The following is a 113,304-nucleotide window of genomic DNA, read 5'->3' on the forward strand; positions in this document are numbered from 1 at the left end:
CGGCATGAGCCGAGAGCTATTCCGCGCCGCCAACGGCTTCGTCGGACATTTGCGCGGCGGACTCGGCATTGCCACCGTCGGCGCCTGCGGCGGCTTTGCCGCAATCTGCGGCTCCTCGGTCGCGACCGCGGCGACCTTCTCCGCCGTCGCCTATCCCGAGATGCGGCGCTTCGGCTATCCGCAATCCTTCGCCACCGGCGTGATCGCGGCCGGCGGCACGCTGGGCGCGATGCTGCCGCCCTCCACCGTCCTCGCGGTCTACGGCATCATCACCGAGCAGGACATCGGCAAGCTGTTCATCGCCGGCATCATCCCGGGCCTGCTCGCGATGACCATGTACATGATCACGATCTCCCTGATCGGCTATTTCCGCCCCGACTTCCTGCCCAAGGGCAAGGTGACGCCATGGCGCGAACGCTTTGCCGGGTTGAAGGAGATCTGGGCACCGGTGCTGCTGTTCATCTTCGTCATCGGCGGCCTCTACGGCCTGCCCTTCCTGCCGCGCTTCACGCCGACCGAAGCCGGCGGCGTCGGCGCGACCGGGGCCTTCATCATCGGCGTGCTGACCGGCCGCCTCGACCGCGAGAAGGTGCTGGCCTCGCTGCTACAGGCGACGCGCACCGCGGCCGCGGTGTTCACCGTGCTGATCGGCGCGTTGATCTTCGGCTATTTCCTGACGGTGACGCAGACACCGCAGAAGGTGACGGAATTCCTCACCGGGCTCGGCCTCGGCCCCTACGGCGTGCTGGCGCTGATCATGGTGATGTATCTCGTGCTCGGCTGCCTGATGGATGCCATGGCGATGATCATCCTGACCGTGCCGATCATCTTCCCGGTGATCATGCATCTGGGGTTCGATCCGATCTGGTTCGGCATCATCATCGTCGTGACCGTCGAGCTCGGCCTGATCACTCCGCCCGTGGGCATGAACGTCTTCGTCATAAAAAGCGTGGTGAAGGACGTCTCCTTCTCCACCATCTTCAAGGGCGTAAGCCCGTTCGTGGCAACGGACCTCGTGCGCCTCGTGATCCTGATCGCCTTCCCGCTGCTGGCAACCTGGCTGCCGACGCGGATGATGGCGCATTAGAGGTGACAAGATTGAATGCCGCACGGCGTGGCTGCTTCCCCTCTCCCCTTGTGGGAGAGGGTGGCTCGCCGCGATAGCGGCGAGACGGGTGAGGGATCTCTCTCCGCGAGCACGCTTGTGGAGATAGACCCCTCATCCGGCGCTTCGCGCCACCTTCTCCCACAAGGGGAGAAGGGAAGGCTCGTCGATAATTGGAGGCAGAGATGACCACCCCGACCCTCGAAACAAGATACGTTTTCACCATCACCGCGCGGATCGGCGACGCCGTGACCGCGGGCGAGACCGGGATCGGCGTCCGCCGCATCATTCCGATCATCGGCGGCGAGGTGACGGGCGCGGTCAGCGGAAAGGTGCTCCCCTTCGGCGCCGATTTCCAGACCATCCGGCCCAACGAGTTGATCGATCTCGAAGCGAAATACGCCTTCGAGACCGACGACGGTGCGACCGTCTACGTCGAGAACAAGGGTATGCGCTTCGGCCCGGTCGAGCTGTTGCACAAGCTCAAGCGCGGCGAGCCGGTCGATCCGAAGCTGATCTATTTCCGCACCGTGCCGAAGTTCGAGACCGGGCACGAGACGTACCGCTGGCTGATGGAGCACATCTTCGTGGCGTCAGCGGCGCGCCATGCGGATCGCGTCGTGATCGACGTGCATCAGGTGATGTGAGGGAGAGGCCGTAGGGCCTCTAGCCGGATCGCGCCGGACGATGCTGCGCATCGCCCGGGGGCGACCCGGATGAGGTGAAGACGCCTACAACGTCTCTTGCTTATGCCCGCAGTTCTTGCAGGCGAACTTGACGCGGGTCTGGCCCTTCTCCGCCTGCACCCGGTTCGGCGCTCCGCACTTGCCGCAGACAGCCTCGATGCGGGTCGTGCCCTGCTTGACCACGATGGTCTTCTTTTCCATCGATTCGCGGATCAGGCGCTCGGCCTCCTCGCGCAGGGATTGTTTCGACAAAGCTCGTCTCCGCCTCTGGAAAGCGCGAGAGCCATATCGCACCTGCACGCGAAGCACAATGCACCCTGCCTGCCGCGCGCGCCCCTGTCGCCCCAGAGCGCGCGCTGCGACCGTTCGCCTTACGCCGCCTTGGAGACCTCCATCAGCAGCCGCTCGGCCTTGGCATCCTCGATGCGGTTCACGAGGCGGCTGCTCTCATGATTGTCGCGCACGGTCTTGGTCAGGGTGACGCAGGTCTGGATCATCATCACGATGCCCATGGTGAGATAACCCTTCATCCAGAGGTCGATCGGCAGGAAGAAGATGCCGATGGCGACGAGGAAGGCGGAAGCTGCGAAGGACGCGTAGGTGAAGCTCACCCAGGCGCCGCTGTGGGGCTGGCCATTCTGGTTCATGATGGTCTCCTGTCGATTGGAATGATGATGGTGTTCGGGTTGGAACTTGAGATCAGGCCGCCGGCATGCGCCTGGACTTCAAGCGCGCCAGCACGTCGTCTGCGGTCGTCTTGAGCCGCGGGCCGAAGCCCTGCTCGGCGAGTCGTTCGGCGGTGGCGAGCGGGCCGGTGGCCGCGTCGAGCTCGACCAGGGCATCGTCGGCCGCTTGAGCCTCCATCTGCCGCTCGCGCAGACGCCTCAGCGTCCCCTCCGCCTCCGGCAATGTCGATTCATAGGGGCGCGCGGCCTCGATGCCGCTGCGGCGAAGCGAGCGCACCGCTTCCGAGGCGCGGGCGATCCGGCGACCGCGATCGAGCTCGGTGATGCGGGCCTGCGCGTTGGCGACGTGGCGCTTCAGCCTGATGATCTCGGTCGCGAACAGCGCGCGCGCCGTCATGGCCGCATCGCGATCGGCCTCCAGCGCCGCAATGGCTTCGGCGGCCTCCTTGGCGAGGTCCTCGCGGCCGCCATCCAGCGCCGCAACGGCACGGGTCTCGAGATCGGCGATACGCGCATTCGTGGCCTCGAGCTTGCGGCCTTCCTGCTGGTCCTGCGCGATTGCCAGCGCCAGAGTGCGCTTGCTGCGCTCGACGGCTGCGGCCGCATCGCGCATCTGCTGATCCAGGATCAGAAGGGCGGTGCGATCTTCCAGTTCCTCGCCCGCAGCGGCGACGCTGCCGCGGAAGAGGGTCACGACGGTCTTGAACATTGGTTGCTCCCTATCTATGAGCGCTGCTCACAGATGGTTTGTAGCAGGAACCTTGAACATCGTTCAAATATTATTTTGAGCGACGCTCAAGAATTTGGTTAAGAATGACTAAGGCCCTGGAACGGCGAGAGAAATTGCGTGCGGCCCTGATACAGGCGGCCGAACAGATGATCGCCGAGCGGGGGCTGGCGGGTCTCAAGACCCGCGATTTGGCCCGCGAGATCGGCTGCGCCAATGGCGCGGTCTACAATCTCGTGGCTGATGTCGACGAACTGATCCTGCGGGTCGGCTCGCGCACGCTGCTCCGGCTCGACGAGACGCTGACTCTCGCAACAAATGCCGGCGAGCCATCGCCACGGGAATCCCTGGTCCGCATCGCCCTCGCCTATTGCGATTTCGCCGCCGAAAACCTCCAGCTCTGGCGCGCGCTGTTCGAGCACCGGATGGAGACGGGCAAGCTGGTGCCGGATTGGTCCGTGCACGACCAGATGCAGCTGTTCCGTCATATCTACCAGCCGCTGGCCGCACTGTTTCCTGGGCGCAGCCCGGAGGAACTCGGCATCACCGCACGCAGCCTGTTCTCGGCCGTGCATGGCATGGTGGCGCTCGGGCTGGAGCAGAAGCTGGTGGCCGTGCCGCTGCCGGCGCTGCGCAAGGAGATCACGGGCCTCGTGCGCGCGATGATCGACGGGCTGATCGCGCACGACGTGAAAGGAGCGGCGGCGGCTGACTAAAATTTCACCTGTCGCATCGCCAGTCGCGCGCTTAGCCTTCGAGCCGTCCCTCACCTCTCGGAGCACCTCATGCCCCTCCTCATCCGCGGCGGCACCGTCGTCAATCACGATCATTCGCGCCGCGCGGACGTGCTGATCGACGGCGAGACCATCGTCGCGATCGGCGCCTCGCTCGATGCCCCGACAGGTAGCGAGATCATCGACGCAGGCGGCGCCTACGTCATTCCGGGCGGGATCGATCCGCACACCCATCTCGAAATGCCGTTCATGGGCACCGTCACCGCCGACGACTTCGAATCCGGAACCAAGGCGGCGCTGAGCGGCGGCACCACCATGGTGGTGGATTTCTGCCTGCCCGATCCCGGCCAATCCATGCTCGCGGCGTATCAGGAGTGGCGGCACAAATCCGAGAAGGCGGCCAGCGACTACGGCTTCCACATGGCGGTGACGTCGTGGTCGAAGCAGATCCATGACGAGATGGAGATCGTGGTCAGGACCTACGGCATCAACACCTTCAAGCATTTCATGGCCTACAAGGGCGCGCTGATGGTGAACGATGACGAGCTCTATAATTCGTTCGCGCGCTGCGCCCATCTCGGCGCCATGCCGGTTGTCCATGCGGAGAACGGAGACGTCGTCGCCCTGATGCAGGACGCGCTGATTGCGCGCGGCGTCACCGGCCCGGAAGGCCACGCCTATTCACGGCCGCCGGAGGTCGAGGGCGAAGCCACCAACCGCGCCATCATGATCGCGGACATGACGGGCACGCCGGTCTATATCGTCCACACCAGCTGCCGCGAGGCGCATGAGGCCATCGCTCGCGCGCGGGCCAGTGGAAAGCGGGTCTATGGCGAACCGCTGATCCAGCATCTGCTGCTCGATGCCGGCGAATACCGGAACAAGGACTGGGACCATTCCGCACAGCGCGTGATGTCGCCGCCATTCCGCGACAAACAGCATCAGGACAGCCTCTGGGCCGGGCTGCAAGCCGGCTCGCTCCAGGTGGTTGCGACCGATCATTGCGCCTTCACCACCGAGCAGAAGCGGTTCGGGCGCGGCGATTTCAGGAAGATCCCGAACGGCACCGGCGGCCTCGAAGATCGCCTGGCGCTGCTCTGGACCGCGGGCGTCGCCACGGGGCGGCTGACCAAAGAGGAATTCGTCGCGGTGACCTCGGCGAACATCGCCCGCATCCTCAACATCTATCCGCGCAAGGGCGCGGTCGTCGTAGGCTCGGATGCCGACATCGTGGTGTGGGATCCCAAGCAGAGCAAGACCATCAGTGCCAAACGGCAGATGAGCCGGATCGATTACAACGTCTTCGAGGGCTTTGCCTGCACGGGTGGTGCGGCCGCGACCCTGTCGCGCGGCCGTATCGTCTGGACGGATGGCGATCTGCGCGCCGAGGCCGGCGATGGGCGATACGTCGAACGTCCCGCCTTTTCGCCGGTGCATGTGGCAAATTCGACCTGGAAGGAACTGACGGCTCCGCGCGCCGTCGCGCGCAGTGCGGTGACGCCGTAGCCATCGCGCTCCCTGGCAGACGTCCGGCCTCAATCTCGGAGAGACTTAGGAACGAACGGCTGGAGGTCTCGTTGTCGCGCATATTTCCCTCCAGCACGCGAGTCCCTCCATGTATCACCACGTCAAGAAGCTGATGTTCACCGTGCGCGTCGACGAACCCGATCCGCGCTTCGGCAATATGCTCCTCGAGCAGTTCGGCGGCGCCAACGGCGAACTTGCGGCTGCGATGCAATATTCGATTCAAGGGTTGAATTGCGAGGATCCCGACCGCAAGGACCTCTTGATGGATATCGGCACCGAGGAGCTCAGCCATCTCGAGGTCGTCGGTTGCCTCGCCCGGATGCATCTTGCGCCCTCGCGCAACGACCGCCAGGCGGCGGAGGCCGATCCGCTGATCGCGATTGCCGGCGGAGGCGGCGTCAATCTGTTCAACTCGCAAGGCAATCCCTGGACCGCCGACTATCTCAAGATCACCGGTGAGCTCGACGTCGATCTCCGCAGCAACATCGCCGCCGAAGCGCGTGCCAAGATCGTGTACGAGCGACTGATCAATTTCTGCGACGATGCCGGCAGCAAGGACGCGCTGCAATTCCTGATGACGCGCGAGATCACGCATATGAAGGCGTTCGCGCGCGCGCTCGAGAGCCTGTCGAAGCCGGCCTTCAGCATCGGCCGGATTGCCCCGACGCCCGGCCTCGTCAACCAGTACTTCAACGATTCCACCGGTAGCGGCGACCACGGCGAAATCGATACCCGCGGTCCCTGGAACGAGGGCGAGGACTGGGTGTTCACAGAATCGCCTGCGCTGCAATCCTCCGATCCCGGCGCTGCCCCGTCGATCGTCGCGGAGAGCTCACCGCCTGTCGACGAGGCGGGCCTGACCGATCTGCTGCTGCATGAGCTGCGTGACATCCTCCATGCCGAGAAGCAGCTGACCAAGGCGCTCCCGAAGATGGCGCAGGCCGCCCGCTTCGATCAGTTGCGCGAGCTGTTCGAGCAGCATCTGGCCGAGACCGAAAATCAGGTCGAGCGCATCAACGAGTGCTTCGAGCTGCTCGGCGAGAACGCCCGCGCCAAGCCTTGCAAGGGCATGATGGGCCTGATCGAGGAAGGCCAGGAGGTCATGAAGGAAAGCCAAGAGAAGGAGGACGCTGCCGCCGACCTCGCGCTGATCTCCGCGGCGCAACGCGTCGAGCATTACGAGATGTCCGGCTATACCACCGCGCGCAACCTCGCGCAGCAGCTGCGCCACAGCGCCATCGTCGGCCTGCTCTCCAAATCCCTCGCCGAGGAAGAGAACGCCGATCTCCTGCTCAACCAGGTCGCGCGATCGCTGATGTCGGTGGCGAAGATGCCCGCCGCGCTGGAGCAGGCCGAGTAGTCCGCGCCGACGCGCAACACCTATCGATCCAAGCCGCCTCGCCTTGTCGCGGGGCGGCTTGGCGCTTCCTGACTCTGGCATACAGCTTGCCTCTCGATGCCGGACAATTCCGGAACGGGAGGCACTCTTGAGCATTTCACCCCTCGATTTGAACCGCCGCAGCGTCGTGCTCGGCGGCCTCGGTGTCGCCGGTACGGCAGCCTTTGCGCCGCGTCTTGCCTGGGCGCAGGGACGCAGCGAGACGTTGCTGGTGGTGCAGGAGCTGGGGCCGAATTCGCTGGACATGCAGGGCGTCGGCTCCAACCAGACCGTGAACGGCCTGTCCTGGAATTGCTACGACCGCCTGCTCACCTACGCCGCCAAGACACTGCCGGACGGCACCATGTCGTATGACCGCGAGAAGCTCGCGCCCGAGCTCGCCGAGAGCTGGGAGGTCGCCGCCGACGGCATGTCCTGCACCTTCAAGCTTCGCAAGGACGCAAAATTCCACGACGGCACGCCTGTGACCGCCAAGGACGTCAAATGGTCGTTTGACCGCGCCGTGAAGGTCGGCGGCTTTCCGACCTTCCAGATGTCGGCGGGATCGCTGGAAAAGCCGGAGCAGTTCGTGGTGGTCGACGACCACACTTTCCGTATCGACTATATCCGCAAGGACAAGATGCTGCTGTTCAACGTGGCCGTCGTAGTGCCCTTCATCATCAATTCCGAGCTCGCCAGGAAGAACGCGACGCCGGAAGACCCGTCGGCGCTGGCCTGGCTGAAGAACAACGAGGCCGGCGGCGGCGCCTACAAGATCGAGAGCTGGAAGCCGGGCAGCGAGACCGTGCTGACGCGCTTCGACGACTGGAAGAGCGGGCCGCTGCCGAAGGTCAAGCGCGTGATCGCGCGCGACGTTCCCTCCGCCGGCACGCGGCGTGCCATGCTGGAGCGGGGCGATGCGGATATTTCCAGCGGCTTTGCCCCGCGCGATTTCGAGCAGATCATCAAGGAGGGCAAGGTCAAGGTCTCGGGCGTGCCGATCCCGAACGCGCTGTGGTACGTCGCGCTGAACACCGCGAAGCCGCCGTTCGACAATGTCAAGCTGCGCCAGGCCATCGCCTGGGCCATGCCGTACGAGCAGATTCAGACCAGCGCCTTCTTCGGCCGCGCCGTTCCCATGTATGGCGGCACCGCCGAAGTCTCAAAGCCGGTGTGGCCGCAACCGTTTCCTTACGTCACCGATCTCGACAAGGCCAAGGCTCTGCTGAAGGAAGCGGGCTTCGAAGCCGGCCTGGAGACGACGCTGTCGCTGGACACAGGCACCGCCACCGTCGGCGAGCCGACCGCGATCCTGATCCAGGAGAATCTCGCCAAGATCGGCATCAAGGCGGCAATCGAAAAGATTCCCGGCGCGAACTGGCGCACGACGCTGAACAAGAAGGAGCTGCCGCTCGCGCTCAACCGCTTCAGCGGCTGGCTCGATTATCCCGAATATTACTTCTACTGGAATTTCCACGGCAACAACTCCATCTTCAACATCTCCTCATACAAGAACAAGGAGATGGACGCCCTGATCGACAAGGCGCGCTTCACCACCGATGCCGCCGAATACGACAGGACGGTGAAGGATTTCATCGCGCTCTGTATGCGCGACGTCCCCGTGGTTCCGCTCAACCAGCCGATCCACGACGTTGCCATGCAAAAGGGCATCTCCGGCTACGAATTCTGGTTTCACCGTGAACCGGACTACCGCCAGTTCGCGAAGGGCTGATTCTGCCGGGCGACGCTGATGGCGCGTGAGGCAGCTCGTGCCTGCATGGTCGAAAAGCCGCGCTCCAGGCGCGCGGTGCTCGCATGCAGCATCGCCGCGTCGAGCCTGCCCTGTCGCGATCCTTCCAGGGCGCAGGCAAAGACACGGTAGAACTGCGCGCCGTCGTAGGCGACCAGCAGCAGATCGACGCCGGCATTGATCGCCTCGACCACGGCCTTGCAGACGTCGTTCTGGTAGATCGCGCCCATGATGAGATCGTCGGTCATCACCACGCCCTGGTAACCCCACGTCCCACGAATGATCCCCTCGACGACGCGCTTCGAATGCGAGGCGGCGCGATCGGGATCGACGGCTGTGAGCGTGACGTGGCCGACCATGAGGGCGCTGCGCGAATGCGACAGCACCTCGCGGAACGGGAGCCAGTCGGTTGCTTCCAGCTCCTTCACCGGCGTGTCAAGATTGGCGCTGAAATGATGCGTGTCGGCGCGCACGCGGCCAATGCCGGGAAAATGCTTGAGCGTGGCGCCGACGCCCGTCTCTTCCAGCCCGCGCACATAGGCGCTCGCGATGGTGCTGACGACGGCGGGATCGCTCGCAATCGCGCGCTGGCCGATCAGCGTGTGAAAATCGAGGCGGTTGCGCCGCGCCGGCGGCTTGAGGTCGAGCACCGGCGCAAGATTGAGGTTGACGCCGACGTGGGCGAGCTCGCGGCCGTGGATGCGGCCGAACTCCTCGGCCTTGGCCTGCTGCTCATCGGAAGCCAGTCCCGTGAGCGTCGCCAGCGCCGGCACTTTCGTCAGCGGCGGCGCAAGATGCCCGACGATGCCGCCCTCCTGATCGGCGGCGACGATCAGCGGCGGCAGGCCGGCTGCGCGCCTGAGATCCTGCAGCGCCGCGATCTCGGCCCGCAGCGTCTCGATGGCGCGGCCGCGGATATTGTGCCGAGTGACATAGACGCCGCCGATCAGGCCCTGCCTGGCGAGACGCGCGACCTCGGGAAAGGAGGAATAGCCGACCATGAAGTGCGGCCCGAGCTGCCGCGCTTCGGCGGCGCCGGCGCCGAGAACGTCATGCTTGCGCAGCTCGAACTTCAGATGCGCGGCGGACATCAAGACAGGCGGCACGCACCAGAGCACGACGAGCGCCTTGCCGGCGAAGGTGCGCCAGTGACCTCCGCGCAGCAGAAGAGCGACGATTGCGATGCTTGCGACGACAAGGGAGATGTTTCCGGCGCCACGCAGCACGAGCAGATAGGGATCGTTCTTGTTCGCGGCGACAAATGCAGCGAGCGGCGCGGCGAGCCAGAGCAGGACGAGGCCGATGCGGTTGAGCAATTGCATGATGCACCAGGTGCGATGGGCGATGAATGTTTCGCACCTAGCAAAGCGAATCACGCTGCGCGAGAGGCAAAAGCGCGCCTGCACGAAAACTGCAAGAAACTCCTGAAGCCGTGCAGACGATGATCCCGCCGTCTGCACAAGTGCCGTTCAGAATTCGTGATGCCACCATTCACGGAGACTTTCTGGACATGACGAGCCTGGCTTCGACGACGGATATCCAACCGATCAGGCCTTCTGCACTGTCGGCCAAGCTCGCAATGGCGCTGCTGCTGGCCGGGCTCGCCGACTGGCTGTTCTACGGTCAGCGGATCGGGCTGTCGCTGGCGCTGTTTGCGATCGCGACCGCCTGCGTTTCGTTGCTGTTCAATCACACGGCCATGGACTGGCGGCGCGCGGCGATCAGCGGCGCGATCCTCGTGCTCGGCCTTGTGCCGGCCATGGAAGAGCTCAACACGCTGTCCTTCCTGATCCTCGTCGCGTCGCTGACGATTGCGCTGTTGCTTGCGACCAATCCCGATACGACCGGGCTCACCGACCGCGCCCGCGCGCTGTGCAATTTCCTCCTGCTCGGTCCCTTCAGGTTCTTCCTCGATGCGCCCCAGGCCTTCAACATGTCGGCCTTCACCCGCGGCATCGCGCTCTGGCTGATGCCAGCAGTGCTCGGCACCGTCTTCATCGCATTGTTCGCCGCCGCAAATCCGGTGATCGAGCAATGGGTGTCGCTGCTCAATCCCAAGGTCATGCTCGACCATGTCAACATGGGGCGCGTCCTGTTCTGGACCTTGATGCTGGCTCTGGTCTGGCCGTTCATCCATGTGCGCTGGCGGCGCAGGGCGGTCGTCGCCGCCGCCGTGGCCGAGGGCCCCGTGCCACCGCCGCTGCCGCCCATGGTCTCGGCGGAATTTCTCGGCCCCTCCACCATCCTGCGCTCGCTGATCCTGTTCAACCTGCTGTTCGCGGCGCAGTCCATTCTCGACGGCATCTATCTCTGGGGTCACGTGGCGCTGCCCGACAACATGACTTATGCGACCTACTCCCATCGCGGCGCCTATCCGCTGATCGCGACCGCCCTCCTCGCCGCTGCCTTCGTGCTGGTGGCGATGCGTCCGGGCGGGCCGGCCGAGAAATCGAAGGTGATCCGGCCGCTGGTCTATCTCTGGGTCGGACAGAACGTGCTGCTGGTCGTCTCCTCCATCCGCCGGCTCGATCTCTATGTCGACATCTACATGCTGACCTATTGGCGGATTGCAGCGTTCGTCTGGATGGGACTGGTAGCGCTCGGCCTGATCCTGATCGTCGCGCGCATCGTGCTCGACAGGTCCAATCAATGGCTGATCGGCGCCAATCTCGCCGCATTGGCGATCGTGCTCTATGGCTGCTCGCTCGTGAACTTCGACGCCTTCATCGCCGACTACAATGTCGTCCACAGCCGGGAAGTTTCGGGAAAAGGCGTGCAGATCGACATCGACTATCTCCTGACGCTCGGGCCGCAGGCGGTGCCAGCCATCGACAAGGCGATCGCGCTACGGCCCGCCGTCAAAGAGGGCTGCCTTGTGTCACGCCGCGACCGCCTTGTAGAACAGCAGCGTCAGGACCTGGCCTGGCGAAGCTGGGGCTTTCGCAACTGGCGACTCCAGCGCAGGCTGGACGCCGAGGCGAAAGCTCAGGCCGGCAGCCAGCCGGCGAGTTGACGAGGACACGGAGAGTTTCTTGGCGCATCGCATTCTCATCGTCGACGACGAAGGCCACATCCGCGAGGTCATCCGCGTCGCCCTGAAGAAGGCCGGCATGGACGTGATCGAGGCCCGCGACGGCAAGGAGGCGCTTCTCCGCTTTGCCGCCGACAGGCCCGATCTCATCGTGCTGGACATCGGCATGCCCGAGTTCGACGGCCTCGACGTCTGCCGCGAGATTCGCAAAGGCTCCGACGTGCCGATCCTGTTCCTGTCGGCGCGCGACGAGGAGATCGACCGTATCCTGGGCCTCGAGATCGGCGGCGACGACTACGTCACGAAGCCGTTCAGCCCGCGCGAGCTGGTGGCGCGGGTCAATGTCATCCTGCGCCGCCTCAGCCCGCGCAACGGCGAGGCCAAGGCCGGGCCCACCGCGCTGACGCAAGGCGGGCTGCTGATCGATCCCGAACAGCATGTCGCGTCCTTTGCCGGCACGCCGCTGAAGCTGACCGCGATCGAGTTCGGCATCCTGCGCGCGTTCCTGTCCCGGCCGACATCGGTGTTCAACCGCGAGCAGTTGATGCGCGCAGCCTATCAGCTCAACATCCAGGTCTCCGACCGCACCATCGACAGCCATATCCGCAACATCCGCGCCAAGCTCGCGGCGCTTGCTTGCGACAACGTGATCGAGACCATCCACGGCGTCGGCTTCAAGCTCGGCCGCTGCGAGAAAGAGGCATGAGCGCCGCGCCCGACAAATGGCGGCCGTCACTCACCCTCGTGATCTTCACGGTGCTGGCGACGGTCGGCATATTGCCGCTGGTCGGCCTGTTCTTCTTCCGTCTCTACGACAACCAGCTGATCCGCCAGACCCAGGCCGAGCTGATCGCACAGAGCCGCGTGCTGGCGACGATCTATGCGCAGGAGGTGACGGCCCGGCTCGACAGCGGCCTCGTGCTCGGCGCCGAGGTGCCGCCGGGCGTGCTGCCCGATCCCGGCGACCAGGTCACACCGATCCGCCCCGCGCTCGACCTCACCGCGAACGACCTGTTGCGGCGGCGGCCCGACGCATTGCCCGCGCCCGGGCAGGCGCAAGCAGCCTATGTCGAGATCGGGGCCAGGCTGACGCCGATCATCCGCGAGACCCAGAAGGTGACGTTGGCCGGCTTTCGCATCCTCGATCCGCAAGGCGTCGTGATTGCCGGGCGGCAGGAGGTCGGGCAGTCGCTCGCCCATATCGAGGAAGTCGCGGACGCCCTGCACGGGCAATACCGCGCGACTTTACGCAACCGCGTGCCGGACAAGCCGCCGCCGCCGATCTATTCCTTCAGCCGCGGCCTCGGCGTGCACGTGTTTTCGGCGATGCCCGTCATCGTCAACAACCGCGTCGCCGGCGTGATCTACACGACGCGCACGCCGAGCAACATTTTCGACCATCTCTACCAGGAGCGGGCCAAGTTCGTGCTGGCCGGCCTTGCCGTCATCCTCGGCACCATCGCGATCGGCCTCGTGTTCTCGCGCACCATCACGCTGCCGATGCGCGAGCTGATCGACCGCGCCGCCCGAATCGGCCGCGGCGACCGGGAGGCGTTCCAGCCGCTGAAGCATTACGGCACGCGCGAGTTCGCCCAGCTCTCGCACAGCTTCCTCGGCATGGCCGAGCAGCTGGCGCGGCGCTCCGACTATATCGCGACCTTTTCGGCCCATCTCACCCACGAGCTGAAATCGCCGCTGACCTCGATCAAGGGCGCAGCCGAGCTGTTGCAGGATTCGGTTCAGGGCAAGGCCGAGGGCCTGACGCCGGCCGAGCAGAACACCTTCATCGCCAACATCCTGTCTGATACCCAGCGGCTGGAGGCGATGGCGCAGCGGCTGCGGGAGCTCGCCCGCGCCGAGAGCCTGCCGCAGAACGAGCGCACCGAGCTGGCACCCGTGATCGCCGATCTCAGAAGCCGGTTTCCGGCAAGCGCGATCGAGGCCAGCGGCAGCCTCGACCGGGCGATCGGAATGTCCTCGGAGAAGGCGCTGATCGTGCTGTCGCACATCGCCGACAATGCGGTGCGGCACAAGGCCGGCACGATCAGGCTGGAGGCGGTCGACGCCCGGACGACCGTACTTGTGACGGTCAGCAATGACGGCGAGCCGATCTCGGCGCCGAACCGCGACAGGATCTTCGATGCGTTCTTCACCACCCGCCGCGACCAGGGCGGCACCGGGATGGGGCTGGCGATCGCGCGCGCGGTGATGGCGAGCCATGGCGGCTCGATCAGGCTTAAGCCGACCGACGAGGGCGCAGCCTTCGAGCTCCAGTTTCCGGTTGCCTAGATCGCAAAGACCCAGACGGCGACGATGGTGCCGATGGTGGCGAGACCGGCGATAGTCCAGCCGGCGGCGTATTCCAACTCAGGATCACCAGTCGCCCGCATGATCTCAACCGGATCGGCGGTATGCTTCTCTGCCATGACAGCCTCGCACGTTTCTTCCCGCGTCATAGATAAGTCGCATCAGACGCCAACAGGTTCCATCACGGAAATGCGAGGCATGACGCAGCTAGGTTTGTTCGCCGACCCGCAGGAAGGCCCGACCGGCCTTCACTACACGGACGATTTTATCGATCATGCCGCCGAGCAGGATCTGATCGGCCGCATCGCAGCATTGCCGCTCCAGCGCTTTCAGTTCGGCGCGTTCGAGGGCAACCGCCGGGTGGCGTCGTTCGGCTATCGCTATGACTACACGCTGCAGCGTCTCGCCGAGGCCGATCCGATCCCGGACTGGGTGCGGCCGGTCGCGCGCCAGGTCGAGGCCTGGGCCGGGCTGCCGGAGGCCGGCGTCCGGCAGGTACTGTGCACCGAATACGAGGTCGGCGTCGGCATCGGCTGGCATCGCGACAAGCCGCATTTCGACAAGGTGCTCGGCCTGTCGCTGGGCTCGCCGTGCGCTTTCCGTTTCCGCCGCCGCAACGGCGCCAAGTGGGAGCGCCATACGCTCACCGCCCTGCCGCGCTCGCTCTACATGATGGACGGCGAGGCGCGGTCGCAGTGGGAGCACAGCATCCCCCCGGTCGCGGCGCGGCGCTATTCCATCACCTTCCGGACGATGAAGCGGGCCTGACGGACCAGGCCAAAACAAAAGGTGCGAAAACAACCCCATGCACAGTAGAAAGCCGTTTCAGGCGCGAGCCTCGGCGGCGCTGGACAACGGCCTGACGGATCGGGATAAACGGCGGCTGCGCATCCAAGGTGCCGCGAATTCGCCTCAAGGCCGGCTGACTAATGAGATGAATCGAAAAGACGAGCCAGATCAGCGAGCCAGTATGAGCCCCGCAAGGCCGCCACACCCATGAAGCATTTTCTGACATTTTTCCTGTTTCTGGCCATGACCGCGGCCTCCGCGCACGGACCCGTGCCGGGCCGGCTCCGGCCGCCCTCGGGTCTCGTGCAGGCGGGCCTCACCGATTCCGACACCACCGCAGGCGGCACCGCACGGCTATGCGAGCAGGTCACCTTCTCGCGCGGCCTGCGCTATGGCGAGAGCGAGGCCAATGTGCTCGATGTCGCGACCAGCGCAACCAAGGCCGACACGCCGCGGCCGGTGCTGCTGTTCGTGACGGGAGATACCTTCACCGGCGACCGCGGAGCGCCGGAGCTGTCGCGCCAGATCCAGGACCAGGCGATGTGCTTTGCCGCGCGCAACGGCATGATCGGGGTCCGCGTCGATTATCGCCTGGCGCCCGCGGCGACCTGGCCGGCCGGCGCGACCGATGTGGCCGCGGCGCTGTCCTGGGTTCATGGCAATATCGACCTCTTCAACGGCGATGCCCGCGAGATCGTCGCGGTCGGCTACGGCGCCGGCGCCTTCCACGTCGCGACCATGCTGGCGCATCCCGAGCTGCAGACCGCCGGCGCCGACGTCGCGGGCGTGGTGCTGGTGTCCGGGATCTACCGCGTCGGCAAGGACGCGAGCGACAGCGAGAAGGCCTATCTCGGCGGTGACGCCACCCAGTACGACAAGCGCTCGGTATTCCCCGGCATCCTCAATGTCGACGTGCCGATCGTGCTGGCCTGGGCCGCGGATGATTCCGCCGGCCTCGTGGCGCAAGGCGAGACGCTGAAGAAGACGCTGTGCGGCGCCGGCCATTGCCCGCGCAGCACGCTGCTGCGCAGCCGCGACGGCATCGCGAACGCCTTCGGCCTCGATGGTTCCGGCGACAGCCTCGCGGAGCCGACGCTGCTGCTGGTGCGTCAGCTGGAAGCGCGAGGGTTGCCGTAACGCGTTGCGGCAGCACGCCTGCCGCTTTCATCGAAGCGCGACAGCCACACGATTGCCAAACGCTTGACCTAGATCAAGCGGCCTTGGTGGGGATTGAGCCGACCTCGTTGGGGGCCAACCACAAGGCATCGAACATGCGCGTCATCGGCAGGATGCTGTTCGTTTCCGTGATTGCCATCGCATCGCTGGGCGCGATGTCGCGGCAGCAGCACTCGGATCAACCCGCAAGCGATGAGGAAATCCGCATCGGCAATGTCATGCCGTATTCGGGGCCGCTCTCGGAATTCGGCGCGATCGGCCAGGCGGAAGCGGCCTATTTCGACATGGTCAACGCGCGCGGCGGCATCAATGGCCGCAAGATCCGCTTCATCACCCGCGACGACAATTCCGATCCGGCGACCGCGCTCGAGCTGACGCGCAAGCTGGTCGAGAAGGACGGCGTGCACCTGATGTTCGGCTCGTTCGGCACGCCCGGCAATCTCGCCACGCGCTGGTACCTGAACGAGAAGAAGATCCCGCAACTGTTCGTCGCCTCCGGCGACGAAGAGCTGAGCCAGCCGAGCGCGTATCCCTGGACCATGGGCTGGCAGCCGTCGTTCCGGTCGGAGGGGCGCATCTATGCCAACTACATCCAGGCCTCTTACCCGAGGAAGAAGATCGTCGTGCTCTGGCAGAACGACCAGTTCGGGCGCATGCTCTACAAGGGTATCCAGGAGGGACTCGGCGATCTCAACCGTCACGTCCTGGTCGACATCGCCTTCGACCTTGCCGACGAGCATCTCGACGGGCACGTCTCGATCCTCAAGCGCGCCGGCGCCGACATCTTCGTCTTCCTCGGCGTGCCCTCGACCGCATCCAAGGTGATCAAGCTGGCAGCGTCCCTGAATTGGCGTCCCGTCTTCATCGTCAACGATGCCTCCGCCTCGATCGCCAACGCGATGGCGCCCGCGGGGCTGGAAAACTCTGCCGGCGTGATTTCGGCGGCCTTTTTGAAGGATCCGAGCGATCCCGCCTGGAAGGACGATCCCGGCATGAAGGACTGGTTCGCCTTCATGGACAAATACCATCGGGTCGAAAGCACCAACAACAGTGCGGCCGTCTATGGCTACGCCGCGGCCGAGGCGCTGACGCAGGTGCTGAAGCAATGCGGCGACGATTTTTCACGCGACAACATCATGCGCCAGGCGGCCTCGCTCAGGGACTATCAGCCTTCGGTCGCATTGCCCAACATCAGGATGAACACCTCGCCCAACCGCTACCTGCCGATCAGGCAGATGCGGCTGGTGCAGTTCGACGGGCGGTCGTGGCAGCCATTTGGGGATGTGATCGAGACGGCGTTCACGGAAGGGGCGGCAAGGTGAGGTCACTTACCCTCCCCTCACGCCGGCTTGAGCGAGGCCAGCGCGTTCTCCAGCAGCGAGCGGACGCGTGCGGCGTCGCCTGATTTCACCACGGCGGGATCGAGATAGAGCTCGAGGCCCGGTGCGCGTTCGGTGATGATGCCGCTGTTCTCCGCAGCTTTGTCGCTCAGTGCATCCACCGAATAGGGGATCACCTCGCGGCTGATGCCCTTCATCGTGATCGCCGGCAGCGCATGCGCGCGGACGATGTCGCTGACGAGGGCGAAGGTCTCGTAGCTCAAGACGATGCCGCCGGGCTCAGCGATCGATTGCAGGCGCGCGGCGAGGTTCGCCTCCGCACCGATGATGGTGTAGTCCATGCGGTCGGCGCTCCCGAAATTGCCGACATTGCAATAGCCCGAGTTGATGCCCATGCGCGAGCGGAACGGCTGCTCGATGCCGGACGCCCGCCATTTCGCATTGAGCTCGGCAAGGCGCTGCTGCATGCGCCAGGCCATCTGCAGACAGGCCTGTGCATCGGCGCGATCGCCCTTGGTCTCGGGGTCGCCGAAGAAGATCAGCATGGCATCGCCAATGAACTTGTCGATGGTGCCGCCATATTCGTGGGCGATCGCCGACATTTCCGTGAAATATTCGTTGAGGAGCTGGGTCAGCTGCTCCGGCTGCAGCCGCTCGGCGGTGGCGGTGAAGTTCTGGATGTCGGAGAAGAAGATGGTGAGCTTCTTGCGCTCGGTATGGATGGTGACGTCCTTCTGGCCCGAGAAGATGCTCTTGTAGACCTGCGGAGGGATGTAGCGCGAGATCTTCATCGACAGCGAGGCCAGGAAGTCGTTGGCGGATTCGAGCTCCTTGTTCATGTTCTTGATGCGGCGCGCCTGACGTCGCTGCAATGACAGGAACGCCAGTCCGCTCCCGGCGGCGATCACGAAATAGGCCAGCAGGAACTTGAACGAGAAAATGTTGGCGGCGATCGGCTGGGCGATGATCACCTCCTGGATGCCGCGGACGTCGCCGACCTTCCAGTCCTTCTTCGGGCTTTCGGGGTGGCTGTTGTGGCAGCTGACGCAAGCCGGCCCCATCGTGACGGGCGCAACCAGGCGGACCTTGTCGTTGAACAGCGAGGTTTCGGTCTCCACGATCTTCTGCTCGGGATCCCGGCGCAGCGCATCGAGCGCGTCCTTCTCGAACTTGTCGAGCTGGTGCGGAGCGCGGTTCTGGAACGGGAAGTCCGAGACGAAGCGATAGGTGATGTTCTCCTGCTGGGCGCCGATCACCCGGCCGAGCTCCAGCGACAGCGTCGCGGGGATCGGGATCGCGCCGGGCACCGATTCGTAATTGTGCACGACCTTGGTGCTGCCGTTGGGGTTGGCGAGCACGCGCCCGACCACGTTGGAGGCGTAGTAGCTGCGCACGCTCGTGATCACCGAGTTGAGATCGATCGCCTGCCGGCGCAGCGCCGTCTTGCTGAGCTCGGTCAGGTCCAGCCACACCGCGACCGGCAGGGCGAGCAGGAGGAAGACGATCACGGCGCCGGTGAGAATGCCACTCTTGCGCTGTTGTTCGGAGATCTCTTGTTTCACCCTGTGGCTCCGTTCTGTGCGATTTTGTCGCAAATCCTTCCGGAATCCGAGACAATGCATGCGGCGGCACAGAGCCAAGAATTGCCGGCCGGCGCAACCCCATTTTATGGTGGTCGCAGCAAGCGCCTTTTCGTTTGATCACGGATGCTTAAGATCGGCGCCGACCTGCATCCGCTCCGCCGGGAGAGAGCCATGACCGAGACCGTCCGCATCAAGCGCTTCCAGGCACGTCCCGTGATCGTGCCGATGAACCTGCCGCTCCAGACCGCGACCGGGGCGGTCGCCAAGGCACCGCTGGTGCTGATCGACTGCGAGACCGACCACGGCGCGGTGGGTCATTCCTATCTGTTCTCGCTCACGCCCTCGGCCTTGAAGCCGCTGGCGGCGATGGTCACGGAAATGTCGGACCTCGTCGCCGGCGACGAGCTGCTGCCGTTCGAGATCGAGCGCAAGCTGAGCCAGCGCTTCACGCTGCTGGGCCTCGCCGGCCTGCAGCGGCTGGCGCAATCCGGCATCGACATGGCGGCATGGGACGCGCTGGCGCGCTCGCGCGGCCTGCCGCTCGCCCGCCTGCTCGGCGGCACGCCGAAGCCAGTGCGCGCCTACAACTCGAAGGGGCTCGGCATCATGCCGGCAGGCGCCGCGGTGGAGGAAGCCCACAAGCTGCTGGCCGAGGGGTTTCACGCCGCAAAGATCCGCGTCGGCCGACGCGATGCGCGGGAGGATCTCGCCGTCGTGCGCGCGGTGCGCAAGGCCGTCGGCGACGAGGTCACGCTGATGTGCGACTACAACCAGGCGCTGACGGTCACCGAAGCGATCCGCCGCGGTGAGATGCTCGACGACGAGGGCCTCAGCTGGATCGAGGAGCCGATCCGCCACGACGATCATGCCGGTTGCGCCCGCATTGCCGACGCGCTGCAGACGCCGGTCCAGATCGGCGAGAATTTTGACAGCGCGTTTTCCATGCAAGCCGCGCTCTCGGCAGAGGCCTGCGACTACGTGATGCCTGATGTCCAGCGCATTGGCGGCGTCACCGGCTGGCTCCGCGCCGCTTCGCTTGCCCATGCTGCCGGCATCGAGATGTCGTCGCACCTGTTCTCTGAAGTCAGCGCGCATCTGCTCTGCGTGACGCCGACCGCGCATTGGCTGGAATATGTCGACTGGGCCGACGCGGTGCTGGCAACGCGGCTGCAGATCAAGGACGGCTTTGCGCTGCCGAGCGAGGAGCCGGGCAACGGGATCGCGTGGGACGAAGCGGCGGTGAAGAAGTATCTGGTGGAGTGACGGGTCTCTCATCTCGCCATCGCAAGCACACGATCTCGTCCCTCGTTGCGAAAGCATGCGACACGGATTAACGATCCGCCATGACCACTTGGCGCCCACATCCCGGTATCCGCGTCGTCGCTATCGGCCTGCATTGGCGCGGCGGGCGGCTGCTGGCGGCCGAGGTGCGCGACGATGCGGGGCGGATCAAGGGGGTGCGCCCGCTCGGCGGCGAGATCGAGTTCGGCGAGAGCTGGCGCGCGGCCTTGGTGCGGGAATTCAACGAAGAGCTCGGCATCGACGTCGGCATCGTGGGTGAGCCCTTGATGCTGGAGAACATCTTTGTGCACGAGGGATCGACCGGGCACGAGGTGATGTACATCGCGGAGGTCGCGTTTCCGGATGGCGCATTCGCCGGCCGGGAGCGCATCGACTTCCGCGAGGACAATGGAGAGCAGATCGTCGCGCGGTGGTTCGACCTTGCCGATCTCGACCTGGACGGCGGGCCGAAGCTCTATCCGACCGGACTGAAGGACTTGCTGCTGCAGCCTGCGCGTCGTGCATCAACGGAAGAGTGATGCGTGATCCATGTCGAGACGCCGACGACGTCAGTTGACAAGCATGGCGCTCTCAAGCAAATTTCGAAAGGTTGATACCGCCGGCCGCTTGCGCCCTTCGGGGTATGGTGAAGTGTATCGGACCGCCGCCCGCTTCCTTTGCTCACGCGAACGGGTCAGTAACGCAAGCCCTGACATTCTCCGTTCATGTTGCAAAGGAACAGAGTATGCGCGATTTCCGCGACGCCAAAGCCATGGCGCAGACGCTCCGAGAATCCCTCAACGCCCGATCGGTCTCCCTCACCGTCAGCGAGAGCCTCGAGCTCGTCGCGAGGTTATTCGGGCTGGCCGATTGGAATGTCCTGGCGGCCCGAATCCGTTCTGCGGAGCAGGCCGGCTCGGGCCGCAGCAACGAGGAAAGCACCAAGACCGATGCTGCGGATCAGCTCCGCTCGAGAGCCAAAGAAACTCAGTTGCCGCAGGCGGTGCTGGATCGTTATGCCGGAACATACCAATTCCATAGCGCCGTCTTCACCGTGACGCGTGAACAGGATCATCTGTCCGGACGGCTGAGCGGTCAAAGCTCGGCGCAATATTACGCGGTGGGCGAAACGGAATTCGCCGCGCGGGAGATCGATGTCGAGCTACGGTTTACCCTCGGGCCGGATGGGGTGCCTACCGCCGTGATCCTGCGCCAGCACGGCAACGATCACACCATGCCACGCATCGACACGAGCACGGCGCAAGAGCTCCAACGCGCGATCGAGTCTCGTATGAGCAGCCGGTCCGCCAATCCCGGGACCGCGGCCGCGCTTCGCCGTCTGATCGAGAGCGTCGCATCGGGCCAGCCCAATTACGGCGAGATGAGCGCCGACTTGGCCGAGGCGACACGCAAGCAATTGCCGCGCCTGCAGCCGGGCCTTGCCGAAATGGGTCCGATCACCTCGATCGAATTCCTCGGTGTGAACGCACAAGGACAGGACGTCTATTCCGTCTGGCATCAGGGTGGCGCAGCCTCGCACTGGCACATCGCGCTCGGCAACGACGGCACGATCATCTCGGCCTTCGTCACGCCGGGACCATGAGCTCGGTCAGGCTACCACACCTCCGCGCCGGGAATTTTCTTCCGCACCGCCATCCGCTGGATCCAGATGCAGCGGCGGACGGACCTGCTGGAGCGGCCGACGGCGGAGATCCCCTCGCCGGCCTGAAGCAGCGGCGCCACGTTCTGGCGCAAGCTGCGGCAGCGCTGGAGCTCGGCTTGCCAGTCGACGATCGCGGCGTCGGCGCGCGGCGCCATCAGCGCCAGCATCGCCATGGCGAGACAGATCGTCCGCATCGCTCCTCTCACTGTGATCCGCCTCCATCCCGGCGGTAGCGGAAATCGCAATGAGAGGCGCCCTGCATGATGGTCTGCGTGCGCGTGAGCCTGACGTCGGGACCGAACCCCTCCGCGGTCGCAAAGTCCGCGGTGCAGATCAGCAGGAAGCCGAGTTCGGGCTCGCCCAGGGCCTTGTAGAACTCGGCATAGGCGCAGCGCGTCACGTCGAACGCGAAGGCGTCCGCCGTCTGTTCGATCACGTCATAGGCGAGCGCATCGTCGCGGGCATAGGTGCGGAAGGCCGACGACACGGCCTTGCCGAGATTGCTCTCGTTCTTGGTTTTCCAGAATGCCTCGCCGAAGCCGCGATAGAGATCGCCGAGCGCCTTGCGCACCAGCGCATTGGCGCGCGCCTCGCCGAGCTCGGCCTGCAACGTCTTGATCAGCGGCACCAGCACCTGCGCCTGGATCTTCGCTTGCTCGATGACGGACACGGTCATGGGCGGCCTCGTGTCGGAGATGTCATTGTAGCCCGGATAGAGTGCAGGGTCATCCGGGACAGCGGCCGGGAAACTGCGGCCGGATTGCGCGTCGCTGCAACGGGCTAGAAGCTTTCGAGCAAGCCGCACCAGTCCGTCTTCGCTCTTCGAGCTGCGCCGGACACGCTTCGCCGCAATCTTCCAGGCTGTGCCACGCGAAGCCGAAGGCGAAGCGTGGTGGGCACGACAGGGATCGAACCTGTGACCCCTACCATGTCAAGGTAGTGCTCTCCCGCTGAGCTACGTGCCCTAAAGTCCACTTGTGTCGGGTGGGGTCCGTATAACGGCTCAGGGGAGCCGGCGCAAGGACGGAAGGGGGCCGATTCAGGCCGCCAGCATCTTGTTCACTTCGCTGACCAATTCGCGCAGATGCACCGGCTTGGACAGCACCTTGGCGTTCTTGGGGGCGTCCGAATCCGAGTTCAGGGCGACCGCGGCAAAGCCAGTGATGAACATGATCTTGATGTCGGGGTCGAGTTCCGAGGCTCGGCGGGCGAGCTCGATGCCGTCCATTTCCGGCATCACGATATCGGTCAACAGCATCTCGAACGGCTCTTCCCGCAGCCGCTGATAGGCGGCCATGCCGTTGTCGTGGGACGAGACCTGAAAACCGGCGTTTTCCAGCGCCTTGACCAGGAAACGGCGCATGTCGTTGTCGTCTTCGGCGAGCAGGATCTTTGGCATGGCAGGAAACGTCGAATCCCCAGAGGATATCAGCAGAGGTCACTAAGCCCGACAGAGGGTAAATTTGGGGTGAAAATCTTAACCCTGCGCCGGCCCCGCTGCCGGCTCTTTGTGGACCGGAACGAGGTCCAGATCAATCGAGCCGGACCGGCGCGTCCCCATCCCGATGCCTGCACGGTTAAGACGTGTTCCAAGGGGCCATGACATCTTTTCGCTTGGCAGAATGGTTGCGATTCCGGACAATGACGACACATAAGAGCCGCGAGATCGGCCGAATCATTGGACCCGGAGCTTGTCCGGATCGTGCGGCACGAAGGGACGAAGCCTGAGAAGATGACCCGCTTTGACGGCGACATGTCGCCAGCCTTCGAGATCTTCGAGCCTGCCGAATGGCGCGCGCCCGTCATCTTCAACTCGCCGCATTCCGGCTCGACCTATCCTGAAGAATTCCTGGCGGCGTCGCGGATCGACCTGCCCACGCTGCGACGGTCGGAAGATTCGTTCATGGATGAGCTGATCGGCCATCTGAGCGCGCGCGGCTTTCCGACGGTGCGGGTCAACTTTCCCCGCTCCTATGTCGACGTCAACCGCGAGCCCTATGAGCTCGACCCGCGCATGTTCACTGGCCGGCTGCCGAGCTTCGCCAACACCCGCTCGATGCGGGTCGCCGGCGGCCTCGGCACCATTCCGCGCGTGGTCGGCGACGGCCAGGAGATCTATCGCGACCGCCTTCTGGTCGACGATGCGCTGGGACGGATCGAGACGCTGTACAAGCCCTACCATCGCGCGCTGCGCCGGCTGATCAACAAGGTGCACCAGATGTTCGGCACGGTGGTGCTGGTCGACTGCCACTCGATGCCGTCGGTCGGCGTCAGCAGGGACGAGCCGCGCCGGCCCGACGTCGTGATCGGCGATCGCTACGGCACCAGCTGCACGCCGCTCTTGCCCGATCGCGTCGAGGAGACCATGAGCGGGCTCGGCTATTCGATCGGCCGCAACAAGCCCTATGCCGGCGGCTTCATCACCGAGCATTACGGCAATCCCGCGAGCGGCCTGCACGCCGTGCAGCTCGAGCTCAACCGCGCGATCTACATGGACGAGCGGCGGCGCGAGCGCAGCGCTCGCTTTGCGCAAGTGGCCTCCGACTTCGGCGTTCTCGCCGACGTGCTGGCGACCACGATTCCGTTCGCCGATCTCGGCCCGTTCCAAGCCGCGGCGGAATAGGACGCAGCTTCTCTCCGAAACGACGAGGCCTTGCGCGCGACTGCGTTTTCGCTTCGCAAGCTTGCGCGCCCCAAATGAAAACGGCGGGGCTAAGAAAAAAGGGCCGCTCGCGAATGACGCAAGCGGCCCAAGTCTAGGGAGGAAACGCCCAAGGAGGGCAGCGGTAACGCGAGGCGCTACCGCACCGCAACAATATGCGACCGCGCCGCACAAAGTGCAAGGGCTTTTGCGCGGTTTCCCATGCAAATCGCACATGGCTCAGTTGCTTCTATGGAAACCCAGATTCAGTTTCTTTGATAAGGGAATTCAATGGGTTGATAGTCATTTGCATACGAACAAGGCAAGGTCGGAACTAAGATTTCAACTCCATGATCGATATTTGGCCAGCAGATGACTGGAATGGGGCAGCCCGCCGCGGCATCCAAAATACCAGGGAGCAACATCAAGACAGCGCTGCACGCGGCAGGCGAATTGAGCTAGGCAGGAGGCAAGCTCTCCAACTTCGCTTCGAGGATTTCGCCTGTGACGGTGATCGACTTCTCCGCCTTCATCGGTCGGCTCGCCACCGCCTCCGGCGAAACCATCCTGCCGTTCTTCCGCACCTCGCTGTCGATCGACGACAAGAGCAAGACCAAGGATTTCGACCCGGTGACGGAGGCCGACCGCGCCGCGGAGGCGGTGATGCGGCGGCTGATCAAGGCCAACTTCCCCCAGCACGGCATCGTCGGCGAGGAATTCGGCAACGAGCGCGAGGACGCCGACTATGTCTGGGTGCTCGACCCCATCGACGGCACCAAATCCTTCATCGGCGGCTTTCCGATCTGGGGCACGCTGATCGCGCTGTTGCATAAGGGCACGCCGGTGTTCGGCATGATGCACCAGCCCTTCATCGGCGAGCGCTTTTCCGGCGACAACGGTTCGGCCAATTATAAAGGGCCGTCGGGCGAGCGCCGGCTCCAGGTCCGCCGCTGCGCTTCGCTGTCGGAGGCCACGACCTACACCACCAGCCCGCTGCTGATGAACGAGCGCGACCGCGCCATCTTCGGCCACATCGAGAAGAGCGCGCGGCTGTCGCGCTATGGCGGCGACTGCTACTCCTATTGCATGCTTGCCGCGGGCCACGTCGACCTCGTGGTCGAGACCGAGCTGAAGCCCTATGACATCGCGGCGCTGATCCCGATCGTGACCGGCGCCGGCGGCGTCGTCACCACCTGGGAAGGCAAGCCGGCCCAAGGCGGCGGCCGCATCATCGCCGCCGGCGACGCACGGGTGCACGAGGCAGCGTTGAAGCTTTTGAACCAGTAGCGCGCGGGCGGAGGGCTTGCATCACCGACGCGGGAGCGGAGATGGCGAAGTAGGTGTCTTACCCTCCCCTGGAGGGCAGGGCTATCGCATATGAGATGTCGCTATGGCAGCGTCATGGCCGGGCTTGTCCCGGCCATCCACGCCTTTCCACGCGGCACAAGGAACGTGGATGCCCGGGACAAGCCCGGGCATGACGACCTCTGCAAAATTCAATTGCGATTGTCCTGACCCTCCAGGGGAGGGTAACAGCTCCTCACACCGCCTCGGCTCGCAAATGCTCCACCAGCAGCTTGGCCGGCTTTGGTAGCGCCTTGAAGCTGCGCGCGCAGATCACGAGGCGGCGGTTGGCGAAGGCATCGCGCAGGCGGACCATGGCGAGCGGCATGGTCCTGGCACAGCGGCGGGCGGCGGCTTCGGGCACCAGCGCCACGCCGACATCGGCCGCGACCATCTGGCAGATCGCGTCGAAGTCGCGCAGGCGCGCGCGGAAATGCGGCCGCATGCCGAGCCGCGCAGCGTGCTTCGAGATGTGCATCTGAAGCGCGGTGGCGCTGGTGAGGCCGACGAAGTCGCAAGCCTCCGCCTCCTGAAAGTCGATCTGGCGGCGGCCGGCGAACGGGCCGCGTTTCGACGTCACCAGCGTCAGGCGATCCTCGCTGAAGGGAAAGCGCTCGATATGCTCGGGCAGCGCGTGCTCGGCGGCGAAGCCGAGATCGGCGGCGCCTGCGGTGATCGCCGCCGCGATATCGGTGCTCTCGCGCTCCTCGATGTCGACGGCGACGTCGCGATGCTGGCGCAGGAAGCCGGCGAGCGCCTTCGGCAGATGCTCAGACAGGCCCGACGTGTTGGCGAGGAAATGCACGCTGGCGCGCACGCCGCTGGCAAAGCCGGCGAGATCGCCGCGCATGGCGTCGATCTGATGGATCACGAGCCTGGCATGATCGAGCAGGCTCTCGCCGGCCGCGGTCAACTCGACGCCGCGGCGCCCGCGCTTGAGCAGCGCGACGCCGAGCGCATCCTCGAGCCCCTTGATACGCGCGCTGGCCGAGGCCAGGGCGAGATGTGAGCGCTCCGCGCCGCGGGTGATGCTTCGCTGGTCGGCGACCGCGATGAAGAGCTGGAGATCGACCAGGTCGAAGCGCATGCGATGTCTCCCTGAGCTCCCTGAGCCTTCGTTGAGGCCGAAGGCTCTCTCCGTAACCTCCAGATTGTGCGCCGGCGCGGCTTCGGTCAATGTGCTGGCATGATCGACCCGCTGCTCATCCTCATCGCCGCCGTGTTCCTGCTCGCCGGATTCGTCAAGGGCGTGGTCGGGCTCGGCCTGCCGACGGTGTCGATGGGGCTGCTTGCGGTGAGCATGGCGCCGAGCCGCGCCATCGCGATCGTGATCGTGCCGGCCATCGTCACCAACATCTGGCAGACCTTCGTCGGCCCTCATCTGCGCGACATCCTGAAGCGGCTGTGGCCGCTGATGATCGGCACCGTGGTCGGCTGCTGGCTCAATGCCGGCGCGCTGACCGGGCCGCATGCGCGCTACGGCACGATCGTGCTCGGCGCCCTGCTGGTCGTCTACGCCGTGATCGGCCTGAACAAGTTCCAGTTCCGCGTCGCGCCCGAGAACGAGAAATGGGTCGGCGGCGTGGTCGGCGTCATCACCGGCGTGATCTCGGCCTCGACCGGCGTGCAGGTGATCCCGTCGATGCCGTTCATGCAGGCGATCGGCATGGAGAAGGACGAGCTGGTGCAGGCACTCGGGGTGTTTTTCACCACCGCGACGCTGGCGCTCGCCTTCAACCTGACCGCGGTCGGATTGCTGACGCCGGCCAATGCCGTGCCGGGCGCGATCGGACTCGCCATGGCCTTTGCCGGCATGTTCATCGGCCAATCGGTGCGGGCGCGGATGCCGGCGGAGGCGTTTCGCCGCTGGTTCCTGATCGCGATGATCCTGCTCGGCCTTTACCTCGCCGGCAGCGCGCTGGCGAAAGAATTCGCTTAAGCGCCTTACGATTTCGGCCCGTAGCCCGGCACCCATTTTTCGTGCTGGGGCAGGTCGTCCTGGATTGTCCACCACGACGCGCGCGACGAGGTGAAAACGTGGAGGCGAGGCCGGACTTCCGGGTCGTCATCGAGCAGGCCAGCGGGAATGCTGACGGTCGGGAGATAGCTCGCCTTGCCCGGCGTCGGGCAGCCGCAGGTCCTGCAACGATAGCGGATACTGCCCGGCGAGGATTCGTAAGATGCCGTCATGTCCTCGCCCGCCACGAAGCGAAATCTGTCGGCATCGACATGCGCGTAGGTGGCGAAGGCCGCGCCGCTCAGCTTGCGGCAATTGACGCAATGGCAGTGCGTCAGCGCGCGCACCTTCTCGATCTCGAACCGCACGGCGCCACACAGACAGCTTCCACGGATCATCGAAACCTCCCGAGCGCAGCCTCGATCGGACCGCTTCTCATTCACTAGAAGGAGCTACCGTGTCTCCAGCATGGCGACGCGGATGCCGAGATAGATGAAGAGGCCGCCGAGCGCGCGGTTGACCCAGGCGATCGCGCCCTCGGACTTGCGCAGCCGGTAGGCGGCTCTGGCGGCGAACGCCGCCAGCACCAGGCACCACAGTGTCCCCGTAAAGATGAAGATCAGGCCGAGCGTCAGGAAGGCGAGCGGCTTGTGCGGGGCATCGGCTGCGACGAATTGCGGCAGAAAGGCGAGGAAGAACAGCGCGACCTTGGGATTGAGCGCGTTGGTGAAGACACCCTGGAGGAAGACCCGCTGCAATGAGCTCCGCGCCGGCTCGTCGATGCTTGCAGCCAGCGCCGGGCGCGACCACAGCATCTGGAGACCGGTCACGACCAGATAGGCTGCGCCGACCAGCTTCAGGATCGAAAAGGCCGTGGACGAGGCCATCAGCAGAGCCGAAAGCCCGATCGCCGCGCCCGCGACATGGACGAAGCAGCCGCAACTGATGCCCAGGGCGGCAGCGGCGCCGCCCCGCCAGCCCATCTGCATGCTGCGGCCGATCACATAGACCGAATCCGGCCCCGGCGTGATGTTGAGCACCACGCCCGAGAGGATGAAAAGCCCGATCTCGTGAATGCCCAGCATGAAGGTCCTCCGCTGCCGTCCTGGCGGTCCTGGTTCCGCTTAGTCGGTTCGCCCGTTCCCGTCCACCGCCGGGATTGCGCAGGATTTACCTCGAATTTGCAATGCGGATCATGCTTCCGCTGCGGCGCATCTGCTCTATAAAGGTGGGGTTCTTGAAATGCGGGATTCGCGGCAAACGCCACGCTGTGGCCGGTCATCTGGTCCCTTGGAGCTTTGAGGATATGGAAAGACGTCTGGCCGCCATCGTCTGCGCCGATGTCGCCGGCTATTCGCGCATGATGGGCAGCGACGAGGCCGGCACCCATGCCGCCTTCAAGGCCCATCGCGCCGCGATCCATCCCATCATCCTCAATCACGGCGGCCGCGTCGTGAAGAACACCGGCGACGGCTTCCTGCTGGAATTCGCCTCGATCGTCGGCGCCGCCGAGGCGGCGATCGCGATGCAGACGCTGATGGCCGAACGCAACCGCCATCTGCCGGCCGACCGCGCCATGCAGTTCCGGCTCGGCATCCACATGGGCGACGTCATCGCCGACGAGGACGAGGTCTTCGGCGACGATGTCAACATCGCCGTCCGCCTGGAATCGGTGGCGAGCCCCGGCGGCTTCGCGATCTCGGCCAAGGCCTACCGGGAGGCGAGCAAGCATCTCACCGTGCCGCTGACCGATGCCGGCAACCATCGCTTCAAGAACATCAAGGATGCGATCGGGGTCTTTACCTGGACGCCCGAAGGGGCGCCGGCGCTTGCCCCCGAGCTCCGTGAGGCCTCGGCGCTGTCGCAGCAGTACCGCACGGCCATCGTCGGCGTGCTGCCCTTCGCCAATCTCAGCGACGCCCAGGACGAATATTTCTCCGACGGCCTCACCGAGGACCTGATCCACGCGCTGTCGCTGCAATCCTTCTACCGGGTGCTGAGCCGCAACTCGACCTTCGCCTTCAAGGGCAAGAACGTGGGCACCCGGCTGATCGCGCGCGAGATCGACGCCACCTATCTGATCCAGGGCTCGGTGCGGCGCGCCGGCGCCAAGATCCGCGTCACCGCCGAGCTGATCGCGCCGGAGACCGGCGAGCAGCTCTGGACCGGCCGCTACGACCGCGACATCGGCGATTTGTTCGCGATGCAGGACGAGATCACAACCAATTTGTCCGCCGCCATCGCCACCGAGATCGTCCGTGCCGAGGCCTCGGCGCCGGCGCGGCTCTCGACCGACGTCACCGCCTGGGACCGCTTCCTCAAGGGGCTGTCGCATTACTATCGGCAAACCAAGGAAGATCTGGCCGTCGCGGTCGACCTATTCCGCGAGGCCATCGGGCTCGATCCCAAGCTGTCGATCGCGCATGCCTATCTCGCCACGATCCAGATCCAGAGCATTCAGTTCGGCTGGGTCAAGGGCACGCGCGAGATGTGGGCCGAGGCGATGAGCCTCGCCGAAACCAGCGTCCGGCTCGATCCGCGCTCCTCCTTCGCGTTCTCGATCCTGACTTGGGCGCACGCGTTGGAGGGTCATCACGAGGCGGCAATGGACGCCGCCAAGCGCGCGGTCGCGCTCAACCCTTACGACAATGGCGCGCGCGGCGTGCTCGGCATCTGCCATTTCATGATCGGCGAGCACCGCCAGGCGATCGAGCTGTTCTCGATGGCGTCGCAGCGCGACAACAGCGACCCGCGCTATCAATGGGCGGCGCTGAACGCGTTCAGTCATTACCTTCTGCGCCAATATGACGCGACGCTGTCATGGGCGCGAGAGCAGCTCTACATCAACCCGAATCACATGCAGGCGCTGGCGATCCGCGCCGCGGCGTTGGCGCAGCTCGGGCGAAGCGACGAGGCCAGCGAAGCTGCCCGCGTGCTGATGGCAAATTATCCAACGCTGAATGTCGACAGGCACTTGCGCAACTTCCACTGGAAGCGGCCCGAGGACATCGCCCATTATCGCGAGGGGCTGCTGAAGGCCGGCGTGCCGCTCGGCAAGCTGACGCTGGTCCAGAGCGACGTCAAACGGGCCGCCGAATCCTGAACGAAGGGGGCCGCAGGCCCGACGTGGTTCCGGTGCGACCGCCTGCTCGTTGTTGACACGACAGTGAAATGGGCCACACTCGTCACACGCTGAAGTAGTATATCGTGCTGTTGGTTTGTTAGGACTTTCCGCGCTCTAACAACGCGCCTGCTTTTTCAAGATTCGCTGCTTTCAGGATTTGGGCCATGCATCACCCCGCTTCGAAGCCGCCCTTCGATCCCTCGATTCCAGTCTCGCCGAACAATCCCTGCCCGTTCCTGCGCGGCCTCGTCGGCGAAGGCTTCGTCGAGGGCGGCACCGTCCCGCTCAACACGCTGTCGCAGACCATCGCCAATGCGACCGGTGAGACGGGGCTGAAGAAGGTCTCGGCCCGCATCCAGGTCCGCGGCGTCGCGATGATCGCCAACGGCGTCAAGCACATTCTGAAGAGCATCTTTTCGGGCGCGCAGCTCGACGCGCTGCGCGGCGGCCCGCTGGACAAGCGCGGCGCCGGCTCGCGCATCCTCGGCGTCGACGGCAAGATCGACGAGGACGAGATCGCGCGGCTCGCGAGCTTCGGCCGGAACTACACCGACCCGAACACCGGCAGCAGCGAGCCCGGCCTCAACGCCGCGGAAATCAAGACCTTCATGCGTGACAACCTCGAGCGCGCCGGCAGCGCCGCTCGCTGGTACTACCCGCTGCTGATGAAGTTCGAATGGCCCATCCTTTTGAAGATCATCGGCAAGGGCAAGCAGGGCGAAGAGCGCTATCTCAGCGTGGCCGACGTGCGCACGCTGTTCGAACAGCGCCAATTCCCCGACCGCATCAATCAGCGGATCGTATCGCAGCCGCTGCTGTCGTCCTGCCAGCTCCGCTTTCGCTGGGCGGTCGCGCTCACGGCGTTCGTCATCGGCCTCGGCCTCGTCGCCCTGGTCGCGGTGGCCGAATTCCCCAACCAGGTTCGTGCCATGCTGCCGCAGAAGGGCGTGCTGGTGAATCTCCTGCCGCCGCCCCTGCCGGCGATGCCCGAAACCAAGGCTGCCTATTGGCTCGAGCAAAACTGGTCGCTCAAGGACCGACATTGGTTCCACCACGCCAGCCAGGGCACCGCGACGTTCCCGGTGCCCTATGAGTGGTTCGTGGCGCTGGAGCAGCCGCAGCTCCACCTGTTCTCCAAACCGGGCCTGATCAAGGACAGCGCCTATCTCGAACGCTTCGGCTTCATCCCGAGCCCGCAGACGATCCAGACCGACACGGCGACGCTGCGCCGCTTCGGCTACGCCAATGTCTACGAGACCACGCAAGCGTCGGACTGGTCGACGCGCTGGACGCCGGCGGAGAACGTTGACGGCCTGCCGGTCGGCTTCGCGCGCATGACCGGCGTGGTCGATCCCGCGACGAGCCGCCGCGAGGACGACATGATCGGACTGACCTGCGCCGCCTGTCATACCGGCCAGATCCATTACCAGGGCATCGACGTCCGTTTCGACGGTGGCCCGGCGATGACCGACCTGAAGAAGCTCGAGCTCGCGACCGGCCTGTCGATCGCCTACACGCTGTACGTCCCGTTCCGCTTCCAGCGTTTCGCCGATCGCGTGCTCGGCCCCGACGCCAGCAAGGCGGACCGCGCCGCGCTCAAGCAGAAGCTGAGCACGATCGGCAGCTTCCTGATCGACTGGGCCAAGACTTACGAGAAGACGATCGAAGGCAAGACGACCTGGGACGGCAAGCAGCAGCAGGACACCGAGGAAGGGTTCGGCCGGCTCGATGCCCTCAACCGCATCGGCAACCAGGTGTTTTCGCAGGACCTCGCAATGAGCGGGGTCAAGGGATTCGAGAAGAACCTGCACGCCCAGGACGCGCCGGTCAGCTATCCCGCGATCTGGACGGTGCCCTGGTTCAAATTCGCCCAGTACGACGCCTCGATCGAGCAGCCGCTGATCCGCAACGCCGGCGAAGCCCTCGGCGTGACGGCGCTGCTCAATTTGTCCGATGCCTATCCGCAGGACAGGCTGTGGCGCTCCTCGGTGAACATCAGGACGCTCGGCTGGATCGAGGACATGCTGAGAGGCCCCGATCCATTCAAGGCGGCTGATGGTCCGAAGTTCGGCGGCCTGCTCGCACCGAAATGGCCCTCGCACATCCTCGGCGATGCCTGGAAGCTGAAGCCCGATCGGGTCGAACGCGGCCGCGCCATCTACGCGGAGATGTGCTCCGGATGCCATCTGCCTGACATCAACACCCCGGCCTTCTGGTCGTCGAAGCGCTGGGAGCCGAGCGGCGACAGCAAGGTGCTGAATGCGGTGACGATCCCGCTCGACGAGATCAAGACCGATCCCGAGCAGTCCCTCGTTCTCAGCAAGCGGACCGTCGACGTGCCCGGCTTTCTGAAAGTCAACACGGCTGACCTGCAGACGTGGTGGCAGTGCGAGATCCCGACCGCGAGCAAATCGCCCAACGAGATGGTCTATGCACTCGGGCTCATGACGGTGGTCGATCTCGTCGCCCGCAAATGGATGGACGACGAGAACATCCCGGAGGCCGAACGGGCGCAAATGTGGAATATGGCGCGCAAGAACTGTCTCAATCCGGCGCCTGACCCGCGCTATCGCGCCCGGCCCTTGAACGGCATCTGGGCCACTGCGCCTTACCTGCACAACGGCTCGGTGCCTTCGCTGTACTGGTTGCTGAAGCCGCAGAACGAGCGTCCGCAAAAATTCTGCATGGGCCGCCGCGACTACGACCCCGACAGCGTCGGTTTCGCAGTCACCGCCAACGAGCGCTGCAAGACCGGTGAAACGGAGTTCTCCGCGACCGGCTCCGACGGCAAGCCGATCCAGGGCAACAGCGTGCTCGGCCATTCCTTCGAGCGCAAGGACGGTGAGTCGAAGCGCCCCGGCGTCATCGGCCGCATGTTCAAGGACGACGCCGAGCGCTACGACCTGATCGAGTATCTGAAGACGCTGTAAAGAATCTTGCTTCGTCATTGCGAGCGCAGCGAAGCAATCCAGGCTGTCGCCGCGGAGATAGCCTGGATTGCTTCGTCGCAAGAGCTCCTCGCAATGACGGAGAATGAGGACGCTCCTCGACTCCGATTCTCACCGTCCTCGTGGAGGCTCCCGATCTCTTCTCACTTGAACAGCGGCGTGCCAGGCACGAAGGCGTCGAAGGCGGCCCAGAACTGGGTGCGGTAGCGGTCCTGCTCCTGGAGGATCTCGTGCTTGGCACCGGCGATCACGAGATGGGAGCCGGCGCGCAAATGATAGGCGAATTCCTCGATCGCCGCGGTCGAGACCACGGTATCGTTGGAGGCCGCCAGCATCAGGATCGGCTGGCGGATCTGGGAGGGGTAGTTCACGCGCTTGAAGGTGTGCATCGCGCGGAAGGCGGTATCGGCCCAGGCGACCGTCGGCGAGGCTAGGCCAAGCGTCGGGTCTTCCTCCAGGATCGCGGCGTTGCGCGCATAGCGGACGGGATCGCTGGTCAAGGGATTGTTGATGAAGGGTTCGAGCCCGGTGAGGCGGTCGCTGCCGCCGGGGACGTAGCGGCCGCCCTGCCCGAGCAGGCGCATCGTCTTGAGCAGCGCACGCACGGGGAGCGAGGTGGTGCGCCCGGGCAGGTCGATCATCGGCGCAGACAGCACCATGCGGTCGAACCAGCGCTTGCCGGCATGCGCCACCCGCAGCAGCACCGTGCCGCCCATGGAATGGGCGAGCGCGAAGAAGGGTGGCGGGCAATCCGGCAGCACCACCTGCTGCACGAAGGTCTCGACGTCGATCTCGAAATCGGCGAAGTCGCGCACATAGCCCTTGCGCGGATCGCGCAGGCGGCGCGACGAATGGCCCTGCCCGCGCCAGTCGATCATCGCCACCGCAAAGCCGCGGTCGCGCAGGTCTCGCACGGTCTCGAAATATTTCTCGATCTGCTCGCTGCGCCCGGTGAAGACGCAGACCGTGCCCTTACGGTTCGCCGGCGGCGCCCAGCGCGCAAAGCGCAGCTCGACGCCATCAGGGGTCTTGATGGTGCCGCTGACGACGTTTTCGGGGACCGGATTGGCGGGAATCGAGACCAGCGTCATTGGGCGTGCTTGGGCGGGAAGTGCTGCAAATCAAGGGGCCAAAGCGCCGAAAAGGCGCCTGTCCCGCCCTCTTGAACGCCGTCTCGTTCCACCCATATCACCTTCGTGCAGGCCGCTACCAGTGTTTCGGAACCGGAACATCAGGCTGCACACAGACTAAAGCCCGGCCCGATTGGCGGGCGGGTTACCAACAGTCGCTCAATGGAGGACTTGACCATGCGTAGCTACGATCTCACTCCGTTCTATCGTTCCACCGTCGGCTTCGACCGTCTCTTCAACCTGCTCGACCAGGCCAGCTCGGACGGCAGCCCCGGTTATCCCCCCTACAACATCGAGCGCACCGGCGAGAATGCCTACCGCATCACCGTTGCGGTTTCGGGCTTTGCCAAGGATGAGCTCTCCATCGTCGCGAAGGAAAACACGCTGACGATCAAGGGCGAGAAGGTCGCGAACGAGAACTCGAAATCCGAAGTGCTCTACCGCGGCATCGCCGCGCGTGCCTTCGAGCGCGCCTTCCAGCTTGCCGACTTCGTGCAGGTGAAGGACGCCTCGCTCGAGAACGGGCTGCTTCATGTCGACCTCGTCCGCGAGATTCCCGAGGCCAAGAAGCCGCGCCAGATCGCGATCAACGCCGGCGCCAAGGCGCAGGTGATCGAGAACTCCGCCGCGCAGGCCGCCTGAGCCAGCGACCAAACCCGGCGACTTCCAGGTTGCGAAAACGCCCCGGTGCCCCGGGGCGTTTTTTTCGTTGCAATGCATCACAGAGCAGTGATGGCGTAACACCGTCGCCTCGCTCTCCGTCCTTTGGGCATCGAACCAAAAACACGGAGAAGATCATGTCACTCTGGCGCAGCCTTTTCGTCGCCGCGAGCCTTTTGGCCGCTCCCCTCAACCTCGCTCATGCCCAGACACCGCAGACGGTCAAGGCGAAGAACGTCGTGCTGGTGCACGGCGCCTGGGCCGACGGCTCGAGCTGGTCGGAGGTGATCCCGATCCTGCAGGCTGCAGGCCTGCATGTGACCGCCGTGCAGAATCCGCTGTCCTCGCTCAGCGACTCCGTCGAGGCGACCAAGCGGGCGCTGGCCGAGCAGGACGGGCCGACGGTGCTGGTCGCGCATTCCTGGGGCGGCACCGTGATCAGCCAGGTCGGCACCGACCCGAAGGTCACCGGCCTCGTCTACGTCGCCGCACGCGCGCCCGATGCGAACGAGGATTTCGTGGCGCTGTCGAAGCAGTTTCCGGCCGGGCCGGCGCGCGCCGGCATCGTCGAGCGCGACGGCTACACCAAGCTCTCGGAAGAGGCCTTCCTGAAGTACTTCGCCAACGGCGTGAAGCCGGCGCAGGCCAAGGAGCTCTACGCCGTGCAATGGCCGACGGCGGCCTCGATCTTCGCCGGCCGCACCACGGAGGCGGCCTGGCGCTCCAAGCCGAGCTGGTACGCGGTGTCGAAGAACGACTACACCATCAACCCCGATTTCGAGCGCTTCCTCGCCAAGCGCATGAACGCCACCACGATCGAGCTCGATGCCGGCCACCTCTCGCTGGTGTCGCATCCGAAGGAGGTGGCGAATTTGATCCTCGAGGCGGCGGGGTATCCGCGGAGCTGACACGCACATTGACGCGAGAGCGCCCGAGAATTTCTCGGGCGCTTTCCGTTTGCTGAGGCCTAATCCAGGCCCTGCGCGGCCGGCATGTCCTGCGTCGGCAGAATCGTCGGTGCAGGCTTTGCCTGACCGACGGTCGGCGCAGCGGCCTCGGCCGGCTTGGCTTGCACAACGGCCGCCTGCTGCGGGGCTTGCGCCTGTACTGCCTGAGCCTGCTGCGCTACGGGCTCGGCCGGCTTCGCGGCGACCGGCGTCTCGGCGCGTCGCGGGGCGGCCTTCGGCAGCGGCACGGCGCGGCTTGCCACATGCGGGATCGACGCCGGCGGGCGCGGCGGGCCGCTGCGGATCACGGTCGGCGGCGGCAGCGCGGTTTGCGGCCCGTAGGGCGCGACGGCGCGTTCGTCATAGGCGGGTGCCATGCCATAGGCGTCGGAGGCGGGCATGAAGCGGATGATCCGCCCGTCGCGCGCGTCGATCACCAGCCGGCCATCGTCGCCGTTTCTGTCGATCACCGCGATGGTGTAGACGCTGCCGCGCAGGCGCGGAATGCCGAGGGGCGAGAAGCCGTTCTCGCGCAGCACGGCGTAAACCTCGGTCGGCGGCAACAAGGCTAGCGCAGGGCCGCGCTCCTCGTAGCCATAACCGTAGCGCGGCGGCGGGGCGGCTTCCGGCGGCGCATAGGGCCCGTCGAAATCCGAGACCGCGATGACGGCCCCTCTGGCGATACCGCTCGCGGGAACCTGGGCCTGCCCCGCACTGGCACCCAGCGCCAGCACGGCGGCGGCCACACATCCTGTGAAAAACTTCATGATCCAGACGCTCCTGTCAGGCCCTCCGGTGGCCGCCCTCTTTCGCTTCTCGCGGCGTGGCGCGCCTTCCGAAGGGTTGATCCGAAGCTTCATTTGGGATTTCGGCGCCGCCGGGGCCGGATCAGGGCGTGTTTGCCTCAAAACCGGGGCTGCGCAACTTTTGGAAAGCGATCGATTGACTTCTGCGGAATCGGGACTTCCGCGCGCTTGTGTGCTAGACAAAAATTTGGCAAGGTGATGGTTAGGACAGGAAGACTGTCTCAATTTTGCCTGCGGTTCCGGCATAGGGATTGCAGCGAGAACTGGTGCTCTCGAGCGCCGGCAAGGTACCAGGCAAAGCCGTTCTCGGGGACGAAGAACGCCTAGGCCTGAATTTAAGAAAATGCGGCTCGCAGAGGACGAGCGGTGGCCCAGGAGCGGGTGCCGCGGGACGCCCAAGGTGCGCCGAAGATGGCGGTGAGGCAGCTTGCCGCATGGAGAGGACAGGAACAATGAACGGGTCGCAATTCGAGCGCGCAAACATCGTGGCAGAAGAGCTGTCGGCGACGGTCGCCTCGAAAACGACCGATCCGATCACCTCACCGATTCAAGAGCACAATTCGCGCCCCAAAGCCGAAGGCCTGTACGATCCGAGCCTGGAGAAGGACTCTTGCGGCGTCGGCTTCATCGCCAACATCAAGGGCAAGAAGTCGCACGAGATCGTCTCGGACGCGCTGAGCATCCTCTGCAACCTCGAGCATCGCGGCGCCGTCGGCGCCGACCCGCGCGCGGGTGACGGCGCCGGCATTCTGGTGCAGATCCCGCACGCCTTCTTCAGCCGTAAGGCCTCCGAACTCGGCTTCAAGTTGCCGGCGCCCGGCGAATACGCCATCGGCGCGTTGTTCATGCCGCGCGACACCGCCTGGCGCAACGTCATCAAGAGCATCGTCGCCGACCAGATCAAGGAAGAGGGCCTGACCCTGCTCGGCTGGCGCGACGTGCCGACCGACAATTCCTCGCTGGGCGTCACCGTGAAGCCGACCGAGCCCGCCTGCATGCAGGTGTTCATCGGCCGCAACGGCACCGCCAAGACCGAGGACGAGTTCGAGCGCCGGCTCTACATCCTGCGCAAGTCGATCTCGCAGGCGATCTACCAACGCCGCGACCGCGGCCTCGCCGGCTATTACCCGTGCTCGATGTCCTGCCGCACCGTGATCTACAAGGGCATGTTCCTCGCCGACCAGCTCGGCAAGTACTATCCCGATCTGCACGAGAAGGACTTCGAGAGCGCGCTGGCGCTCGTGCATCAGCGCTTCTCGACCAACACCTTCCCGGCCTGGTCGCTGGCGCATCCCTACCGCATGATCGCGCACAACGGCGAGATCAACACGCTGCGCGGCAACGTCAACTGGATGGCGGCACGCCAGGCCTCGGTCAGCTCCGAGCTCTACGGCAAGGACATCAACCGGCTCTGGCCGATCTCCTATGAGGGACAGTCGGACACCGCCTGCTTCGACAACGCGCTCGAATTCCTGGTGCAGGGCGGCTACTCGCTGCCGCACGCCGTGATGATGATGATTCCGGAGGCGTGGGCCGGCAATCCGTTGATGGATGAGAAGCGCCGCGCCTTCTACGAATATCATGCCGCGCTGATGGAGCCGTGGGACGGCCCCGCGGCGATCGCCTTCACCGACGGCCGCCAGATCGGCGCCACGCTCGACCGCAACGGCCTCCGTCCCGCGCGCTATCTCGTCACCAAGGACGATCGCATCGTCATGGCGTCCGAGATGGGCGTGCTGACGATCCCAGAGGACCAGATCATCACCAAGTGGCGGCTGCAGCCGGGCAAGATGCTGCTGGTCGACCTCGAGCAAGGCCGCCTAATCCCGGACGACGAGATCAAGGCTTCGCTCGCCGCCAGCCATCCCTACAAGGAGTGGCTGGAGCGGACCCAGATCGTGCTGGAAGACCTGCCGAAGGTGCCGACCACCGGCGTGCGCTCAAACCTGTCGCTGCTCGACCGCCAGCAGGCGTTCGGCTACAGCCAGGAAGACATCACCCTCCTGATGACGCCGATGGCGGCCACGGGCGAGGAAGCCGCGGGCTCGATGGGCAACGACACGCCGATCTCGGCGCTGTCGGACAAGGCCAAGCCGCTGTTCACCTACTTCAAGCAGAACTTCGCGCAGGTCACCAACCCGCCGATCGACCCGATCCGCGAAGAGCTGGTGATGAGCCTCGTCTCTATCATCGGGCCGCGGCCGAACCTGTTCGACCTGCAGGGCATGGCCACGACCAAGCGCCTCGAAGTGCGCCAGCCGATCCTGACCGACGCGGACCTGGAAAAGATCCGCTCGATCTCGGAGGTGGCGGAGTCGCACTTCAAGTCGCGCACGCTGGACACCACCTTCCACGCCGGTCTCGGCGCGGCGGGCATGGACCAGGTGCTCGACGAGCTCTGCGCGCGCGCCGAAAGCGCGGTGCGCGAGGGCGTCAACATCATCATCCTGTCCGACCGCATGGTCGGCACCGACCGCGTGCCGATCCCATCGCTGCTCGCCTGCGCCGCCGTGCATCATCACCTGATCCGCACCGGCCTGCGCACCTCGGTCGGCCTCGTCGTCGAATCCGGCGAGCCGCGCGAAGTGCATCACTTCGCCTGCCTTGCCGGCTACGGCGCCGAAGCGATCAATCCGTACCTCGCGTTCGAGACCATCACCGCGATGAAGGACCGCCTGCCCGGCTCGCTCGACGACTATGAGATCGTCAAGCGCTACATCAAGTCGATCGGCAAGGGCCTGCTCAAGGTGATGTCCAAGATGGGCATCTCGACCTACCAGTCCTATTGCGGCGCGCAGATCTTCGACGCGGTCGGCCTCAAGGCCGACTTCGTCGCCAAGTTCTTCGCCGGCACGCACACCCGCGTCGAGGGCGTCGGCCTTGGGGAGATCGCCGAGGAAGCCGTGCGCCGCCATGCCGACGCGTTCGGCGAGGCGCAGGTCTACAAGACCGCGCTCGATGTCGGCGGCGAATATGCCTATCGCAGCCGCGGCGAGGACCATGCGTGGACCGCGGAGTCTGTGTCGCTGCTGCAGCACGCCGCGCGCGGCAATTCGCAGGAGCGCTACCGCGCCTTCGCCAAGATCCTCAACGAGCAGTCGGAGCGCCTGTTGACGCTGCGCGGCCTGTTCCGGATCAAGAACGCGGAGGAAGAAAAGCGCAAGCCGATCCCGCTCGACCAGGTCGAGCCGGCCAAGGAGATCGTCAAGCGTTTCGCCACCGGTGCGATGAGCTTCGGCTCGATCTCGCGCGAGGCGCACACCACGCTCGCGATCGCCATGAACCGGATCGGCGGCAAGTCGAACACCGGCGAAGGCGGCGAGGAAGCCGACCGCTTCAAGCCGATGCCGAACGGCGATTCCATGCGTTCGGCGATCAAGCAGGTCGCCTCGGGCCGCTTCGGCGTCACGACGGAGTATCTCGTCAACTCCGACATGATGCAGATCAAGATGGCGCAGGGTGCCAAGCCCGGCGAAGGTGGCCAGCTGCCCGGCCACAAGGTCGACGCGACCATCGCAAGAGTCCGGCACTCGACGCCGGGCGTCGGCCTGATCTCGCCGCCGCCGCACCACGACATCTACTCGATCGAGGACCTGGCGCAGCTCATCTACGACCTCAAGAACGTCAACCCGACGGGTGACGTCTCGGTCAAGCTCGTCTCGGAGATCGGCGTCGGCACTGTGGCCGCAGGCGTTGCCAAGGCGCGTGCCGACCATGTCACCATCGCGGGCTTCGAGGGCGGCACGGGTGCTTCGCCGCTGACCTCGATCAAGCATGCGGGATCGCCGTGGGAAATCGGGCTCGCCGAAACCCACCAGACCCTGGTGCGCGAGCGGCTGCGCAGCCGCATCGTGGTCCAGGTCGACGGCGGCTTCCGCACCGGCCGGGACGTCGTGATCGGCGCGCTGCTGGGCGCCGACGAGTTCGGCTTCGCCACCGCGCCGCTGATTGCGGCCGGCTGCATCATGATGCGCAAGTGCCATCTCAACACCTGCCCGGTCGGCGTCGCGACCCAGGACCCTGTCCTGCGCAAGCGCTTCACCGGCCAGCCCGAGCACGTGATCAACTACTTCTTCTTCGTCGCCGAGGAAGTCCGCGAGATCATGGCTTCGCTCGGCTTCCGCACCTTCAACGAGATGGTCGGCCAGGTGCAGCTGCTCGACCAGACCAAGCTGGTCGCGCATTGGAAGGCCAAGGGGCTCGACTTCTCCAAGCTCTTCGTCAAGCAGAAGGAAGAGAAGGGCCAGAAGATCTATCACTCCGAGCGCCAGAACCATCATCTGGAGGCGGTGCTCGACCGCACGCTGATCGAGAAGGCGCAGGCAGCGCTCGATCGCGGCGCGCCGGTGAAGATCGAGGCCGCCATCAACAGCACCAACCGCTCCGCAGGCGCGATGCTGTCCGGCGCGGTGGCCAAGATCTACGGCCATGCCGGCCTGCCGCACGACACCATCCATGTCAGCCTCACGGGCACCGCGGGCCAGGCCTTCGGCGCCTGGCTCGCCCACGGCGTCACCTTCGAGCTCGAAGGTGAAGGTAACGACTATGTCGGCAAGGGCCTCTCGGGCGGCAAGATCATCGTCAAGCCGCCGAGGAACTCGGCCATCGTGCCGGAAGAGAGCATCATCGTCGGCAACACCGTGATGTACGGCGCGATCGAGGGCGAGTGCTACTTCCGTGGCATCGCCGGCGAGCGTTTTGCCGTGCGTAACTCGGGCGCGGTCGCCGTGGTCGAGGGCGCGGGCGATCATTGCTGCGAATACATGACCGGCGGCATCGTGGTCGTGCTCGGCAAGACCGGGCGCAACTTCGCGGCCGGCATGTCCGGCGGTATCGCCTACGTGCTCGACGAGGCCGGCGACTTCGACAAGCTGTGCAACCTCAGCATGGTCGAGCTCGAGCCGGTGCTGTCGGAGGAGCTGATCAACGCCGGCACCTATCACCATGCCGGCGACCTCGAGGCGCATGGCCGGGTCGACGTGTTCAGGAACCTGCTCGCCTCCGACGTCGAGCGGCTGCACGTCCTGATCTCGCGCCACGCCAAAGCCACCGGCTCCAAGCGCGCCGCCGACATCCTTGCCAATTGGAAGGACTGGCTGCCCAAATTCCGCAAGGTGATGCCGGTCGAGTACCGGCGCGCGCTGCGCGAGATGGCGGCCAACGCGGACGCCGAGCCGAAAATCGCGATCGGGGCGTAAGGCATTACACCTCGTCATTGCGAGCGAAGCGAAGCAATCCAGAATCTCTCCGCGGAAAAAAGACTGGATTGCTTCGTCGCTTCGCTCCTCGCAATGACGGTGAGGAAACAACAAGACGAATTTAAGCGGCAGGGACTTCGGGTTTAATGGGCAAGATCACGGGTTTTCTGGAAATCGAACGGCACGACCGCAAGTACACCCCGGTCGCCGAGCGCGTGAAGCATTACAAGGAATTCGTCGTTCCGCTCTCCGAGAAGGAGGTGCGCGACCAGGCCGCGCGCTGCATGAATTGCGGCATTCCCTATTGCCACGGCACCGGCTCGGTCGCGCCGGGCACGCCGGGCTGTCCGGTCAACAACCAGATTCCCGACTGGAACGACCTCGTCTACCAGGGCAATTGGGAAGAAGCCTCGCGCAACCTGCATTCGACCAACAATTTCCCGGAGTTCACGGGGCGCATTTGCCCGGCGCCGTGCGAGGCGTCCTGCACGCTCAACATCGACGACAACCCCGTCACCATCAAGACCATCGAATGCGCGATCGTCGATCGCGCCTGGGACAATGGCTGGCTCCAGCCGGAAGTCGCGACTGTGAAGACCGGCAAGAAAGTCGCGGTGATCGGCTCGGGTCCGGCCGGCATGGCCTGTGCGCAGCAGCTCGCGCGCGCCGGCCACGACGTCCACCTCTACGAGAAGTACGCCAAGGCCGGCGGCCTGCTGCGCTACGGCATCCCCGACTTCAAGATGGAGAAGGGCGTCATCGACCGCCGCGTGGCGCAGATGGAAGCCGAAGGCGTCACCTTCCACTACAACAGCCATGTCGGCGCGGACGGCAATGTCGATCCGCGCGAGATGCTCAACGAGTACGACGCCGTGGCGCTGACCGGCGGTGCGGAAGCCCCGCGCGACCTGCCGATCCCCGGCCGCGAGCTCGCCGGCATCCACTACGCCATGGACTTCCTCCCGCAGCAGAACCGCCGCGTTTCCGAGGAGCCGCTCGGCGGCGTCCAGGAGATCCTGGCCGGCGGCAAGCATGTCGTCGTCATCGGCGGCGGCGACACCGGAAGCGACTGCATCGGTACCTCGCTGCGCCAGGGCGCGCTCTCGGTGACCCAGCTCGAGATCATGCCCGCTCCCCCTGAGCGCGAGAACAAGGCGCTGACCTGGCCGAACTGGCCGCTGAAGATGCGGACCTCGTCGAGCCAGGCCGAAGGCGCCGTGCGCGAATACGCCGTGCTGACCCAGAAATTTTCCGGCGAGAACGGCCAGGTCAAGAAGCTGCACTGCGTCCGCGTCGACGACAAGTTCAAGCCGATTGCCGGCACCGAGTTCGAGCTCGATGCCGAGCTGGTCCTGCTCGCGATGGGCTTCGTCCACCCCGTGCACGAGGGCCTGCTCAAGCTGCTCGCGGTCGAGCTCGACCCGCGCGGCAACGTCAAGGCCAACACGCTGGACTACCAGACCTCGCGCCCCAACGTGTTCACCGCCGGCGACATGCGGCGTGGGCAATCGCTCGTCGTGTGGGCGATCCGCGAGGGCCGGCTGTGCGCGCGGTCGATCGATACGTTCCTTATGGGGAAGACGGATTTGCCGCGCTGAGATGTCATTCCGGGGCGCGCGAAGCGCGAGCTATGGTGCGCAATTGCGCACCTGAGAATCCATTCATCACCAACCCAGACGCCCGATGGATTCCGGGCTCGCGCCAAGTGGCGCGCCCCGGAATGACAATTGGAGAGAGCCGCGCCTTTCGGCTTCGTCTCGTGCGACGCGCTAACAAGCGCCTCAATTCTGCAGCCTCACCCCGAGCAGCACCACCGTGCCCTGCGAGCTCGAGCCCGGCTGGCTCGAATTCAGGATGTCGTGGCGCAGCGTGCCCTTGACCCAGATGTTGCGGTTGAGCTTGTAGATCAAATTGCTTTCGAACGAGTAGGTCTTGTCGTTGCGGTTCTGGCCCTGGTAGTCGAGCGTGCCGTAGGTGAACTTGCCGACCGCGGTGAGCCAGCGGCGGAAGTCGTGGTCGACTTGGGCGGAGTAAGTGCGCACCAGGACGCCGGATGAGCCGGGGACCGTGGTCTCCGATATCTGCGTGTCGGTGAAGAACTTCACCGTGGTGAGGCCGCTGGCGCTCCAGATCAGCGAGCCCGTGGTCAGAAACCCTGCGAGCTGGCTGAGGCGCGGATCGGTGTAGCTGCGCGCGGAATAGCCGACCGAGATCTCGCCGGTGAGGATGCGCGAGAACTCGAAGGACGAGCCGACCTTGGCATAGCCGCCGTTGGAATCGCGGAAATAGCCGTTGCGGTCGGAAGCCTGGTCGTGGACGCGGGTATCGCCCTGGATCTCGACGAAGGGTTTTAGGCCGGGCTTGAGGTCGTAGGAGAAGCGGCCGACGCCGCCATATTGGTTGAAGTTGCGGTCGTCGTTGCTGAAGGTCGAGCCGTCGGTGAGCTTGGAATCGGTGTAGGCGGTGCGATCGATGGTGGCGCCGGCCGCGACCTGGAAGCGGTTGAAGGTCTGGTCGAAGCCGAGCGTCGTGCCATAGGCGGCGTAGACCGGATATCTCTGCAGGCCGGCCTGCACGTTGGGGCTGCCGGGATTGTCGGTGGCGAGCCGCAGGCGCAGCTGCGAGGTCAGCTTGAAATCGCGGGTGACGTCGAGCCGGCCATCGACATGGCCGTTGAAATCGGGACGATTGGCCTCGACCGGCGACGGCGAGGCCAAGCCGTTGATCGTCGCCGGCATGTCGTTGGTGTAGCCCGAGAACGAACCGCGCAGATCGGCAACCAGCGCGTGGCGCTCCCAATCGGACACCACGAGCAGATCGGGCGCGATGACATAGGCGGGCGAACCGACCGGCCTGTTGAGGCGCGTCGGATTGCTGTCGTAGCCGGCGGAGAGCTCGAGCCCGCCCTTGATCAGGAAGCTGCCGGCGTAATCGCCGACCGCGCCGAACGGATCGTCATCGGCCCTGAGGCGGCGGCGCAGCGGCTGGCCGGGCACGTTGCCCGCCATCGCCGCCGGTACCGGGACCTTGTGCGCGGTCTCGGAGGGCGGTGGCGCGATGCGCGGCGGGCCCAGCGTCGTGGCCGGCGTTGCGGGCGGCGGTGGCGAGCCGGGACCTGTGGCGCGCTTCGGCTTCGGCTGGCCCGGATAGAGCTTGGGCTGCTGCCGCTTGCGGTTGAGCGAATCGTAGCCGGAGCCGCTCGCGCCGGTGGCGGCCGGCAGGCCGTAGGTCGGGACCTGACCGACACGCGAGCTCGCCGGCGCCTGCTGGCGCTGGCGCGGGTCGGCGTTGGGATCAGGCAGTTTCGGCAGTGCGTCGGAGGGCGCCTGCGACACGCCGGCGGTGCGGCGGGTCGGCAGCGTGTCAGGCGAAGCAAAGGCGCCGCGGTTGGGATTGAACAGGTCGGGCGTGAGGCCCTGGGCCGCCGCCGGGCCGCTTTCAAGGGCTGTCAGCACGAGGCACGGCAAAGCGGCGCGCAGGAAATGCGCGACCTTGCTCCGGCCCCTGCCTGGAGACGACCCCACGATGGAATTACCCCAACGAAATCAAACACTTTCTCGATCACCCCCGCCGGCTGGCGAGAACCATCGTTAATGGAGTTAAAACAATTATGGTTAATGACCGGTTGAGGGCATCCGGGCGCGCGTCGCCTCGCTGATCGGGGCGTGCTAAGCAGGCGCCAATGGGCGAACGCCCCTCCTCCCTGGACCCGACCATGCCGAGCTCGAAACCGCTGATGACCCAATCATCCGGCTCCATTCCCGATAGCGTCGAATCTGCGCTCCGCACCCTGGAGACGGAGAGCGGCGGCATCAATGCTCTCGCCGCCGCGCTGCGCGGCCCGCTGGGCGAGCCGTTCGCCAAGGCGGTCGAGCTGATCCGCAACGCCAAAGGCCGCGTCATCGTCACCGGGCTCGGCAAATCAGGCCATATGGGCCGCAAGATCGCCGCGACCCTGGCCTCGACCGGCACGCCTTCCTTCTTCGTGCACGCCGCCGAAGCCGGTCATGGCGACCTCGGCATGATCACGCCCGACGACGTCATCATGGCGCTGTCCTGGTCCGGCGAGCAGCCGGAGATGAAGAACCTCGTGAACTATTCGGCGCGCTTTGCGATCCCCATGATCGCGGTGACCTCGAGCGCGTCGTCCTCGCTCGGCCAGGCCGCCGACCTCGTGATCGAGCTGCCCAAGGCGCGCGAGGCCTGCCCGCACAATCTGGCGCCGACCACCTCGACGCTGATGCAGGCCGCGATCGGCGACGCGCTCGCGATCGCGCTGCTGGAGGGACGCGGCTTCACCGCGCTGGAGTTCGCGCATTTCCACCCCGGCGGCAAGCTGGGCGCGATGCTGAAATTCGTCCGCGACTACATGCGCACGGGCGCTGAGATTCCGCTCAAGCCGCTCGGCACCGAGATGTCGGAAGCCGTGGTCGAGATGTCGGCGAAGGGGCTCGGCTGCGTCTGCATCGTCAACGATGCGGGCGAGGCCGTCGGCATCATCACCGACGGCGATCTGCGCCGCCACATGCGGCCCGATCTGCTGACGGTGACCGTCGACGAGATCATGACGAAGCAGCCCAAGACCGTGCCGCCTTCGATGCTCGCGACCGAGATGATCGAGGTGCTGAACACCCGCAAGATCACCTCGCTGCTGGTGACGGAAGCGGGCAAGGTGGTCGGGATCGTGCATCTGCACGATCTGCTGCGCGCGGGCGTGGCGTAGGGCGCGCAGCCCGCTTCACCCGTCATTCCGGGGCGCGCCACTTGGCGCGAACCCGGAATCCATTCACCCCGAGGTCGCTGCCCGATGGATTCCGGGCTCGCGCTTCGCGCGCCCCGGAATGACGGTAAGGATGAGACGCTCCTCGCAATGACGGCCGCTAGAGCGGCGCCGGAAACCGCGCCGCGTTCTCCTCCAGCGGCAAGCGCAGCCCGTTCGCCAAATACGACACCGTGCGATAGAAGCCGCACAGCAGCATGATTTCCAGGATCTGCGCCTCGTCGTGATGCGCGGAGAGCGCGGCGAATTCATCGTCGCTCAACGTCGCGCGATGATGCAGCGCGTCGACGGCTGCGATCAGCGCCTGCTCGGCCGGCGACCAAAGGGCCGAATTCGCATCACCCAGCACCGTCGCACGCACCTCCTCCGCGGTGAGCTTCGCCGGCCCGGCGAAGATCGCGACATGCACGCCCCATTCATATTCGCATCCGTTCAGCGCGCAGGTGCGGTCGATGACGATCTCACGCTGCCGCAGCGAGAGCGGCCCCGGATCAAGCAGCCCGCCCGCGCGAAACTTGTCCCAGGCGCGGTCATGGCCCGCCACCACCCGGAACAGCACCAGCGGCGGCGCACCCCGCATGATGCGGTCGAACTGCGCCTGGATGTCCAGGGGATAAGGCGGCGAGAGCGCGGCGATGCGCGGTGAGGCCTGGGACATGAGCGATTTCCGTTGCTACATTTACCGTAGCACTATGCTACATTATCCGTAGCATGACGCAAGAGGTGACCATGGCGAAACGGGCGACAACAGCAGAACGCCGCGTCCGCGGCTCGCGCACCGGACGGCCGATCATGGCTTTGCTCGACCTGCTCGGCCGGCGCTGGGCCTTGCGGATCTTGTGGGAGTTGCGCGGAGAGCCCCTCACCTCGCGCGCCCTGCGCAGCGCCTGCGACGAGGCCTCGCCCACGGTGCTGCAGGCCCGGCTGACCGAGCTGCGCGAGGCCGGCTTCGTGGAGCTGGGCGACGGCGGAGGTTACGGACTGACACCGCTGGGCCGGGAATTGTGCGAGACCTTCATGCCGCTGCACAGGTTTGCGGAGCGATGGAGAAGGTGAGCATCACTCGTTGCCACGCGCTGGTGTTCCTTCTCCCCTTGTGGGAGAAGGTGGCGCGAAGCGCCGGATGAGGGGTCTCTCTCCACGAACTCAGCTTAGCTATCGCGGAGAGACACCCCTCACCCGTCTCGCCGCTTTGCGGCGATCCACCCTCTCCCGCAAGGGGAGAGGGGAAAAGTCCTCACGCCGCGGCGACCGTCAGGTTCGCGCCGTCGACCTGTACCACCTTCACCCGCGTGCCGGCCGGCGTATCGGGCCCAGCCACGCGCCATACCGTGTCGCCGATGCGCACGGTGCCGGTGCCGTCGATGATCGGCTTCTCCAGCGTGAACTCACGGCCGAGCAGGGCTTCGGTACGCTTGTTGAGGAATGGACTGGCGCTGGCGTCCGGCTTCGGCTTGGCCAGGCGGCGCCAGACCGGCACGGCAGCGGCGGCAAAGATCGCGAACATCACGAGCTGGATCTGCCAGGAGATTGCAGCCGCGAACGAGATCAGGCCGACCAGCAGCGCAGCGAGCCCAAGCCAGAACAGGAAGATGCCGGGCGCCAGCACCTCCAGGGCCATCAGGATGAAGCCGAGGATCAGCCAGTTCCAGTTGCCGAGCGATACGAACATGTCGGTCATGACAAGACCTCTGTGAATAGTCCCGTTACTGCTGCGGCACGAACGGCGGTGTCGGGCCCGACGACGGTACCGAGCCGCCGCGGCGGGCCGCCGCCACCGCGCTCTCCCCGAACGTGGCCTTCGCAATTTCGCCGATGCCGGCGAGCGAGCCCAGCATGCTCATCGCTTCGACCGGAAGCATGATGACCTTCTGGTTCGGCGAGTCGGCCAGTTGCCCGAATGCCTTGATATACTTGTCGGCGATAAAATAGTTTAGCGCAGCGACATCGCCCTTGGCGATGGCCTCGCTGACCATTTGCGTGGCCTTGGCCTCGGCTTCCGCCGACCGCTCGCGCGCCTCGGCATCGCGGAAGGCGGCCTCGCGGCGGCCTTCCGCCTGGAGGATCTGGCCCTGCTTGGCGCCCTCGGCGCGCAGGATCTCGGACTGGCGTTGGCCTTCGGCCGCGAGAATGTCGGCGCGCTTGACCCGCTCGGCCTTCATCTGCCGCCCCATGGCTTCGACCAGGTCGGCGGGCGGCACGATGTCCTTGATCTCGATGCGGTTGACCTTGACGCCCCAGGGCGAGACCGCGGCGTCGACCACGCGGAGCAGGCGCTCGTTGATTTCGTCGCGGTGCGACAGCACCTGGTCGAGGTCCATCGAGCCCATCACCGAGCGGATGTTGGTCATGGTCAGCACCGTGATCCCCTGGTTCAGGTTGGCGACCTCGTAGCTCGCCTTGGCGGCATCGAACACCTGATAGAAGGCGACGCCGTCCACCGTCACCGTGGCGTTGTCCTTGGTGATCACCTCCTGCTCGGGAATGTCGATCACCTGCTCCATCATGTTGATCTTGCGCCCGACGCGATCGAAATAGGGCACGATCAAATTGAGCCCGGGGCTCAGCGTCTGGGTGTATTTGCCGAACCGCTCGATGGTCCAGTCATAGCCCTGCGGCACCGTCTTCACGCCGGCGACCAGCGTGACGATGACGAGCAAAACCAGAACAATCGCGAAAATGTCGAAGCCGCTCATATCTCCTCCAAGCCGGGACAAGACGTCAGGAAAAAGCCCTTTCCGGCGCTGTCATTGGTCGGGATCACGATCCTACCGGTTCAGCGGTCGCAATTCACGTCGGTATCGGGGCAATTCCACACAAGACACACAGCAAGAGAACGGTCGCGATATGTATTTGCGACAGGCTCTTGAAAGCGCGCGGGCGCAGGCCTAAAGCGCGATGCGATCAGGATGAATCGTCATCGCACTTTAGGTTATTGTTTGAGCATGATCTTTTCGGAAAACCGCTTCACACTTTTCCGGATCATGCTCTAGCAGCGGAAATTAGCGAATTCGGGCGAGGCGTCCGTCACGGACGGGTTCATTCGATCACGTCATTCGCAATTGCAAGCAGGCCCGGGGAAAGCGTGACGCCGAGCGCTCTCGCCGCCTTCAGGTTGATCACCAGCTCGAACTTGGTGGGATTCTGCACCGGCAGGTCGGCCGGCCGTGCGCCCTTCAGGATCCGATCGATATAGTCCGCGGCGCGGCGAAGCTGCTCGACGCTGTCGGTGCTGTAGGACATCAGCCCACCCTCATCGACGAACGTCCGGCTCCAGAATACCGCGGGTACACGCGCCTGTGCGATCGCCGAGAGCAGTTGCGCGCGGTTGGCCATGGTGAAGAAGTCCGGCAGGACCAGGATGGCGCCGTCTTGCCTGGAAGCCAGCGCCCCGATCGAGACGGCGTCATGGACGGGCGCGGGCTCGACCGTCAGGCGCAGCGTCCGTGCGGCGTCCTCGATGGCGCGCAACATCAGTGGCGCGAACGGCGCGGTGGCGGGATTGAAGACGACCGCAGCGCGGGACACCTTCGGCGTGACCTGCGTCAGCATCTCCAGCCATTTGCCGGCGAGCGGACCGTCGTAATCGGTAAAGCCGGTGAGGTTGCCGCCGGGATGCGCGAGGTTTTCGACAAAACCCTGGCTGACGGGATCGGTGACGACGGCGAACACGATCGGGATCGTCGTGGTGCGCCGGCGCAGCTCTTCGACCGAGGGTGTGCCGACCGCAAGCAGGATGTCGGGCTTGAGCGCGATCAGCTCGTCGGCGAACTGCGCGATGCGGGCGCGCTCGCCGCCGCCGTTGCGCCAATCGATCTTGAGATTGTCGCGCTCCTTCCAGCCTTGGCCGGCGAGCGCTTCGACCAGGGCCATGCTGCGCGTCTGGCCGATCGCATCATCAGCAGCCGTGACCGAGAGCACGCCGAGCCGCCGTGTCGCGTTCGGCTGCTGCGCCAGGGCCGGGGCCGGCAGCGCCGCGAGCATCCCAAGAAGCGCCAGGCACCGGCGGCGGTTCATGGGATGCCCATCAGATCCAGCCCTGGAGCTCGCGCAGCACCAGGGTGCGGATCACGTTCATGCCCGGTCCGCTGTCGTTGAGGCAGGGGATCGCGGAAAACTGCTCGCCGCCATTGTGCTTGAAGATCTCCGCGTTCTCCTGCGCGATCTCCTCCAGCGTCTCCAGGCAGTCGGCGGAAAAGCCCGGCGTCACCACTGCGATGCGGCGCACGCCCTCTTTGGCAAGCCGCTCCATGGTCTTGTCGGTATAGGGCTGCAGCCACTCGTCGTTGCCGAAGCGCGACTGGAAGGTCAGCAGCAGCTTGGTCTCGTCCATGCCGAGCCGGCGGCGCAGCGCCTCGGTCGTCGCGATGCAGTGCTGCTGATAGGGATCGCCCTTGTCGACATAGGCTTTCGGCATGCCGTGGAAGGATGCCACGATCAGCTCCGGCTTGAAGGACAGCGTCGCCAGATGGCCCTCGATCGAGGCGGCGAGCGCCTCGATATAGGCTTTGTCGTCATAGTAGGGCGGCGTCACCCGCAGAGTCGGCTGGTTCCGCAGCTGCGCGAGCACGCGGAAGACTTCGTCGCAGACGGTCGCCGAGGTCGAGGCCGAATATTGCGGATAGAGCGGCACGGCCAGGATACGCTCGCAGCCCTTCGCGATCAGCGCGTCGATGCCCGACTTGATCGACGGATTGCCGTAGCGCATCGCCCAATCGACAACGACGTTGTCGCGGTCCGACAAGGCGGCCGCGAGCTTGTCGCTTTGCGAGCGCGTAATGGTTTTCAGCGGCGACTCGTTCCGCTCATTGTTCCAGATCTTCTGGTAGTCGAGCGCCTTGGTGCGCGGACGGCTGCGCAGAATGATCCCGTTCAGCACCAGTTTCCAGATCAGGCCCTGGTCCTCGATGACGCGGGCGTCGCTGAGGAACTCCTTGAGGTAGACCCGCACGCCCGGAGCATCGGCCGTATCGGGCGTTCCGAGATTGATCAGGAGCACGCCGACGCGCGGTAGGGCGGATCGGGTGGCCGGTTTCGCGGTCTCGAGGGGGAGGACGCTGTTCATGACTGGTTGGGTCGCGCGTTGGTCCGAACTTGTCAAGATGAGCCGGGGTTCGCTAGGGTCGCACCCAAGCGGGGGGAGGCAGGATGACACTCGCGGAATGGTGCGTCTTCGGGGCGCTGCTGCTCTATCTGTCGACGATCGTCACGGTCAAATGGATCAGGTTTCGCCGCTTCGACAATTCCCGGCCGCGCGACCCCGCCTTCTATGAGGACGCCCTGTCGCAACGCGCGCTCGGCGCGCACCAGAACGGCATCGAGACGTTTCCGTTCTTTGCGTTCGCGGTGCTGCTCGCCGAATACAGGGAAGCGCCGCAGCGGCTGATCGACGAGCTCGCGGCGCTGTTCCTGATCGTGCGGATTGCCTATGTGCTGACGTATCTCGGCAACCGCCCGACGCTGCGCTCGATCCTCTGGAGCATCGGCTTTGCGATCAATCTCGGCATCTTCTTCATGCCGGCATTGAAGCGGTTTCTGCCGGTGTGAGCGGCTTCACGCCGAAAGATGGCGTTCTCGCGTCGCGATCAGTGCCCGCATTGATGCCGGGATCGTGACCGGACGATGGGTGTTCTGGTCCGTATAGACCCAGACGATCTCGCCGGTTACCAGAGCCTCAGTGCCGCCCTTCCGGAAGATGGCGAGCTCGAACAGGAGGCTCGAATTGCCGATCCGCGCCACGCGCGCGCCGACGTCGAGCTCCCAGTCGAACCTAACAGGCGCCTTGTACTCGATCAGCGATTTGACGACGTGGAAATCGATGCCGCTCGCCTTTGCATCCGCATATTGGTCGAAGCCGAGCGCGCGGAAATATTCGGTGATGGTGGTGTCGAAATAGGTCAAATAATGCGCGTTGAAGACGACGCCCTGGCCGTCGATCTCGGAATAGCGCACCCGGAACGGATGGAAGAACCAGAAGTGTTCGCGCGACATCTATCGCCTCAAAAACACGTGGTCCGTTCGGCGGCGATGTAGCCGAACAGGAGGCCGACGCCGAACAGCAGGACCAGACTCGCGGCGCCGAACTCGATGCCGCGCATAAACAGCGCGCCACCGCCGTCGCGTCCGGCGCTGAGGCGGGCGGCAATGTCCTTGGCGGAGACGGCGACGACAGCAATGGCCGCCACCGTGATCGCGGTGCCCAACCCCATCAGGAATGTCGCGGCGATCCCTGCCCAGAACAGGCCCTGCGCCAGCGCGAACACCAGGACCAGGATTGCGCCCGAGCAGGGGCGGATGCCGACGGTCAGGATCGCAGCGAAGCCGCGCCGCCAGCCGCCGGGGCCGGCGAGTTCGCTTGGCGTGGGTCCGTGGGAATGGCCGCAATGCTCGTCGTGGACGTGGTCGTGCCCGTGGTGATGGTGAGCGTGGCCGGGGCCATGGTGTTGATCATGGCCGTGATCGTGGTGATGATGATCATGCGCATCATGATGGTGGTGATCATGGTCGTGCGGCACGCCCGCCATCGCCGGCACCGGCTGGATGGCCTGAAATGCGCGGATGAAGGTGCGACCCTTGACCCAGACCAGGCGCAGGCCGAACAGCGCGATCAGGGCGTAGCTCGCAATCTCGATCGCGCCTTCCGCCTTGCACATCGTCTTGGCCGTCGCATTCAGCAGCCAGGCCGAGATGCCGACGATGAGGATCGCGACCAGCGACTGCATCAGGGCCGAGGCAAAGGACAGCGCGATGCCGCGCCGCGCCGTCTCGCGGTTGGCGACCAGATAGGAGGCGATCACCGCCTTGCCGTGGCCGGGACCGGCGGCGTGGAAGATGCCGTAGGCGAACGAGATGAACAGCAGCGTCCACACCGCCGAGCCATCGGACTTCGCGGCGCGGATCGTCGCCGACATCTGGCGATAGAATTCCGACTGCTTGGCGAGCAGCCAGCCGATGAGGCCGCTCGCTTCACGCTCGGCCGCCTGCGCTGGTCGCGGCGCACCGAACGGGTTTTGCGCGAGAAGATCATGAAGCGCGGCATCAGTCACGGCCACGACCAGCAGCACAGCGGCAGTGGCGAGCAGCCCGCGCGCAAGCGGAGAGAGTTGCGGCTTCAAGGGCAATCCACCGTGATCTTGTTGGCGAACATCATGCCGAAATTCGAGTTCTCACCGTTCAGGAAGGTCTGCTCGTTCAGCTTCTGCGCGCTCGCGGTGCCGTCGTTCGGCCGCTCCAGCTTCATCTGGCACCCCGCGGGCGCACCGACCAGCTTAACCGGACTGTCCTTGGCCATCTGGAAGTCGATGAAGAAGGAGCGGTCGAACACTTCGAGCACCAGCTGCCTGGGCTTGACCGGATTCTTCAGCGGCAAGGTGAAGTGCAGGGTCAGCACCGTGTCCTTGTAGTCGAGGAAATAGTCGACCGGCTCCTGGAACCGCTCCTTCTTCCCGTCGGCCTTGGCGAAGGTGAAGTAGGCGTATTCCTTCAAGGACTCGACGTTGGTCTGCGCCAGGGGCTTCAGCTCCTCGCTTGTGTATGCGCCCTTGGTCTTGCTCTCGAGCCCCTGCACCGCATAGGCCGAGAACATGTCGTCGAAGGTCCAGGCATGGCGCACGCCGGTGATGCTGCCGTCGGCGGCATAGAGCAATTCGCTGGTGGCGGTGATCCAGACATGCGGATGTGCATTCGCTGCCCCGGCCGCGAGCGACATCGCGGCGGCGAGCAGGCATCCGAACAGGGCGCGCATGTTCATCAGGCCGCCCTGGCGTCTTCGAGCAGGCCGCGGCGGCGGAGCAGCGCATCCGGCTCCGGCGGGCGGCCGCGGAACGCCTCGTAGGCGGCTTCCGGATCGACCGATCCGCCCGACGAATAGATGTCGTCGTGCAGGCGCTTGGCCACGGCGGGATCGAAGATGTCGCCGGCCTCCTCGAACGCGCCGAAGGCGTCGGCGTCCATCACCTCCGACCACATGTAGCTGTAATAGCCGGCAGCGTAGTGGTCGCCGGTGAAGATATGGCCGAACTGCGTGGGGCGATGACGCAGCGCGATCTCCTCGGGCATGCCGATCTTCTCCAGCTCGCGTCGCTCGAAGGCGCGGACATCCTGCGCGGCGGCGGCCGGCTGGGTGTGGAATTCCAGGTCGACCAGCGCCGAGGAGACGAACTCGACCGTGGCAAAGCCCTGGTTGAATTTTCGCGCGGCGAGGAAGCGTTGCAGCAGGTCGTCCGGCAGCGGCTCGCCGGTCTGGTAGTGGCGGGCGAACTTCTGCAGCACCTCGGGCCGCTCCTGCCAGTGCTCGTAGAGCTGTGACGGCAGCTCGACGAAGTCGGTGAACACGGAGGTGCCCGACAGCGAGGGATAGGTCACGTTGGAGAGCATGCCGTGCAGGCCGTGGCCGAACTCGTGGAACAGGGTGCGGGCATCGTCGGGCGACAGCAGCGACGGCTCGCCGCCGGCGCCCTTGGCGAAATTGCAGATGTTGAGAACCAGCGGCGCGACGTCGCCGTCGAGCTTCTGCTGGTCGCGCAGCGAGGTCATCCAGGCGCCGGAGCGCTTGGACGGCCGGGCGAAGTAGTCGCCATAGAACAGCGCCTTGTGCTTGCCGCCCCTGTCCTTCATCTCCCAGACCCGGACGTCCGGGTGCCAGACCGGAACGTCCTTGCGCTCCTCGAAGGTGACGCCGAACAGGCGCGTGGCGCAGTCGAAGGCGGCGGCGATCATGTTGTCGAGACCGAGATACGGCTTGATCGCGGAATCGTCGAAATTGGCACGCTGCAGACGCAGCTTCTCGGCGTAGAAGCGCCAGTCCCAGGGGGCGAGCTTGAAATTGCCGCCCTCCTCCGCGATCAGCGCCTGCATCTCGTCGCGGTCGGCAAGCGCGCGGGCGCGGGCCGGCTTCCAGACCCGCTCCAACAGGCCGCGCACCGCGTCCGGCGTCTTGGCCATGGAGTCCTCGAGCCGGTAGGCGGCGTAGGTCGGATAGCCCAGGAGCCCGGCGCTCTCCTCGCGCAGCTTCAGGATCTCGACAATGGTCGCATTGTTGTCATTGGCGTTGCCGTTGTCGCCGCGCGCGATGAAGGCCTTGTAGACCTTCTCGCGGAGGTCACGCCGGGCGGAGCTCTTCAGAAACGTTTCGACCGAGGAGCGCGACAGCGTGACGATGGCCTTGCCTGCCATGCCGCGCTCTTCCGCCGCAGCCTTGGCGCTGGCGACGAAGCTCTCGGGCAGGCCCTGGCGGTCGGACTCCCCGAGCTCCAGGAACCAGTCCTGCTCGTCGCCGAGCAGATGGTGGCTGAAGCTGGTGCCGAGCTGGGCCAGCCGCTCGTTGATCTCGGCCATCCGCGTCTTGGCCTCCTCGGAGAGGCCGGCGCCGGAGCGGTGGAAGCGGGTGTAGGTGCGCTCCAAGAGGCGGAGCTGCTCGGGCGTGAGACCGAGACCCGCGCGGTTCTCGTGCAGATGGGCGATGCGGCCGAACAGCACGGCGTTCATCATGATCGGATTCCAGTGCCGCGCCATCCGCAAGGAGACCTCCTTGTCGATCTCCAGGATGGCCGGGTTGGAATGCGCCGAGACGAGGTCGTAGAAGACCGCCGCGACCTTGCTCAGGAGCTTGCCCGAGCGCTCCAGCGCCGTGATGGTGTTGGCGAAGTCGGGCGCCGCGGGATCGTTGGTGATCGCCGCGATTTCGGCGGCGTGGTCGGCGAAGGCCTGCTCGAAGGCCGGCAGGAAATGCTCCGGCTTGATCTCGTCGAAGGGCGGGGTCGCGAACGGCGTCACCCAGGCCTTCAGCAGCGGATTGGTCTCGGCGTCCGTAGTTTGGCGGGTTTCTGACATCGCAAGTCCCGGATTTCGTGGCTCGATTGTTGCGGCCAGCTATAGCACGCGTGGGGCTTTTTTGGGCCGTTTGCCCTTGCCCCCGGCCGCCTTTTCGGGGAGATTGCGGCCCTCGAAGCCAGGATCCCCTGAAGCCATGAACGCGCCTTCCTCATCGTCCCGCCAGATCGTCTGGTCCAGCGTCATCACCGTCATCAGCGCCGCCATCCTGATCGGCGCGGAGGTGTTCGGCGCGGCGTTTGCCGGCGGCTGGGCGCTCGCGATCCTGTTCGGGCTCGGCGACCAAGGCGCCCATATCCTGCAGGCCGTGCTGTTCGCACTCGGCGTGCTCGTGATGACCGCCTTCATCCGCGGCGCTCAGCGCATCGAGCCCTTCACCAAGCGCGGCTGACGCGTCTCGCGCGTGGGCAGCACGCGCTGCGCGGCGAAAACTTAACGCGCGTTCATCTTCCGCGTCGCTCGCGCAACAGTGCGCAAGCAGATGTTAGGCAATCCTGTCCGCAGCCTAAAAAAATTCTTGCGAACCAGAGTCAAAACGCTTATGTGCGGACTTGCCCAATTTCGCACGTGCCTGTGGTCGTGTGTCAGTCGGTAGGTATCCGGACAAGAGGCCGGACAGCCGCCAAGGGGTGAAGAAGCCGAGGGGCTCTTCGGAAGTGCGGAAGTCGAGACTGAAACGTCGAGCGACCGAAGCAAACCCGGAGCGCCCAGCATCTCTCTCAAAGAGATGCCATGTCGAAGGTGACTTCGCTCTTTGCAACCGTGACTGGCAGCCGGAGGCGAACCGGCGCACCCCGCTCTCAACGGGGGACGCGACTTAAAGCAACGACGGATCGGGCTTTTTTGGTCTCTACCGGCAGTCCAACGCCGGCGCGGGCTACTGAAAAGGCTTGTCCTTCATTGCCAGGTGAGCGGGCGGGAAACTCTCCCAACCAATCCACGGCAGCACAGTCTGGTTTGAGTTTTTTGGCCCCAGCGCGCCTCCATCGCGCGATGCGGCCGAAGCACTCTCATCAGACGTCACGTTGATACGGCTCCCGTCGCTGGGACCGTTGGAGAGTGCCATGACCGAACGTATCCAGGAATTCCTGCGCAACCGCCGCAACGAAGGCCTCGACACCGAGCCGTGCCTCGTCGTCGACCTCGAGGTCGTGCGCGACAATTACCAGAGCTTCGCCAAGGCGCTGCCCGACAGCCGCGTGTTCTATGCCGTCAAGGCGAACCCGGCGCCGGAAGTGCTGGCCTTGCTGGCGTCCATGGGCTCCTGCTTCGACACCGCCACTGTCGCCGAGATCGAGATGGCGCTGGCTGCGGGTGCGACGCCCGACCGCATCTCCTTCGGCAACACGATCAAGAAGGAGCGCGACATCGCGCGCGCCTTCGCGCTCGGCATTCGCCTGTTCGCGGTCGATTGCGCCGCCGAGGTCGAGAAGATCGCCCGCGCCGCTCCCGGTGCGAAGGTGTTCTGCCGCATCCTCTATGACTGCGCCGGCGCCGAGTGGCCGCTGTCGCGCAAGTTCGGCTGCGACCCGGAGATGGCGGTCGAGGTGCTCGACCTCGCCAAGCGCCTGGGCCTGGAGCCGTGCGGCATCTCCTTCCATGTCGGCTCGCAACAGCGCAAGGTGAAGGCGTGGGACCGTGCACTGGCGATGGCCTCTCAGGTGTTCCGCGACTGCGCCGAGCGCGGCATCAACCTGTCCATGGTCAACATGGGCGGCGGCTTCCCGACCAAGTACCTGAAGGACGTGCCGCCGGTCGTCACCTACGGCCGCTCGATCTTCCGCGCGCTGCGCAAGCACTTCGGCAACCAGATTCCGGAGACCATCATCGAGCCAGGCCGCGGCATGGTGGGTAACGCCGGCATCATCGAATCCGAGGTCGTGCTCATCTCGAAGAAGAGCGATGAGGACGAGGTGCGCTGGGTGTACCTGGACATCGGCAAGTTCGGCGGTCTCGCCGAGACCATGGACGAGTCGATTCGCTACGCCATCCGCACCCGTCACGACGGCGCGGACATGACCCCGTGCGTGCTCGCAGGTCCGACCTGCGACAGCGCCGATGTGCTGTACGAGAAGACCCCGTATCCGCTTCCGGTGACGCTCGAGATCGGCGACAAGGTGCTGATCGAAGGCACCGGGGCTTATACGTCGACCTACTCGTCGGTGGCGTTCAACGGCATTCCGCCGCTGCGGACGTACCACATCTGATCCGCCTCTCTTTTCCAGAGGCCTGACGAACCCGGGAGCCGGTCCGCCGGCTCCTCATCCAACATCTCGATTTCTGACGACGTCTTGGACAGGCGTGCTGTGCGCACGCCGGTTCAAGCGGGGACTGACGTGCCATGACTGCTCCTCGGAAGCCGCAAGTTGCCCTCACCTCGAAAGCCGCTCCGTTCGTGATCCGTGCGGAACGTGCTGGAGACGTCGCGACGCGTGAAGCGCTGCTCGATGCTTGCTTTGGCGAGAACCGCCATGGCCGCACCTGCCAGCGCCTGCGCGACGGACGCGCGCCCGCTGCAGGCCTTGCCCTGTCGGCGATGCGCGAGGGCAAGCTCGTGGGAACCGTGCGGCTGTGGCATGTCAGCGCCGGAGGCAGGCCCGCTCTGGTCCTCGGACCGCTGGCGGTCGACCCTGCCTGCCGCGAGCTCGGGATCGGCGCCGCGCTGATGCAACAAGCGCTGGCTGCCGCCCGGGCGCGCGGGCATGGCGCCGTGATCCTGCTCGGCGATGCCCCCTATTACGCCCGCTTCGGCTTCACAGCCGAGAAGACCGCCGAGCTGTCGCTGCCCGGCCCGTTCGAGCGCAACCGCCTGCTGGCGATCGAGTTCACTGATGGCGCGCTCGATGGCGCCGCCGGGATGATCGTCCCGACCGGCGCGGCCCTGCCCAAACGGAGGTCGGTTCGCGCGCCTGAGGCGCACGCGGCCTGAGGGATCGCTGGCGTAGCGAAGACCGCAGCCGCATCGAGTGGCGACGCCCTGCCGCGCCTGCGCGAGGCCCGTTCCTTTGGGGTTGCGCAGGCGCCGGAAACGCCCTTTAACCCCGCGAAACACCCCTTCAGTCGAGGCCCATGACCATGTCCCGTCGCCTGATCTCCACCGGCTCCCCGCTCGAGAAGTCCGTCGGCTACAGCCGTGCCGTGATCGACGGCGAGTTCGCCTTCGTCGCGGGAACCACCGGCTATGACTACACCACGATGACGATGCCATCAGATGTCACGAGCCAGTCACGCAACTGCTTCAAGACCATCGCCGCCGCCCTGAAGGAGGGCGGATTCGAGATGGCCGATATCGTCCGTGCGACCTATTACGTGACCGACGCCAGCTATATCGATGCCCACTTCGCCGTCTGCGGCGAGGTCCTCGGCGACATCAGGCCGGCGGCGACCTTGCTGGTCGTCTCTGGTCTGGCGAGGCCCGAGATGAAGGTCGAGATCGAAGTCACCGCCAAGCGCCGCAGCATCTGACAAGCGCCGCAGCGCCTGATCCATCCCTCACTGCCAGCACGTTCCGGAGAACCCATCCCATGAGCCCTCCCTCGCAGATCTACGCGAAGATCACCGGCCCCATCGTCATGGTCGGCTTCGGCTCCATCGGCAAAGGCACGCTGCCCCTGATCGAGCGGCATCTCGACTACGACAAGTCGCGCATCACCGTGCTCGATCCCAAGGACGAGGGCCGCAAGGCGCTTTGCGAGAAGCACAATGTCCGCTTCATCCAGAAAGGGCTGACCAAGGACAATTACCGCGAGGTGCTGACCCCGCTGCTCACCGAGGGCGGCGGCCAGGGGTTCTGCGTCAATCTGTCGGTCGATACCGGCTCGACCGACATCATGGAGCTCTGCAACGAGCTCGGCGCGCTCTACATCGACACCGTCAACGAGCCCTGGCTTGGCTTCTATTTCGATTCCTCGAAGGGTCCGGAAGCGCGCTCCAATTACGCGCTGCGCGAAACGACGCTGGCCGCCAAGAAGGCGCGCCCCGCCGGCTCGACCACAGCCATCTCCTGCTGCGGCGCCAATCCCGGCATGGTCTCCTTCTTCGTCAAGCAGGCGCTGCTCAATGTCGCGGCCGATCTGAAGCTCAATGCGCCCAGGCCGAAGACCAAGGGCGAATGGGCGGATTTGATGCGGCAGGCCGGCATCAAGGGCATCCACATCGCCGAGCGCGACACCCAGCGTTCGAAGAAGCCGAAGGAGCCGGACGTCTTCGTCAACACCTGGTCGGTGGAAGGCTTCCTGTCGGAAGGCATGCAGCCATCCGAGCTCGGCTGGGGCACCCACGAGAAATGGATGCCCGAGAATGCGCACACCCATGAAGCCGGCTGCGGCGCTGCCATCTATCTGATGCAGCCCGGCGCCAACACGCGCGTGCGCACCTGGTGCCCGACCCGCGGCGCCCAGTATGGCTTCCTCGTCACCCACAACGAGTCGATCTCGATCGCCGATTACTTCACCGTGCGCGATGCGTCGGGCAAGGCGATTTACCGGCCGACCTGCCACTATGCCTACCATCCGGCCGACGATGCCGTGCTGTCGCTGCATGAAATGTTCGGCCGCGCCGGGAAGATGCAGGAGAAGCACCACATCCTCGACGAGAACGAGATCGTCGACGGCATCGACGAGCTCGGCGTGCTGCTGTTCGGCCATGACAAGAACGCCTATTGGTTCGGCTCGCAGCTCTCCATCGAAGAGACCCGCGAGCTCGCACCCTACCAGAACGCCACCGGCCTGCAGGTGACCTCCGCCGTGCTCGGCGGCATGGTCTGGGCGCTGGAGAACCCGAACGAAGGCATCGTCGAGGCCGACGAGATGGATTTCGAGCGCCTGCTCGAAATTCAGCTGCCCTATCTCGGCCCGGTGAAGGGTTTTTATACCGACTGGACGCCGCTGACGGATCGTCCGGGACTGTTCCCGGAGGACATCGACACCAGCGATCCCTGGCAGTTCCGGAATATTCTGGTGCGGTGAGGCGGGCTCTCTCCGCCCGTATTCCGGGGCGCGCCACTTGGCGCGAGCCCGGAATCCATCGGGCGGCAGACTCTGGCGCAATTGCGCACCGTAGTCCGCGCTTCGCGTGCCCCGGAATGACCGGAAAAACTACTTCTTCTCCATGGGCGGCGCGATCTTCTCGGCCGGGGCCGGCGGCAGCGCCGGTTTGGCCGCACCAGCCGCGCCCTGAGTCTGCGGCTCCGGCCGTGCGGGCTCGGGGGCCGGCGTCGTCGGCCGATCGCCGCCGGGCTTCGCCTCCGCGGGCACCTTGCTCTGTTCGTCGGACGGGGTGCCCTGGAGCGGGGGCGTCGCCTGCGCCAGCTGCATGCGGCTTTCGGCGCGGATTTGCGCCAGGGACATCACCGACACCGCAACGCCTGCTGCGAACAGCGCACCGGCGATTGTCAGGTTGAGCTTCAGTCTACGTTTGTCATCTCGGCCGGGCATGTCGATCACCGCCTTTGTTCGCGGAATCAACGAAACTGGGGCGCGCCGGTTCCGGAACCTGAAAACGCGCGGAACCCACCCGCACGCGCCAAAACGCCGCGCTACTCCGTCGTGCTGACTTCCCATGTTGCATGCCGGACGCCTGGCAGATGCTGCAGATCGGTCGCGACCGCGTTCAGCTCGTTCGGATCGACCGCGGTCGCGACCAGCCTGGCGGCGATCTCCAGAATGTCCTCGCCGATTTCGGCCACATCGATATCGGCCACCGCATATTTCGCCGCTTCGAGCTTGTCGACGAGGCGGTCGCGCATGTCGGGCAAAGCGTCGGCCGCAACCGCGAGCTTGAAATAGTAGGTCGCCTCCAGGGCCTTCTCGTTCAGCGGGATGCGGTTGATGGCGTTGACCAGCGGGCGCAGCATGGTGTTGCCGGCGATGACGAACACGGTCAGCGCGACCGCCTGCGCGACCATGTCGCCGCCGGCGCAGGAGCCCACCGCGGCCGAGGCCCACAGCGTCGCCGCGGTGTTGAGCCCGCGCACATCCATGCCCTGCTTCATGATGACGCCGGCTCCCAGGAAGCCGATGCCGGAGACGACATAGGCGATCACCCGGACCGCGCCGTCGGCGCCATCCAGCTGCATGGCGAGATCGACGAAGGCGGCAGCGCCCACCGCGACCAGCACGTTGGTGCGCAGCCCCGCGGTGCGCTGACGGTATTGCCGTTCGGCGCCGATCAGCGTGCCCAGCACGAAGGCCGTGATCAGGCTGACCAGGGTGTCGCCAAAGTCGGCAAGCTGGAAGGTCGTCAGAAATCGCATGGTTCCCTATACGGCGGGAACCATGACAGATTAAAGCTCGAGCAGACCGCCGTCCCCATTTTCGTCGGCAAAGGCCAGCAGCGTGCCTTTGGCGTTCCAGGCGATCGCGGCCACCGGCGGCGTGCCATTGCGGCGGACCAGGATCTCCGCGCCATCCTCCAGACGGACCATCAGCACGGTGCCATCGCTGTAACCGGCGGCGAGGATGTCGTTCTTGGGATGACAGGCGACCGCGGAGACGCGCGCCTGCAGCGGCGCGAGCATCGCGGGCTCCTTGCCCATCGGGCCGTCCTTGCTGCCGAACGGCCAGATGATCACCGTGTCGGCGCCCGACGTCGCCAGCCCCTTGCCGCCGGCGCTCCACGACATCGAGCGGACGCGGCCGGGATAGCCGGTCATGCGCATGTGCCTGTTGTCGGCGAGCCGCCAGCCGTGCAGCGCCGGCTCGTGCATGGCGGTGACCAGGAATTTGTTGTCGGGGCTGAAGGTGACCGCGTGATGCGAGCCGGCCCAGGGCAGGAATTCGGCCGATCCCGCCATGTTCGGAAACCACAGCGTCACGCCGTTGTAATGCGCGATTGCGAGCCGCAGGCCCTTCGGCGCGAAGGCAAGGCCGCCGACGGTCGAGGGCACGTCGATCGACTTCTCCTCGGCCTTGCCGCTCTTGACGGTCGCGGTCTTGCCGGCCGACCAGGCGAAGGCGCCGTCGGCGTGCAGCGCCACCGCGTCGATCCAGCGCCGCTTGGGATCGGTGGCGAGCAGCGTCACCTCGCCCTTGGCATCGAGCGAGACGACCTTGCCGTCGTCGCCGCCCATGACGAGGCGCTTGCCGTCGGAGGCGGTCGAGAGAATCCCGCCGCTATGCACGGCAACCGTGGTGATCTCGCAATTGGCATCGACGAATGCGACGTTCTCCTCGCCGCCGACGAAGGCGGCGCGATCCTTCAGGAAATGCACCGAGGTCACGGCCATGCCGAGCGCAATCGGCTGGACGCGGTCGGTGACGGAAACGATCGAAGCGGACTCGGGCGCTGGCGTAAACTCTTTCATCACGAGGCGATGCAGCTCTCGAAACCCTTGCGGATCGCCTCTTCGGGCAATTCGCGGCCGATGAAGACGAGGCGGCTCTCGCGCGGCTCGCCCTCCTTCCACTTCCGCTGGTGGTTGCCCTCCAGCATCATGTGGACGCCCTGGAAGACGTAGCGATCGTCGTCGTCGTGGAAGGCGAGGATGCCCTTGGAGCGCAGGATCTTGCCGCCCTCGACCTGCACCAGGTTCTGCAGCCAGGGCATGAACACGTTGGGATCTAGCGGCTTGTCGGTCTTGAGCGAGAGCGATTGCATCTCCTCGTCGTGATAGTGCTTCAGGCCGTGGCCGTGATCATGGTGATGGTGATCGTGGCCGTGATGGTGGTGATGATCATGATCGTGGTCATGATCGTCGGCCTCCAGGAAGTCAGGCTCGATGTCGAGGATGCGGTCGAGATCGAACGCTCCGCGGTCGAGCACGTCGGCCAGCGCCACCGCGCAGCGCTCGGTGCGATGCAGCTTCGCATAGGGATTGATGCCGCGGATGCGGGCCTCGACCTCGGCGAGCTCGCCCTTGTTGACGAGGTCGGTCTTGTTCAGAACGATGACGTCGGCAAAGGCGATCTGGTTCTTGGCCTCGGGTGCGTCCTTGAGCCGGTCGGACAGCCATTTGGCGTCGGCGACCGTCACGACCGCGTCGAGCCGGGCGTTCTTCTGCACGTCCTCGTCGACGAAGAAGGTCTGCGCGACGGGGGCGGGATCGGCAAGACCGGTGGTCTCGACGATGATGGCGTCGAACTTGCCCTTGCGCTTCATCAGGCCGTCCATGATGCGGACGAGGTCGCCTCGTACGGTGCAGCAGATGCAGCCGTTGTTCATCTCGAACACTTCCTCATCGGCGCCGATGATGAGGTCGTTGTCGATGCCGATCTCGCCGAATTCGTTGACGATGACGGCGTATTTCTTGCCGTGGTTCTCCGACAGGATACGGTTGAGCAGCGTGGTCTTGCCGGCGCCGAGATAGCCGGTCAGCACGGTCACGGGAATCTTCTGGGAGGTCGCGTCAGACATAACAACTCCGGACTTCAAGGCTTTTTCGCGCGACGCGAGGCGGGGTGGCCCCTGCCCTAATGGTCAAGCGCGCTGGTCAGGGCCTTTATATTGTGCCTGACCATGTCAATGTAAGTGGGTGCAGGCCCCTTTTCGCCGGTCAAACCGTCCGAAACCAGGGTGCCACCGACCCTGGCACCGGTCTCGGCGGCGATCCGCCGGATCAGGCGATCGTCGCTGATATTTTCAAGGAACACGGCCGGGATCCTCGCGGCCTTGATCTGGCCGATGATGGCGGCGATATCTCGCGCGCTCGGCTCGCTCTCCGTGGAGACGCCCCGGGGGGCGATGAACCGGATACCGTATTCGCTGGAGAAATAGCCGAAGGCGTCATGGGTGGAGATCACCTTGCGCCGCTCCGGCGGGATTTTTGCGACAGCGTCGCGGACCTCGCGGTCGAGGGCTTCGAGCTTTTCCAGATAGGCCTTGGCCTGGGCGCGGAAGAACTCCGCATCGTCAGGAGCGGCCGTGGCGAGCGCGCTCGCAATGTCGGTGACGTAGATCTTGGCGTTCAGGATGGACTGCCAGGCGTGGGGATCAGCGGCCGAGCCCAGCTTCAGCGGCGCGATGCCGGCGCTTGCGGTGATCACCTTGGCCTTGCTCCCTGCGGATTGCACGAGGCGCGGCAGCCAGCCCTCCAGCCCGAGCCCGTTGACGATGACGAGCTTCGCCGCCGCGACCCGCTTGGCATCGCTAGGGGCCGGCGTATAGACGTGGACGTCGCTGTCGGGCCCGACCAGCGTCGTCAGGTTGATGCGGTCGCCACCGACATTGCGGACGAAATCGCCGAGGATCGAGAAACTCGCGACGACGTTGAGCCGCTCCGCGGCCCGCAGCGGCGAGGCGATCAGCAACAGTGCAAAGACCAGGATGAGCCGCATCGTCATGCTTCCAGATGCCGGCCGGGAAACAGCTGCCGGACGATGCCGCCGACGCGGCCGAACAGGATGGAGACGATGTAGAGCACCGTCGCCACCAGGATGATCGCCGGGCCCGAAGGCACGCGGGTCTGAAATGAGAGCACGAGGCCGGCATAGCCGGACACCGCAGCAGCAATGACGGCGATGCAGATCATCGCGGTGAGATCGCGCGACCAGAACCTTGCGATGCCCGCAGGCAGGATCATCAGCCCCACCGCCAGTAGCGTGCCCAGCGCCTGAAAGCCGTTGACGAGGTTGATGACGACCAGCGCGAGGAAGGCGAGATGGGCGGGGCCGCCGGCGCGGCTCACGGTGCGCAGGAACAGGGGATCGACGCTCTCGATCACCAGCGGGCGGTAGATCACCGCGAGCACCAGCAGCGTCACCGTGGCGTTGAAGGCGACCACCAGCAGGGTCTGATCGTCCATTGCGAGGATGTTGCCGAACAGCACGTGCAGGAGATCGATGTTGGTGCCCTTGATCGAGACGATGGTGACGCCGAGCGCAAGCGAAGCGAGATAGAAGGTGGCGAGCGAGGCATCTTCCTTCAGCCCGGTCGAGCGTGCGACCACGCCAGCGAGGATCGCGACGGCAAAGCCGGCGACCAGGCCGCCGGCCGTCATCGCGAACAGATTGAGGCCGGAGAGCAGGAAACCAACCGCCGCGCCAGGCAGGATCGCGTGCGCCATGGCGTCGCCGACGAGGCTCATCCGCCGCAGCATCAGGAACACGCCGATCGGCGCCCCCGCCAGCGCCAACGCGATCACCGCGGCGAGCGCGCGCCGCATGAACTCGAATTCGGTGAACGGACCGATCAGCGCGTCATAGAGCATCGGATATCAGGCCGCCCGCGAGCTGATATCATCGGCCGCGCAGGCCGCGGCGCTGTCGTCGAAGGCCTCGCACATTCGCATCGCGACCAGCAGATTTTCCGGCGTCAGCACCTCCGCCGTCGGGCCCCACGCGACCGGGCCGCGCGCCAGCACCAGCGTTTCGGCGAAGTGGTTGCGCACCATCTCCATGTCGTGCAGCGCGGCGAGCACGGTACGGCCCTCGCCGTGCCAGCGCTTCACCAGCGCGAGCAGATCGGCGGTGGTCTTGCTGTCGATGGCGTTGAAGGGCTCGTCGAGCACGATCAGGCTGGCATCCTGGAGCAGCACACGGGCGAACAGCACGCGCTGCATCTGACCGCCGGAGAGCGTGCCGATCGGGCGGTTCTCAAAACCGCTGAGGCCAACTGCTCCGATTGCCCGGAGAATCTTGTCGCGCGCGGCCTTGCCGATGCCGCCGAACAGGCCTGTGCCACGCCACAGCCCGGTGCCGATGAAATCGAACACCGAGATCGGGAAGCTGCGGTCGATCTCCGCGCTCTGCGGCAGATAGGCGATGTCGCGGGCGTCGAGCCCGCCGAGATGGATCGTCCCGTCGAGCGGCTTGAGGATGCCGACGATGCCGCGCAACAGCGTCGATTTACCGGCGCCATTCGGGCCGATCACGGCGACCAGCGCGCCCGGCGCGACCTCGCCGCTGAGATGATGCACGGCGGGGTGCCGATCATAGCCGAGCGTGACGTTGTGAAAGTGCAACGCTGCCATCGTCACCTCATCGCCAGCAAGACGATGCCCCACAGCACGGCACAGACCGCGAGCGCGGCCGCGAGACGGCCCGCCATGGTCATGCGCAGGATCGACCAAGGCGCGGTCTGGGCCGGATGCGGCGAGGTCGCATCGTGGACATGGGCGTGGGCGTGATCGTGCCCGTGCGAATGTCCATGGCCGTGACCATGGGAATGGCCATGAGCATGGTCGTGCTGGTGGGCGTGGGACGCGGCGGGAGCCATTTGCGGACGTTATATTATAACATTACGCCTGTCCACGGCGGGACTGACATCGCGGCTCAGGGTTTGCCGATCACCATGGCGATGGCGGCTGCCACGAATGGGAACGGCACCGAGACGGCGCAGCGGAACCAGACGAAACGGGCGGGCATGAACGGGATCTCCCACAAGATCACCCGCTGGAAGGCGAACAGCGCCCAGGCGACGACATAGGCAACCACCTGCGGCACCCCGCCCCCCGACTTCAACGCCACGGTGCCGATGGAGAAGCCGACCACGGGACCGCCGGGCGTGGCGGCGCCGGCGACCACGGCGGTGGCAACCCCGAGCCAGCCGCTATCAGGGCCGAGCCAGCCGGTGATCACCTCTTGCGGGATGATGGCGGCGATGTAGCCGGAGCCGATCACGCCAAGCGCAATCCGCGGCACGATGTTGACGAAATCCATCGTGCCTTCGCGCAGCGAGGCCACGAACACCGGGCGCCCACGACGAAAGGCGATCAGCCCGACGCCGAGCACCGAGCCCCACAGCAGGATGTCGATCAGAAGCGCTGCGCTCAACTCTCGTCGTCCTTCGCGAGCGGCTTCGGATAGAGCCTGACATAGACGAAGCGGCCGAGGGCGCCGGCGAGCACCGGCAGCGGCAGCGAGATCACGATCCGCCACAGCGTGAAATCGGTGCCCATGATCGGGATTTCCCAGGCGACCGCCCGGCCATAACCGATCAGCGTCCAGCTCACGACCATGGCGATGGTGGCGCCGAAATCGGCGCCGACCGCGAGCAGTGCGCTCGCGACCGGATAGGCGGTGAAGGGACCGCCGGGCAGAATCGCGCCGAAGGCGGTGCCGATCAGCAGGCCCATCAGGCCGGATTTCGGCCCGAGCGAGCGCGAGACCTTCTCGTGCGGCAAGATCTCCGAGATGAAGGCCCCGAGCAGGCAGCCGGCGAGCACGCGCGGCAGGATGCCCGAGAACAGCGAGAGATCGTGGGTGAGGATGTCCAGAACGCCGTCAGTGCCGTCCCGCCGCCAGACCAGTGCAGCACTCACCGCCACCAGAGCTGCGATGATGACGGTCGACCAGCCGATCGGCTTGCGGACCCGGCCCGGCCGCGGCTCGGATTCCGCGTCGCCGGAAGGCGCTGGATGGTTCGGGGAAGGTCCTGACAACGGGCTGGGTCGCTCGAGGGTGATGCCCGTCCTGATTAAGGGCGGTGTTCCCCCGATGCAAACGGTGTGACGACAGACCCATGCGCGCGCCACGCAGGGCAATTCCGCACAGCAAAAAGGCGGTCGCGCCTGCGACCGCCTTTGTTTCTGTCATTCCGGGGCGGCGCGTCAGCGCCGAACCCGGAATCCATCGGGCGCCACCCGAGCAGACAAATGGATTCCGGGCTTGCGCTTCGCGCGCCCCGGAATGACACCTGTCACGCCTTCTCGAACAGGGACTCCACGTATTCCCAGTTCACGAGGTTCTCGACGAACGCCTTGAGATAGTCGGGACGGCGATTGCGATAGTCGATGTAGTAAGAGTGCTCCCAGACGTCGCAGCCGAGGATCGGTGTGGCGCCGTGCACCAGCGGATTCTCGCCGTTCGGGGTCTTGGAGATCTCGAGCTTGCCGTTCTTGACCTGGAGCCAGCACCAGCCGGAGCCGAACTGGCCGACGCCGGCCGCCTGGAAGTCGGTCTTGAACTTCTCGAAGCCGCCGAGGTCCTCGTTGATCTTCTTCTCGAGCTTGCCCGGCAGCTTGGTGCCGCCGCCATTGGGCTTCATCCAGCTCCAGAAGTGGATGTGGTTGTAGTGCTGGCCGGCGTTGTTGAACACCGCGGGGTTCTTGCCGAACGAGCCCTTGACGATCTCTTCAAGGGACTTGCCTTCCCATTCGGTCCCCTTGAGCGCGTTGTTGCCGTTGGTGACGTAGGCCTGATGATGCTTGTCGTGGTGATATTCCAGCGTCTCCTTCGACATGTACTGGCCGAGGGCGTCATAGGCGTAAGGAAGTGGGGGCAGCGTAAAGGTCATGGCTTCTTGTCCGCAACTGGTGGGGAACGAGTTCTAACGGTCACCCCTTATAGAAGGTTCCGCGGCCATTAAATACCTCAGAATTTGCGAAAAGGCGTGACTTGGCGCGTCCTGCTTGAATGCACAAGTTCGCCGCAATCCGGCCGCCGTGATCAGACCTGCGGTTCGCTGTAAAATATCATTGCCTTTGAGGCGCTTAAGACAGAACAAACGCGCGAAGAAGCGGAGCTGTGGAGGACGAGGCCATGAGCATCGAGATCGACATATTGAACGGCGACGCCTCGTGGCCGAGGGCCGAGCCGCTATTTCAGGCGGTCTGGGCACCGCAGTTGGTCGCAGGCAAGCCCTGGGCTCATGTCAAATGGGCCAATGCCGATCTCCGCGTGCTGGTCGAGACGCCCGAGGATGGTCTCGTGTGCCATGTCGGCATCTACTTCCGCACCATCACCTGGAATGGACAGAAGGTTCATATCGGCGGCATCGGCGGCGTCTCGACGCGCGAGGACCAGCGCGGCCGTGGCTATGCGACCGTGGCGATCGACGCGGCGGTGCATACCATGCGCGCCAACGAGGCGGTTCGGTTCGCCCTACTGGTCTGCGAGCCGCACAATTTCGCGTTCTACGAGGCCCGGAGCTGGCTGCCGTTCAAAGGCGAGGTCTATTGCGAACAGCCGGAAGGGCGGATTCGGTTCACCTACATGGCGCCCTATGTCTTCCACATCGTGCGTGCGCCGACGCTGGGCACCATCGACCTATGCGGCCTGCCGTGGTGAGCCCTGCGTGAGCCAGGGCTGCGCCGGCCGGCTCATTCTCTTATAATATGTCGGTCATCATTTAATTTTCCGCCCGGTGAACATGACGATCGACGCCCCCGCAGATGCCGTCCCGCCGGTTGCGCCGGTCGCCTCCCCCATCGCGAGCCTCCTGACCGCGCCGATCCTGCCGACGCTGCTGCGGCTCGCGATCCCCAACATGATCGCGATGGTCGGCAGCACGCTCGTCGCAGTGGCTGAGACCTCCTATATCGGCCGGCTCGGCACCATCCCGCTCGCCGCGATCGCGCTGGTGTTTCCGTTCGCGATGCTGACGCAGATGATGAGCGCGGGCGCGATGGGCGGCGGCGTCTCGTCCGCAATCAGCCGCGCTCTCGGCGCAGGGGATCGCGACCGCGCCGCGACGCTGGCGCTGCATGCCGCCATCATCGGCCTTTGCGGCGGGCTGTTCTTCACGGTGATGATGCTCGCCTTCGGCCGCTCCTTCTTCGCGCTGCTCGGCGGACGCGAGCGCGTGCTCGAGGAGGCCAGCGGCTATTCGCAGGTGCTGTTCTCCGGCGCGGTCGCGATCTGGCTCGTCAACACGCTGGCCTCGGTGATCCGCGGTACCGGCGACATGCGCCTGCCTTCGATGATTCTGATCGGCGCGAGCGCGCTGCAGATCGTGCTCGGCGGCACGCTGGGGCTCGGCCTGTTCGGAGTGCCGCAATTCGGCATGCCGGGCGTGGCGAGCGGGCAGCTGATCGCGTTCAGCTGCGCGGCGATCTTCTTCATCTGGTATCTGTTGTCGGGGCGCAGCCGGCTGCCGCTGGATGTCCGCGCCTTTCATTTCGAGCGCGCGATGTTCCTGGACATTCTCAAAGTTGGCGCGGTGGCCTGCCTGTCGCCGCTGCAGACCGTGCTCACCATTCTGATCTTCACGAAGATCCTCGCGACCTTCGGCACCGAGATGCTGGCGGGCTACGGTATCGGCTCGCGGCTGGAATTTCTGCTGATCCCGATCACCTTCGCCTTCGGCATCGCCTCGGTGCCGATGGTCGGCATGGCGATCGGCGCCGGGCATGTGAAGCGCGCGCGGCGTGTCGCCTGGACCGCGGCTGCCGCCTCGGGACTCACGGTGGGGCTGATCGGTCTCGTCGTTGCGCTCGCGCCGTCACTGTGGGTCGGGCTCTTCACCCGCGATCCCGGCGTCACCGCCGCAGCGCACAGCTATTTCCACTGGGCCGGTCCGGCCTTCGTGTTCTTCGGCATGGGCGTGTCGCTTTACTTCTCCTCGCAAGGCGCCGCACGCGTCGGCGGGCCCGTGCTCGCCTCGACGGCACGGCTTCTGATCGTCGCGATCGGCGGCATCGGACTGATGACCGCGCAGGCTCCGGCCTGGACCCTGTTCGCGCTGGTCGGGGGCGCCATGGTCGTGTTCGGGCTTTCGACCGCCGCCTCGGTCGCATTCGCGCGCTGGGGCAAATGATCGCAGGCAAATAAGCGCCGGCAGATAAGCTCAGAGATGTGATTCCCTCGGGCGTTGCGCGCGCTCGATTTGCTGCTATGGAGTCGCCTCCATTCCAGGGCTCCTCTCCATGACATTCAGATTCGTCGCTCTCACCGTCATTCTGGCTGCGCTGATCGGTGCGCCTTCCGCCTATGCGCAGAGCGCCGACGGGACCTGGCTCACGCAGGCGGGCGATGCACGCGTCAAGATCAGCAAATGCGGCGGCGGCATCTGCGGCCACATCGTCTGGCTGCGCGAGCCCATGGACAGCGCGACCGGTCAGCCCGCCACCGACAGCAAAAATCCCAATCCCGCGCTCGCCAGGCGCCCGATGATCGGCCTGCCATTGTTCAGCGGCATGGAGCCGACGGGACCGAACAAATGGTCGGGCCAGATCTACAATGCGGACGACGGCAGCACCTATGCGAGCAACATCAGCCTGACTGGCGCGGACGCGCTGCGGGTCGAAGGCTGCGTCGGCGCGCTCTGCGGCGGTGAGACCTGGACGCGCGCGGGGCGCTAACCCGCTGCCATCATCGCCTTCAACGCCGTCGCCGCCGAGGCATAGCCGCCGCGCGCGCCGTCGATGAAATGGACGTGATCGCTGCGCAGCGCCGACGGCGCGAAGCAGGTCATCATCGCAGCGTCCTGCTGGTAGAGGCCGTAGCGCACGATGCCCTCGCGCGCAGCGGCTTTGAGACGATCGTTCAACGCGCGCTCGAGCTGCGGCGTGCAGTCCAGAATCATGCGCAGGCCGTCGTCGTATTTACGGAAGTCCGAGTTCTCGACCACCTGCCGCTTGTAGAGGCTGGGCACGAAACCGCCGATCTTGATGTCGAAGCGCATGATGAAATAGGCGAATAACGTATAGGCGAGTACGCTGGCTCTGCGCGCGAGCAGCGGACCCCCGCGCCTGGTTCGGGCCTCGAATTCCACGCCCTGCGGCGGCCATTTCAGCGGCGGCCCCTGCGGCGGCACCGGCCGGCCGCCCTCCGGGCTGCGCTCGACGAGATGAATGATGTCCTCGATCACCCTGCGGAAGGCCACCTGATCGACGCCGCGCGCCGGCATCACCAGCACCGACAGGATCAGGCCGCGCGCCGCCGGCATCACCTCGAAACGACACGACAGGCCCGAAAGGTCCGGCTGCGTGCCGGCGGGCGCCTCATCGACGGCAAACTCGCCGCGCTTCATCGCTGCGTCGGCCCACGCGAGCCCGCCGCCCGAAAACATCGCATAGGACAGGTTGGCCGACGGCCCGAACCGGGCGACGCGCACATCGAGGCCGTGTGTGCGAATGACGCTGACCGGCACCAAGGCGACGCGCAGGGTCAGATCGAGGTCTTCGCGCACCCAGGTCGCGGTCGCAGCCAGCGCCTGGCGGGCAAGCTCGACGTCGTCTGGCGCCACCGCGAAGCTGGCGCCGTCGCCGCCGAACACGAAGGGAAATTCCCGCCCCTGCAGCGCATTGGTCACCGCCGCGATCACGGCGGCACCGGCCATGTTCACGGCCTTGTAGCGCTGCGCCGCGATCGCCTTGGTCGAATCGACGATATCGGCAACACCGATGCTCCAGTCGTCCGGCAGCGGCGCATAAAGCGCAGGATCCATCAGGCTGGTGAAGCCTCGGAAGACGGGAATGCCGCCATAGAAGGACTCGCCTGAGCTCATCGGGATTGCCGGACTGTTGGAATGCGAAGCAAGATACGTGGCAGGATCGATCCGGGTTCGCTGGCTCGCGCCCCCTTTCGATCATTGGCCGAAAGTGGCCCGGACAACAAGATGCGGCCGCCTTGCAATGCCTCGGCGGGATCATTGATCGGCATCAAACGGCCATCCGGGGAGAGCGGCTATCGTCGGTCGGCTCCAAGGGGTTGCATGGGAAAATCGAGGTGTCCGACTTCAGCAGCAAGGACTCCACCTCTCCGGTCCGCCGGCGCACGGGTGTCGACCCGATCAGCGCGGTGAAGATGCTGGAAAGATTGACGGAGGCGGTCGATGCCTGGGCTGAAGCTCACCGCCTGACCCGCTCGGATGCGATCTGCAAGCTGATCGAGCTGGGGCTGAAGTTGGCACTCCCCGTCTCCGCGCCCGCGCACCCGGTCGTATCGGACGCGACCAAGATCGAAGAGATCGCAGTGCATGAGATCGAGTTACTGCTCGATCCGGCATTGCCGCCAGACGAGCGCGAGCGCCGCATTCGCCGCCTCACCGAAGGGCCGCCGGAATTTTCACACGAACGAATCGACCTGCCGAAGCAGCGGCCGTGAGCGGCTAGTGCAGCTTCTCGTCCTGACGCTTGCGCAGCTGGGATGCAGGGACGTCGTGGCAGCCGATCAGGCGCACGAATTGCTGCGGATACGCCTCGTGGCCGTGATCGCCGGAATTCTGATGCGACATCGGCGGGCAGCGGACCTCATCCGACTTCACACGCACCGGCTCTTTCAGGGCCCGGCTTGAAGCGGTCATGTCTGAAGTGGCCATCGACTGCTCCCCTTCGTTTAGGGCAGATCGATTGACGTAAACCAATCGATTGCGGGGCATCTTACGACCAAATCCGGCTGGCTGTCATTGCGCACGATCAACGCAATTGTGGCAGCCGGGTTCCGTCTACGCCGTGTTCCCGGCATCGATGGTGAACACGGTGCCGGTGACGTTGCGGCCGCCTTCGCCCAAAAGGTATTCCACCATGCGCGCGACGTCATCCGTCTCCGGCAGCCGGCGCAGCGCGCTGCGGCCCGCAATGCGCTTGCGGCCTTCCTCAGACAGATTGTGGGTGAGCTCGGTGTCGATGAAGCCCGGCGCGATCGCGTTCACGGTGATGCCGAGCTTGCCGACCTCACGGGCCAGCGAGCGGGTGAAGCCGGTCGCGGCGGCCTTGGTCGCGCCGTAGACGGAGAGGCCGTTATAGCCTGTCGTCGCGATGATCGAGGAGATGTTGATGATGCGCCCAGTGCCGTCGGCCATCATCTGGCGCGCCACATATTTGGTGAGGATGATCGGCGACAGCACGTTGAGCTGCACCAGCGCCTCGATCTCGGAATTGTGCATGGTGGCCAGCAGGCCTTCGGTGCCGAGACCGGCATTGTTGACGAGGCCGTAGATCGGGCCGAATTCGTCGCGCACGAGCTTTGCGAAGGCCGGGATTGCATCGATCACGGCAAGATCGCAGGCACGGAAATGCAGGCGCCCGTCGGCAGCTGCGATGGCCGCCTTGAGCTCTTCGCTTTCGCGCCGCGCCGCCGCGATGACGTTGAAGCCGGCCGCGACAAGGCGCTTGCCGATCGCAAGCCCGATGCCGCGGCTGCCGCCGGTGACGAGAACATTATGCATCGGTGCGCGCCAGTTTTCCGGCCGGGGTGACGTCGAGCGCCTCGACGAAGCGGAGGACCGCCGGCACCTTGTGGGATGCGAGCTGGGCGCGGCACAGATCCAGGATTTGGTCGCGGATCTCTTTAGCGCGCGCCGGATCGGTGCCCTCGGTGAGGATCACGTCCGCGACGACGATGCCGCCGGTGATCGGGCTCTTGCGCGACTTCGCGCGCGACATCCGCACATCCGGATGGCGGTTGATCACCGCCTCGATCTCCTCGGGGTGGACCTTCAGCCCGCCGATATTGATGATGCCGCCGCGCCGGCCGACGAAATAACAGCGGTTGCCGCGCAGCTCGACGATGTCGCCGCTGTCGACAAAGCCGTCGTCGTCGGTGAGCGCGGAGGCGTTGCGGCCGATATAGGCATGAGCCGTGCGCGTCGAGCGGATGCGCAGCGAGCCGTCGACGACTTTCATCTCGACGCCGTTGCGGTTGCCGAGATAGTCGGCCGGAAAGCCTTCCAGGCCGTCATTGACGGCGAACCCGACGCCGGCCTCGGTCGAGGCATAGGCATGGCCGACGGACGCATGGGGGAATGCCGCCTTCAGGCCGTCGAGCACGGCTTGGTCGGCGATCTCGCCGGAGAGACGGACGTAAGCCGGGGCGAACTGGGCGGCCGAGCCGCTCATCAGAAGCTTGCGCCAATGCGAAGGCGTGCCGGAGATATGCGAGACACCGCGCGCCTTCAGCCGCGCGACGTGATCGGCGAGCGCCTCACGGGGATCGGACAGCACCAACGAGCCGCCGGAGAGGATGGCACGGAGAAAGATTTGCAGGCCGCCATAGCGGCGGATGTCGTAGAACGTTGCCCAGACCGGTGCAGGTCGGCGCGATGGGCCTTCGGCGACGATCGCGCCGGTCAGCGCTTCCAGCGTATGGCCGGCGATCTTTGGCACCCCCGAGGTGCCCGAGGTGAGCATCAGCCATTCGGTGCCGCGCGCGGTCTTGGCCGGCGCGGCGGCTTGCGGGGGCAATTGCGCGGTGACGACCAGCGGCACGCCGGACGCCGCCCAGAGTTCGGGCTCGTCGGTGACGACGGCATCGATCCCGGCATCCGCGATCAAGGCGTCGAGATGCGCCGGGTTGAGGTCCGGCGGACACAACAGCATGCGGCGGGCGATGCCGTCGAGCTCGATCATGGCAAGGCCGGACCGGAGCTGGTCCGACAGCTTGAGCAGCACGGCACGGCCAGAGAGCTCGTGCAGCCGCCCGCCCAGAACAGTGTGCGACAGGATGCCCGTCAGCGATACGACATCATGCGCATCGGAGATGGTGCGGCCTTTCAGCTCCGCGCCAAGATGGTCGCGAAGTGCAAAGATCTCACGCGGGGACATTTTCGTAGGCCCGCACGAAATCGCCCACCGTGGCGGGGAACGCTGCGTCCTCGGAAATGGTGAAGGGATCGACGCCGGTCTCGTCCTCGAGGCGGGCGACCAGGATGGCGAAGGCGAGCGAGTCGAAGCCCGTCTCATGCAGGGACAGATCGTCCGAGAGGGCGGGAAGCGTGACGTGCTGCTCCTTGGCGATCTGCTGAATCGCTTCAATGACCTTTGACCTTACCGACATGGCTGGCTCGCTTTGTTATCGATCTCGTTGTTGCGGCGGCTCTTGCTGACCGCCTCCCCATCGCGGTCTGTTTACCCGACAGAAGTAAATGGCTTCTTGGACAATTCAGATAAAATTGGACCTATCTCTCGATTTTGGTTGCCCTACAGCCTGATCGTACCGCCCGAGATGGCCGCATATGTCTCCGCGTCCAGCGCGACGTAGACGCCGGATATCGGGTCGAGCATGAACAGCGGATCGGCGACCGCGGCCGGGTCAAATCCCTCGCGGGCGAGCTCGCCCTTCTTCTGCTTGAAGGTCTCGGTGGCGTCGAGCTCGCGCGAGATACGGATGAAGAGCGGGCGGGCGTAGACCGGCAGGCGTTGCGCGAGATGGGCGGGCAGCGCGCTGATGTCAAAGCCCTCGTTCACGACGATCGCGCTCATCCCGGCCCGGCCGTCGGCGCCGGGAATGCTGACGCCATAGGTGGCGGCATCGACGACGCCAATGAAATCGCGCACGGCATCGTTCACCTCGGAGGTCGCGACATTCTCGCCCTTCCAGCGGAACGTGTCGCCGATACGGTCGACGAAATGGAAAAATCCCTTGTCGTCCATCCGCATCAGATCGCCGGTGCGGAACCAGGCATCGCCCTTGACGAAGACGTCACGCAAGACTTTTTTCTCGGTCTCACCGGCATCGGTGTAGCCCTCGAAGCGCCCACCGCCCTCGTCCGCGGTGCCGATGCGGCCGATCGCTTCGCCGGCCTCGCCGCGGCTGCAGGCGATGCAGAAGCCCTCTTCATTGCGCAGCGGCGCGCCGCTATCGGGGTCAAGCTTGACGAGCCTGGCAGGAAAGCGGTGCGCGAGCAGCGCCGGGACGCGGCCGATCGCACCCGGCTGGCCCTCGACGTTGAACAGCGAGAAATTGCCTTCGGTCGCGGCGTAGAATTCGAGGATGCGCGGAATGGCGAAGCGCGCCTGGAAATCCTCCCAGATATCGCCGCGCAGCCCGTTGCCGCAGGCGAGCCGCAGGCGATGCCGATTCTCGTATTCCGAGGGCGCGGCCTTGAGCAGGTAACGGCAGAGCTCGCCGATATATTGAAACAGCGTGCAGTCGTGCCGGACGATGTCGGACCAGAAATGCGAGGCCGAGAATTTCTCGGCGATCACTACCGAACCGCCGGCGGCCAGAATGCTGCACGGCGCGACGATGCCGCCGACCGAATGGAACAGCGGCAGACAATCGTAGAGCCGATCCTGCGGCGTCGCGCCGGTGAGGCCAGCGAACCAAAACCCCCAATTCAGGATGCGGCGGTGGCTGATGCTGGCCGCTTTCGGCAGGCCGGTGGTGCCGGAGGTGTAGATCAGCAGCGCACGGTCGTCGATGGTGACCTCGCCATGCTCCTCCGGCGATAGCGGGCCGTCGTCGAGAACGGCAAGCGCGACGTCGATCGCACGTTCGCTGCGGCTATCGCCATGCGTCCAGACTTTTGCCGCCGTCTTCAGATGAGGTGCCGCGCTGTCCAGCATCCCCGCTAGCTCATGCGCAACGATGACATGCATCGGCTTCGCGACATCAAGGCAGTGCGCGAGCGATTGCCCGACGAGCTTGGTGTTGATCAGTGCGACCACGCCGCCGACGCGGCTGATGCCGAGCCAGGCCGCGATATAATCGATGCCGTTCGGCATGATCAGCGCAACGGTATCGCCCTTGGACAGGCCGAGCGAGCGCGCCCAGCGGGCGTAGCGATTGATCCTCTTCGAGAGGCCTTCGTAATCGAGGCTTGCCTCGTCCGCCACCAGAGCAACGCGGTTAGGCTGGCGCTGCGCCCAATCGTCGACGACGTCGGCGAACAGGCGGCCCGGCAGCGTTTCGATCCGCGCGGTGAGCTCGATCGCCCTCAACCAGATCTTGGAAGCCGACGGTGCGCGCGCGGCTTTCGGCTTCTCGATGACGCCGGTGGTCATATTGTTTACTCTTTCGGGCGGTCTGCGGTTTCCGGCAGTTTAGCCCGCGCGCCCTGACCCAGGCGTTAAGAGACAAGGTAAAACCCGGTTAGGGCGCGATTAACTGTCGGCAGCGCGCAGCCAAGGTCGCACCCGCCGGCAGCGCGCCGACGGGTGTGACCAGGTCGAAAGAGCGATGAATACAGAATTCCCGGCCTTGGTCCCGTTCGCCTCAGTGCACCTTCTTGGGACGCCGGCGCGGCGGCGGCGATTCGTTGAAGGCGTAATAGGGATTGAGGTCGCAGGTCGCGGCAAGGCCCGACGCCGTGGCGCGGCACTGCTCCAACGAGGTGAACGAGCAGTCGAAATAGTCACTGCCTCCGCCACCAGGGCCGCCACCGACGTAGCGGTGCATGCAGACGGGATAGGCCGGATCGTATCGCTGCGCGCTGGCATCCGCTGCGCCCAGCAGCGTGAAGACCGCGGTAAGAGTGAGGAATGACAAGCGCATGGGAAATCCTCGAACTGGTGACGTCGCTTCATATGACACAACATCTCGCCGTCCGCGACTGTTCCTGAGACCTGATGACGTCAAGGTGAGTGAGACGCGCAGCGCCAGAGGCGTTGCGCGATCAGCGATCTGACAACCTGGCGGTCCGAATGATGCTGCGAGGCAGCGCTAGCCGCCGAGCCCCTGCAACACCAGCCGGTTCAGCCGTGCCGCGAACGCCGCCGGGTCTTCCGGCAATTCGCCGTCCAGGATCTGCGCCTGCTCGAGCAGAAGCAGGCTGATATCGTCGACGACTGTCGAGCCAGCCTGCGCCTTGGTGACCGCGGTGACCAGCGGATGGCGCAAATTGATCTCGAGGATCGGCTTGGTCTTCATGCCGCGGTTCTGCTGCGACAAGATGCGCTCGAGCTCGCGGCTCGGACCCTGGCTGTCGGCGACGAGGCAGGAGGCCGAGCTGGTCAGGCGCGTCGAGACCTTGACGTCGCTGACGCGCTCGCCCAGCGCGGCCTTGATCACCGCGATGGTGGCTGCTTCGTCCGCAGCCGGCTCGTCCTTCTTCGCCTCGTCCTTATCGTCGATACGCGGAATCAAATCGAGATTGAGATCGCCCTGGCTCAGCGACTTCAGCGGCTTGCCTTCGAAATCCGAGGGCATCGAGGTCCAGAACGCGTCGACGGGATCCGACAGCAGCAGCACCTCGATGCCGCGCGCGGTCGCAGCTTCCAGCCGCGGATTGGACTTCAGCCGCTCAATGCTGTCGCCGACGAGATAATAGATCTCGGTCTGGTTCGGTTTGAAATCGGCGATGACCTGCTTCAGCGACCGCTTCTCGCCCGACGTGGTGGTGAAGCGCGACAGTGCGAGCAGCTTTTCGCGCCGCTCGAAATCCTCGTAGATGCCTTCCTTCAGCACCGGGCCGAAGGCGTCCCAGATCTTGGCAAAATTCTCGGGGTCCTTGTCCGCAAGGCTTTCGAGCTCGGACACCACACGCGTCGCCACCGCCTTGCGGATCTGCGCCAGCTGCGGATTGTTCTGGAGCATCTCGCGCGAAATGTTGAGCGGAAGATCCTCGCTGTCGACCACGCCGCGGATGAAGCGCAGGTACCCCGGCAAGAGGTCGGCATCGTCGGTGATGAAGACGCGCCGGACGTAGAGCTTCACGCGGCCCTTGCGGTTCGGCTCGAACAGGTCGAACGGCTTGGTCGAGGGCGCGAACAGCAGCACGGCGTAGGAGTAACGTCCTTCCGCGCGGTAGTGCAGCGTCATCGCGGGATCGTCGAAGGCAGAGGCGATCTGCTGATAGGCCTTCTTGTAATCGTCAGCCGTGAGCTCGGATTTGGAGCGCTGCCACAACGCGCTCGCCGAATTGATCTGCCGCGGCTCGCCGTCTTCGGGCACGAGCTCAATCGGAAACAGGATGTTGTCGGAATAGGCGGTGACGATACGCTCGATCTCGTAGGTCTCGAGATATTTCTTGGAATCGTCCTTCAGGTGCAGGACGATCTCGGTGCCGCGCGTCAGGCGCGCCGCTTCCTCGTCGCTGGCACGGGCGATCTCGAAGCCGGAGCCGCCGGAGGACGTCCAGGTCCACACATCGCTCTCGCCGGCGCGGCGGCTGATCACGACGATCTTCTCTGCGACCATGAAGGCGGAATAGAAACCGACGCCGAACTGGCCGATCAGGCCGAGCCCATCCTTGGCCTCTTTCAATTTGGATACGAACGCCTTGGTGCCGGAGCGGGCGATGGTGCCGAGATGGTCGATCAGCTCCTGCCGCTCCATGCCGATGCCGTTGTCGGCGATCGTGAGCGTCTTGGCCGTCTTGTTCGGGATGATGCGGATCTTGAGTGCGTCGCCTTCGCCCAGAAGGGCGGGACTGGCGATGGCCTCGTAGCGCAGCTTGTCGCAGGCATCGGAGGCGTTGGAAATGAGCTCGCGGAGGAAGATGTCGGTTTCCGAATAGACGGAGTGCACCATCAGGTGCAGCAGTTCGGAAACTTCGGCCTGGAAAGGCTGCGTATGCACAGCCGTATCTGACGTCGTCATGCGCTTACCCGGTCAAACAAAAGGGAGGGAACCCGGATATAGCGCGAGGCAATGGCGGATCAAGAGGATGTGAAGTCTGGGTCCGCCAAACCACCCCTCGCGGAGAGGGGGTCAGGTCACGCAGCGGCCGGGCTGGAGCAGCCTTGCGACCTCGGTCAGGGAGCTGACCATCGGCTCACAGGCGATCGTCGGCTTGTTGCGAGGCTTCTTCTGGTTCTGGAGCAGCACCGGCGTCTTGGCATTGCCGGTCTCGATCACGGCGGGGACCCGCAGCAGCACCGACGTATCGGCGAGGTCGTTCAGCCGCATCGAGACGGTACGGGTGGGAACGGCTGCGGGTTTGATCTCTGCAAGCCGGTCTGCCTTGGCGGTGCGGTTGACGTTGTGACCCACCGCGACGGTGGAACCGTGGCTGGGGAGGTCGGCGACCGCCTGCCAGCGGTCTGCGAGATCATGCCCGGAGGCCAGTTGCACGGCACCGAGGGTGGCGACGACCGCAATTGCGCTCAAAAAAACCTTTTGAATCTGTGACATGGCTGCCGATCCCTCGCCCCATGGCGGGCACGGGAACAACGCCGCCGCAGGATCGGGGGTTCTCGACAGCTACGATCACTTAACCGTGTGCGAAAAATGCAGCAGACGGCAAAATATTTCGCGCGCCTTGGAACGACTTTCGCGCACAGGAGTCGTCTCAGCAGCCGGCTATTCCCCCCTGCCCCATAAGCCGGCGACGTAGGGCGCGACTGTGGTGATGCCAGTCGCGCCTTACTTTTATCTGGGGCCTACTTCGCCTTTCCTGCCAGCCACTCCCGGCCCTCGCCATAGAGCTTCTCGACCTCGGGGCCGATCAGGCCCGGCATGTCGCGCTTCACCTTGTAGCCGATCAGCTCCTGCATGTAGGCGAGGTGGCGGTAGCCCTCGGGGAGTGCAGCCAGCGCATCCTGGTCGAGCCGAAGCGTCGCGGCGGGATCGACCGGGTCGATGCGGTCCTTCTCGTAGATGGGCTGGCGGCGGACGATGCCCCATTTGCCGATACCTGATGGGTCGTCCCGCTTCTCCAGGAAATCGTAGAAGCGTCCGGTGCAGACGACGTCGCAGAGCACGTCGTGCACGAGGCCGCGCTGCGAGATGGTCATCTTGGTCTGCGCGATCGCTCGCGCACCCGCAAGATCGATGCTGGTGCCGCCGAGGAAATGCAGGATGCGCACGCCCCTGGCAAAACCCTCCTGGCTGACCCGCATGAAATCCCGGGCCGGCCCCTGAAACCAGGTCGCGGACATCCAGCCTTCTTCGTGCCAAACCGTGGCAAAGCGCTCCCAGTCGCCGGCATCGCGCCACACCGCCCAGTTCTCGACGAGATCGCGGATGGCGAGACGATCGAGGAGTTGCTGGTCCATGGGCACGTCTCCGATTGGCGTGGTCGCACGCGCAGCTGCTACATGAGCTATGGGCGGCGAAATTCAGCGCCCGTCAAGCGGGCCGGCGGCATGAAAAAAATCCGGCGTGCCTTGGGCACGCCGGACTTCGCTATTGGGACGGCCGCAGGCGCCTTGTTAAGCCGCAGGCGCTTTGGGCGTGCGATTGCGCGAGTTGCGCTGGAAGAACAGGGCCTGGCTCGCCACCGCCGATACCATCGCGGGCTGGAACGGCTTTGAGATCAGGAACGCCGGCTCGGGACGCTCGCCGGTGAGGAAGCGCTCCGGATAGGCCGTGATGAACACCACCGGCACCTCGAAGGTGCGCAGGAGCTCGTTAACGGCGTCCAGGCCGGACGAGCCGTCGGCAAGCTGGATATCGGCAAGGATCAGGCCGGGCCGCTTGTTCTTGGCCAGCGCCACCGCATCGGCATGGGTGCGCGCGACGCCGACGACGTTGTGGCCGAGATTCTTCACCAGGCTCTCGAGGTCCATGGCGATGAAGGTCTCGTCCTCGATGATCAGCACGTCGGTGGCGATCTCGGCGGCCATCTCGCGTCCGGCTGCGTCCGCAAGACGGCGCGTCTCGGCAACATCGGTGCCGAGAATGAAGGCGACTTCCTCTTCCGAAAAGCCCTCGAGCGAGAGCAGCAGGAAGGCTTGGCGCGGCAGCGGGGTGATGTTCGACAGCCGCCGTTCCGGCGGCATCGGCAAGGTCGTCACCTCGGCATCGTCGTTGATCGAGACTGAATTCCAGATCTGGGTGAAGAGCCGGAACAGGCCGGCCCGGGGCCCATGGTTCTCGTCGAGCACCGACGGATCGCCCAGCATGGCTTCCAACATGGCGGCGACATAGGCGTCACCGGAGGCCTGGCTGCCTGTCAGAGCCCGCGCGTACCTGCGCAACAACGGCAAGTGTTCAGCAACTACCTGTGAACGGGACATCCCCACTCCATTCGTCTTTGGGCCAACCTTGAGGTCCAATCCTGAGGTCAGGCATCACGCGGGGGGCCCAGGTTCCCCTGCTGGGCTGTCTACGCCTCACGACAACAAAAGTTCCGCCGAGCTGGGAACTTTTTGGCGCAGCTGGAATTGTGCCTATCCAGGGAACGGCTCCCGGTTGAGAAAACTTCTCGATTTTACAGTCACTTAACTCGGGGAAACGTGGAACAGGTCATGAAAGATCTCAAGTCTCAAGCCAGCAGAAGCACGACCCCCGGCAAGGGAGGCCTGACTCCGGAGATTCAATCCCGGATCGGGCACCAGTTGCGCGCCATGTACGACGATGTCGTGCGACAGGGGGTTCCGGATCGGTTCGCAGAACTGATCAAGAAGCTTGATGCGCCGGGAGCGTCACCCCACGTAGAAAATGAGGGCGGATCCAACGACAACAACAATGGGAGGGATTAATGCCTCTCACGGACTCCCTGCGTAACGACATCTTGGCGGCCGTGCCTAGTCTGCGCGCCTTCGCCATCTCGCTCAGCGGCAATGCGGACCGCGCCGACGATTTGGTCCAGGAGACGCTGCTGCGTGCGCTCGCCAACATCGACTCGTTCCAGCCCGGCTCCAACCTGCCGGCCTGGCTATTCACGATCCTGCGCAATTTGTTCCGGTCGGACTATCGCAAGCGGCGGCGCGAGGTCGAAGATGCCGAGGGCAATTACGCCAAGACGCTGAAGACCCAGCCCTCGCAGAATGCGCACCTCGAATTCGAGGAGTTTCGCACCGCGCTCGACAAGCTTCCGCAGGATCAGCGTGAAGCCTTGATCCTGGTCGGCGCGTCCGGCTTCTCCTATGAGGACGCGGCCTCGATCTGCGGCTGCGCAGTCGGCACCATCAAGAGCCGCGTGAACCGCGCCCGCTCGAAGCTCGCCGCGCTGCTCTATGTCGACGGCGCCGAGGATTTTGGGCCTGACGAGACCGTGCGGGCCGTGATCGGCGGCAGCGGCGGCTGACCGCCGCCGTCAATCGCACCGGAACGAGACGAAGACGGCCGCTTCCACGGCTGTCTTCGCGCGCGATGCGTCCGGCTTACGTCGCGATCACACATCCACGAATGTTGCGGTCTCGGCCACGCTCGCCCGCGAGGTGCGGTAGCTGTTGACCTTGTGCGCATGGTCCGCATAGCCGAACGAGATGCCGCAGACGACACGGCGGTCATCGGGCAGATCGAAGTGGCGGCGGATCAGGCCGGAATGCCGCGCCAGCGCGGCCTGCGGAATGGTGCCGAGCCCGAGCGCCTGCGCCGCCAGCACGAAGTTGGAGACATAGGCGCCGCAATCGATCGCACCGTAGATGCCGAGCGGCTCGTTGGTGTGGATGATGGCGACATGCGGTGCGCCGAAGAAATTGTAGTTCTCCAGCGCCTGCTTGGCATAGGCCGCCTTGTCGCCGCGGGCGATGCCGAGCGTGTTGTAGAGCTGGAAGCCGCTCTCGCGGCGGCGATCGAGATAGACCCCGACATATTCGCGCGGTGGCGTGAAGTCGTAGTCATCGCCGAGGCCCTTCGAGGCCTCCGCGTAGATCGCCTTGCGAAAGCGCTCCTTGGCCTCGCCGCTGGCGATGATGACCTGCCAGGGCTGGCTGTTGCACCAGGACGCCGTGCGCTGCGCGGTCGCCAGCACATGCTCGATGGTGGCGCGATCGACCTCCTTGGGGAGAAATGCGCGAACGGAGTAGCGCTCGTTGAGGAGCTCTTCGAGCACCCCGATGCGGTCGTTCTGTCTCACTTGTGCGTCCATCACTCAGCTCGCCCTTTTTTCTTTTGGTTGGGCAGAGGCGCCAAGCGCCGTCCCACCACCATACTTACCTCGATGCACCTGCATATGGTAGGCATGCTATGTTTTGCCCACCCTGCACGAGCGGTGACCGTGACGACTACTTGGTCAGCAGGGCATAGGCGCCGGTCCAGCCCTCCGGCGGCGGATCGATCTGGAAATCCTTGATCCGCGCCTCGTAAAGCCTGAACAGCTTCTCCAGCGTGTCGGCGTCCTCGCTCTTGCGGCCGCGCTCGATGGCATCCAGGGCGCCCTGCCAGTCGCGGCTGCGGTAGCAGCCGAGCATCTCGATGGTGATGTTGCGCAGGCGCTGGAACGCGGCCGAATGCATCACGTCCTCGCGGCCGGCGATGGCGTAGATCACTTCCGGCTCGGTCTTGCCCTTGACCATGATGAAGTCGAGCTCGAGGATCGCGAATTTCTCCTTGGCAGCGAGTGCCGTGCGCGAGCCCACGATGATCGGAAATCCGTATGCCTTCGACTGGCCCTCGAGGCGCGAGGCCAGGTTCACGCTGTCGCCGAGCACCGAATAGTTCTTCTTCAGGTCGGACCCCATGTTGCCGACCACGCCGATGCCGGTGTTGAGACCGATGCCGACATTGAGCGGGATATAGACGTGGCCGCCGTCGGCGGCCTCCTGCTCGCGCTCCTTGTTGACCTCGTCGATCTGCTCGAGCATCTGGATCGCGGCTTCGCAGGCGTTGATCTCGTGCTCGGCGTCGTCGAGCGGCGCGTTCCAGAACGCCATGATGGCGTCGCCCATGTACTTGTCGATATAGCCCTTGCGGTCGATGATGACGTCGGTCAGCGGCGTCAGGAAGCGGTTCATCAGCTCGATCAGCCCCTGCGGATCGTGCTTGTAGCTCTCGGAGATCGTGGTGAAGCCGCGCACGTCGGAGAACATGATCGTCATCTCGCGTTCCTCGCCGCCGAGCACGAGCTTTTCCGGCGACTGCGCCAGCTGCTCGACCAGCACAGGCGACATATATTGCGCGAATTGCCCGCGGATCTGCACGCGCTGGCGCTGCTCGCGCACGAAGCTCGCAAAGATCAGCGTCAGGTAGACTGCGGTCGTCGACAGCAGCGGATAGGTGAAGTCGATGAGATAACGGTGCTGCGTGTAGGAGAACCAGGACACGCCGATCAGGATGGCCGCGAAGGCCGCTCCAACCAGCACGAGGCGGACGGGGCCGAGATTCGGCGTGAAGATGATGACGAGCAGGCCGATGATCAGCGCCGCGATCAGCTCGACGCCCAGCGCATAGTTCGGCTGCGAGATCACCGCGCGGCTCAGCACGCCCTCCAGCACCTGGGCATGGATCTCGACACCCGGCATGGCCCGGGATACCGGCGTGGTCTTGATGTCGTTCAAGCCGCCCGCGGAGGTGCCGACCAGCACCAGCTTGCCGGCAAACCTCGTGGGCGGCACCGCATTGTCGAGCACGTCGACCGCGGAGACGTAGATCGAAGGATCCCGGCGGGCATAGTGCACCCAGAGCTGACCGTTCTTGTCGGTCGGAACCTCCAAACCCTTGAGGCGGATCGACTTGATGCCCGTCTTGTCGGTACGGACCAGCAGGGTCGGCGTGCCCGTGACGACGCGCAGGATCTCGAGGCTGAGCGAGGGCATGATGTTGCCCTGGGCGCGCATGATCATCGGCACGCGGCGGATCAATCCGTCACGCTCGGTCCGGATCGAGAACAGGCCGCGGCCGGCCGCTGCCCTCTCGATGACCGGCACGTTGCGGAGCAGGCCGGGGAATTCGAACAGGAAACGCTCGGCCCCGTCCTCCCCCACCGTTGCAACCCCCGTGAACGGCAGCGACTTGTCGAGCTCGGACAAGACCTCCGGAAGCCCGGTCTCGCCCAGCACGACGTGCGAGCGCTTGATCGCCTCGGCGAGGATCTGATCGTTGCTCGGCAGCTCACGCAGCTTGGCGCGGGTCGCGTCGTCGAGATAGCGCATCTGGCTCGCGACCTGCTCCGGGTTGAGCCGGTCGGCTTCGGAGAAGACCATGTCGAAGCCGATCGCCACCGCGCCGTTCTTGGTGAGGTTCTGGACCATGTCGGCGATGCGCGTGCGCGGCCACGGCCACTGTCCGAGTCTGGTGAGGCTCTTGTCGTCGATATCGACGATGACGACCGGCCGCGCCGCCTTCTCGCGCGGATCGATCAATTGAAACATGTCGAAGGTGCGCAGCCGCAATTCCTGGATCGGCGGCGGATCCCACAGGCGCGCGCCTGCGAACAAGACCAGCAGCGCAAGGCAGATCAGCCGCGCAAGGCCAAACTTCCGCGCAAACCACCGCCGCAGGATTTTGAAACGCTTCATGCCAGTCAGACTTCCTGACCCAGATCATGCCGGGCGCACCGATCATGAAGCGTCGGCGTGCGATTGGCTATTCCCCGAGTGCTGAGGATTATGGATTTTTTGCCGCGGTCGAGGTGCAAACCGGAAGCGCCGCCTGCTTCCACTAGCCGACGTGAGTGCCGAAGATGAAATCGCTGGACTGGAGATTCGCGACGGCGACACCCTTGAGCAGGATCGTCTCGTGGCTATCCAGCGTAAGCAACGTGCCGCCATCCTGCGCGGCGGTCGGGGCAAGGTCGTTCAAGGAGCTGATGCCGCTGAACTGCCGCAGGTCGAGCTTGTCGAGGCCGTACTCGAAATCATTCACGGTGTGCTGAACCGAATCCTGCGACGAGGCCGGTGCGAATACGAACTGATCCTTGGCACTGCCGCCGATCAGCGTATCACTCGACTCGGTCGCGAAAATGACGTCCTTGCCGGCGGTACCTTGCAGGGTCATGCCCTGGCTCTCGGCTCCTTCGACGAAGATGAAGTTCACCGTGTCCGAGCGGCCCGCCGAATCGGCAACGGTCAGCGTGATCTGATCGGTGGCTGGCAGTCCCGCCTCGGGATCAGCGCCGGTCGGCTCGTAGACGATGCCCGCGCCTTGCGCGAGGGCGGTGTTGATCTGCTCGAGCGTGCCGGTCGTCGGATAAACACTTGCGAGGCTGACGTCCGGATTCGCGGTCGACAGCGTGACCGTGAAGGTGTCCGTCGCAGCGCCGGGATCGGCGTCCATGACGACGAGGTCGGTAATGATCTCGTTGCTGTTCTCGGTGATGTGCTCGACCTGGAAGCTCTCGGTGTTGATGACCGGGCCCGCGCCGTCGTCCGCACCGGTCACGTTCACCTTGAGCGTTGCCGTGTCGGTCGCACCATGGATATCCGTGGTCTGGACCGTGAACGTATCGACATACGATCCGTCCGCCAACGCATTGATCGCAGCATCATTCGGAACGTAGCTGTAGCTGCCGTTGGAATTGACCGTCAGCGAGCCGTAGAGTCCCGCGACCGTCGTGGCCGCCTGGTGATCTGAATTGAGGACGGCATAGGTCAGCGTCGCCGTCTCACCGCTGTCGGCGTCGGTCCCCGCCAGTTGCCCGGTGAGATTGGAGAAGGTGTCGTCGTCAGCGGTGTCCGTGAGCGGGCCGATGTGGAGATCGGACAGCGTCGGTGCGTCGTTCGTGCCGGTGATGTTGATGGTTACGACCGCGCTAGTTCCAAAGCCCTGAGCATCCGACGGAACGATGGTGTATTGCAGCGATAGCGTCTGACCGGCGGCGAGGAAGTCGAAGGCCTGGCCGGCCGAGTTGAATCGCCAGGTAAACTGGGCGTGGGTCGCCGTGCCGTTGAGAATGTCGCCGGACGGCACGGTCAGATAGTTCAGGAGATCGGCATGCGACAGCCCGCCGACGCTGCCCGTTTGCAACACGTTGTCGAGCTTAACCTGCACCGCATCGACCGATACCGTGACGTGATCGGTCGCGTCGACGTCGGAGACCGCCAGCACGCCATGCGAGAGCTGGCCGCCATTGGTCTCCGTCAGATCGGCAAATGCGCCGCCCGGCCCGGAGGTCCCGCTGGCCCAATCCGCATCACCTTCAATGGCGAGGCTCTTGGTTGGGTTGACCGTGTTGGAGGCCGTGCTCCCGCTGCCGTCGCCAAGCGTATAATAGGCGGCCAGATTGGCCTCGTTGCCGGTGAGCGCGGTGAAGTCGTACGACTGGATTTGCGCCTGCGTGAGTGCGGTGGTCCAGACGCTGACATCGGCGATCGAGCCGGTGAAGCCTTGCGTACCGAAGCCCGGAGCGTACCTGCCGCTCGCCGCTCCGATCATCATGTAGGACGGCTCCTGAGCGCCAGCGATCGCGTTGACGCCGCCACTGTGGGAATAGACGGCGTTGCCATCGACATAAAGCGTGAAGATGCCGTCGTCACGCGTCAAGGCGAGGTTATGCCATTGCCCCGCAGTAAGCGCGAAGCCGGTATCCTGGATCTCGACGCCGCCCTCGAGAATCGCGATCTCCAGCTTGCCGCTGATGACAGTGCCCATGAGGCCGAAACCGGTGGTCGAGGTATTGCCATTGTAGAACAAGACCTGGCTGGCGGAGGCAGCGTCTCCGTTCCAGTTCACCCAGCCGTCCAGCGTCACGTCGTCGGTGGCGACCGTCGGTACGTCGCCGACCGCGATGGTCGCACCGTCGAAGTTCATGTAGTCGGACGTCACATAGGAGACGGTCGGCGCATCGTTGGTGCCGGTGATGGTGACGGTGACGTCTTGCGTGACAGTCGCGTTGTGATTGTCCTTGAAGGTGACGGTGTAGACCTGAGTTATGGTCTGCCCTTCCGCCAGCGACTGCAGCACGGGATCGTTGTTGTCGAGCGTGAAGTGCCAGTCGAGCGTCGCGCCGGTGCTGGTGTCGGCGTTGGATTCGGACACCGCGCCGATGGAGAAGGTGCCGATATTCGTGCTGTCGTCCTCGAATCCCGGCAGAGCCGAACTGACGGACGATGACTTGAACTGCACCTGCGCCGTATGGGTGTCGATCAGGTCAACGTCCTGGATCGCCAGCGTACCGCTGGTCGTCAGCGAGGCGCCGTCATCCTCGGTAACCGCACCCGTTGCCGCCTCGGGATCGCTCGTGATCGTCGGCGCGTCGTTGGCGCCGTTGATCGTGACAGTGACGTCCTGGGAGACCTGCGCACCGTGATCGTCAGTAAAGGTGACGGTGTAGACCTGGGTGATGGTCTGGCCATGCGCCAGCGATTGCAGCACCGCATTGTCGTTGTCGAGGCTGAAGTGCCAGCCCAGCGTCGCGCTGTTGTCGGTATCGGTGTTGAACTCCGCGACCTCGCAATCGATCGTGAAGGTGCCGAGCGGCGCATTACCATCGAAGCCCGGCAGATGCGCGCTCGACGTCGCCGACTTGAATGCGGCCTGCGCGGTGTGGGTATCGATCAGATCGAGATCCTGAATCGCGAGCGTGCCCTCGATCGACAGCGTCGCGCAGGCATCCTCGGTGACGCTGCCCTTTGCAGCGTCTGCATCACTCGTGATGGTCGGCGTGTCATTGGTGCCGGTGATGGTGACCGTGACGTCCCGGGTGACGGTGCCACCGTGATGGTCGTCGACGGTCACGGTGTAGACTTGGGTGATGGTCTGGCCTTCGGCCAGCGACTGCAGCACCGGATCGTTGTCGTTGAGCGTGAAGGTCCAACCCACTGATCCGCGCGTGCTGACACCCGGACTCTCGCTCACCGCGGTCAGCGCGAAGGTCCCGATATGCGAGGTGCCGCTGCCGAAGCCGGGCAGATGCGCGTTCGACGTCGTCGACTTCAGGACGTAACTGGCAGTGTGCGTATCCGTGAGATCGGGGTCGTTGAAGGCGACGGTGCCGTTCGCCGTCAGGGTTGCCGCCGTATCCTCTGTCACTTCTCCGGTGGGCGTCGTCGAGTCCTCGACGATCGTCGGCACGTCGTTGGTGCCCTCGACATTGACGTCCGCACCGTCGATGGACACGGTGATCGGCGTGCTGACGACGCCGCCGTGCCCGTCATCGACCTGCACCACGTAGTTGAGGATCAGCTTCTCGTCCTCGGCCAGGAAGTCGAAGAGATGGTCGGGAACGCTGTAGGTCCAGGTGGCCGTGCCGTTGTTGCTGTTTCCGGCACCCTGAACCACGGTCAGCGGCACTTTGACGGCAGCGATCGCCGCGAGTTGCTCCGGCGTCAGGGACGCAGTGATATCGTTGCCTTCGGCATCGAGATATTTGAACGGCTCGACGGATGAGAGCGCCGCGCTCACGATCGGCCGGTCCGTCAGATCGACGTCGGTGAAGGTGACCGTGCCCGTGATGATGTCCAGCGCCTCGTTGCCGGTCCCGACCTGTTCGATAACGGTGCCGCCTGACGTCGCAACGGTAGGCTTGTCGTTCGTTCCCGTGATCGTGATGGTGATCGGGATGAACCTGGACTCGGGGTTCACCGTGAAATTGGTGTCGACGCGGACCATGTAGGTCAGCGTCAGGGTTTCGCCGGCGGCGAGGAAGTCGAAGACGTGGTCGGGGATCGTGTAGGTCCAGACCGCCGAGCCGTTGTTGTTGTTGGCGGGGTCAGGGACGACGCTGATCTGGATCTGCGTCGCCGCGATGTCCTGCTTCTGGAGCTCCGAGAGGGAGCCGGTGACGTCGTTCTGGCCCGCAGTTTTGTAGACGTAGTTCGGCGCCTCGGCGAGGCTGATGCTCACCGTCGGCCGGTCGCCGAGGTTCTGATCGACGAACCTGATCACGCCGGAAATCGTGTCGGCGCGCGTGTCGCCGGTCGTGTCCGCACGCTCCGTCAACGCGAACGCCGTCTTCACGTTGCCGCTCGCGTCGAAGCTCTGCGCGATCGGCTGGCCGGGAATGCGTACGATGAGCGGCGTGGAGGTGGTGGGCGTCTCCGATCCCTGCGGATTGAGATTGACGAATGTTGCGGTGGCGCTAGGGCCGGACGACGATTTGAGTAACACCTCATAGCCGAACGGCGTGATCGTATCGGTGTAGTTCGTGGTCAGCTTAGTGTTGGTGTTGTTGTCGGTGAACTTCAGCGTGAACACGTCCGTGATCAGCTTCTGCACCTCCGGCGACATCAGTGCATTGGTGATCGAGACGTTGCCGCCGCTGATCTGGATCATCTGGCCGGCCTGGTTGACCGTCGCGATCGGCAGCAGCGTGACCTTGTCGAACAGGATGTAGGAGCCGGTCGTGCCGTTCGGCTCGACCAGCACCTGGAAGCTCGCCTGCGGCTGCGGATCGCCGCCGCCGGCGGGAACGACGAAGTTGATCTGGGTCAGCACCGCCGTGCCGCGGATGCCCATGGTGGCGACCGGCGTGTCGACCTTCATGTCGCCGCGCTTGGCGGTTTCGCCGGCGACGAAGGTGATGGTGCCCGCGACGAGGCTGAGCAGCGAGGAATTGTTCGACCCGTTGGGGTCGTAGACCATCTCGTTCAGCACCATCCGCGCGTTGGAGGACAGGCCGAACACGGTGCCGTCAATGAAGGTGATGCCGAGCGTCGAGTCGGCCCCGGTCGAGACCACGTCGCCCTTCTCGACGTTGTCGCCATTGTTCAGGATGACCGAGACGCCGTTGCGGATCGCGGTCGCGCTTCCCACGAGCTTGGTGACGTGACCGATGACCTGGCCCGCACCGGCACCGGGCGCGGCCTGGGCAACCTGGACATGGCCGGTGAGGGCGTTGACGACGTCGCCGCTGAGGTGGGCGCCGTCGGGCGAAGCGAGCGCGGCGCGCTTGTCGCCCCTGAAATAATCGTGAACGACGAACTCATGACCGTCGTGGGACAGCACAAGGTCGAGCCCGGCACGCTTGAACTCGCCGTTGAAGATCAGATTGGGGTCGGGAACGACGAACGCGCCGTCGGGCACGTGACCGTTCGCCTTTGCGGTAAAAGAATCGATATTTGCCCCGACGGGCGAGCGGGAACCCTGGCCGTCCAAAGAAATCGCGCCGTCAAATTGGCCAGCGTAATTCAACCGGGCACCGTATAAAGGGTTAAAATTTAAGTAAGTATCGACCGCCTAAGCTTGCATAGCATTAGCAAGTCCTTAGCGATACCATCTATTGCTTGTGTGATTTCGCATCACTTGGCCCCGGGAGGCCCCACGGCGTGCCGCCGCGACAGAGGAGTGAAAGTAATTTCTCAAATATTCGTATGTCGAATTCAGCCTGTTTCCACGCATTTCCAGTCATCCAAAGTAACCTGCTGTATAGTTACGAAGCAGATACTTTCATCATCTTTCCTTCGCGAGCTCCCGCAGCATCCTGCGGCAAATACGGAGTTAAATCTGTGACCTATCTAACAGAACCCCATGAAATGGGGGTTGTTAGCCATAGGATCCGGATTCGGCACTGCCACAACCTGTGTCTGCAATTGGCTCCATTTCGCGGCAACGCGACACCTCCTAGCCGGCGAATCGTAAAATTTTACGCAATTTCGGTAGGCCCATTTCAGCCTGTCACCCGGTTTTGGAACCCCTGCCGGGCGCGTTAAGCAGAACAAAACGGCCCGTCTCGCACTATCTCCGCGAAAGCAACAAAGCCCGGCACGTCGAGATCGAGGGGGATCTCGTGAAGCCTGGGAAGGGGATGTCAGATGGAGACCGCTGCTCGCTCGCGCGCCTGGCGCGCAATCCTCGTCATGTGCGGCTTGATCCTGCTCGGATCGGCCGCCGAGCTTCGCGCCGGCACGCTGCTGTCGCCCGGCGCCGGCGTCCTCGTGCGCAAATCCGCCGAACCGTTCGGCGTGTTCGCCTTCGCCATCTCGTCCGGTAGCCTGCAGCAGAGATGGTCCGTGCTGAAGGACAAGCTCGACGACGACATGGTGCAGCTCGCGCTGTGCGACGGCGACCGGGACAATTGCGCTTCACCGGCAGCGCTCGAGCTGCTCGCCATAGTCGACCACGCCCGCGCCCGCGACGGTCGCGCGCGGCTCGGCGAGGTCAACCGCGCCATCAATCTCGCCATCCATGCCGCCAATGATGGCACCGACGACGTCTGGAGCTCGCCGCTTTCGACCTTCGCGCGCGGGACCGGCGATTGCGAGGACTATGCCATCGCCAAGCTGGCCGCGCTGCGGCTGGCGGGAATTGCCTCTGAGGACCTCCGCATCGTCGTGGTGCGAGACGTCAGGGCCGGCGAGGCGCACGCAATTGCCGCGGCAAAGCTCGACGGGCAATGGCTGATGCTGGACAATCGCCGCATGGCGATGGTCAAGGATGACGCGACGCGGAGCTATCAGCCACTGTTCGTGCTCCACCAGTCGGCCGTGCTGAAATATGTCGACGAGCCGGTGCAGGTCTCGATGGCGGCCGCCGAGGCACGTTGATTGTTCGTAGCTGGATAGAGCGCAGCAAAATCCGGGACTCTTACCACTCGCACCGGCCCCGGATTAAGCTTGCACTCCATCCGGGCTACAGCTTCCACTGCTCGTCCCCACAAACCCATTTCACCGCGCAAGACCAGACGCTAGCATGGGGCCTTCCGTGCGGGGGCGACTTGGAATGCGATTCATCGTGCTGTCTGTGCTTGCGCTGCTGGCATTGCCGGCGGTGCCCGCGTCCGCGCAATCCGACCGCGCGATCGCCGACAGGCTGCCGCTGTTTGCCAGGAACAACTGCCAGCCGATTCGCGACCCCGGCAACCAATTGTTCTGCGGTGATGCCGCGCTTGCCGCCGCCGCCGAGAAGCTGAGCATCGCGATCGAGGAGCGGCTCGCCCGCCTGCCGGATCGCCTGCCCGCTATCGAGGAGAATGCGATCTGGGTCCGCCAACGCAACCTCAGCTGCGGCATCGTCGGCCAGACCGCGATCCGCCCCGACCAATTCGAGACCGTCAAGGCGTGCCTGCTCAAGGTCACCGAGGAGCGCGCCGCGATCGTTCGCGATCCGGATTTCGACTGCCTTGCGGCCAACACTGCTGCGGGCGCGGTGATCTGCGCAGACCCCTCGCTGACGCTTGCCGAAACCGAGCTCAACGGCCAGGTGCTCGGCCTGATCGGCAAATTGGACCCGACTGCGGCACGCTTTGCCTTCGCCGAATATGGACGGTGGACGCGCGAGCGCGACCGCAAATGCAATCTGGTCGGCAAGGAGAACGTGCCGCTGCAGGAGCTGGAATCCGCGGAGGACTGTCTCGCCGACCATTTGAAGCGCAAGACAGATGAAATCCGCGCCGCGAAGGGCGATCCCAAAAAAGTGTTCGGCCGGCAGGTCGCGGCCCGCATTCCCGACGCCGACGCCGTCGATTTCTGCGCCGCGCGGATTCATGCGGCCAATTCCTGCGGCAACTTCCTGCGCATCAACCGCGTCTATGCGCTCGACAGCCAGGTGACCGACCAGGAGGCACAGGTCACGGGCGAAATCGAAATGGCCGTGCTCGCTCCCTTCACCGTGTGCAGCAGGATCGCCTCCATCTGCACCGGCACCTGCTGGGACGCCACGACGGGTCGGCCGCAGCAGGGAGCCGGCAACAAGACGCGCCCAGCAGACGTCTTCAACGTCACGCGCCGGCTGAGGGTCCAGCGAACCTTCGCCTTCGTCAAAGCCGCCGACGGCTGGCGCTGCCGGGAAGACGAGCTCGCCCCGGTGAATTCGGGCACCGCGGGCGGAGGATCGTAGAGGCCCTTCTCCCTCTCCCCGTTCTTACGGGGAGAGGGTCGGGGTGAGGGGCTGCTTCGGCAAAGACGGTGAGAGACGGACTCGCGGAGAGTCCCCCTCACCCGGAATTTGCTTGCGCAAATTCCGGCCTCTCCCCGCGCGCGGGGAGAGGCGAAGAGCATCAGAACATCAGATTGTCCTTCACCAGCACCCAGCGGCCGCCCTTGACCTGCTGCACCTGGGTGATGGTGTTGGCGAGGTGGTCGGTCTTGGAGAACTTGGTGGGGGGCGAGTTGAAGATGTCGAGGAATTTCTCGCCCGACTCGAGCGCATCGAGCATCTTCTGCCCGGTGAGATCCTTGCCGGCCTTGTTGGCATAGAACGCAAAAGTCATCATGGCATTGTAGCCGATGATGGCTTGCGTGTTGGCGTCGGCGTTGAACATCTTCTTGTAGTTGACGAGCCAATCCTTCACCTTGCCCTTGGCGGTGTCCTCATAAGGAATCTCGAAGCCGCTGGCAGCATAGAGACCCTCGACGGCGTCCTTACCCAGCGCAGGAACCTCCATCACGTTCGTGGGGGTGGCCCCGAGGAAGGTGACGTCCCAGCCGAGCTTCTTGGCTTCGGTCATCGCCCCAATGGTCTCGCGCAGCACGGTGCCGAGCACGACGAGGTCGCAGCCATCTGACTTCATCTTGGCGATCTGCGCGCTGAAATCGGAGGCGCCGCGCTTGTAGCTCGTGATCGAGGCCGGCTGCGCCTTCATGGCAGTGAGCTGCTGATTGAAGCCATCGAGCACGTTCTTACCGTACTCGTCGTCCTGATGCATGATGCAGGGCTTCTTGAAGCCCTTCCACTCGATCATGTATTTCACCGCAGCCCGCGTGCTCTCGACATAGGGCAGCAAATTGTTGAACTTCAGACGCTCCTGCGGCTTGGCCGGATCGAACTTGAAGGTGAATTCGGCCGCCGTCAGCGGGAACAGCTGCAGGACACCGGCATCGAACAGGATGTCTTGCGCGGCGAGCACCGTCGGTGATCCCATCGGCCCCACCATCGCGAAGATCTTGTCGCGCTCGATCAGCTTTTGCGACGCCAGCACGGCCTTCTTCGGATCGTAGCCGCTGTCCTCGACGACCAGCCGGATCTTGCGGCCGTGAATTCCGCCGGCCGCATTGATCTCCTCGGCCGCCATCTTCATGCCGTTCGCGACCGGAACGCCCCACCCCTTGATCGGGCCTGACAGGTCCTGGTGAGTGCCGATGACGATCTCGGTTGCCGAGATGCCCTCGTTGGTGACCTTGGTTTGCGCTGCGGCCGGCAGACAGGTGAGCACCACGGCACCCACAGCAAGGCCGAATGCGCTGAACGATTTCGACATTGACGTCTCCTCTCCTAAAGGCCCGTATTGCACGAAGGGCGGGGCCACAGCTCCTTCGCTTTCTCGAAATGGACCGACTCGTCACGCCACCGCACGCTCGCGATACATCGCCTCGATCTCGGCGGCGTAGCGCTTGTTCACGAAGCCGCGCTTCAGCTTCATGGTCGGCGTCAGCTCCTCGTCCTCGGGCGTGAGCTGGCGCTCGATCAGGTAGAACCTCTTGATGGTCTCGACGCGGGCAAAATTGCCGTTGACATGCTCGATCTCGCGCCCGATCAGGTCCTGGATCTCCCTCGCCCGGCACAGGCTGGCATAATTGGTGAAGGGGATGTCGTGATCCTGGGCGAACTTCTCAACATTCTCCTGGTCGATCATCACGAGGCAGGTGAGATAGGGCCGCTTGTCGCCGATCACGACCGCGTCGGAGATGTAGGGCGAGAACTTGAGCTGGTTCTCGATCTCGGACGGCGTGATGTTCTTGCCGCCCGAGGTGATGATGATGTCCTTCATCCGGTCGGTGATGCGCACGAAGCCCTCATTGTCGATGGTGCCGACGTCACCGGTGTGCAGCCAGCCGCGGGAATCGATCGTCTCTGCGGTCTTCTCCGGCTGGTTCAAATAGCCCATGAACAGGAAGTCGCCCTTGATCAGGATCTCGCCGGCGGGCGACAGCGCGACCTCGCCCCAGGGCACCGCGGTGCCGACCGAGCCGAGCTTGATCTTGTCCGCGGGCATCATGGTTGCGACCCCGCAATTCTCGGTCTGACCGTAGACCTCGTGCATGTCGATGCCGAGCGCCAGATACCAGCGGATCAGCTCCGGTGCGATCGGGGCTGCGCCGGTGAACGCGATGCGGCAGCGGTCGAGTCCGATCATGCGGCGGATGTTGCGGAACGCGACCAGGTAGGCGATGCGGTTGGCGATGCGCAGCGATAGCGGCGGCGCCCTGCCCTCGAGCCGGCAATCGACCATGCGGTAGCCGATGCCGATGGCGCGGCGATAGACCCATTGCTGCAGCGGCGTTGCATCCTTCAGCGCGATGGTGATGGCGGAATAGAACTTCTCCCAGACGCGCGGCACGGCCAGAAAGGCGGTCGGCTGCACCTCGCGCAGATTGTCAGGCACGGTTTCCGGGCTCTCGGCAAAATTCATCACCGAGCCGAGCGCGACCGAGATGTAATAGCCGCCGATACGCTCTGCGACGTGGCAGAGCGGCAGGAAGACCAGCCGGTTCTCGTCCTCTCGCGCAGGTATGAAGTCGTTGGCGTGTCGCATCTGGTGGGTGACGCTGCGATTGGCGTGCATCGCGCCTTTCGGCGGGCCGGTCGTGCCGGACGTATAGACGAGGACCGCGAGATCGCCGGCGCTGCGGCTGTCGATCATCTCCTGCCACAGCGCTTCGCGGCCGACCATGTGGTTGCGGCCGAGCGCGCGAAACTCGTCCAGCGACATCACCATGTCGTCGGAGAAACCGCTGAGGCCCTCCATGTCGAACACGATGATCTTCTGCAAGCTGGGGCATCGCGCGCGGCAGGTGAGAATCTTGTCGAGCTGCTCCTCGTCCTCGGCGAAGATCACCTTCGTGGCGGAGTCGTTGACGAGATACTCGACCTGGGACGAAGAATCGGTCGGATAGATTCCGCTGGAGACGCCGCCGGCGCACAATATGCCCATGTCGGCATAAACCCATTCGGGCACGGCATTGGCGATGATGGAGGCGACCTCGCCGGGCATGAAGCCGACGGCGCGGAGCGCGTAGGCGATCTCTTTGGAGATCTCCAGCCATTCTAGCCAGCTCGTCGGCTGCCAGATGCCGAACTTCTTCTCGCGGATCGCCGGCCTGTCGCCCCGCGTCTCGGCGGCGCGCAAGAAGCTCTTCGCGATCGTATCAGCGACCGTCAGCACCGCCGGTCGGGCCATGCACCTCTCCTCCTTGTCGCCTTCCCTCCGCTGCCTGCCTTGCCAGCCGGTCTTTGCTCAACGTTGGGCAAGCTCATCTTACTGCCAGCTCGTCCTCACCGCCACGTCTTCTTCTTTTTCCAGCGCCGCTCGCCGCGCGCGCCGGCTTCCTTGGCGCCAAGGTAGAATTCCTGGATGTCCTGGGAATGCATCAAGCGGTCGCAGGTATCGTTCATCACGATACGGCCGATCTCCAGCACATAGCCGTAATGGGCGGTTTCCAGCGCCACCTTGGCGTTCTGCTCGACCAGCAGGATCGACATGCCCTGCTCCTCGTTGACCCGGCGGATGATGGTGAATATCTCCTTCACCAGCAGTGGCGACAGGCCGAGCGAGGGCTCGTCGAGCAAGAGCAGCGTCGGCCGGTTCATCAGCGCGCGCCCGATCGCGAGCATCTGCTGCTCGCCGCCGGAGAGCTGGCCCGCCGGCTGGTTGATGCGCTCCTTCAGGCGCGGGAAATAGCCGTAGACGCGCTCCATGTCCTCCGCGACGCCGTCCCGGTCCTTGCGCGGATAGGCACCCATCATCAGGTTCTCGCGCACCGAGAGGAACGGGAACACCTCGCGCCCCTCGGGCACGTGGCTGAGGCCGAGCCGCACGATGCGGTCGGCCTCCATGCGCTGGATCGGCTTGCCCATGAACTCGATCGCGCCCTTCTGCGGATCGAGGATGCCGGAGATGGTCTTCAGCACCGTGGTCTTGCCGGCCCCGTTGGCCCCGAGCAGCGTGACGATGCGCCCGCGCGGCACCTCCAGCGAGATGCCGCGGATCGCCATGATCGGCCCGTAATAGCTCTCGATGTTGGAGAGCTTGAGGATGATATCCTGGGGCGCAGCGGCATCCATCGGTCAGGCTCCCAGATACGCGGCGACGACGTCGGGGTGCTGCTGCACTTCAGCGGGCGAGCCCATCGCCAGCACCCTTCCGTAGTTCAGTGCGATGACGCGATCGGAGACCCGGTTGACCAGCGACATGTCGTGCTCGACCATCAGCACGGTGATACCGAGCTCGGTCCTCATGTCCCGAATCCAGAACGACATGTCGCCGGTCTCCTCCACGTTGAGACCCGAGGACGGCTCGTCCAGCAGGATCAGCTTCGGCTCCGAGCAGAGCGCGCGCGCCAGCTCGATCACCTTGCGCACGCCGTAAGGCAGGCCCGAGATCAGCTTGTCGCGATAGGGTTCGAGGTCGAGGAATTCGATGACCTGCTCGACCCGGCGGCGGTGAACCTTTTCGTTGGCCCGCACGCTCGGCAGGAATAAGAGCTCCTGCCACAGCTGCGTGGTCGAATGGCGGTGGCGGCCGACCAGAAGGTTCGACAGCACGGTCGCGTTCTCGAACAGCTCGATGTTCTGGAAGGTACGGGCGATGCCGAGCTTGGCGATGTCGTAGGGCGGCTGCTCGGTGATGTCCTGGTCCTCGAAGAAGATACGGCCCGAGGTCGGCCGGTAGATCCGCGAGATCAGGTTGAAGATCGAGCTCTTGCCGGCTCCGTTCGGCCCGATGATCGAGAGGATCTCGCCCTTCTCCACCGCGAACGAGACCGCATCGACCGCCTTGAGGCCGCCGAAATGCAGCGACAGGTTCTCGGCGCGGAAATAGCTCATCGATTGCGCTCCGACTTCACGTAGATCTTCTGCCGCTTGAAGGTGGCGCGCTTGTAGAGAGGGAACAGCTGGAAGAAGAGCTTGATCTTGAGCCAGCGGCCGTAGAGCCCGAGCGGCTCGAACAGCACGAACAGCACGATGATGATGCCGTAGATCGCGCCCTTCAGGCCGTTGAGCGAGGCGAAGGCCGCGACCTTCGCCTCGATATTGCCCGCAGTCGCCGCGCCGGCGCCGAATGTCGCGGCAATGCCGGCGATGATGCCGGGCATGTCGTCCTTGAGATAGGTGAGGAACGGGTCGATCATCACGATGAAGATCGCGCCGAGCACGGCGCCGTGCAGGCTGAAGGTGCCGCCGATCAGGATCACGATGATGAACTCGATCGAGAGCTGAAGCGTGAACATCTCCGGCGAGATGAAGGAGAGCTTGTGCGCGAACAGGACGCCGGCAAAGCCGGTGATCGCGGCCGAGATCGCGAACGACTTCACCTTGTAGAGCGCGACATTGACGCCCATGCTGCGCGCCGCCGTCTCGGAATCGCGGATCGCGACGAAGGCGCGGCCCGTCGGCGAACGTAGTAGATTGAGCGTGCCGACGATGGTCAGCACCAGCACGGCAAGGCAGAGGTAATAGAAGGTCGGGCTGTCGCGCGGCACGGCGACGCCGAGCAGCGACAGCGTCTTGACCCGCATGCCCTCGTTACCGTGGGTAACGCTTTCCCACCGCGCCAGGATCTCCTCCACGATCAGGGCAAACGAGATGGTGGCGATGACGAGATAGATGCCGGTGAGGCGCAGCGCCGGAAAGCCGACGATCGCGCCGATGATGCCGGTCAACAGCCCCGCCGCGAGGAAGTAGACGGGGAACGGCACGTTGTACTTCTGCAAGTACGCCGCCGTGTAGGCGCCGATCGCGAGGAACGCCGCGTGCCCAAGCGAGGCCTGGCCGGTGAAGCCGGTCAGAATCAGCAGTGCCACGCCGACGATCGCATAGATGCAGACGAAGACGAGCTGGCTCATCAGATAGCTGGAGAGCACGTGAGGCGCGATCAGCAGCAGCGCGAGCAGGACGCCGTAGGTGACGACGTAGCCCGAATGCGGGAACAGCTTGATGTCGTCCTCGTAGTCGGTCTTGAACAGGAAGCGCATGGCGTTCAGACCTTCTTGCGGACGTGGAGGCCGAACAGGCCCTCGGGCTTCAGCAGCAGCACGGTGAGCAGCACGATGTAAGGCGCGGCGTCCTTCCAGCCCTCGGGCAGGTAAAAGCCGGCCATGCTCTCGATCACGCCGATCAGGACGCCGCCGACCACCGCGCCCGGGATCGAGCCGAAGCCGCCGAGCACGGCGGCGGGAAACGCCTTCAGGCCGAGCACGAGGCCGACATTGGAGTGGATGAAGGTGATCGGCGCCAGCAGCACGCCGGCACAGGTCGCGACCGCCGCGCTGATCGCCCAGACGACCGACACCACGCGCTTGACCGGAATGCCCATGTAATAGGCTGCCAGCATATTTTCGGAGCTGGCGCGCATCGCGGTACCGAGCGTGGTCTTGTTGAAGAACAGCCAGAGCAGCGTGCACAGGATCATCGTCGCCGCGATCACCGAGAGCTTGTCGTAGGCGAGCACCAGCGAGCCCATGCGCAGCACGCCCTGGCTGAAAGGCGTCTCGATCTTCAGGTCGTCGGTGCCCCAGATCATGCCGGCGACCGAACGCAGGAAATAGCCGAGACCGATTGTGACCATGATGATGGAGAATTGCGGATAGCCGAGGATCGGCCGCACCACCACGCGCTCGGCCAGCATGCCGAACAGCGCCATGGCGGCGACCGCACCGGCGAAGCCGATCCAGTAGTTCAGGCCCATCATGCCGATGAAGGTGAAGGCGAAGAAACCGCCCAGCATCATCAGATCGCCCTGGGCGAAATTGACGACTTCGGTGGCCTTGTAGACGAGCACGAAGCCGAGCGCGATCAGGCCGTAGACGCAGCCGAGCGCAACACCGCTGACCAGCTGCTGAACGAAATCCAGCATTGACGCGCGTCCTCCCCGATGCAACCGGCGATCTTCGAGGCCGCCTTGCCGCATCTTGTGTCCAGTCGCTACGCAGTCGTTTCGCCGCGTTAGCGCCATTTGTCCGGAATCAATTCAGCCTGAACGCCCGCGCGCTGTCAACAAACGGTGACTTGTCGGGATACCTTGTCTTTAGTCCAATCCGGTTGGCGGAATTTGCGGCAGTGCGATTCACGGTGCCGAAACATCTTCGGGTCATGGTCGCGGGCGATGCAAACCGGATGGTGTGGCCGTCATGAAGCCGGACAACTCGGCCTTGGAAGTCCGAGGGTTAACGAAGCGTTTTGACCGTCTGGCGGTCGACAGCCTCGATCTCACCATTCACGCCGGCGAATTCTACGCCCTGGTCGGCCCCAATGGCGCCGGCAAGACCACCACTTTACGCATGGTTGCGGGCCTGCTCAGGCCCGATGCCGGCGCCGTTTCGATCTTCGGCATCGATGCGCTCCAAGACCCCGTCGCCGCCAAGCAGGTGATGGCCTGGGTCTCCGACGAGCCCATGATCTACGACAAGCTCACCCCGCTCGAATATCTCGAATTCGTCGCCGGCCTCTGGGGCATCGTGCCGTCGATCTCGCAACCGGCCGCCGAGGAACTGCTCGATTCGCTCGGCCTCGAGGCGCACCGCCACGAGCGCTGCGAGGGCTTTTCCAAGGGCATGCGCCAGAAGGTCGCTCTCGCAGGGGCGCTGGTGCACGATCCCCGCCTCATCATTCTCGATGAACCCTTGACGGGGCTCGATGCGGTTTCCGCCCGCCATGTGAAGGGCCTGCTCAGCGCGCGTGTCCGCGCCGGCTGCACCGTCATCATGACCACGCATATCCTCGAAGTCGCCGAGCGCATGGCCGACCGCATCGGCGTGATCGCCTCCGGCCGCCTGGTCGCGGAAGGCACGCTCACCGAGCTGCGCCACCAGAACGGCCATGCCGACACCAGCCTGGAAGACCTCTTCATCGCGCTGGTGACGCTTCAGGAAGCGGCATGAGCTCGGCCACCGCGCTGTCCTGGTTTGCCCGCCACGAGCTGCGGCTCGCCTGGCGCGAATGGCTCGCCATGATGACGGGCGGGCGGCGCAAACGGGCGCGCGCGGCAATGATCGGCCTCATGTGCTTCGCCGCGCTGCTCCACCTGCCGGCCTGGGCGGTGATCGGCCGTTTCGCCGACCTGCAGTTGCCGCTCGACAAATCCTCTCTGATCGTGATTTCGGCGACGATCTTTCTCGCCTGGACCTTGATGCTGTCGCAGGCGATCGAATCCGTGACGCGGGTATTCTACGCCCGCGCCGATCTCGACCTGATCATGTCCTCGCCGGCGCGGCTGGCCAATCTGTTCTCGGTCCGCATCGCCGCGATCGCGCTGACCGTCACCGTGCTGGCGCTGCTGTTCTCGACGCCCTTCATCGACGTTCTGGTGATCGGCGGCGGCGCGCGCTGGCTGGCGGCCTTCGGCGTCGTCATTGCGATGGGCCTGTCCGCGGCGGCGATCGCGATCGCCGTCACCATTCTCCTGTTCCGGTTGATCGGCCCGGCGCGGACGCGCCTGATCGCACAGATCCTCGCCGCCATCATCGGTGCGGGTTTCGTGATCGCGCTTCAGGTCGCCGCGATCATGTCCTACGGCACGCTGTCGCGCTTCACCATCCTGACCTCGGGCAGCGTTGCCGCCTACGCCCCCGACGTCGACAGCATCTGGTGGTGGCCGGCGCGGGCAGCGATGGGCGACAGCGAGGCGCTGGCGCTGCTTCTCGCGCTCGCTCTGGTCATGCTCGGCGGCGTGATGGCGATCTTCTCGCACCGCTTTGCCGACACCGCGATCGATGCGGCGGCCTACGCCACGTCCGGCCGCGTCCGTGCCAAGGAGCGCCCGTTCCGCGGCGGATCGCGCCAGCAGGCGCTGCGTCGCAAGGAATTCATGCTGCTGTGGCGCGATCCATGGCTGATCTCGCAGACCTTGATGCAGCTGCTCTATCTGGTACCGCCGGCGCTGCTGCTCTGGCGTAATTTCGCCGACAGCTCCGCGGCGCTGACACTGATCACACCCGTCATCGTGATGGCGGCCGGACAGCTCGCCGGCGGACTCGCCTGGCTGACGATCTCGGGCGAGGACGCGCCCGACCTGGTCGCGACCGCGCCCTTGATGCCGTCCGGCATCATCCGTGCCAAGATCGAGGTGGTGCTGATCGCGATTGCCGCAATCTTCGCTCCGCTGCTCGCGGCGCTAGCCTTTGCCTCGCCATCCCAGGCCGCAATCAGCGCGGGTGCGATCATCATCAGCGCGGCCTCGGCGACCGCGATCCAGCTCTGGTTCCGGGTGCAGGCAAGGCGCAGCCAATTCCGGCGCCGTCAGACGTCTTCGAGGCTTGCAACCTTCGCCGAGGCCTTTTCCTCGATCGGCTGGGCCGCCACCGCCGCACTGCTGCTCGCCCTTCCCGTGGCCGGCCTCATCAGCGGCCTGATTACCGCAGGCCTCGTCGCGGTCACCTGGAAGTTCAGCCCGAAGCGCGAGCAATAGGTGCGACACTGACGCGCTGTTGATCGCACCCCATTGGCGATGCTCCGCATTGCACGCTAGACTTCGCTGTGAAGTCATCGGGGACGGATCCATGCGACGACTGGTTTTGGCGGCTATCGCGCTGTTCGGCGCATTCCTGACCCCTGCCCTGGCCCAGCAACCACTGCGCAGCGAATGCCTGGCGATGGCCAACGCGGCGCCGCGGATCATGCCGGTCGTCTTCAGGCAGGCTGCAGCTGCGCCCGAGGTCGAGATCACCTATGCCGGCCATTCCACCTATTTCATCGACACGCCCGCCGGCTTGCGCATCGCCACCGATTATAGCGGCGCCTACCAGGTCGGGCGACTGCCCGATGTCGTCACCATGAACCGGGCGCACAGCACCCATTACACTCTCTTTCCGGACAAGCGCATTCCCCACGTGCTGCATGGCTGGAGCGAGGACGGCAAGCCGGCGATCGTGTCGCAGCGCATCAGCGACACCTTCATCCGCAACGTCACCACCGACATCCGCCGCTATTACGGCGACGATGCCGGCAGCGACATGATCCGCGACGGCAATTCCATCTTCATCTTCGAGGCAGCCGGCCTCTGCATCGGCCATCTCGGCCACCTCCATCACAAGCTCGACGACAGCCATTTCGCCCAGATCGGACGGCTCGACATCGTGATGGTGCCGATCGACGGCACCTATACCATGACGCTCGACGGCATCTCCGAGATCACCAAGCGGCTGCGCGCCTCGGTGGTACTGCCGATGCACCGCTTCGCCACTCCGCTCGACGACTTCATGCGCCGGATCGGCCAGCAATTCGAGATCGACCGGCGCGTCGAGCGCTCGTTCCGGATGTCACGGGATACGCTGCCGACGAAGCCGACGGTGATCATCCTCGACGGGGTCTAACTCAGAACCGGAACGCATCACCCGTCAACGACTTGGTTGCTCCAAGACCCACCTCAGTCGGAGCAATCATGAGCAGACGGTTCCTGGTCATCGGCTCGTTTGCGGCCATCTATCTCCTGTGGGGTTCCACCTATTTCGCCATCACGCTGGGCTTGCAATCGATACCGCCGTTTCTGCTGATGGCAGTTCGATCGTTATGCGGCGGCATGATCTTGCTCGCCTTCAGCGGCAGGCATGTCGCGAATACCCCGGGCCGGACATGGTTGCAGGCAGGCCTTTGCGGGCTGCTTTTCTTCGTCGGCTGCCACGGCGTTCTCGCCTTCGCACAACAATCGGTTCCGTCCGGCGTGGCCGCCATCGTGCTCGCCACGATTCCGTTCTGGATCCTTCTGGCGGACACGCTTTTTCCGGGCGATCAGCACCCGCGGCCGATCGCGCTGCTCGCGCTCATCCCCGGCTTCGTGGGCGTCGGGCTCGTGGCATGGCAAAACGCCCAGCAGGCCGGCATCAGCATGCTTCCGATCGTCTGGCTGCTCGCGGCGGCGCTGTCGTGGTCGATCGGCACCGTGCTGTCGCGCAGCATGTCGCATCAAGCATCCGCGATCGCGCTGTCTGGCATGCAACTGTCGATCGGGGGCGCCGTGTTGTTCGCGATCAGCTGGCTGACGGGCGAGCTGGAGAGTTTTAGACCGAGCGAGGTCTCAATGACGTCCGTTGCAGCAGCTCTTTGGCTGATCGTCTCCGGCAGCGTCATCGGCTTCGCCGCCTACAATTGGCTGCTCGAGAATGTCTCGACCTCCCTGGTCTCGACCTACACATTCGTCAATCCGGTCATCGCGGTGCTGCTCGGCACCCTCGTGCTCGGAGAGCCGTTCTCTCGCATGATGCTCGTGGGCGCGAGTCTCGTCATTGTCGCCGTTGTCGCCATCTGGCGTGCTGAGAGCTCGAGCAATCGGTCGACGCAGGCGGAGGCCGATCGTCCCATGAGACATCTGTCGCTGCGCAAGACCTGACGACGGCCGGCAATTTTCTCCAAGTCGCCCGCGGCTCATCCGTGCTGAATCCTCCGCAGCAGGAGAGCAACATGAACGACTTTGCGAGACTTCTTCACGCCAGCGCACCGCATCCCGAGCACGCGGCCGCGCTTCAGCTCTACGGCCGTTTCGTCGGCGACTGGGACGCTGAGATCACCGCCTTTGGACCGGACGGCAGAAGCCACACCGCGCCGGGCGAAATCCATTTCGGCTGGGTGCTGGAAGGCCGTGCGGTGCAGGACGTCTGGATCATTCCCCGGCCAGCGGGCAGCGCAGCCTTTCCGATCGCCGGCAATTGGTACGGCACCACGCTGCGCGTCTACGATCCGGCCATGGATGCGTGGCGGATTTCCTGGTTCGATCCGGGCCGCCGCGTGTTCCGGCAGCAGATCGGCCGTCCCCGCGGCGAGGACATCGTGCAGGAAGGCACGACCGAATCCGGCGAGCTGACGCGCTGGAGCTTTACTGAGATTACCGGGGACTCCTTCCGTTGGCGTGGGGAGGTCAAGCCGGCCACGGCAGTGGACTGGCGGCTGATGGTCGAAGTAAGAGCAAGACGGCGGACGGGCTGACGAGCATACCGCATTGCTCGTGATGATGGGTGCGGTTGCGCAAGGCGCGCTGCTGCATGCGGAAATGAGGTGCTAGGCTCCCGACACAAAACATCAGGGAGCGAAGGCCGATGGCAGCAAGCGGTGTGCCCGCCAACACGAGCGGGCTGTTCGTCGATCCGCGTGAGGACTGGCTTGCGCTGCATCGGGAGGAGACCATCGATCCCTTGCGGCCGATCGTCGATCCCCATCACCATCTGTGGAATCGCGGGCACCGCTATCTGATCGAGGAGATGGCCGCCGACATCGCCTCCGGTCACAACGTCATCGCCACCGTCTATGTCGACTGCCGTTCGATGTACCGCGCGCATGGACCCGAGGCGTTCCGGCCCGTGGGCGAGGTCGAGTTCGCCAACGGCGTCGCCGCCATGAGTGCAAGCGGTGGCTACGGCAAGGCCGCGATCTGCGCCGGCATCGTGAGCCATGCCAATCTGCTGCTCGGCGACGCCGCAAAGGGCGTGCTGGAAGCCGAGATCGCCGCTGGCAACGGCCGCTTTCGCGGCATCAGGCATTCATCGGCCTGGGACGAAGATCCTGTCGTCGCCGGCATGTATGCGAACAGACCGAAGGGATTGTTGCAGGACCCGGCCTTCCGCAAAGGCTTTGCCTGCCTCGCGCCCCTCAAACTCAGCTTCGATGCCTGGCTGTTCCATCCGCAGATCGGTGAGCTCACGGCACTGGCGCGCGCCTTCCCCGACACCAGGATTGTGCTCGACCATTGCGGCGGCCCGGTCGGAACCGGCCGCTTCGCGGGCCGGCGCGAGGAGGTGTTTGCGCAATGGCGCGCCTCGATCCGGGAGATCGCGACATGCGAAAATGTGGTGGTGAAGCTCGGTGGTCTCGCGATGTGCCTGCTTGGCTACGACTTCCATTTGCGCGAGAGGCCGCCGACATCCGAGGAGCTTGCCGCGGCCTGGCGGCCCTATGTCGAGACCTGCATCGAGGCGTTCGGCCCGAAGCGCGCGATGTTCGAAAGCAATTTCCCCCCGGACAAGGGCCAGTGCAGCTACCAGGTGATCTTCAACGCCTTCAAGCGTATCACCTCAAAGCTGAGCGAGGCCGACAAGACGGCGTTGTTCTCGCAGACCGCGATCGACGTCTACCGGCTCGAGCTGCCGTCATGATGAAAAGAGGGGCCGGGACCTTGATCCCGACCCCTCTTCGTCGTGGCCGCTGGGAAGCGTCCTTGAAACCCTGGTGTCCGCTTAGCCGGCGCCCATCAGCGAGGCCGGACGGCGCTCGCCGGTGGAGGCGAACATCTTCTTCAGCTTGTTGATGACGCGGATCAGGAAACCGATCATCACCGGATTGGTCTTGCGGCAGAAGGCGATCTTCTTGACGTGGCCTTCGACATGCCATTTGGCATGCGCGCCGTCGCGGAAGAAAATGACGTCGCCGGGGCCGTAGCGCTTGGGCGGCATGCCGTCGCTCTCGAGCACGATCGATCCTTCCATGATCATGATCGTCTCGTCGATGTCGTAGTACCAGTTGAAGCGGCCTTCGGTGCAGTGCCAGATGATCGTCTGCGCGGTGCCGTCGGCGCTGGTCGACAAGACGCGGGAGCGGGATACCGGATTGCCCTCGATGATCCAGGACGGCTCGATCGGCCGCAGCTCGAGATCCACATTGCAACTACCGATTTCAATCAATGTGCGCGACATCTGCTTCCCCAGAAGATATAAATATGAATGGCCGGGTCTCGGCCCGGATTGCTTCGAAAGAAGTTGGGACGCTAGTAGGGTGCTTTTAATTCTTTCTTACATGGTACTCGACAATCAGCCCCGAGTTGCGGGTGCGACACGGTTAACGTCACGATTTCCTCTGCGAATTCGCACACATGAACCTAGCTTGTCCGGGGTGCGACAAAGTGCGCGAAGTCTTGGGAAGGAGCCGCACCGATGCCCCTCACGCCGGAGATTCTGACAGCCAACAGCGAGGTCGTCGCCAGGCTCCGCAGTCTCGACGTCTCCTTCGAACCGGACGAGGAGCCCTGGTTCACCATCGACGGCGTCGAAAGCCCGCGGCACATCGGCAGTGACGGCTCCGGCAGCGCGTTCGTGCTGCTGCCGTCGCAGAATGTGCTCTATGTCTCGTCAGAGGGCCGCGCGGGCATCATCGCGGAAAGTTTCGATGCATTGATCCAGCTTGTCGTTGCCCGTCCCTACTGGCGCGACATCCTCAAATTCTCCGGGGGCGGCGACCTTGCAGAGATGCGCCGCGCGGCGGATGCGCTGGAGGCAAGGCTCCAAGACGAGGATGACGCCAGCGAGGCCCGCGAACAGATCCGCGGCGCGCTCGCGCTGGCGGACGCGGACGATCCGATTGGCGCGCTCTACGAGGCGGTGGCGGCGTCCGACGCGATCGTGCGGGCCACCGACGGCAGCCCGTTCACGACGCTGTTCAACCGCTTCAGCATCGACAACAGCCCGACCCTGCGCAACGCGGCGGCGTGAGGGGGAAGACTGACGCGAGGACGTTCACCTCTCCCCAGCGGGGAGAGGTTGACCACGTCCTGGGCTGCCTATTTGGACCAAAATCTAGATTACGACTTCGCCCATTCGCCCTTGCGGAAGACGGGCACCTTGCTGCCGTCGGCCAAGATGCCGTCGATGTCGGTCTCGGCCGAGCCGATCATCCAATCAATATGGATCAGGCTCTGGTTGCCGCCTTGCGCCGCGATCTGCTGCGGCGTGAGCTGGGCACCGTTGACGAAGCATTTCGAATAGCACTGGCCGAGCGCGATGTGCGAGGCCGCGTTCTCGTCGAACAGCGTGTTGTAGAACAACAGCCCGCTCTGCGAGATCGGCGAGGAATGCGGCACCAAGGCCACCTCGCCGAGGCGCCGCGCGCCCTCGTCGGTATCGAGCACCTTGTTCAGCACTTCGGCGCCGCGCGAGGCCTTGGCATCAACGATCTTGCCGTCCTCGAACCGCACCGCGATGTTGTCGATCAGCGTGCCTTGATAGGACAGCGGCTTCGAGCTCACGACGTGGCCGTAGACGCGGCGGCAATGCGGCGTGGTGAAGACCTCTTCGGTCGGGATATTGGCGTTGCAGCTGATGCCGTTCTTGGACAGCGAGGCGCCGCCTTCCCATTCGTGGCCGTCGGCAAGGCCGATGGTGAGATCAGTGCCGGGACCCGAGTACTGAAGCGCGCGGAAACGCTGGCCGTTGAGCCAGTTGGTGCGCTCGCGCAGCACCGCATTGTGGCTAGCCCAATTGCCGATCGCGTCCTCGCGATCGACACGGGACGCGGCGAAAATCGCATCCGCGAGCTTGCCGATCGCGATGTCTTCCGGATCGTTCGGGAATACCTGCTTGGCCCAGGACGCGCTCGGATAGGCAATGATATTCCAGTTGGTGTCGAAATTGACGATCTTTTCCAGCGCCGGCTGGTAGGCCATCGAATTGGCCTTGCTAGCGCGCGCCACCTTGGAAGGATCTTCGCCCGACAGCAACATCGGGTTGTCGCCGACGATGGCGAGCCGTGCGGTGTTGTCGGAGAACGCCTTGGCCATGCCCTCGTAGAGCCAGCCGGCGGCACGATCGAAACTATTGTCGTGGCCGTGGCGGTAGCGCGCCAGCGTCATCTCCTCGTCCGACAGGATCGGCGTCACGAGGCCGGCGCCTGCCTTGTAGGCATGCACGGCGATCCGCCGCACCAGCGGCAGCGCGATCGCGGGCGCGGTCAGAAGCAGATCCTGTCCCGGCCGCAAGCCCAGGCCCACTTTCACCGCCACCTCGGCCAGCCGGTCGAGCTTCGCCGGATCGATGGGAGTGGAAGGATTGCGTTGATCAGTCATGCCGGGCCCTCTGCCGAAAGTCGCTCACCCAATCTAAGTCTAGCACCGCGAGACACAAGTATGCGAGCGTCTTGCGGCCTTGGAAAGATACGCAGTTTCACGCATTTTGGTTTTCAACGCGTTGCCGATTTCAGCACCCGGTCGACCATGGCGGGCGCAAGGCCGAGGTAATTTTTCGGTGAAGTGAGCGCCTCGATTGTGGCATGATCGATGCGGCTCGATATCCGTGAATCTGCGGATAGCGCGTCAGCAAGGCTCATTCCCTTCTCGTTGGCCTGACGGCAGGCGTCGTAGACGACGTCATGCGCCTCCTGCCGGCCGATCTGCGGGGCGAGGCCCATCATGACCGCTTCGGCCACGATCAGGCCGCGGCTGATGGCGAGATTGTCGTTCATCTTCGCCTCGTCCACGATGAGGCCCGCGAGCGCGAACTTCGCCTGATGCAGCGCGCCGGCGGTCAGCACGAAGCTTTCCGGGATCGCCATCCATTCCGCGTGCCAGGGGCCGGTGGCACGCTCGAAATCCTGCACCATGGCGTCGAGCATCAGGCCGGCGTGCTGGCGCACCGCCTTGGAGGCCGCAAGCATCAGCTCCGAGGAGATCGGGTTGCGCTTCTGCGGCATGGTCGAGGAGGCGCCGCGCCCCTTGACGAAGGGCTCGTAGACCTCGGCGAACTCGGTCGAGGCCATGATCATGATGTCGAGCGCGATCTTGCCGAGAGAGCCGGTGACGAGAGCAAGG

The 113,304-nt window shown here is 64.8% G+C and carries 105 protein-coding genes and 1 tRNA gene (2 of these 106 only partly in view); 47 read left to right on the forward strand and 59 right to left on the reverse strand.

Translation table 11 applies throughout. The annotated features are described in order from the left end of the window. Positions 1–1,087 carry the 3' portion of a TRAP transporter large permease gene (locus I6F20_RS13005; RefSeq protein ID WP_057028189.1) on the forward strand. Its footprint begins 233 nt before the window's first position, so the window shows 1,087 of its 1,320 coding nt (coding positions 234–1,320); its start codon lies beyond the left edge, outside the window; its stop codon occupies positions 1,085–1,087. Positions 1,088–1,290: 203 nt separating this feature from the next. After that, positions 1,291–1,752, forward strand: coding sequence for a DUF3237 domain-containing protein (locus I6F20_RS13010; protein ID WP_225126450.1), 462 nt, complete (start codon positions 1,291–1,293; stop codon positions 1,750–1,752). An 84-nt stretch (positions 1,753–1,836) separates the two neighbouring features. Here I6F20_RS13010 and I6F20_RS13015 read toward each other — a convergent pair whose 3' ends face one another. The 3 genes from I6F20_RS13015 to I6F20_RS13025 form a co-directional block, all read right to left on the reverse strand. After that, positions 1,837–2,043 (reverse strand): hypothetical protein, encoded by a 207-nt coding sequence (locus I6F20_RS13015; protein ID WP_025033895.1) that lies wholly within the window; start codon positions 2,041–2,043, stop codon positions 1,837–1,839. Positions 2,044–2,162: 119 nt separating this feature from the next. Continuing rightward, on the reverse strand, positions 2,163–2,438 hold the full coding sequence (locus tag I6F20_RS13020; protein WP_035997898.1) for a YiaA/YiaB family inner membrane protein: 276 nt from the start codon (positions 2,436–2,438) through the stop codon (positions 2,163–2,165). Positions 2,439–2,490: 52 nt separating this feature from the next. Continuing rightward, positions 2,491–3,186, reverse strand: coding sequence for a PspA/IM30 family protein (locus I6F20_RS13025; RefSeq protein ID WP_035997892.1), 696 nt, complete (start codon positions 3,184–3,186; stop codon positions 2,491–2,493). 104 nt (positions 3,187–3,290) lie between these two features. On the opposite strand from I6F20_RS13025, the gene I6F20_RS13030 reads away from it, so the two are divergent. The 4 genes from I6F20_RS13030 to I6F20_RS13045 all read left to right on the forward strand — a co-directional run bounded on the left by I6F20_RS13030 (position 3,291) and on the right by I6F20_RS13045 (position 8,575). Beyond that, positions 3,291–3,920: a TetR/AcrR family transcriptional regulator gene (locus I6F20_RS13030; RefSeq protein ID WP_109142402.1), complete on the forward strand. Its 630-nt coding sequence runs from the start codon at positions 3,291–3,293 to the stop codon at positions 3,918–3,920. A gap of 69 nt (positions 3,921–3,989) precedes the next feature. After that, positions 3,990–5,444 (forward strand): dihydropyrimidinase, encoded by a 1,455-nt coding sequence (hydA, locus tag I6F20_RS13035; protein ID WP_225126451.1) that lies wholly within the window; start codon positions 3,990–3,992, stop codon positions 5,442–5,444. 109 nt (positions 5,445–5,553) lie between these two features. Next, positions 5,554–6,825 (forward strand): DUF892 family protein, encoded by a 1,272-nt coding sequence (locus tag I6F20_RS13040; protein WP_035997886.1) that lies wholly within the window; start codon positions 5,554–5,556, stop codon positions 6,823–6,825. Between the two features lie 127 nt (positions 6,826–6,952). Beyond that, positions 6,953–8,575, forward strand: a complete 1,623-nt coding sequence (locus I6F20_RS13045; RefSeq protein ID WP_225126452.1) for an ABC transporter substrate-binding protein — start codon at positions 6,953–6,955, stop codon at positions 8,573–8,575. Here the strand turns inward: I6F20_RS13045 and I6F20_RS13050 are convergent. Continuing rightward, positions 8,551–9,915 carry a glycoside hydrolase family 3 N-terminal domain-containing protein gene (locus I6F20_RS13050; protein ID WP_225126453.1) on the reverse strand — a complete coding sequence of 455 codons (1,365 nt, stop codon included), beginning with the start codon at positions 9,913–9,915 and terminating at the stop codon, positions 8,551–8,553. The genes I6F20_RS13045 and I6F20_RS13050 overlap by 25 nt on opposite strands. 188 nt (positions 9,916–10,103) lie before the next feature. On the opposite strand from I6F20_RS13050, the gene I6F20_RS13055 reads away from it, so the two are divergent. Genes I6F20_RS13055 through I6F20_RS13065 form a run of 3 tightly spaced genes read left to right on the forward strand, consistent with a single transcriptional unit; the run spans position 10,104 to position 13,913 of the window. After that, entirely contained in the window at positions 10,104–11,606 is a 1,503-nt protein-coding gene (locus tag I6F20_RS13055; RefSeq protein ID WP_225126454.1) for a DUF4153 domain-containing protein, read from the forward strand. A 19-nt stretch (positions 11,607–11,625) separates the two neighbouring features. Continuing rightward, positions 11,626–12,330 carry a response regulator transcription factor gene (locus I6F20_RS13060; protein WP_109142397.1) on the forward strand — a complete coding sequence of 235 codons (705 nt, stop codon included), beginning with the start codon at positions 11,626–11,628 and terminating at the stop codon, positions 12,328–12,330. After that, entirely contained in the window at positions 12,327–13,913 is a 1,587-nt protein-coding gene (locus tag I6F20_RS13065) for an ATP-binding protein (protein ID WP_225111643.1), read from the forward strand. Before I6F20_RS13060 ends, I6F20_RS13065 begins: the two co-directional genes overlap by 4 nt. Here the strand turns inward: I6F20_RS13065 and I6F20_RS13070 are convergent. Beyond that, positions 13,910–14,050, reverse strand: coding sequence for a hypothetical protein (locus I6F20_RS13070; protein WP_225126455.1), 141 nt, complete (start codon positions 14,048–14,050; stop codon positions 13,910–13,912). The genes I6F20_RS13065 and I6F20_RS13070 overlap by 4 nt on opposite strands. A gap of 79 nt (positions 14,051–14,129) precedes the next feature. Between I6F20_RS13070 and I6F20_RS13075 the strand changes: the two genes are divergently transcribed. The 3 genes from I6F20_RS13075 (at position 14,130) to I6F20_RS13085 (ending at position 17,218) form a co-directional block, all read left to right on the forward strand. Continuing rightward, positions 14,130–14,699: an alpha-ketoglutarate-dependent dioxygenase AlkB gene (locus I6F20_RS13075; RefSeq protein WP_225126456.1), complete on the forward strand. Its 570-nt coding sequence runs from the start codon at positions 14,130–14,132 to the stop codon at positions 14,697–14,699. A 228-nt stretch (positions 14,700–14,927) separates the two neighbouring features. After that, a complete protein-coding gene (locus I6F20_RS13080; RefSeq protein WP_225126459.1) occupies positions 14,928–15,857 on the forward strand; it encodes an alpha/beta hydrolase in 930 nt (309 codons plus the stop codon). Positions 15,858–15,991: 134 nt separating this feature from the next. Continuing rightward, complete coding sequence (locus I6F20_RS13085) at positions 15,992–17,218, forward strand: ABC transporter substrate-binding protein (protein ID WP_036021438.1); 1,227 nt, start codon at positions 15,992–15,994, stop codon at positions 17,216–17,218. A gap of 17 nt (positions 17,219–17,235) precedes the next feature. Here the strand turns inward: I6F20_RS13085 and I6F20_RS13090 are convergent, their stop codons facing one another. Next, positions 17,236–18,798 carry an adenylate/guanylate cyclase domain-containing protein gene (locus I6F20_RS13090; RefSeq protein ID WP_035997835.1) on the reverse strand — a complete coding sequence of 521 codons (1,563 nt, stop codon included), beginning with the start codon at positions 18,796–18,798 and terminating at the stop codon, positions 17,236–17,238. 192 nt (positions 18,799–18,990) lie between these two features. Here I6F20_RS13090 and I6F20_RS13095 point away from each other — a divergent pair, with 192 nt between their 5' ends. The 3 genes from I6F20_RS13095 (at position 18,991) to I6F20_RS13105 (ending at position 21,703) form a co-directional block, all read left to right on the forward strand. Further along, positions 18,991–20,082 (forward strand): enolase C-terminal domain-like protein, encoded by a 1,092-nt coding sequence (locus I6F20_RS13095; RefSeq protein WP_036021436.1) that lies wholly within the window; start codon positions 18,991–18,993, stop codon positions 20,080–20,082. Positions 20,083–20,162: 80 nt separating this feature from the next. Beyond that, positions 20,163–20,639, forward strand: a complete 477-nt coding sequence (locus tag I6F20_RS13100) for an NUDIX hydrolase (RefSeq protein ID WP_035997832.1) — start codon at positions 20,163–20,165, stop codon at positions 20,637–20,639. A 71-nt stretch (positions 20,640–20,710) separates the two neighbouring features. Then, positions 20,711–21,703, forward strand: a complete 993-nt coding sequence (locus tag I6F20_RS13105) for a glyoxalase superfamily protein (protein ID WP_225126461.1) — start codon at positions 20,711–20,713, stop codon at positions 21,701–21,703. An 11-nt stretch (positions 21,704–21,714) separates the two neighbouring features. Here I6F20_RS13105 and I6F20_RS13110 read toward each other — a convergent pair whose 3' ends face one another. From I6F20_RS13110 to cpdR, 4 genes are all read right to left on the reverse strand, one after another. Further along, positions 21,715–21,957, reverse strand: coding sequence for a hypothetical protein (locus I6F20_RS13110; protein WP_035997826.1), 243 nt, complete (start codon positions 21,955–21,957; stop codon positions 21,715–21,717). An 8-nt stretch (positions 21,958–21,965) separates the two neighbouring features. After that, entirely contained in the window at positions 21,966–22,439 is a 474-nt protein-coding gene (locus I6F20_RS13115) for an L-2-amino-thiazoline-4-carboxylic acid hydrolase (protein WP_225126464.1), read from the reverse strand. A 214-nt stretch (positions 22,440–22,653) separates the two neighbouring features. After that, positions 22,654–22,728, reverse strand: a tRNA-Val gene (locus I6F20_RS13120). A 74-nt stretch (positions 22,729–22,802) separates the two neighbouring features. Continuing rightward, the gene (cpdR, locus tag I6F20_RS13125) at positions 22,803–23,162 is read right to left on the reverse strand and encodes a cell cycle two-component system response regulator CpdR (protein WP_007597092.1); all 360 of its coding nucleotides are present in this window, start codon (positions 23,160–23,162) and stop codon (positions 22,803–22,805) included. A 333-nt stretch (positions 23,163–23,495) separates the two neighbouring features. Between cpdR and I6F20_RS13130 the strand changes: the two genes are divergently transcribed. Both I6F20_RS13130 and hisN read left to right on the forward strand, forming a co-directional pair. Further along, a complete protein-coding gene (locus I6F20_RS13130) occupies positions 23,496–24,386 on the forward strand; it encodes an N-formylglutamate amidohydrolase (protein ID WP_036021434.1) in 891 nt (296 codons plus the stop codon). A gap of 522 nt (positions 24,387–24,908) precedes the next feature. After that, complete coding sequence (gene hisN / locus I6F20_RS13135) at positions 24,909–25,691, forward strand: histidinol-phosphatase (protein WP_035997821.1); 783 nt, start codon at positions 24,909–24,911, stop codon at positions 25,689–25,691. Positions 25,692–25,944: 253 nt separating this feature from the next. On the opposite strand, the gene I6F20_RS13140 is transcribed toward hisN, so the two are convergent. Then, the gene (locus tag I6F20_RS13140) at positions 25,945–26,835 is read right to left on the reverse strand and encodes a LysR substrate-binding domain-containing protein (protein ID WP_225126466.1); all 891 of its coding nucleotides are present in this window, start codon (positions 26,833–26,835) and stop codon (positions 25,945–25,947) included. A 99-nt stretch (positions 26,836–26,934) separates the two neighbouring features. Here I6F20_RS13140 and I6F20_RS13145 point away from each other — a divergent pair, with 99 nt between their 5' ends. Then, complete coding sequence (locus I6F20_RS13145) at positions 26,935–27,687, forward strand: sulfite exporter TauE/SafE family protein (RefSeq protein ID WP_225126468.1); 753 nt, start codon at positions 26,935–26,937, stop codon at positions 27,685–27,687. A 5-nt stretch (positions 27,688–27,692) separates the two neighbouring features. Here the strand turns inward: I6F20_RS13145 and I6F20_RS13150 are convergent, their stop codons facing one another. Continuing rightward, positions 27,693–28,103 carry a GFA family protein gene (locus I6F20_RS13150; RefSeq protein WP_225126470.1) on the reverse strand — a complete coding sequence of 137 codons (411 nt, stop codon included), beginning with the start codon at positions 28,101–28,103 and terminating at the stop codon, positions 27,693–27,695. Between the two features lie 54 nt (positions 28,104–28,157). After that, positions 28,158–28,790: a LysE family translocator gene (locus tag I6F20_RS13155; protein WP_036021402.1), complete on the reverse strand. Its 633-nt coding sequence runs from the start codon at positions 28,788–28,790 to the stop codon at positions 28,158–28,160. Positions 28,791–29,011: 221 nt separating this feature from the next. On the opposite strand from I6F20_RS13155, the gene I6F20_RS13160 reads away from it, so the two are divergent. Together I6F20_RS13160 and I6F20_RS13165 are read left to right on the forward strand one after the other, a co-directional pair. Beyond that, positions 29,012–30,808, forward strand: a complete 1,797-nt coding sequence (locus I6F20_RS13160; RefSeq protein ID WP_225111637.1) for an adenylate/guanylate cyclase domain-containing protein — start codon at positions 29,012–29,014, stop codon at positions 30,806–30,808. 185 nt (positions 30,809–30,993) lie between these two features. Next, positions 30,994–33,759 (forward strand): di-heme-cytochrome C peroxidase, encoded by a 2,766-nt coding sequence (locus I6F20_RS13165; RefSeq protein WP_225126472.1) that lies wholly within the window; start codon positions 30,994–30,996, stop codon positions 33,757–33,759. A 161-nt stretch (positions 33,760–33,920) separates the two neighbouring features. On the opposite strand, the gene I6F20_RS13170 is transcribed toward I6F20_RS13165, so the two are convergent. Then, complete coding sequence (locus I6F20_RS13170; RefSeq protein WP_057028207.1) at positions 33,921–34,868, reverse strand: alpha/beta fold hydrolase; 948 nt, start codon at positions 34,866–34,868, stop codon at positions 33,921–33,923. Positions 34,869–35,084: 216 nt separating this feature from the next. On the opposite strand from I6F20_RS13170, the gene I6F20_RS13175 reads away from it, so the two are divergent. Next, a complete protein-coding gene (locus I6F20_RS13175; RefSeq protein WP_035997846.1) occupies positions 35,085–35,549 on the forward strand; it encodes an Hsp20 family protein in 465 nt (154 codons plus the stop codon). A 155-nt stretch (positions 35,550–35,704) separates the two neighbouring features. Beyond that, the gene (locus I6F20_RS13180; RefSeq protein WP_225126474.1) at positions 35,705–36,475 is read left to right on the forward strand and encodes an alpha/beta fold hydrolase; all 771 of its coding nucleotides are present in this window, start codon (positions 35,705–35,707) and stop codon (positions 36,473–36,475) included. Between the two features lie 59 nt (positions 36,476–36,534). Here I6F20_RS13180 and I6F20_RS13185 read toward each other — a convergent pair whose 3' ends face one another. After that, positions 36,535–37,281 carry a hypothetical protein gene (locus I6F20_RS13185; protein WP_225126476.1) on the reverse strand — a complete coding sequence of 249 codons (747 nt, stop codon included), beginning with the start codon at positions 37,279–37,281 and terminating at the stop codon, positions 36,535–36,537. 491 nt (positions 37,282–37,772) lie between these two features. Between I6F20_RS13185 and gltB the strand changes: the two genes are divergently transcribed. After that, on the forward strand, positions 37,773–42,518 hold the full coding sequence (gene gltB, locus I6F20_RS13190) for a glutamate synthase large subunit (protein ID WP_225126478.1): 4,746 nt from the start codon (positions 37,773–37,775) through the stop codon (positions 42,516–42,518). A gap of 146 nt (positions 42,519–42,664) precedes the next feature. Next, positions 42,665–44,116: a glutamate synthase subunit beta gene (locus tag I6F20_RS13195; protein ID WP_225126481.1), complete on the forward strand. Its 1,452-nt coding sequence runs from the start codon at positions 42,665–42,667 to the stop codon at positions 44,114–44,116. Positions 44,117–44,299: 183 nt separating this feature from the next. On the opposite strand, the gene I6F20_RS13200 is transcribed toward I6F20_RS13195, so the two are convergent. Further along, a complete protein-coding gene (locus tag I6F20_RS13200; RefSeq protein WP_225126482.1) occupies positions 44,300–46,042 on the reverse strand; it encodes an outer membrane beta-barrel protein in 1,743 nt (580 codons plus the stop codon). Between the two features lie 191 nt (positions 46,043–46,233). On the opposite strand from I6F20_RS13200, the gene I6F20_RS13205 reads away from it, so the two are divergent. Continuing rightward, the gene (locus tag I6F20_RS13205) at positions 46,234–47,241 is read left to right on the forward strand and encodes a KpsF/GutQ family sugar-phosphate isomerase (protein ID WP_225126483.1); all 1,008 of its coding nucleotides are present in this window, start codon (positions 46,234–46,236) and stop codon (positions 47,239–47,241) included. Positions 47,242–47,398: 157 nt separating this feature from the next. Here the strand turns inward: I6F20_RS13205 and I6F20_RS13210 are convergent, their stop codons facing one another. Further along, entirely contained in the window at positions 47,399–47,956 is a 558-nt protein-coding gene (locus tag I6F20_RS13210) for a carboxymuconolactone decarboxylase family protein (RefSeq protein ID WP_225126484.1), read from the reverse strand. Positions 47,957–48,027: 71 nt separating this feature from the next. On the opposite strand from I6F20_RS13210, the gene I6F20_RS13215 reads away from it, so the two are divergent. Next, positions 48,028–48,354 carry a winged helix-turn-helix transcriptional regulator gene (locus I6F20_RS13215; protein WP_035997791.1) on the forward strand — a complete coding sequence of 109 codons (327 nt, stop codon included), beginning with the start codon at positions 48,028–48,030 and terminating at the stop codon, positions 48,352–48,354. Between the two features lie 181 nt (positions 48,355–48,535). On the opposite strand, the gene I6F20_RS13220 is transcribed toward I6F20_RS13215, so the two are convergent. The 4 genes from I6F20_RS13220 to hemH form a co-directional block, all read right to left on the reverse strand. Then, a complete protein-coding gene (locus I6F20_RS13220) occupies positions 48,536–48,979 on the reverse strand; it encodes an NfeD family protein (RefSeq protein ID WP_036021378.1) in 444 nt (147 codons plus the stop codon). 25 nt (positions 48,980–49,004) lie between these two features. Further along, complete coding sequence (locus I6F20_RS13225) at positions 49,005–49,994, reverse strand: SPFH domain-containing protein (RefSeq protein WP_057028214.1); 990 nt, start codon at positions 49,992–49,994, stop codon at positions 49,005–49,007. Between the two features lie 343 nt (positions 49,995–50,337). After that, entirely contained in the window at positions 50,338–51,315 is a 978-nt protein-coding gene (locus I6F20_RS13230) for an ABC transporter substrate-binding protein (protein ID WP_225126485.1), read from the reverse strand. A gap of 10 nt (positions 51,316–51,325) precedes the next feature. Then, on the reverse strand, positions 51,326–52,363 hold the full coding sequence (hemH, locus tag I6F20_RS13235) for a ferrochelatase (protein WP_225126486.1): 1,038 nt from the start codon (positions 52,361–52,363) through the stop codon (positions 51,326–51,328). Between the two features lie 83 nt (positions 52,364–52,446). On the opposite strand from hemH, the gene I6F20_RS13240 reads away from it, so the two are divergent. Beyond that, positions 52,447–52,845, forward strand: a complete 399-nt coding sequence (locus tag I6F20_RS13240; RefSeq protein WP_035997738.1) for an MAPEG family protein — start codon at positions 52,447–52,449, stop codon at positions 52,843–52,845. A 6-nt stretch (positions 52,846–52,851) separates the two neighbouring features. Here I6F20_RS13240 and I6F20_RS13245 read toward each other — a convergent pair whose 3' ends face one another. Genes I6F20_RS13245 through I6F20_RS13260 form a run of 4 tightly spaced genes read right to left on the reverse strand, consistent with a single transcriptional unit; the run spans position 52,852 to position 57,129 of the window. Beyond that, positions 52,852–53,289, reverse strand: a complete 438-nt coding sequence (locus tag I6F20_RS13245) for an acyl-CoA thioesterase (protein ID WP_035997736.1) — start codon at positions 53,287–53,289, stop codon at positions 52,852–52,854. A gap of 8 nt (positions 53,290–53,297) precedes the next feature. Further along, on the reverse strand, positions 53,298–54,413 hold the full coding sequence (locus I6F20_RS13250) for a nickel/cobalt transporter (protein ID WP_225126487.1): 1,116 nt from the start codon (positions 54,411–54,413) through the stop codon (positions 53,298–53,300). After that, positions 54,410–55,048 carry a DUF1007 family protein gene (locus tag I6F20_RS13255; RefSeq protein ID WP_035997730.1) on the reverse strand — a complete coding sequence of 213 codons (639 nt, stop codon included), beginning with the start codon at positions 55,046–55,048 and terminating at the stop codon, positions 54,410–54,412. The genes I6F20_RS13250 and I6F20_RS13255 overlap by 4 nt, the downstream gene beginning before the upstream one ends. Beyond that, positions 55,048–57,129: a M3 family metallopeptidase gene (locus I6F20_RS13260; protein WP_225126488.1), complete on the reverse strand. Its 2,082-nt coding sequence runs from the start codon at positions 57,127–57,129 to the stop codon at positions 55,048–55,050. Before I6F20_RS13260 ends, I6F20_RS13255 begins: the two co-directional genes overlap by 1 nt. 136 nt (positions 57,130–57,265) lie before the next feature. On the opposite strand from I6F20_RS13260, the gene I6F20_RS13265 reads away from it, so the two are divergent. From I6F20_RS13265 to I6F20_RS13285, 5 genes are all read left to right on the forward strand, one after another. Continuing rightward, complete coding sequence (locus tag I6F20_RS13265) at positions 57,266–57,520, forward strand: hypothetical protein (RefSeq protein ID WP_035997726.1); 255 nt, start codon at positions 57,266–57,268, stop codon at positions 57,518–57,520. A gap of 673 nt (positions 57,521–58,193) precedes the next feature. Beyond that, the gene (locus I6F20_RS13270; RefSeq protein WP_035997723.1) at positions 58,194–59,336 is read left to right on the forward strand and encodes a type III PLP-dependent enzyme; all 1,143 of its coding nucleotides are present in this window, start codon (positions 58,194–58,196) and stop codon (positions 59,334–59,336) included. A 134-nt stretch (positions 59,337–59,470) separates the two neighbouring features. Continuing rightward, the gene (locus tag I6F20_RS13275) at positions 59,471–60,058 is read left to right on the forward strand and encodes a GNAT family N-acetyltransferase (RefSeq protein WP_035997718.1); all 588 of its coding nucleotides are present in this window, start codon (positions 59,471–59,473) and stop codon (positions 60,056–60,058) included. 146 nt (positions 60,059–60,204) lie between these two features. Next, positions 60,205–60,594, forward strand: coding sequence for a RidA family protein (locus I6F20_RS13280; RefSeq protein ID WP_225126668.1), 390 nt, complete (start codon positions 60,205–60,207; stop codon positions 60,592–60,594). Positions 60,595–60,653: 59 nt separating this feature from the next. Then, positions 60,654–62,096 carry a homospermidine synthase gene (locus I6F20_RS13285; protein ID WP_035997714.1) on the forward strand — a complete coding sequence of 481 codons (1,443 nt, stop codon included), beginning with the start codon at positions 60,654–60,656 and terminating at the stop codon, positions 62,094–62,096. Positions 62,097–62,225: 129 nt separating this feature from the next. On the opposite strand, the gene I6F20_RS13290 is transcribed toward I6F20_RS13285, so the two are convergent. From I6F20_RS13290 to I6F20_RS13340, 11 genes are all read right to left on the reverse strand, one after another. Beyond that, on the reverse strand, positions 62,226–62,564 hold the full coding sequence (locus I6F20_RS13290) for a hypothetical protein (RefSeq protein WP_035997762.1): 339 nt from the start codon (positions 62,562–62,564) through the stop codon (positions 62,226–62,228). A gap of 101 nt (positions 62,565–62,665) precedes the next feature. Beyond that, positions 62,666–63,382: an MgtC/SapB family protein gene (locus I6F20_RS13295; RefSeq protein ID WP_225126489.1), complete on the reverse strand. Its 717-nt coding sequence runs from the start codon at positions 63,380–63,382 to the stop codon at positions 62,666–62,668. A gap of 30 nt (positions 63,383–63,412) precedes the next feature. After that, positions 63,413–64,432: a WD40 repeat domain-containing protein gene (locus I6F20_RS13300; RefSeq protein ID WP_225126490.1), complete on the reverse strand. Its 1,020-nt coding sequence runs from the start codon at positions 64,430–64,432 to the stop codon at positions 63,413–63,415. Then, positions 64,432–65,481 carry a CobW family GTP-binding protein gene (locus I6F20_RS13305; RefSeq protein ID WP_225126492.1) on the reverse strand — a complete coding sequence of 350 codons (1,050 nt, stop codon included), beginning with the start codon at positions 65,479–65,481 and terminating at the stop codon, positions 64,432–64,434. The genes I6F20_RS13300 and I6F20_RS13305 overlap by 1 nt, the downstream gene beginning before the upstream one ends. Positions 65,482–65,537: 56 nt before the next feature. Beyond that, the gene (locus I6F20_RS13310; RefSeq protein ID WP_225126493.1) at positions 65,538–66,401 is read right to left on the reverse strand and encodes a metal ABC transporter substrate-binding protein; all 864 of its coding nucleotides are present in this window, start codon (positions 66,399–66,401) and stop codon (positions 65,538–65,540) included. A gap of 2 nt (positions 66,402–66,403) precedes the next feature. Further along, positions 66,404–67,273 (reverse strand): metal ABC transporter permease, encoded by an 870-nt coding sequence (locus I6F20_RS13315; protein WP_225126496.1) that lies wholly within the window; start codon positions 67,271–67,273, stop codon positions 66,404–66,406. Positions 67,274–67,279: 6 nt separating this feature from the next. Continuing rightward, positions 67,280–68,035: a metal ABC transporter ATP-binding protein gene (locus I6F20_RS13320; protein WP_225111624.1), complete on the reverse strand. Its 756-nt coding sequence runs from the start codon at positions 68,033–68,035 to the stop codon at positions 67,280–67,282. A gap of 2 nt (positions 68,036–68,037) precedes the next feature. Continuing rightward, positions 68,038–68,280, reverse strand: a complete 243-nt coding sequence (locus I6F20_RS13325) for a hypothetical protein (RefSeq protein WP_035997699.1) — start codon at positions 68,278–68,280, stop codon at positions 68,038–68,040. A gap of 56 nt (positions 68,281–68,336) precedes the next feature. Continuing rightward, positions 68,337–68,837 (reverse strand): hypothetical protein, encoded by a 501-nt coding sequence (locus I6F20_RS13330; protein ID WP_036036588.1) that lies wholly within the window; start codon positions 68,835–68,837, stop codon positions 68,337–68,339. Further along, entirely contained in the window at positions 68,834–69,445 is a 612-nt protein-coding gene (locus tag I6F20_RS13335; RefSeq protein ID WP_225126497.1) for a permease, read from the reverse strand. The genes I6F20_RS13330 and I6F20_RS13335 overlap by 4 nt, the downstream gene beginning before the upstream one ends. Positions 69,446–69,702: 257 nt before the next feature. Further along, positions 69,703–70,299 carry a superoxide dismutase gene (locus I6F20_RS13340; RefSeq protein WP_027573470.1) on the reverse strand — a complete coding sequence of 199 codons (597 nt, stop codon included), beginning with the start codon at positions 70,297–70,299 and terminating at the stop codon, positions 69,703–69,705. A gap of 245 nt (positions 70,300–70,544) precedes the next feature. Between I6F20_RS13340 and I6F20_RS13345 the strand changes: the two genes are divergently transcribed. From I6F20_RS13345 to I6F20_RS13355, 3 genes are all read left to right on the forward strand, one after another. After that, the gene (locus I6F20_RS13345; RefSeq protein ID WP_225126500.1) at positions 70,545–71,072 is read left to right on the forward strand and encodes a GNAT family N-acetyltransferase; all 528 of its coding nucleotides are present in this window, start codon (positions 70,545–70,547) and stop codon (positions 71,070–71,072) included. An 82-nt stretch (positions 71,073–71,154) separates the two neighbouring features. After that, complete coding sequence (locus tag I6F20_RS13350; protein WP_035997689.1) at positions 71,155–72,540, forward strand: MATE family efflux transporter; 1,386 nt, start codon at positions 71,155–71,157, stop codon at positions 72,538–72,540. A 109-nt stretch (positions 72,541–72,649) separates the two neighbouring features. Next, positions 72,650–73,084: a DUF2147 domain-containing protein gene (locus I6F20_RS13355; protein WP_035997687.1), complete on the forward strand. Its 435-nt coding sequence runs from the start codon at positions 72,650–72,652 to the stop codon at positions 73,082–73,084. Here the strand turns inward: I6F20_RS13355 and I6F20_RS13360 are convergent. Beyond that, positions 73,081–74,232: a DUF3095 domain-containing protein gene (locus I6F20_RS13360; RefSeq protein WP_225126502.1), complete on the reverse strand. Its 1,152-nt coding sequence runs from the start codon at positions 74,230–74,232 to the stop codon at positions 73,081–73,083. The genes I6F20_RS13355 and I6F20_RS13360 overlap by 4 nt on opposite strands. 221 nt (positions 74,233–74,453) lie before the next feature. Between I6F20_RS13360 and I6F20_RS13365 the strand changes: the two genes are divergently transcribed. Further along, positions 74,454–74,831, forward strand: a complete 378-nt coding sequence (locus tag I6F20_RS13365) for a hypothetical protein (protein ID WP_225126504.1) — start codon at positions 74,454–74,456, stop codon at positions 74,829–74,831. Between the two features lie 4 nt (positions 74,832–74,835). On the opposite strand, the gene I6F20_RS13370 is transcribed toward I6F20_RS13365, so the two are convergent. The 10 genes from I6F20_RS13370 to I6F20_RS13415 form a co-directional block, all read right to left on the reverse strand. Further along, positions 74,836–75,045 carry a hypothetical protein gene (locus I6F20_RS13370; RefSeq protein WP_035997682.1) on the reverse strand — a complete coding sequence of 70 codons (210 nt, stop codon included), beginning with the start codon at positions 75,043–75,045 and terminating at the stop codon, positions 74,836–74,838. A gap of 126 nt (positions 75,046–75,171) precedes the next feature. Then, positions 75,172–75,894 carry an SDR family NAD(P)-dependent oxidoreductase gene (locus I6F20_RS13375; protein WP_109142372.1) on the reverse strand — a complete coding sequence of 241 codons (723 nt, stop codon included), beginning with the start codon at positions 75,892–75,894 and terminating at the stop codon, positions 75,172–75,174. Beyond that, positions 75,887–77,269: a class I adenylate-forming enzyme family protein gene (locus I6F20_RS13380; RefSeq protein ID WP_225126506.1), complete on the reverse strand. Its 1,383-nt coding sequence runs from the start codon at positions 77,267–77,269 to the stop codon at positions 75,887–75,889. The genes I6F20_RS13375 and I6F20_RS13380 overlap by 8 nt, the downstream gene beginning before the upstream one ends. Continuing rightward, a complete protein-coding gene (locus I6F20_RS13385) occupies positions 77,256–77,501 on the reverse strand; it encodes an acyl carrier protein (protein ID WP_015688794.1) in 246 nt (81 codons plus the stop codon). The genes I6F20_RS13380 and I6F20_RS13385 overlap by 14 nt, the downstream gene beginning before the upstream one ends. Positions 77,502–77,644: 143 nt before the next feature. Continuing rightward, positions 77,645–79,450 (reverse strand): long-chain-acyl-CoA synthetase, encoded by a 1,806-nt coding sequence (locus I6F20_RS13390; protein ID WP_036021317.1) that lies wholly within the window; start codon positions 79,448–79,450, stop codon positions 77,645–77,647. 211 nt (positions 79,451–79,661) lie between these two features. Further along, entirely contained in the window at positions 79,662–79,940 is a 279-nt protein-coding gene (locus tag I6F20_RS13395) for a DUF3551 domain-containing protein (protein ID WP_035997672.1), read from the reverse strand. Between the two features lie 168 nt (positions 79,941–80,108). Continuing rightward, positions 80,109–81,986, reverse strand: a complete 1,878-nt coding sequence (gene htpG / locus I6F20_RS13400; protein ID WP_225126507.1) for a molecular chaperone HtpG — start codon at positions 81,984–81,986, stop codon at positions 80,109–80,111. Between the two features lie 111 nt (positions 81,987–82,097). Continuing rightward, complete coding sequence (locus I6F20_RS13405) at positions 82,098–82,520, reverse strand: hypothetical protein (protein WP_036021311.1); 423 nt, start codon at positions 82,518–82,520, stop codon at positions 82,098–82,100. Between the two features lie 248 nt (positions 82,521–82,768). Further along, positions 82,769–83,383 (reverse strand): nuclear transport factor 2 family protein, encoded by a 615-nt coding sequence (locus I6F20_RS13410; RefSeq protein ID WP_057028231.1) that lies wholly within the window; start codon positions 83,381–83,383, stop codon positions 82,769–82,771. 156 nt (positions 83,384–83,539) lie between these two features. Beyond that, positions 83,540–84,346, reverse strand: coding sequence for a response regulator (locus I6F20_RS13415; RefSeq protein WP_035997648.1), 807 nt, complete (start codon positions 84,344–84,346; stop codon positions 83,540–83,542). Between the two features lie 231 nt (positions 84,347–84,577). Between I6F20_RS13415 and I6F20_RS13420 the strand changes: the two genes are divergently transcribed. Both I6F20_RS13420 and I6F20_RS13425 read left to right on the forward strand, forming a co-directional pair. Next, positions 84,578–84,811 carry a NepR family anti-sigma factor gene (locus I6F20_RS13420; protein WP_025032292.1) on the forward strand — a complete coding sequence of 78 codons (234 nt, stop codon included), beginning with the start codon at positions 84,578–84,580 and terminating at the stop codon, positions 84,809–84,811. Beyond that, on the forward strand, positions 84,811–85,359 hold the full coding sequence (locus I6F20_RS13425) for a sigma-70 family RNA polymerase sigma factor (RefSeq protein WP_018316216.1): 549 nt from the start codon (positions 84,811–84,813) through the stop codon (positions 85,357–85,359). The genes I6F20_RS13420 and I6F20_RS13425 overlap by 1 nt, the downstream gene beginning before the upstream one ends. Positions 85,360–85,446: 87 nt before the next feature. On the opposite strand, the gene I6F20_RS13430 is transcribed toward I6F20_RS13425, so the two are convergent. From I6F20_RS13430 to I6F20_RS13440, 3 genes are all read right to left on the reverse strand, one after another. Continuing rightward, positions 85,447–86,145, reverse strand: a complete 699-nt coding sequence (locus I6F20_RS13430) for a nitroreductase (protein WP_035997645.1) — start codon at positions 86,143–86,145, stop codon at positions 85,447–85,449. 136 nt (positions 86,146–86,281) lie between these two features. Then, entirely contained in the window at positions 86,282–88,513 is a 2,232-nt protein-coding gene (locus tag I6F20_RS13435; protein ID WP_225126509.1) for a CHASE2 domain-containing protein, read from the reverse strand. A gap of 142 nt (positions 88,514–88,655) precedes the next feature. Next, positions 88,656–93,956 carry a VCBS domain-containing protein gene (locus I6F20_RS13440; protein ID WP_225126512.1) on the reverse strand — a complete coding sequence of 1,767 codons (5,301 nt, stop codon included), beginning with the start codon at positions 93,954–93,956 and terminating at the stop codon, positions 88,656–88,658. 728 nt (positions 93,957–94,684) lie between these two features. On the opposite strand from I6F20_RS13440, the gene I6F20_RS13445 reads away from it, so the two are divergent. Both I6F20_RS13445 and I6F20_RS13450 read left to right on the forward strand, forming a co-directional pair. Further along, the gene (locus I6F20_RS13445; protein ID WP_036021290.1) at positions 94,685–95,416 is read left to right on the forward strand and encodes a transglutaminase-like cysteine peptidase; all 732 of its coding nucleotides are present in this window, start codon (positions 94,685–94,687) and stop codon (positions 95,414–95,416) included. A 175-nt stretch (positions 95,417–95,591) separates the two neighbouring features. Next, positions 95,592–96,707 carry a lysozyme inhibitor LprI family protein gene (locus I6F20_RS13450; protein WP_035997615.1) on the forward strand — a complete coding sequence of 372 codons (1,116 nt, stop codon included), beginning with the start codon at positions 95,592–95,594 and terminating at the stop codon, positions 96,705–96,707. 160 nt (positions 96,708–96,867) lie between these two features. Here I6F20_RS13450 and I6F20_RS13455 read toward each other — a convergent pair whose 3' ends face one another. The 6 genes from I6F20_RS13455 to I6F20_RS13480 all read right to left on the reverse strand — a co-directional run bounded on the left by I6F20_RS13455 (position 96,868) and on the right by I6F20_RS13480 (position 103,662). Next, positions 96,868–98,067, reverse strand: a complete 1,200-nt coding sequence (locus tag I6F20_RS13455) for an ABC transporter substrate-binding protein (protein ID WP_035997612.1) — start codon at positions 98,065–98,067, stop codon at positions 96,868–96,870. A gap of 81 nt (positions 98,068–98,148) precedes the next feature. Then, the gene (locus tag I6F20_RS13460) at positions 98,149–99,987 is read right to left on the reverse strand and encodes an AMP-dependent synthetase/ligase (protein ID WP_109142366.1); all 1,839 of its coding nucleotides are present in this window, start codon (positions 99,985–99,987) and stop codon (positions 98,149–98,151) included. 95 nt (positions 99,988–100,082) lie between these two features. After that, positions 100,083–100,871 carry an ABC transporter ATP-binding protein gene (locus tag I6F20_RS13465; RefSeq protein ID WP_035997607.1) on the reverse strand — a complete coding sequence of 263 codons (789 nt, stop codon included), beginning with the start codon at positions 100,869–100,871 and terminating at the stop codon, positions 100,083–100,085. A gap of 3 nt (positions 100,872–100,874) precedes the next feature. Beyond that, complete coding sequence (locus I6F20_RS13470) at positions 100,875–101,633, reverse strand: ABC transporter ATP-binding protein (protein WP_035997604.1); 759 nt, start codon at positions 101,631–101,633, stop codon at positions 100,875–100,877. Then, entirely contained in the window at positions 101,630–102,781 is a 1,152-nt protein-coding gene (locus tag I6F20_RS13475) for a branched-chain amino acid ABC transporter permease (RefSeq protein ID WP_035997601.1), read from the reverse strand. Before I6F20_RS13475 ends, I6F20_RS13470 begins: the two co-directional genes overlap by 4 nt. 5 nt (positions 102,782–102,786) lie before the next feature. After that, on the reverse strand, positions 102,787–103,662 hold the full coding sequence (locus I6F20_RS13480) for a branched-chain amino acid ABC transporter permease (RefSeq protein WP_035997599.1): 876 nt from the start codon (positions 103,660–103,662) through the stop codon (positions 102,787–102,789). A gap of 274 nt (positions 103,663–103,936) precedes the next feature. Between I6F20_RS13480 and I6F20_RS13485 the strand changes: the two genes are divergently transcribed. The 6 genes from I6F20_RS13485 (at position 103,937) to I6F20_RS13510 (ending at position 109,885) form a co-directional block, all read left to right on the forward strand. Beyond that, complete coding sequence (locus I6F20_RS13485; RefSeq protein ID WP_109145618.1) at positions 103,937–104,686, forward strand: ABC transporter ATP-binding protein; 750 nt, start codon at positions 103,937–103,939, stop codon at positions 104,684–104,686. Further along, the gene (locus I6F20_RS13490) at positions 104,683–106,212 is read left to right on the forward strand and encodes a permease (protein ID WP_225126513.1); all 1,530 of its coding nucleotides are present in this window, start codon (positions 104,683–104,685) and stop codon (positions 106,210–106,212) included. Before I6F20_RS13485 ends, I6F20_RS13490 begins: the two co-directional genes overlap by 4 nt. Positions 106,213–106,303: 91 nt before the next feature. Then, the gene (locus tag I6F20_RS13495) at positions 106,304–107,116 is read left to right on the forward strand and encodes an MBL fold metallo-hydrolase (RefSeq protein ID WP_035997591.1); all 813 of its coding nucleotides are present in this window, start codon (positions 106,304–106,306) and stop codon (positions 107,114–107,116) included. Between the two features lie 68 nt (positions 107,117–107,184). Then, on the forward strand, positions 107,185–108,129 hold the full coding sequence (locus I6F20_RS13500; protein WP_050995832.1) for an EamA family transporter: 945 nt from the start codon (positions 107,185–107,187) through the stop codon (positions 108,127–108,129). Between the two features lie 71 nt (positions 108,130–108,200). Beyond that, positions 108,201–108,722 carry a hypothetical protein gene (locus tag I6F20_RS13505; RefSeq protein WP_036021294.1) on the forward strand — a complete coding sequence of 174 codons (522 nt, stop codon included), beginning with the start codon at positions 108,201–108,203 and terminating at the stop codon, positions 108,720–108,722. A gap of 110 nt (positions 108,723–108,832) precedes the next feature. Next, a complete protein-coding gene (locus tag I6F20_RS13510) occupies positions 108,833–109,885 on the forward strand; it encodes an amidohydrolase family protein (protein ID WP_225126514.1) in 1,053 nt (350 codons plus the stop codon). An 81-nt stretch (positions 109,886–109,966) separates the two neighbouring features. On the opposite strand, the gene I6F20_RS13515 is transcribed toward I6F20_RS13510, so the two are convergent. After that, the gene (locus I6F20_RS13515; RefSeq protein ID WP_035997581.1) at positions 109,967–110,422 is read right to left on the reverse strand and encodes a cupin domain-containing protein; all 456 of its coding nucleotides are present in this window, start codon (positions 110,420–110,422) and stop codon (positions 109,967–109,969) included. Between the two features lie 237 nt (positions 110,423–110,659). Between I6F20_RS13515 and I6F20_RS13520 the strand changes: the two genes are divergently transcribed. Next, complete coding sequence (locus tag I6F20_RS13520) at positions 110,660–111,214, forward strand: hypothetical protein (RefSeq protein WP_225126515.1); 555 nt, start codon at positions 110,660–110,662, stop codon at positions 111,212–111,214. An 89-nt stretch (positions 111,215–111,303) separates the two neighbouring features. On the opposite strand, the gene I6F20_RS13525 is transcribed toward I6F20_RS13520, so the two are convergent. Next, a complete protein-coding gene (locus I6F20_RS13525) occupies positions 111,304–112,563 on the reverse strand; it encodes an aminopeptidase (RefSeq protein ID WP_225126516.1) in 1,260 nt (419 codons plus the stop codon). A 113-nt stretch (positions 112,564–112,676) separates the two neighbouring features. Next, positions 112,677–113,304 carry the final stretch of a 3-carboxy-cis,cis-muconate cycloisomerase gene (pcaB, locus tag I6F20_RS13530; RefSeq protein WP_225126517.1) on the reverse strand. 734 nt of this gene lie beyond the right edge of the window, so the window shows 628 of its 1,362 coding nt (coding positions 735–1,362); its start codon lies off the right edge, out of view; it ends in the stop codon at positions 112,677–112,679.

It is taken from the genome of Bradyrhizobium sp. IC3123 (assembly GCF_020193625.1).
GTDB classification, from domain to species: Bacteria; Pseudomonadota; Alphaproteobacteria; order Rhizobiales; family Xanthobacteraceae; genus Bradyrhizobium; species Bradyrhizobium yuanmingense.

Coding starts and splice junctions, on each gene's coding strand:
- I6F20_RS13510 (WP_225126514.1), top strand. CDS start 108,833: ATGGCAGCAAGCGGTGTGCCCGCCAACACGAGCGGGCTGTTCGTCGAT.
- I6F20_RS13275 (WP_035997718.1), top strand. CDS start 59,471: ATGACTGCTCCTCGGAAGCCGCAAGTTGCCCTCACCTCGAAAGCCGCT.
- I6F20_RS13210 (WP_225126484.1), bottom strand. CDS start 47,956: ATGTCCCAGGCCTCACCGCGCATCGCCGCGCTCTCGCCGCCTTATCCC.
- I6F20_RS13405 (WP_036021311.1), bottom strand. CDS start 82,520: ATGTCACAGATTCAAAAGGTTTTTTTGAGCGCAATTGCGGTCGTCGCC.
- I6F20_RS13220 (WP_036021378.1), bottom strand. CDS start 48,979: ATGACCGACATGTTCGTATCGCTCGGCAACTGGAACTGGCTGATCCTC.
- I6F20_RS13500 (WP_050995832.1), top strand. CDS start 107,185: ATGAGCAGACGGTTCCTGGTCATCGGCTCGTTTGCGGCCATCTATCTC.
- I6F20_RS13430 (WP_035997645.1), bottom strand. CDS start 86,145: ATGGACGCACAAGTGAGACAGAACGACCGCATCGGGGTGCTCGAAGAG.
- I6F20_RS13525 (WP_225126516.1), bottom strand. CDS start 112,563: ATGACTGATCAACGCAATCCTTCCACTCCCATCGATCCGGCGAAGCTC.
- I6F20_RS13050 (WP_225126453.1), bottom strand. CDS start 9,915: ATGCAATTGCTCAACCGCATCGGCCTCGTCCTGCTCTGGCTCGCCGCG.
- I6F20_RS13150 (WP_225126470.1), bottom strand. CDS start 28,103: ATGATCCGTGGAAGCTGTCTGTGTGGCGCCGTGCGGTTCGAGATCGAG.
- I6F20_RS13485 (WP_109145618.1), top strand. CDS start 103,937: ATGAAGCCGGACAACTCGGCCTTGGAAGTCCGAGGGTTAACGAAGCGT.
- I6F20_RS13155 (WP_036021402.1), bottom strand. CDS start 28,790: ATGCTGGGCATTCACGAGATCGGGCTTTTCATCCTCTCGGGCGTGGTG.
- I6F20_RS13020 (WP_035997898.1), bottom strand. CDS start 2,438: ATGAACCAGAATGGCCAGCCCCACAGCGGCGCCTGGGTGAGCTTCACC.
- I6F20_RS13420 (WP_025032292.1), top strand. CDS start 84,578: ATGAAAGATCTCAAGTCTCAAGCCAGCAGAAGCACGACCCCCGGCAAG.
- I6F20_RS13230 (WP_225126485.1), bottom strand. CDS start 51,315: ATGAACCGCCGCCGGTGCCTGGCGCTTCTTGGGATGCTCGCGGCGCTG.
- I6F20_RS13295 (WP_225126489.1), bottom strand. CDS start 63,382: ATGCGATTTCTGACGACCTTCCAGCTTGCCGACTTTGGCGACACCCTG.
- I6F20_RS13265 (WP_035997726.1), top strand. CDS start 57,266: ATGAACGCGCCTTCCTCATCGTCCCGCCAGATCGTCTGGTCCAGCGTC.
- I6F20_RS13370 (WP_035997682.1), bottom strand. CDS start 75,045: ATGGCCACTTCAGACATGACCGCTTCAAGCCGGGCCCTGAAAGAGCCG.
- I6F20_RS13140 (WP_225126466.1), bottom strand. CDS start 26,835: ATGCGCTTCGACCTGGTCGATCTCCAGCTCTTCATCGCGGTCGCCGAC.
- I6F20_RS13355 (WP_035997687.1), top strand. CDS start 72,650: ATGACATTCAGATTCGTCGCTCTCACCGTCATTCTGGCTGCGCTGATC.
- I6F20_RS13435 (WP_225126509.1), bottom strand. CDS start 88,513: ATGAAGCGTTTCAAAATCCTGCGGCGGTGGTTTGCGCGGAAGTTTGGC.
- I6F20_RS13460 (WP_109142366.1), bottom strand. CDS start 99,987: ATGGCCCGACCGGCGGTGCTGACGGTCGCTGATACGATCGCGAAGAGC.
- I6F20_RS13195 (WP_225126481.1), top strand. CDS start 42,665: ATGGGCAAGATCACGGGTTTTCTGGAAATCGAACGGCACGACCGCAAG.
- I6F20_RS13240 (WP_035997738.1), top strand. CDS start 52,447: ATGACACTCGCGGAATGGTGCGTCTTCGGGGCGCTGCTGCTCTATCTG.
- I6F20_RS13380 (WP_225126506.1), bottom strand. CDS start 77,269: ATGTCCCCGCGTGAGATCTTTGCACTTCGCGACCATCTTGGCGCGGAG.
- I6F20_RS13325 (WP_035997699.1), bottom strand. CDS start 68,280: ATGGCTCCCGCCGCGTCCCACGCCCACCAGCACGACCATGCTCATGGC.
- I6F20_RS13280 (WP_225126668.1), top strand. CDS start 60,205: ATGTCCCGTCGCCTGATCTCCACCGGCTCCCCGCTCGAGAAGTCCGTC.
- I6F20_RS13495 (WP_035997591.1), top strand. CDS start 106,304: ATGCGACGACTGGTTTTGGCGGCTATCGCGCTGTTCGGCGCATTCCTG.
- I6F20_RS13490 (WP_225126513.1), top strand. CDS start 104,683: ATGAGCTCGGCCACCGCGCTGTCCTGGTTTGCCCGCCACGAGCTGCGG.
- I6F20_RS13270 (WP_035997723.1), top strand. CDS start 58,194: ATGACCGAACGTATCCAGGAATTCCTGCGCAACCGCCGCAACGAAGGC.
- I6F20_RS13285 (WP_035997714.1), top strand. CDS start 60,654: ATGAGCCCTCCCTCGCAGATCTACGCGAAGATCACCGGCCCCATCGTC.
- I6F20_RS13450 (WP_035997615.1), top strand. CDS start 95,592: ATGCGATTCATCGTGCTGTCTGTGCTTGCGCTGCTGGCATTGCCGGCG.
- I6F20_RS13360 (WP_225126502.1), bottom strand. CDS start 74,232: ATGAGCTCAGGCGAGTCCTTCTATGGCGGCATTCCCGTCTTCCGAGGC.
- I6F20_RS13260 (WP_225126488.1), bottom strand. CDS start 57,129: ATGTCAGAAACCCGCCAAACTACGGACGCCGAGACCAATCCGCTGCTG.
- I6F20_RS13465 (WP_035997607.1), bottom strand. CDS start 100,871: ATGGATGCCGCTGCGCCCCAGGATATCATCCTCAAGCTCTCCAACATC.
- I6F20_RS13080 (WP_225126459.1), top strand. CDS start 14,928: ATGAAGCATTTTCTGACATTTTTCCTGTTTCTGGCCATGACCGCGGCC.
- I6F20_RS13215 (WP_035997791.1), top strand. CDS start 48,028: ATGGCGAAACGGGCGACAACAGCAGAACGCCGCGTCCGCGGCTCGCGC.
- I6F20_RS13055 (WP_225126454.1), top strand. CDS start 10,104: ATGACGAGCCTGGCTTCGACGACGGATATCCAACCGATCAGGCCTTCT.
- I6F20_RS13310 (WP_225126493.1), bottom strand. CDS start 66,401: ATGCGGCTCATCCTGGTCTTTGCACTGTTGCTGATCGCCTCGCCGCTG.
- I6F20_RS13415 (WP_035997648.1), bottom strand. CDS start 84,346: ATGTCCCGTTCACAGGTAGTTGCTGAACACTTGCCGTTGTTGCGCAGG.
- hydA (WP_225126451.1), top strand. CDS start 3,990: ATGCCCCTCCTCATCCGCGGCGGCACCGTCGTCAATCACGATCATTCG.
- I6F20_RS13305 (WP_225126492.1), bottom strand. CDS start 65,481: ATGTCTGACGCGACCTCCCAGAAGATTCCCGTGACCGTGCTGACCGGC.
- I6F20_RS13470 (WP_035997604.1), bottom strand. CDS start 101,633: ATGAGCTATTTCCGCGCCGAGAACCTGTCGCTGCATTTCGGCGGCCTC.
- cpdR (WP_007597092.1), bottom strand. CDS start 23,162: ATGCCAAAGATCCTGCTCGCCGAAGACGACAACGACATGCGCCGTTTC.
- I6F20_RS13340 (WP_027573470.1), bottom strand. CDS start 70,299: ATGACCTTTACGCTGCCCCCACTTCCTTACGCCTATGACGCCCTCGGC.
- I6F20_RS13075 (WP_225126456.1), top strand. CDS start 14,130: ATGACGCAGCTAGGTTTGTTCGCCGACCCGCAGGAAGGCCCGACCGGC.
- I6F20_RS13025 (WP_035997892.1), bottom strand. CDS start 3,186: ATGTTCAAGACCGTCGTGACCCTCTTCCGCGGCAGCGTCGCCGCTGCG.
- I6F20_RS13065 (WP_225111643.1), top strand. CDS start 12,327: ATGAGCGCCGCGCCCGACAAATGGCGGCCGTCACTCACCCTCGTGATC.
- I6F20_RS13130 (WP_036021434.1), top strand. CDS start 23,496: ATGACCCGCTTTGACGGCGACATGTCGCCAGCCTTCGAGATCTTCGAG.
- I6F20_RS13110 (WP_035997826.1), bottom strand. CDS start 21,957: ATGCGGACGATCTGTCTCGCCATGGCGATGCTGGCGCTGATGGCGCCG.
- I6F20_RS13320 (WP_225111624.1), bottom strand. CDS start 68,035: ATGGCAGCGTTGCACTTTCACAACGTCACGCTCGGCTATGATCGGCAC.
- I6F20_RS13175 (WP_035997846.1), top strand. CDS start 35,085: ATGCGTAGCTACGATCTCACTCCGTTCTATCGTTCCACCGTCGGCTTC.
- I6F20_RS13245 (WP_035997736.1), bottom strand. CDS start 53,289: ATGTCGCGCGAACACTTCTGGTTCTTCCATCCGTTCCGGGTGCGCTAT.
- hemH (WP_225126486.1), bottom strand. CDS start 52,363: ATGAACAGCGTCCTCCCCCTCGAGACCGCGAAACCGGCCACCCGATCC.
- I6F20_RS13445 (WP_036021290.1), top strand. CDS start 94,685: ATGGAGACCGCTGCTCGCTCGCGCGCCTGGCGCGCAATCCTCGTCATG.
- I6F20_RS13040 (WP_035997886.1), top strand. CDS start 5,554: ATGTATCACCACGTCAAGAAGCTGATGTTCACCGTGCGCGTCGACGAA.
- I6F20_RS13115 (WP_225126464.1), bottom strand. CDS start 22,439: ATGACCGTGTCCGTCATCGAGCAAGCGAAGATCCAGGCGCAGGTGCTG.
- I6F20_RS13350 (WP_035997689.1), top strand. CDS start 71,155: ATGACGATCGACGCCCCCGCAGATGCCGTCCCGCCGGTTGCGCCGGTC.
- I6F20_RS13100 (WP_035997832.1), top strand. CDS start 20,163: ATGACCACTTGGCGCCCACATCCCGGTATCCGCGTCGTCGCTATCGGC.
- I6F20_RS13290 (WP_035997762.1), bottom strand. CDS start 62,564: ATGCCCGGCCGAGATGACAAACGTAGACTGAAGCTCAACCTGACAATC.
- I6F20_RS13390 (WP_036021317.1), bottom strand. CDS start 79,450: ATGACCACCGGCGTCATCGAGAAGCCGAAAGCCGCGCGCGCACCGTCG.
- I6F20_RS13505 (WP_036021294.1), top strand. CDS start 108,201: ATGAACGACTTTGCGAGACTTCTTCACGCCAGCGCACCGCATCCCGAG.
- I6F20_RS13395 (WP_035997672.1), bottom strand. CDS start 79,940: ATGCGCTTGTCATTCCTCACTCTTACCGCGGTCTTCACGCTGCTGGGC.
- I6F20_RS13315 (WP_225126496.1), bottom strand. CDS start 67,273: ATGCTCTATGACGCGCTGATCGGTCCGTTCACCGAATTCGAGTTCATG.
- I6F20_RS13425 (WP_018316216.1), top strand. CDS start 84,811: ATGCCTCTCACGGACTCCCTGCGTAACGACATCTTGGCGGCCGTGCCT.
- I6F20_RS13030 (WP_109142402.1), top strand. CDS start 3,291: ATGACTAAGGCCCTGGAACGGCGAGAGAAATTGCGTGCGGCCCTGATA.
- I6F20_RS13180 (WP_225126474.1), top strand. CDS start 35,705: ATGTCACTCTGGCGCAGCCTTTTCGTCGCCGCGAGCCTTTTGGCCGCT.
- I6F20_RS13300 (WP_225126490.1), bottom strand. CDS start 64,432: ATGAAAGAGTTTACGCCAGCGCCCGAGTCCGCTTCGATCGTTTCCGTC.
- I6F20_RS13475 (WP_035997601.1), bottom strand. CDS start 102,781: ATGCGCTTCCTGTTCAAGACCGACTACGAGGACGACATCAAGCTGTTC.
- I6F20_RS13095 (WP_036021436.1), top strand. CDS start 18,991: ATGACCGAGACCGTCCGCATCAAGCGCTTCCAGGCACGTCCCGTGATC.
- I6F20_RS13520 (WP_225126515.1), top strand. CDS start 110,660: ATGCCCCTCACGCCGGAGATTCTGACAGCCAACAGCGAGGTCGTCGCC.
- I6F20_RS13345 (WP_225126500.1), top strand. CDS start 70,545: ATGAGCATCGAGATCGACATATTGAACGGCGACGCCTCGTGGCCGAGG.
- I6F20_RS13255 (WP_035997730.1), bottom strand. CDS start 55,048: ATGAACATGCGCGCCCTGTTCGGATGCCTGCTCGCCGCCGCGATGTCG.
- I6F20_RS13145 (WP_225126468.1), top strand. CDS start 26,935: ATGATCGACCCGCTGCTCATCCTCATCGCCGCCGTGTTCCTGCTCGCC.
- gltB (WP_225126478.1), top strand. CDS start 37,773: ATGAACGGGTCGCAATTCGAGCGCGCAAACATCGTGGCAGAAGAGCTG.
- I6F20_RS13160 (WP_225111637.1), top strand. CDS start 29,012: ATGGAAAGACGTCTGGCCGCCATCGTCTGCGCCGATGTCGCCGGCTAT.
- htpG (WP_225126507.1), bottom strand. CDS start 81,986: ATGACGACGTCAGATACGGCTGTGCATACGCAGCCTTTCCAGGCCGAA.
- I6F20_RS13010 (WP_225126450.1), top strand. CDS start 1,291: ATGACCACCCCGACCCTCGAAACAAGATACGTTTTCACCATCACCGCG.
- I6F20_RS13205 (WP_225126483.1), top strand. CDS start 46,234: ATGCCGAGCTCGAAACCGCTGATGACCCAATCATCCGGCTCCATTCCC.
- I6F20_RS13070 (WP_225126455.1), bottom strand. CDS start 14,050: ATGGCAGAGAAGCATACCGCCGATCCGGTTGAGATCATGCGGGCGACT.
- I6F20_RS13085 (WP_036021438.1), top strand. CDS start 15,992: ATGCGCGTCATCGGCAGGATGCTGTTCGTTTCCGTGATTGCCATCGCA.
- I6F20_RS13385 (WP_015688794.1), bottom strand. CDS start 77,501: ATGTCGGTAAGGTCAAAGGTCATTGAAGCGATTCAGCAGATCGCCAAG.
- I6F20_RS13225 (WP_057028214.1), bottom strand. CDS start 49,994: ATGAGCGGCTTCGACATTTTCGCGATTGTTCTGGTTTTGCTCGTCATC.
- I6F20_RS13185 (WP_225126476.1), bottom strand. CDS start 37,281: ATGAAGTTTTTCACAGGATGTGTGGCCGCCGCCGTGCTGGCGCTGGGT.
- I6F20_RS13480 (WP_035997599.1), bottom strand. CDS start 103,662: ATGCTGGATTTCGTTCAGCAGCTGGTCAGCGGTGTTGCGCTCGGCTGC.
- I6F20_RS13515 (WP_035997581.1), bottom strand. CDS start 110,422: ATGTCGCGCACATTGATTGAAATCGGTAGTTGCAATGTGGATCTCGAG.
- I6F20_RS13165 (WP_225126472.1), top strand. CDS start 30,994: ATGCATCACCCCGCTTCGAAGCCGCCCTTCGATCCCTCGATTCCAGTC.
- I6F20_RS13375 (WP_109142372.1), bottom strand. CDS start 75,894: ATGCATAATGTTCTCGTCACCGGCGGCAGCCGCGGCATCGGGCTTGCG.
- I6F20_RS13410 (WP_057028231.1), bottom strand. CDS start 83,383: ATGGACCAGCAACTCCTCGATCGTCTCGCCATCCGCGATCTCGTCGAG.
- I6F20_RS13170 (WP_057028207.1), bottom strand. CDS start 34,868: ATGACGCTGGTCTCGATTCCCGCCAATCCGGTCCCCGAAAACGTCGTC.
- I6F20_RS13455 (WP_035997612.1), bottom strand. CDS start 98,067: ATGTCGAAATCGTTCAGCGCATTCGGCCTTGCTGTGGGTGCCGTGGTG.